This window comes from Desulfonema magnum, from assembly GCF_017377395.1.
Taxonomy (GTDB): Bacteria; Desulfobacterota; Desulfobacteria; order Desulfobacterales; family 4be13; genus Desulfonema_C; species Desulfonema_C magnum.
Map to the genome: position 1 here is coordinate 4,325,363 of NZ_CP061800.1, position 115,343 is coordinate 4,440,705.

Annotated in this window: 83 protein-coding genes and 1 riboswitch (1 of these 84 cut by a window edge); of the genes, 39 read left to right on the forward strand and 44 right to left on the reverse strand. The window is 44.7% G+C overall.

Annotated elements, in window-relative coordinates; translation table 11 throughout:
- Positions 1-1,225 precede the first annotated feature (1,225 nt).
- On the forward strand, positions 1,226-2,434 hold the full coding sequence (locus tag dnm_RS16585; RefSeq protein WP_207678031.1) for a tetratricopeptide repeat protein: 1,209 nt from the start codon (positions 1,226-1,228) through the stop codon (positions 2,432-2,434).
- A 137-nt stretch (positions 2,435-2,571) separates the two neighbouring features.
- On the opposite strand, the gene dnm_RS16590 is transcribed toward dnm_RS16585, so the two are convergent.
- A complete protein-coding gene (locus dnm_RS16590) occupies positions 2,572-4,368 on the reverse strand; it encodes a hypothetical protein (RefSeq protein WP_207678032.1) in 1,797 nt (598 codons plus the stop codon).
- Between the two features lie 834 nt (positions 4,369-5,202).
- Here dnm_RS16590 and yedE point away from each other — a divergent pair.
- From yedE to dnm_RS16610, 4 genes are all read left to right on the forward strand, one after another.
- Positions 5,203-6,396, forward strand: coding sequence for a YedE family putative selenium transporter (yedE, locus tag dnm_RS16595; RefSeq protein WP_207678033.1), 1,194 nt, complete (start codon positions 5,203-5,205; stop codon positions 6,394-6,396).
- Between the two features lie 14 nt (positions 6,397-6,410).
- Positions 6,411-6,629 (forward strand): sulfurtransferase TusA family protein, encoded by a 219-nt coding sequence (locus dnm_RS16600; RefSeq protein WP_207678034.1) that lies wholly within the window; start codon positions 6,411-6,413, stop codon positions 6,627-6,629.
- Positions 6,630-6,631: 2 nt separating this feature from the next.
- Complete coding sequence (locus dnm_RS16605; protein WP_207678035.1) at positions 6,632-7,183, forward strand: putative Se/S carrier protein; 552 nt, start codon at positions 6,632-6,634, stop codon at positions 7,181-7,183.
- Positions 7,184-7,287: 104 nt separating this feature from the next.
- Positions 7,288-8,160: an NAD(P)H-hydrate dehydratase gene (locus dnm_RS16610; protein ID WP_207678036.1), complete on the forward strand. Its 873-nt coding sequence runs from the start codon at positions 7,288-7,290 to the stop codon at positions 8,158-8,160.
- 47 nt (positions 8,161-8,207) lie between these two features.
- On the opposite strand, the gene dnm_RS16615 is transcribed toward dnm_RS16610, so the two are convergent.
- From dnm_RS16615 to dnm_RS16700, 18 genes are all read right to left on the reverse strand, one after another.
- On the reverse strand, positions 8,208-9,605 hold the full coding sequence (locus dnm_RS16615) for a transposase (protein ID WP_207678037.1): 1,398 nt from the start codon (positions 9,603-9,605) through the stop codon (positions 8,208-8,210).
- Positions 9,606-9,840: 235 nt separating this feature from the next.
- Positions 9,841-10,134 carry a transposase gene (locus tag dnm_RS16620; protein ID WP_246556012.1) on the reverse strand — a complete coding sequence of 98 codons (294 nt, stop codon included), beginning with the start codon at positions 10,132-10,134 and terminating at the stop codon, positions 9,841-9,843.
- A gap of 378 nt (positions 10,135-10,512) precedes the next feature.
- Positions 10,513-10,917 carry an RHS repeat domain-containing protein gene (locus tag dnm_RS16625; protein ID WP_207678038.1) on the reverse strand — a complete coding sequence of 135 codons (405 nt, stop codon included), beginning with the start codon at positions 10,915-10,917 and terminating at the stop codon, positions 10,513-10,515.
- A 24-nt stretch (positions 10,918-10,941) separates the two neighbouring features.
- Positions 10,942-11,256, reverse strand: a complete 315-nt coding sequence (locus dnm_RS16630; RefSeq protein WP_207678039.1) for an RHS repeat domain-containing protein — start codon at positions 11,254-11,256, stop codon at positions 10,942-10,944.
- 451 nt (positions 11,257-11,707) lie between these two features.
- On the reverse strand, positions 11,708-16,057 hold the full coding sequence (locus dnm_RS16635; protein WP_207678040.1) for a GEVED domain-containing protein: 4,350 nt from the start codon (positions 16,055-16,057) through the stop codon (positions 11,708-11,710).
- 342 nt (positions 16,058-16,399) lie between these two features.
- Positions 16,400-16,729, reverse strand: a complete 330-nt coding sequence (locus dnm_RS16640) for a hypothetical protein (protein WP_207678041.1) — start codon at positions 16,727-16,729, stop codon at positions 16,400-16,402.
- Complete coding sequence (locus dnm_RS16645; protein WP_207678042.1) at positions 16,726-17,478, reverse strand: DsbA family protein; 753 nt, start codon at positions 17,476-17,478, stop codon at positions 16,726-16,728. The genes dnm_RS16640 and dnm_RS16645 overlap by 4 nt, the downstream gene beginning before the upstream one ends.
- Positions 17,479-17,856: 378 nt before the next feature.
- Positions 17,857-20,484: a motility-associated ABC transporter substrate-binding family protein gene (locus dnm_RS16650; protein ID WP_207678043.1), complete on the reverse strand. Its 2,628-nt coding sequence runs from the start codon at positions 20,482-20,484 to the stop codon at positions 17,857-17,859.
- A gap of 69 nt (positions 20,485-20,553) precedes the next feature.
- On the reverse strand, positions 20,554-23,112 hold the full coding sequence (locus tag dnm_RS16655) for a DUF4350 domain-containing protein (protein WP_207678044.1): 2,559 nt from the start codon (positions 23,110-23,112) through the stop codon (positions 20,554-20,556).
- Between the two features lie 35 nt (positions 23,113-23,147).
- Positions 23,148-23,223: riboswitch (cyclic di-GMP riboswitch) on the reverse strand.
- Positions 23,224-23,286: 63 nt separating this feature from the next.
- Positions 23,287-23,895, reverse strand: a complete 609-nt coding sequence (locus dnm_RS16660) for an ISAzo13 family transposase (protein ID WP_337833618.1) — start codon at positions 23,893-23,895, stop codon at positions 23,287-23,289.
- Between the two features lie 205 nt (positions 23,896-24,100).
- Entirely contained in the window at positions 24,101-25,420 is a 1,320-nt protein-coding gene (locus dnm_RS16665; RefSeq protein WP_207678046.1) for a transposase, read from the reverse strand.
- 123 nt (positions 25,421-25,543) lie between these two features.
- Positions 25,544-26,206, reverse strand: coding sequence for an ISAzo13-like element transposase-related protein (locus dnm_RS16670; protein WP_207678047.1), 663 nt, complete (start codon positions 26,204-26,206; stop codon positions 25,544-25,546).
- 472 nt (positions 26,207-26,678) lie between these two features.
- A complete protein-coding gene (locus dnm_RS16675) occupies positions 26,679-27,833 on the reverse strand; it encodes an acyl-CoA dehydrogenase (protein ID WP_207678048.1) in 1,155 nt (384 codons plus the stop codon).
- A gap of 114 nt (positions 27,834-27,947) precedes the next feature.
- Positions 27,948-28,499 carry a helix-turn-helix domain-containing protein gene (locus dnm_RS16680; RefSeq protein WP_207678049.1) on the reverse strand — a complete coding sequence of 184 codons (552 nt, stop codon included), beginning with the start codon at positions 28,497-28,499 and terminating at the stop codon, positions 27,948-27,950.
- A gap of 113 nt (positions 28,500-28,612) precedes the next feature.
- On the reverse strand, positions 28,613-29,464 hold the full coding sequence (locus dnm_RS16685; RefSeq protein ID WP_207683697.1) for a 3-hydroxybutyryl-CoA dehydrogenase: 852 nt from the start codon (positions 29,462-29,464) through the stop codon (positions 28,613-28,615).
- A 574-nt stretch (positions 29,465-30,038) separates the two neighbouring features.
- Positions 30,039-31,214: an acetyl-CoA C-acetyltransferase gene (locus dnm_RS16690; RefSeq protein ID WP_207678050.1), complete on the reverse strand. Its 1,176-nt coding sequence runs from the start codon at positions 31,212-31,214 to the stop codon at positions 30,039-30,041.
- A gap of 72 nt (positions 31,215-31,286) precedes the next feature.
- Entirely contained in the window at positions 31,287-32,015 is a 729-nt protein-coding gene (gene rnhA / locus dnm_RS16695) for a ribonuclease HI (protein WP_207678051.1), read from the reverse strand.
- A gap of 99 nt (positions 32,016-32,114) precedes the next feature.
- Complete coding sequence (locus tag dnm_RS16700) at positions 32,115-32,333, reverse strand: hypothetical protein (protein WP_207678052.1); 219 nt, start codon at positions 32,331-32,333, stop codon at positions 32,115-32,117.
- Positions 32,334-32,874: 541 nt separating this feature from the next.
- On the opposite strand from dnm_RS16700, the gene dapB reads away from it, so the two are divergent.
- The 8 genes from dapB (at position 32,875) to dnm_RS16740 (ending at position 46,476) form a co-directional block, all read left to right on the forward strand.
- A complete protein-coding gene (gene dapB / locus dnm_RS16705) occupies positions 32,875-33,705 on the forward strand; it encodes a dihydrodipicolinate reductase (protein ID WP_207678053.1) in 831 nt (276 codons plus the stop codon).
- 71 nt (positions 33,706-33,776) lie between these two features.
- Positions 33,777-36,641 (forward strand): sigma 54-interacting transcriptional regulator, encoded by a 2,865-nt coding sequence (locus dnm_RS16710; RefSeq protein WP_207678054.1) that lies wholly within the window; start codon positions 33,777-33,779, stop codon positions 36,639-36,641.
- Between the two features lie 841 nt (positions 36,642-37,482).
- On the forward strand, positions 37,483-37,845 hold the full coding sequence (locus dnm_RS16715; protein WP_207678055.1) for a response regulator: 363 nt from the start codon (positions 37,483-37,485) through the stop codon (positions 37,843-37,845).
- 222 nt (positions 37,846-38,067) lie between these two features.
- On the forward strand, positions 38,068-39,450 hold the full coding sequence (locus dnm_RS16720; RefSeq protein ID WP_207678056.1) for a putative bifunctional diguanylate cyclase/phosphodiesterase: 1,383 nt from the start codon (positions 38,068-38,070) through the stop codon (positions 39,448-39,450).
- Positions 39,451-39,551: 101 nt separating this feature from the next.
- On the forward strand, positions 39,552-41,120 hold the full coding sequence (locus tag dnm_RS16725) for a methyl-accepting chemotaxis protein (protein ID WP_207678057.1): 1,569 nt from the start codon (positions 39,552-39,554) through the stop codon (positions 41,118-41,120).
- 513 nt (positions 41,121-41,633) lie between these two features.
- Complete coding sequence (locus tag dnm_RS16730) at positions 41,634-43,481, forward strand: VWA domain-containing protein (RefSeq protein ID WP_207678058.1); 1,848 nt, start codon at positions 41,634-41,636, stop codon at positions 43,479-43,481.
- Between the two features lie 3 nt (positions 43,482-43,484).
- Positions 43,485-45,266, forward strand: a complete 1,782-nt coding sequence (locus tag dnm_RS16735) for a BatD family protein (protein ID WP_207678059.1) — start codon at positions 43,485-43,487, stop codon at positions 45,264-45,266.
- 46 nt (positions 45,267-45,312) lie between these two features.
- Positions 45,313-46,476, forward strand: a complete 1,164-nt coding sequence (locus dnm_RS16740; protein ID WP_207678060.1) for an ATP-binding protein — start codon at positions 45,313-45,315, stop codon at positions 46,474-46,476.
- Between the two features lie 97 nt (positions 46,477-46,573).
- Here dnm_RS16740 and dnm_RS16745 read toward each other — a convergent pair whose 3' ends face one another.
- Positions 46,574-47,332, reverse strand: a complete 759-nt coding sequence (locus dnm_RS16745) for a transposase (RefSeq protein ID WP_246556383.1) — start codon at positions 47,330-47,332, stop codon at positions 46,574-46,576.
- Positions 47,333-47,432: 100 nt separating this feature from the next.
- On the opposite strand from dnm_RS16745, the gene dnm_RS16750 reads away from it, so the two are divergent.
- From dnm_RS16750 to dnm_RS16760, 3 genes are all read left to right on the forward strand, one after another.
- Positions 47,433-47,918, forward strand: a complete 486-nt coding sequence (locus tag dnm_RS16750; RefSeq protein ID WP_207678062.1) for a DUF302 domain-containing protein — start codon at positions 47,433-47,435, stop codon at positions 47,916-47,918.
- Between the two features lie 57 nt (positions 47,919-47,975).
- On the forward strand, positions 47,976-48,782 hold the full coding sequence (locus dnm_RS16755) for an outer membrane lipoprotein-sorting protein (RefSeq protein WP_246556014.1): 807 nt from the start codon (positions 47,976-47,978) through the stop codon (positions 48,780-48,782).
- 164 nt (positions 48,783-48,946) lie between these two features.
- Complete coding sequence (locus dnm_RS16760) at positions 48,947-50,449, forward strand: DUF1302 domain-containing protein (protein WP_207678063.1); 1,503 nt, start codon at positions 48,947-48,949, stop codon at positions 50,447-50,449.
- 203 nt (positions 50,450-50,652) lie between these two features.
- Here the strand turns inward: dnm_RS16760 and dnm_RS16765 are convergent, their stop codons facing one another.
- Positions 50,653-51,042 (reverse strand): helix-turn-helix domain-containing protein, encoded by a 390-nt coding sequence (locus dnm_RS16765; protein WP_207678064.1) that lies wholly within the window; start codon positions 51,040-51,042, stop codon positions 50,653-50,655.
- A 598-nt stretch (positions 51,043-51,640) separates the two neighbouring features.
- Between dnm_RS16765 and dnm_RS16770 the strand changes: the two genes are divergently transcribed.
- The gene (locus tag dnm_RS16770) at positions 51,641-52,057 is read left to right on the forward strand and encodes a hypothetical protein (RefSeq protein WP_207678065.1); all 417 of its coding nucleotides are present in this window, start codon (positions 51,641-51,643) and stop codon (positions 52,055-52,057) included.
- Here the strand turns inward: dnm_RS16770 and waaF (dnm_RS16775) are convergent.
- Positions 52,035-53,081: a lipopolysaccharide heptosyltransferase II gene (gene waaF / locus dnm_RS16775; protein WP_207678066.1), complete on the reverse strand. Its 1,047-nt coding sequence runs from the start codon at positions 53,079-53,081 to the stop codon at positions 52,035-52,037. The genes dnm_RS16770 and waaF (dnm_RS16775) overlap by 23 nt on opposite strands.
- A gap of 34 nt (positions 53,082-53,115) precedes the next feature.
- Positions 53,116-54,345 (reverse strand): lipopolysaccharide heptosyltransferase II, encoded by a 1,230-nt coding sequence (gene waaF, locus dnm_RS16780; protein WP_246556016.1) that lies wholly within the window; start codon positions 54,343-54,345, stop codon positions 53,116-53,118.
- Positions 54,346-54,837: 492 nt separating this feature from the next.
- On the opposite strand from waaF (dnm_RS16780), the gene dnm_RS16785 reads away from it, so the two are divergent.
- Positions 54,838-55,110, forward strand: a complete 273-nt coding sequence (locus dnm_RS16785; RefSeq protein WP_207678067.1) for an HU family DNA-binding protein — start codon at positions 54,838-54,840, stop codon at positions 55,108-55,110.
- Between the two features lie 74 nt (positions 55,111-55,184).
- Here the strand turns inward: dnm_RS16785 and dnm_RS16790 are convergent, their stop codons facing one another.
- From dnm_RS16790 to dnm_RS30960, 8 genes are all read right to left on the reverse strand, one after another.
- Complete coding sequence (locus dnm_RS16790; protein WP_207678068.1) at positions 55,185-55,463, reverse strand: acylphosphatase; 279 nt, start codon at positions 55,461-55,463, stop codon at positions 55,185-55,187.
- Between the two features lie 49 nt (positions 55,464-55,512).
- Positions 55,513-57,576, reverse strand: a complete 2,064-nt coding sequence (gene ligA, locus dnm_RS16795) for an NAD-dependent DNA ligase LigA (RefSeq protein WP_207678069.1) — start codon at positions 57,574-57,576, stop codon at positions 55,513-55,515.
- Positions 57,561-58,301, reverse strand: coding sequence for a nucleoside phosphorylase (locus dnm_RS16800; protein WP_207678070.1), 741 nt, complete (start codon positions 58,299-58,301; stop codon positions 57,561-57,563). The genes ligA and dnm_RS16800 overlap by 16 nt, the downstream gene beginning before the upstream one ends.
- Before the next feature lie 908 nt (positions 58,302-59,209).
- A complete protein-coding gene (locus tag dnm_RS16805; RefSeq protein ID WP_207678071.1) occupies positions 59,210-59,476 on the reverse strand; it encodes a hypothetical protein in 267 nt (88 codons plus the stop codon).
- A gap of 18 nt (positions 59,477-59,494) precedes the next feature.
- Positions 59,495-61,582, reverse strand: coding sequence for a glycine--tRNA ligase subunit beta (gene glyS / locus dnm_RS16810; protein ID WP_207678072.1), 2,088 nt, complete (start codon positions 61,580-61,582; stop codon positions 59,495-59,497).
- Positions 61,583-61,651: 69 nt separating this feature from the next.
- Positions 61,652-62,521: a glycine--tRNA ligase subunit alpha gene (gene glyQ / locus dnm_RS16815; protein WP_207678073.1), complete on the reverse strand. Its 870-nt coding sequence runs from the start codon at positions 62,519-62,521 to the stop codon at positions 61,652-61,654.
- A gap of 439 nt (positions 62,522-62,960) precedes the next feature.
- Positions 62,961-63,701, reverse strand: a complete 741-nt coding sequence (locus dnm_RS30955) for a GHMP family kinase ATP-binding protein (RefSeq protein WP_337833619.1) — start codon at positions 63,699-63,701, stop codon at positions 62,961-62,963.
- Entirely contained in the window at positions 63,644-64,024 is a 381-nt protein-coding gene (locus tag dnm_RS30960; RefSeq protein ID WP_246556018.1) for a hypothetical protein, read from the reverse strand. Before dnm_RS30960 ends, dnm_RS30955 begins: the two co-directional genes overlap by 58 nt.
- A gap of 262 nt (positions 64,025-64,286) precedes the next feature.
- On the opposite strand from dnm_RS30960, the gene dnm_RS16825 reads away from it, so the two are divergent.
- The 5 genes from dnm_RS16825 to dnm_RS16845 all read left to right on the forward strand — a co-directional run bounded on the left by dnm_RS16825 (position 64,287) and on the right by dnm_RS16845 (position 78,192).
- On the forward strand, positions 64,287-64,502 hold the full coding sequence (locus dnm_RS16825) for a hypothetical protein (RefSeq protein ID WP_207678074.1): 216 nt from the start codon (positions 64,287-64,289) through the stop codon (positions 64,500-64,502).
- A 488-nt stretch (positions 64,503-64,990) separates the two neighbouring features.
- Positions 64,991-68,503 carry a two-partner secretion domain-containing protein gene (locus tag dnm_RS16830; RefSeq protein ID WP_207678075.1) on the forward strand — a complete coding sequence of 1,171 codons (3,513 nt, stop codon included), beginning with the start codon at positions 64,991-64,993 and terminating at the stop codon, positions 68,501-68,503.
- A gap of 324 nt (positions 68,504-68,827) precedes the next feature.
- A complete protein-coding gene (locus dnm_RS16835) occupies positions 68,828-72,760 on the forward strand; it encodes a carboxypeptidase regulatory-like domain-containing protein (RefSeq protein WP_207678076.1) in 3,933 nt (1,310 codons plus the stop codon).
- A 1,141-nt stretch (positions 72,761-73,901) separates the two neighbouring features.
- Positions 73,902-75,584, forward strand: a complete 1,683-nt coding sequence (locus dnm_RS16840) for a ShlB/FhaC/HecB family hemolysin secretion/activation protein (protein WP_207678077.1) — start codon at positions 73,902-73,904, stop codon at positions 75,582-75,584.
- Positions 75,585-75,849: 265 nt separating this feature from the next.
- Positions 75,850-78,192 (forward strand): CHAT domain-containing protein, encoded by a 2,343-nt coding sequence (locus dnm_RS16845; RefSeq protein ID WP_207678078.1) that lies wholly within the window; start codon positions 75,850-75,852, stop codon positions 78,190-78,192.
- Between the two features lie 459 nt (positions 78,193-78,651).
- Here dnm_RS16845 and dnm_RS16850 read toward each other — a convergent pair whose 3' ends face one another.
- From dnm_RS16850 to dnm_RS16860, 3 genes are all read right to left on the reverse strand, one after another.
- Positions 78,652-79,755: a hybrid sensor histidine kinase/response regulator gene (locus dnm_RS16850; RefSeq protein WP_207678079.1), complete on the reverse strand. Its 1,104-nt coding sequence runs from the start codon at positions 79,753-79,755 to the stop codon at positions 78,652-78,654.
- 167 nt (positions 79,756-79,922) lie between these two features.
- Positions 79,923-82,271, reverse strand: coding sequence for a response regulator (locus tag dnm_RS16855; RefSeq protein ID WP_207678080.1), 2,349 nt, complete (start codon positions 82,269-82,271; stop codon positions 79,923-79,925).
- Positions 82,268-84,538 carry an MASE3 domain-containing protein gene (locus tag dnm_RS16860; protein ID WP_207678081.1) on the reverse strand — a complete coding sequence of 757 codons (2,271 nt, stop codon included), beginning with the start codon at positions 84,536-84,538 and terminating at the stop codon, positions 82,268-82,270. The genes dnm_RS16855 and dnm_RS16860 overlap by 4 nt, the downstream gene beginning before the upstream one ends.
- A gap of 1,343 nt (positions 84,539-85,881) precedes the next feature.
- On the opposite strand from dnm_RS16860, the gene dnm_RS16865 reads away from it, so the two are divergent.
- Entirely contained in the window at positions 85,882-86,127 is a 246-nt protein-coding gene (locus tag dnm_RS16865; RefSeq protein ID WP_207678082.1) for a hypothetical protein, read from the forward strand.
- 254 nt (positions 86,128-86,381) lie between these two features.
- Positions 86,382-87,416 carry a 4-hydroxy-tetrahydrodipicolinate synthase gene (dapA, locus tag dnm_RS16870; protein WP_207678083.1) on the forward strand — a complete coding sequence of 345 codons (1,035 nt, stop codon included), beginning with the start codon at positions 86,382-86,384 and terminating at the stop codon, positions 87,414-87,416.
- Positions 87,417-87,610: 194 nt separating this feature from the next.
- On the opposite strand, the gene dnm_RS16875 is transcribed toward dapA, so the two are convergent.
- From dnm_RS16875 to dnm_RS16895, 5 genes are all read right to left on the reverse strand, one after another.
- Positions 87,611-88,111, reverse strand: a complete 501-nt coding sequence (locus tag dnm_RS16875) for a PilZ domain-containing protein (protein WP_207678084.1) — start codon at positions 88,109-88,111, stop codon at positions 87,611-87,613.
- An 886-nt stretch (positions 88,112-88,997) separates the two neighbouring features.
- On the reverse strand, positions 88,998-89,198 hold the full coding sequence (locus tag dnm_RS16880) for a hypothetical protein (protein ID WP_207678085.1): 201 nt from the start codon (positions 89,196-89,198) through the stop codon (positions 88,998-89,000).
- Between the two features lie 99 nt (positions 89,199-89,297).
- Positions 89,298-89,750, reverse strand: a complete 453-nt coding sequence (locus dnm_RS16885) for a sigma-54-dependent transcriptional regulator (protein WP_207678086.1) — start codon at positions 89,748-89,750, stop codon at positions 89,298-89,300.
- A 1,021-nt stretch (positions 89,751-90,771) separates the two neighbouring features.
- Positions 90,772-91,407, reverse strand: coding sequence for a GNAT family N-acetyltransferase (locus dnm_RS16890; RefSeq protein WP_207678087.1), 636 nt, complete (start codon positions 91,405-91,407; stop codon positions 90,772-90,774).
- A gap of 109 nt (positions 91,408-91,516) precedes the next feature.
- Positions 91,517-92,080: a GNAT family N-acetyltransferase gene (locus dnm_RS16895; RefSeq protein ID WP_207678088.1), complete on the reverse strand. Its 564-nt coding sequence runs from the start codon at positions 92,078-92,080 to the stop codon at positions 91,517-91,519.
- Positions 92,081-92,610: 530 nt separating this feature from the next.
- Between dnm_RS16895 and dnm_RS16900 the strand changes: the two genes are divergently transcribed.
- The 11 genes from dnm_RS16900 (at position 92,611) to dnm_RS16950 (ending at position 104,551) form a co-directional block, all read left to right on the forward strand.
- Positions 92,611-93,360, forward strand: a complete 750-nt coding sequence (locus dnm_RS16900) for an SDR family NAD(P)-dependent oxidoreductase (protein WP_207678089.1) — start codon at positions 92,611-92,613, stop codon at positions 93,358-93,360.
- 77 nt (positions 93,361-93,437) lie between these two features.
- Positions 93,438-94,604, forward strand: a complete 1,167-nt coding sequence (locus dnm_RS16905) for a thiolase C-terminal domain-containing protein (RefSeq protein WP_207678090.1) — start codon at positions 93,438-93,440, stop codon at positions 94,602-94,604.
- Positions 94,605-94,607: 3 nt separating this feature from the next.
- Positions 94,608-95,039 (forward strand): Zn-ribbon domain-containing OB-fold protein, encoded by a 432-nt coding sequence (locus tag dnm_RS16910; RefSeq protein ID WP_207678091.1) that lies wholly within the window; start codon positions 94,608-94,610, stop codon positions 95,037-95,039.
- Positions 95,040-95,127: 88 nt separating this feature from the next.
- Positions 95,128-95,898, forward strand: coding sequence for an enoyl-CoA hydratase/isomerase family protein (locus dnm_RS16915; protein WP_207678092.1), 771 nt, complete (start codon positions 95,128-95,130; stop codon positions 95,896-95,898).
- Between the two features lie 341 nt (positions 95,899-96,239).
- Positions 96,240-96,815 carry a flavodoxin family protein gene (locus tag dnm_RS16920; protein WP_207678093.1) on the forward strand — a complete coding sequence of 192 codons (576 nt, stop codon included), beginning with the start codon at positions 96,240-96,242 and terminating at the stop codon, positions 96,813-96,815.
- A gap of 501 nt (positions 96,816-97,316) precedes the next feature.
- Positions 97,317-99,356, forward strand: a complete 2,040-nt coding sequence (locus tag dnm_RS16925) for a 3-hydroxyacyl-CoA dehydrogenase/enoyl-CoA hydratase family protein (protein WP_207678094.1) — start codon at positions 97,317-97,319, stop codon at positions 99,354-99,356.
- Positions 99,357-99,358: 2 nt separating this feature from the next.
- On the forward strand, positions 99,359-99,583 hold the full coding sequence (locus tag dnm_RS16930; protein WP_207678095.1) for a hypothetical protein: 225 nt from the start codon (positions 99,359-99,361) through the stop codon (positions 99,581-99,583).
- Positions 99,584-99,746: 163 nt separating this feature from the next.
- Positions 99,747-100,337 (forward strand): cysteine hydrolase family protein, encoded by a 591-nt coding sequence (locus tag dnm_RS16935; protein ID WP_207678096.1) that lies wholly within the window; start codon positions 99,747-99,749, stop codon positions 100,335-100,337.
- A gap of 282 nt (positions 100,338-100,619) precedes the next feature.
- On the forward strand, positions 100,620-102,473 hold the full coding sequence (gene iorA / locus dnm_RS16940) for an indolepyruvate ferredoxin oxidoreductase subunit alpha (protein ID WP_207678097.1): 1,854 nt from the start codon (positions 100,620-100,622) through the stop codon (positions 102,471-102,473).
- A 75-nt stretch (positions 102,474-102,548) separates the two neighbouring features.
- Entirely contained in the window at positions 102,549-103,142 is a 594-nt protein-coding gene (locus dnm_RS16945) for an indolepyruvate oxidoreductase subunit beta (protein ID WP_207678098.1), read from the forward strand.
- A 107-nt stretch (positions 103,143-103,249) separates the two neighbouring features.
- On the forward strand, positions 103,250-104,551 hold the full coding sequence (locus dnm_RS16950; RefSeq protein ID WP_207678099.1) for a phenylacetate--CoA ligase family protein: 1,302 nt from the start codon (positions 103,250-103,252) through the stop codon (positions 104,549-104,551).
- Between the two features lie 219 nt (positions 104,552-104,770).
- On the opposite strand, the gene dnm_RS16955 is transcribed toward dnm_RS16950, so the two are convergent.
- The 3 genes from dnm_RS16955 to dnm_RS16965 all read right to left on the reverse strand — a co-directional run bounded on the left by dnm_RS16955 (position 104,771) and on the right by dnm_RS16965 (position 109,452).
- Positions 104,771-106,453: a lytic transglycosylase domain-containing protein gene (locus dnm_RS16955; protein WP_207678100.1), complete on the reverse strand. Its 1,683-nt coding sequence runs from the start codon at positions 106,451-106,453 to the stop codon at positions 104,771-104,773.
- Between the two features lie 203 nt (positions 106,454-106,656).
- On the reverse strand, positions 106,657-107,121 hold the full coding sequence (locus dnm_RS16960; protein ID WP_207678101.1) for a hypothetical protein: 465 nt from the start codon (positions 107,119-107,121) through the stop codon (positions 106,657-106,659).
- A gap of 1,164 nt (positions 107,122-108,285) precedes the next feature.
- The gene (locus dnm_RS16965; protein WP_207678102.1) at positions 108,286-109,452 is read right to left on the reverse strand and encodes a hypothetical protein; all 1,167 of its coding nucleotides are present in this window, start codon (positions 109,450-109,452) and stop codon (positions 108,286-108,288) included.
- A gap of 675 nt (positions 109,453-110,127) precedes the next feature.
- Between dnm_RS16965 and dnm_RS16970 the strand changes: the two genes are divergently transcribed.
- From dnm_RS16970 to dnm_RS16980, 3 genes are all read left to right on the forward strand, one after another.
- Positions 110,128-111,429: an OprO/OprP family phosphate-selective porin gene (locus tag dnm_RS16970; RefSeq protein WP_207678103.1), complete on the forward strand. Its 1,302-nt coding sequence runs from the start codon at positions 110,128-110,130 to the stop codon at positions 111,427-111,429.
- A 328-nt stretch (positions 111,430-111,757) separates the two neighbouring features.
- Positions 111,758-112,183 carry a PDZ domain-containing protein gene (locus dnm_RS16975; protein ID WP_207678104.1) on the forward strand — a complete coding sequence of 142 codons (426 nt, stop codon included), beginning with the start codon at positions 111,758-111,760 and terminating at the stop codon, positions 112,181-112,183.
- 89 nt (positions 112,184-112,272) lie between these two features.
- Positions 112,273-113,595, forward strand: a complete 1,323-nt coding sequence (locus dnm_RS16980) for a GEGP motif-containing diheme protein (protein WP_207678105.1) — start codon at positions 112,273-112,275, stop codon at positions 113,593-113,595.
- A 154-nt stretch (positions 113,596-113,749) separates the two neighbouring features.
- On the opposite strand, the gene dnm_RS16985 is transcribed toward dnm_RS16980, so the two are convergent.
- Positions 113,750-114,862 carry an alanine racemase gene (locus dnm_RS16985; RefSeq protein WP_207678106.1) on the reverse strand — a complete coding sequence of 371 codons (1,113 nt, stop codon included), beginning with the start codon at positions 114,860-114,862 and terminating at the stop codon, positions 113,750-113,752.
- A gap of 45 nt (positions 114,863-114,907) precedes the next feature.
- Positions 114,908-115,343 carry the 3' portion of a nicotianamine synthase family protein gene (locus dnm_RS16990; RefSeq protein WP_207678107.1) on the reverse strand. The gene runs 434 nt beyond the window's last position, so only the last 436 of its 870 coding nucleotides appear in the window; its start codon lies beyond the right edge, outside the window — the gene reads right to left on this strand; it ends in the stop codon at positions 114,908-114,910.

Here is a 115,343-nt window from a genome sequence, read left to right on the forward strand (position 1 = left end):
GAAAATAGCTTTGGCTATTAACCAGTTCTTAAAATATCAATAAGTTATAAATATTGGCATAATTTTTGCACAATAAAATATTATCGGGAGTTGACCATTTCAAATCGCATCTGTCTGACAATGCTGACTTTCTGGTTTCTTTTATTGAAAGATAAGAAAAACTCCGGAAATCATGTCCGGCCAGATTGAAATCATACAAATTTGTTATGTATTGATCCTAAAAAATACATAATTGAAACATGCTCTTTTGGTCTTAATTTGTTGTTTTATTAAGTAATAGCAAATGATTATAAATTAGAAACAAGCTGTTTCTTACATTATGGCATGATCTTTGCTTTACTATCAGGGTAAGAGGATAGCAGTGATTCGATGTGATTTGGAAAATTCTCAGCCGCCTGATAGTTCGCGAGTTTTTTAACTCATATGTAAGAAAAAAAAATTTAGGGTGTATATTAAATTTAAAGGGGAAGTGATCGGGCTTTGAACATTTTTTTTAATAACCACAAGATGTAACAATGTGAAAAGCACATATCAGCTCCCTGAACACTCAGGTCATCCGTCGCGAAGAGTGTTTCTGGGTGGTGTTCTAAAACTGGACTTGATCCGATATTTGCTAAATTGATTCAATGCCTTAAAAAAATTAAGTCCAGTTTTAGAACACTACCTGTTTCTGAAACAATTTTTCTTGGTCAGTTTTTTATGAAACAACAATTTGATTTTTTTAAAGGGTAAGTACCCGGGCAAAAATTTCTCGGCATTTTTATGCAAATCTCATTTCAGGTTTAAGAGATTCCGCGAATCATTCTGCCCTGAAACATATATCCTGGTGCTTATATGCGGTATTTACAATGAAAGATGATGCTCTGCCTTATCTAAAAAAGAATTGGTTTATTCATGATGCAGGCCAGGTGAGTTTGAGAGAAAAAATTAAAGGGATTCATTTTATGTGTCGGAGACGGAATATTTTTTAACGCACAAATAACCCATACATAGGTAGAATTTTACCACCCTTAAATACGCTTCTCACCCCATTGACTCACCCCTCCTCTTTATGAAATAAAACAATCAAGGCTAACTAGACAAAGCCCCGAACGGGTTCCTTGCAGATTCAGGAATCAATTTCAGGGCTCTGTCAGGCTAATTTTCGCTATAACTTGTCCGTTATGAGGATATATTAGCGTTAACCAATCAGATTTGTTGGTTTTTTCAGAAAGGAGGTCTGAAAATGAAATATCCGATTGTATCACTCCCTGAGCCGAACCCAAGCGAATTCTCCCATGTGTGGAATGTAGCTCTTCCTCATCATCACCCCTCAGTGCCGTTGAGCGAAAAACACGCACCCGAGCGTTTTAATCCTTTTCTGGGTGAGATCGTAAGTAATGTTTTTTCCGAATCAATCCGCTGGCCCCACTCGGAGTTGGAAAGGAACAGAGGATTTTTCAACCAGGTTATTTATCTGGACCACTGGAAGATCGCTCGAAATAACCTGTTTTCGGAAATACAGGACCTTCTCTGCTGCCTGGCACCTTTTGCCTCGTTTATCAATATGAAAGGTCTGGGAAGCTATATCAGATATCTGAAAGAGCAGCCCGCTCTGGCTAATCTGCCGTTTCATCTGTGGGAAGACATCATTCAGGAAGCAATGAACCGCGGACTGTTTTCACCTGTTTCTCATATGCCTGTTTTCTTACAGCTGGATCCGATTTTTCCTTTTTTTCTCAAAACCCGGCTTTACGCGTTTGAACGAAAAGAAAAACGCATGGCCGTGGAAACCGCGTTTCGAGAATATTATGACAGTTTGGCTGAGGCTGTGTATGGTATTATGAAATCGAATCACACAGATAAAAAAGCACTGGGAAACACCCTCGTCAAACCGGAATACGAGAATCTGGTCACGGCCCTGTATTTTGCTCTGGATGCCCATGAGTCGGTTCTTTCTATCTACAGAACGCTCTCTGACTATCTTGATGTTACGCAGGACCACGAATTACAGCTCAGACTGGGGGATATGGTGCTGACAGGACTGAAAGACTATCCCCGGGAAAAACTGAATGGAAAATTGGGTTCTGAGTTTGTTGTTATTGTTGATGATATTGCCAGACACCAGTTGTTCCTCGGGCGATATTCGGAAGCAGAACGCTCCTATCAGGCGGCATTGAATATCTGGTTGCAGAATGAGGACTATGACGCGGCCATGATCCGGAAGAAAAGCGGCACGATTTATCATCAGCTGGGAAGAGTTGCACAGGAACAGCGTGAGTGGAAACGGGCAGGGGAATACTTTCTGAAGGATTTGGAAATCACAAAGGAATTCAACGACCTGAAGGGGATGACCACCACATTGCGCAACCTGCGGCGTTTATGGAAAGAGAGCGGCGATGAAAAACTTCCGGAAGCAATTGCAGAGGTTTTGGGATGGAAAGTAAAAGCGTAATCAGAATGTTTTATCATCATCATATCATCAGGAGGCGGTTCAGGAACCGCCTCTTATACGTTCTGATTTTATTCTTAGCCCCTCGCCCCTCGCCCCTCGCCCCTCGCCCCTCGCCCCTCGCCCCTCGCCCCTCGCCCCTATTCCATTTCATCCTCATCCTCACCTGATTCTCGGATTGCTATTTTCGCGTGAGGCAGATTCCAGGCGTTTTGTTTACAGGCATGAACGCAGAATTTATATATATCCTTTTGAATTTTTTCGTAAAGCGGGGCCACTTCTCCGGAAAAATAAGCACTGATTTCAAGTTCCAAAGCTGAGGGGGTGGTTTCTTTGAAATCAACAGTGAGATCAGTCATATAATTCCCATAATTTTCCTTTCTGAACGATTCTTCCATTGTTTTTTTCATTGTTTCGGGGAGTTCATCGGTGATGATGAACAGATGGTCATAGGAAACTCCGAACGTCACTTTCAGGCGGAAGTTTTCGGAAATATTGAGCGGGTTTAATCTCAGAAAGTCTTCTGTGAGATAGCTTTTGTTTGCACCGCTGAGAAGCACAAGTCTCACTGTCTCATGGGTCTGGGTCCTCATCTGCGCGCGGGTTCCGTCAGACAGAACAACCCAGTCCCCTTCTTTGCAGGGAAACCAGCGTTCATCTTTATGACAGGGATATGAAACCATTTCTGTAAGTTTATGCAGCGGAAGTTTGATCTGACTTTTTAACAGAGGATTTTCCAAGTCAGTATAAAAATTCAAACATGTCACCTTCCAGGGAACACCGCCGTAAATCAGCCGTTCATTTTCTCTGACCGGGCCCAGGTTTAACAAAAGTTTGATCTGGTTCCAGAACCGGGGGATATTTTCCTTGGCTGTCCATAAAAAACCTATGGTAAAGATAAGAATGAGGGTGAGAAGCACCCAGTCACCAAAAACATAAAGCACAGCCAGGGATGCAAACAGGGCACCCGCGGTCCCTACAAAATAATAAATAACATCGAAGAGCCGAATGTAAAATGTGCGTTCTTTCACTGGTTTCAGCTTGTAAATTCCCTGATGAGTCAGGCGAAAAACCACAAAAACTGTAAAAAAGGCAATGAATGAAAGAAGGATATTTTTTCCTCTGGTTTTAAAAAAATTTTTCAAAGCCCCCTGGGCAGAATCCAGGAGAGGCTTTTCATCTTTGGTCAGTTCCTCCAACTGTAATCTGTTGGCGATTAACTGATTGGCAATCTGATGTTCTTTGTCCCTCCAGTCCGCTTCCATTTCCTTCAGTTCTTTTATGAGATATTCATCTTCAGTTTCACGCTTAATTAACTGTATGTTTTTAATTATTTTTTTTGCTATAGGAAGTGTGTTTTCATAATGAGCGATATCACTGCGAAGTTTCTGTATCTGACGAGGCCGGGATGTCATACTTTTGAGTTCCTGGATCACTGGCTGCAAAAGATCTGAAACCTCTTCCTCCCATTTGAAAGCTGTCTCTGACTTTTGCTCAAAGGCTGATAAATTAATACCTGCAATGACTTTGCCGAAGTTTGTTCGCAGACTCTTCAAATGTTCATTTAGCCGCTCAGTTTCTTCCTTAATAGCAGCTTTCTCACTTTCCTGTTCCGCTGCTTTAAATTCCTTTTCACTGTCACTGAGCCGCTGCTTTAAAATATTGATGTCATGAATCATTGATTCAAGGGTGGTGACAATATGCTTTCTTTCTCTTTTTACTTTATCTTCAGGTGTTTCAGCCTCCTGAATCTCTTCTTCAGATATTTTGTTTTTTTCAGCCTCCTCACCTTCCACTTGAATTGCTTCAAGGAGAACTTTTGTTTTTTTTCTTTCCGCCCTGTTATCTGTTGGCACGCCAAATACAGAATTACATATGAAAAGCTGTGAAAAAATAATAAAAATGATAAAAACAGGTGACATCCTCAATTTCAGCATTCCTTAATTTCCTTTCGTCGCATTTTTAAAATGAAAATGATATTGGCTCATTGTCAGGCTTGTCGTCCATTTTTGCCCGAATTTCCGATTGGATAACATAATGAGATACAGACTTCAATACTTCCTTGAAAAAAATTGATGTTTGTCTGACGGCATGATTAAGCGGAGAGCAAATCTGATGATCGAAAAGTTTCAGCAGATCGAAAAAAAAATTCCTGATCTCTCGATAATCAAGTTTTTGATCCGGGTCGAACAAAAAGCCTGTCATTCCTGCGAAATGTCATTCCTGTGAAAGCAGGAATCTGTTTTCTGCTGGTTTTACGAATCCGGAGACAGTGGATTCCTGCTTTCGCAGGAATGACAGAAAAAAACTTGATTATCGGATGATCTGCTGATTCTGTTTTGCCAAAAAAGCAGAAAATCGGGTTGCTCTGTTTTTGCACGCGGGAAGAGATTCTCAATCTGCTGAATTTGAAATCCGCGTGAGAATTTCCGCTCAAAAAAAAGAGTTCTGAAGACAACAGAACATTTTTGATCTGGCAATATTGATATTTCCTATGCAACACATCTGACTTATAGAAATAATCAAATTGACAAAATTTCGCATCCATAATATCAAATCGTTTTTTTAAAAAAAAAGGGACTTTTCTCAAAATTCCGATTTTTTTCTCACAGATAATCCGTATAATTTCATTATCTGTGGACAGCACAAAAAGATGAGCCGTAAATAACTTCGGGTTTTTCCCGCGGGGGAACACTTCGTCCGGACAGAAAACCCGGGTTTCTCCGCTGTCCCTCGCACAGCCCGGAAATTTTTCGATCTGATGATACTTGATGATCAAATTTTTTTGTCATCCCTTTGAAAGCAAGAATGACGGGATTTTGTCGAAATCAGCTCAGAAAATTGATCATCGGAAGATAAAAAGACACAAGGAGACAAAGATGTTTAAAAATTTTTTTGCGACCCGATGGGGCATAGTCGCGACAGGCGCTGTGATCGGCATGTTAGCCGCGATTCTTCAAAAACTGGGCAATCCCGGCAATATGGGGATTTGTGTGGCCTGTTTTGAGCGGGATATCTCAGGTGCCCTCGGGTTGCACCGTGCGGGAGTGGTTCAGTATATGCGGCCCGAAGTCATGGGATTTGTTATCGGTTCTCTGATTGCTGCCTATGTTTTCAAAGAATTTCGTCCCAGAGGCGGTTCTGCCCCTATTGTAAGATTTGTGCTGGGTATTTTTGCCATGATTGGCGCATTGGTATTTCTGGGATGCCCCTGGCGGGCAATGCTGCGTCTGGGCGGAGGCGATCTGAACGCGGTTGTCGGCTTGCTCGGACTTGTCGGAGGGATTTGGATCGGTACAATTTTCTTTAAAAATGGTTACAATTTAGGGCGCAGTCAGAAAGCTGAGACGTCGGCAGGCTGGATACTGCCGTTGATTATGACAGGATTTCTCGCACTGCCACTTATTTTTCCACAGGTCACCGGGGAGGCGAAAAGCGGCGTTCTTTTTTACAGTCTCAAAGGCCCCGGAGCGATGCATGCCCCTTTGTTTATTTCCCTGATAATAGGGATCGGCATCGGTTTTATTGCTCAGAGAAGCCGATTCTGCACCATGGGCGCGTTCAGAGATCTGATGTTGTTTAAACAGACGCATTTGTTCTCCGGTGTGGCAGCGCTGATTGTCGCCTCATTCATTACCAATCTGATTCTGGGACAGTTTCATCCGGGGTTTGCCAAACAACCTGTATCTCATACCATGCACATCTGGAATTTTGCGGGCATGGTCCTGGCCGGACTTGCATTTGCCCTGGCAGGCGGATGTCCCGGACGGCAACTGTTTTTGTCAGGAGAGGGGGACGGGGACGCGGCGATTTTTGTTATGGGAATGATTGTGGGAGCCGCGTTTGCCCATAATTTCAGTCTGGCGAGTTCGCCCAAAGGCGTGGGACCTCACGGAATCGCCGCGGTAATTATCGGGCTTGTTGTCTGTGTTTTTATTGGTGCCACAATACGAAAAAAACAATGAGAGGAGAAACTATTATGAGTGAAATGATTGATGCGAGGGGGCTGTCATGCCCTCAGCCTGTTCTGATGTTCATGGAGGCATCAAAGAAAACAGATAAAGACGAAATCGTAGTATGGGTGGATACGGACGCGTCAAAAGAAAATGTGAGCAGAGCCGCGGAAAGCAAGGGCTGGGAAGTCAAAAATATTCAGGAAAATAATTTGGAATATCAGATCACTCTGACAAGGAATTAGCATTGTCTTTTTTAAATTTTTTCAAGCGTAAACACTCTGTTCAGAAAGCCTCTCAGAACTGGGACAGGGGGATTCTGGTGTTTGAAAACACGAGCGAAGTTATCCGTGCTGAAAACATACTAAAAAAGGAGGGATGGGATATCCGGGTCATGGGGCCTCCTCCTGAAATCCGGAATGGCTGCGATTTGGTGATTGAATTTCCACTTATTGAAGAACTGAATATTCTGAGACTACTCCGAAAAACAGGCCCGTACCCTTTGGAAACAGTTCCGGTCAACAGCCCTCTGTTGCAGCCTGTGGATATTTTTCAGGTGAAAGATTTCGGACAGTATCTGATGGTTCGGGCCGCCAATATGAAGCTCACGATTGATAAGGAAACACAAGTCATCGTCAATATTTCCGGCGGAGGCTGTCCTGATGTTCCATATCTGGCATGGCAAATGGTCGGAATACCGCTTTCCCAGGCCCCTGCTCCGAGAGACATCGGACATACCCTTTGCGGATATGCTCTCCAACTTGCCTGTGAGGAAATGAAGCGTTTAATTGAAAATTGAGAATTGGGAATTTAAAATTGAGAATTGAGATCACAAATCGCAAATGACAAATGACAAATCACAGATCACAAATCACAAATCACAAATAAGGAGACGACAGACTCATGGTTGCCATCGTAGGCACTGTTCCAGATGAAAATTTTCCCCTTGTGGCCGGGGAAGTCTCTTTGAAAGGCGACCGGATTTGCATTCAGAACGAGTCTGTTCCTGTAAACCGGGGAACGCCTGCATTGCTGGCCGCTGCAATAAAAACAAGCGAAGTGTCAGGACAATCTCTGCCGTTCGGATTTCTGGTGGGAGATACAGGACGGGGCACCGGGAGCAGACGGCTTTATGAATATTTGGAAAAGCGTGTGTGCGACTTTGAATTTAAAACCATTGCGTTTCATTATCTGCAACCGGATGTGGATTGGCATAACCGTGTTCTGTTCGCCATTCAGGAGATGAGACCGCAGCCCCTGCTGATTGCGGATGCCGGATTCATGTACGCGGCAAAAATGAGCGGGCAATCCGAAGCCTATGATCTCTTTACTCCGGATGCCGGAGAACTGGCTTTTCTGGCAGATGAGGAAGCTCCCCATCCTTTTTATACCCGGGGTTTTATTCTCCATGAGGAAAATCATGTGCCGGAACTGATTGCCCGTGCTTATGCGCACAAAAACGCTGCAAAACATCTTCTGATAAAGGGAAAAAAAGATTATATCGTGAGCCGACAAAATATTCTGGAAACCGTTGACAGTCCCGTGGCAAAAACAATGGAGACAATTGGCGGCACAGGAGACACGCTTACGGGCATCGTTACGATGCTGGCGGGATCAGGCATGGAAATCAGCAACGCGTGCGTTATTGCCGCACGGGTCAACCGTCTCGCCGGATACAATTCGAATCCCACACCTGCCACACAGATTTCAGATATTATATCACACATTTCAAATTCATTAGAACTGGACAGTAGAAAGTTCTGGCTAGTAAACTAAGTAATTCACAACCGGACAGTAATATGTTTATACCTATATATATGGCGTCATGCGGCAAGGTCGGACGAAGTCTCACGACCTCTCCCCCGTATCATCCGCAAAGTTCGGTCAGCCGGAACTTTGCAGGAAGAAGACAGGAACTCCGCCTGAATGACACTCCGCACAACCCCCTCCGAGGGACAGTCGGAGGAAGCTGTTCTCAGCCACCCCTCATATTTTTCCAGCACCTCGGAACCCCGGGTCAGGGAAAGATACTGAAGAAGTCCGAGGGCGATTCCGGAAAGATTGACAAAACGTTCAATGGCTTCAAGGGTGAGATCAAATTTTTTCCTTTCAGTCTCACTGAGACGGCAGAGCCAAATCTTCTCTCCCCTGCCGACATCGGGAAAAGCTTTTGTCCAAAAATGATAGCAGAATCCTCCGATGAGATGCTTCAGCGTCCGAAACATGTTTTCCACTTTGGGGCGATAACAATAAATCGTGATAATCTGTCCGCCGGAGAGTGTCAGATCGGAACACATCAGTATGTAGCGGTCATCTCCGTCGATAATGAAAACAAAACGAATGATATCTCTGACCGGTTTCCAAAAAAGATCCCATGTGAAATATCTGACGGTTCTGAGGTTTCCGGAAATCATCACTTCCGTTTCTCCGAACCACTCGGAGAAACCGAAGACTTTTGCGAGGCTCACCTTGTCTTTTTCCTGAAATTTCTTCTCCGAACTGTTTTCGGGAACAAGGTATCCCACATAATTATTCTTCGCACGCGTAATAAGATGGACAGACTGTTCGCCTTTTTCGTTAACGGCTTCTTTAAAAGTCAGAAAAGCGGGACCTGTGGAGAAGTAAGCGTCGAGAGCGACGTAACACGGAAATCCTGTATCTTCGGCTGTCCGGATGACAAGATTCGCCATCCGGGTCACTATGGTCGGATCCCCTCCGATTTTTATGTCATGGCGTCTTGCACCGACACCCTCATGAATCTGTCCGTGAAGCGGAAGACAGAAGGATTTTTCGGGGCGGCCGACAAGGATGCCCGCATATCCGAAGTGATGTCCGCGTATGTATTCGCCTTTGCCGCTGTTCTCCGAATCCTGATGCAGGGATTTCACGCCGGGCATCTTCGACGATTCCTTCGTTATTTTTATGCCGTCTCCGATGAGAAGGGGACGTCCGCCGAATGTGATGAGAGGATACCGGCTGACGGCTGTCCGTATCCAATGGCTCATAAGCTCCTCCGAGTCCCACGAGGAAGCCCGGAAAAAGCGCAGCATCGGGTCATAACATGCCGGGTCGAGCATAAGCCACCGGATAATACTGCATATTCCGTGATGGTCAAATCGAATTATAAGACCGAAAATAACAATCGAAAACCAGGAAAAAGCGGCCTCACGGGAAAAGCAGCTGCGGAATTCCGATATGACGGATTCAATAATGCTGATCATGATAAAAACTCCTTTTATAATTGAATTTTGTTTTGCTATTATGATCAGAATATAATATAGTTTCACAAAAAAATCCACCTATTTTTTTGTGAATTACTCAATTTACTAGCCAGAACTTTCTACTGTCCAGATTAGAAGATATGATTCCAGTATAAGCGACAGGCTTTAAGATAATGTTTGTACTCCAGACAATCTTTTTCTTAAAATCTATATCTCATTCAACAGCTTTGCTTACTCATACTGACTTCCCCCATTCTTCGGGTTTCTTTGCCAGACCGGACCTGACCGGATTCAGTTCCACATATCTTGCACAGGCCAGAAGATATTTCTCATCCATGATAAAAGATGCGAACCTTCCCTGCCATAAATGTCCCCGCCATCCTTCTCGAAAATTAATCCGTCTTATATACCGTCTGTGTGCTTCGCCGACCGCAAGGTTCAGGCCGTCTTTTGTTTCAGGCACAGCTATCAGATGAATGTGGTTCGGCATAAGACAGTATGCCCATATATCAACCTGATACTTCTCCACACCATTCCGACATCAGCTCTGAGTATGCCTGATAATCTTCATCACTGAAAAATGTCTGCTGCCGCCTGTTTCCTCTCTGCGTAACATGATGCGGAATCCCGGGTGCCACTGCTCTTGCTATTCGTGCCATACCTATAGATAAATCATATGCTCCGGTTTTTGTCAATAATTAAGGAGTGAAACAGGCTCTAAAACAGGTGTTTTCAGGGCCTATGTCGCACTTTTCGGTATCAGAAAGAGCGTTATAGGATCCTGAAATTTTTTCCTATATCGCACTTTTTGGCCCTGAAAAGTGCGATATAGGCCCGATTTCAGGCCAAAATAAGCAGGTAATTCGTCTGATATTAAATACTTGCCACGGCCCGACCCCGTATACTTTTACTTTTGTCCGCCCCGCCCGGCTCCGTGTCTCACGCCAGGCAGAGCCTGTCCGTATGCGTTCCCAGGCAGGAGCCTGGGAACGAGTAAAAGATCGTCGTAAGTGTAACTCACGGCTCTCCCGGAATGAATTTCCTCGACACGCTGGCGGTTGCCCGCCGGGCCGAGTGTGTAAACATATCCCGAAATCAGATCGCCCGCCGCATTCCGGTTTTCGAGTCTTATGAGCCGGTTCAGGCGGTCATACATATACTCCGCAACTGTGCCGTTCGGATATGTCACGCTCTTCCGGTTGCCGACCCTGTCGTAGGTGTATGTCGTCAGGCCGCCGTCGGAGCCGGTCACCGTTTTCAGGCGGTTCAGAACATCATAAGCGTAATTCGTCGTGCCTGACGGAACGGTCACGGAAGTCCTGTTTCCCGCATTGTCTTAAGTGTAGCTTATCTTCGTATTGTCGGGATTCGTGACCTCTTTCAGCCGATCTCTGAGATCATAAACGTAAGCTGTCGTTCCCCGCACATCAGTCACGGTTTCCCGCTGACCTGTCGGCGTGTATGTGAACGACACCTCCGAATCATCGGGATACGTCTTTTTCAGAAGCCGGTTATTCTCATCATACTCATAAACGATATTGTCATTGTTGAAATCCGCCCTCTCCGTGACGTTCCCGTTCGGATCATGGACAAAGCTTTTACTCGTTACGAGGCTCCGCCTCGTAACGCATAACGTGAGGCGCTGCCTCATTCGCATCGAAATTGAGAAAGAAGATAAGGGGCGCAGGGTGGGGGATTTGTGAGTTCCGGAATCATCGCACAGAACATGGTAAGCATATCTGAATGATTAACAAATTGAACATATTGAAGGATATGACAATGAAAAGAAAATTTTTTGTTTTTATTGAAAAAGATGAAGACGGATTCGGTAATGTTCTAAAAGTGGAGCTGAATTTTTTAACCCTCTGAATCAATTTGGCAAATATCGGAACAAGTCCAGTTTTAGAACACCACCGACGGATTCTTTGTCGGAGAAGTTTGCAGGCTGCCCGGTGGGTTGCGCTTCGCTCCACCCACCCTACGTTTTTTTGAATCGGGTCTGTTATTTATTTGGAACTCCCTAAAATGTAAGTTCGGCACTCCTTTTGGTTTCCCTCCGGAGTGCCAAACTTACAGTTTGGCAAGAATACCATTGCAGATTTTTATTCCGTTCTCAGACCTGCAAGTCGTTGTAACATCAGAATCAGTTCTTCTACTCCTACCCTTCCGTCTCCGTTGACATCTCCGCCGATACAAACATCATCCTCACCCATTCCAACGGCCACTTTGAACGCCATTATGGGGCCTCTCATTCCGATGATTTCAAGACAGGCCGTATTCGTTGCCGGGCAATAAGTGGCGTTTTCTTCCGTGCATTTTGTGGGACTCGGAGGACATTCGGTTTCAAGTCTCGGACACCAGGTTTCATGTTCCGGACACTCCGTGCGAATCTGCGGACATCGGGTTTCTTCCTTGGGGCATTGGGTCTGAATCACCGGGCAGTTGGTCTCATCCTTTGGACAGCGGGTCGCAACTTCAGGACATTCGGTATAAGTCAGCGGGCAAATCGTCTCACTTGGTTCGCAGTCAATGGGAGGCTGGAGACATTCTGTCTGCGGACACCAGGTTTTTAACTCGGAACAGTTGGTCACCAGCTGAGGACACCGGGTCTCGCTCTTAGGACATGCAGTCAGAATCAGCGGACACGCGGTATCTGTTGCCGGACAAATCGTGGTTCCCTGCTGGCATTCAGTAAAGCTCGGGGGACATTCCGTGTCAAGCCGGGGACACCGGGTTTCAGCTTCAGGACACTCCGTGTGAATCAGCGGACACCGGGTTTCCTCCTTCGGGCATGTGGTCAGAATTTCAGCGCACTCTGTAACTGCGGCCGGACAAATCGTGGTTCCCTGCTGGCATTGGGTCAGGACCGGAGGACACTCGGTTTCCTGCTGCGGACACCGGGTTTCAGTTTCAGGACACCAGGTCATCAGATGCGGGCATTCTGTGTCGCTGACAGGAGAGATAGTGGGAGCGGAACATACATTCGGCGTCAGGGGGCATTCTGTTTCAATTTCAGGGCAGTTGGTTTTATACTCCGGACACTTGGTAAGTGTTCTCGGACAGACCGTGTCGGCCTGGTAACATTCGGTCGTCATCTCAGGACATTTGGTATCCTCCATCGGGTAAAACGTAGGAACACACGCGGTTATATTCAGGGGACAGTCCGTGGGAATCTCAGGGCATCGGGTTTTATCCTCGGGGCAGTATGTCTTATACTGAGGACAAAAAGTTTTGTACTGGGGGCAACGAGTTTCCGTTTTGGGACACCGGGTTTCAACATTGGGGCACTCGGTCTCTGCTGCCGGACACAGGGTGAACGTATTCGGGGTGCATTCGGTCAGAATCGGAGGACATTCCGTTGGCAATTCAGGGCATTTGGTTTTAGTCTGCGGACATTCGGTATCCACCACCGGGCAAAGGGTATGCGCTTCTGCTGTACACGCCGTAGGCTCCTGAGGACATTCGGTATCTGCCACCGGGCAGACCGTGAACACTTCATTGCCAGTGCATTCGGTAAAACTGAGAGGACATTTGGTCGGAAGAACAGGACAGCGCGTGTCATCCCGGGGACACCAGGTTTCGTAGTTGGGGCAATAGGTGTGGTCTTCATCCGTACACAAGGTAATTTTCAGCGGACACTGGGTTTCAGCCACCGGGCAAACCGTGGGAACGTCGCTGATACACTGGGTGATACTCGGAGGACATTCCGTCTGAATCACAGGACACAGGGTTTCATGTCTGGCACACAAAGTTTCATGTTGAGGACACCAGGTATTTGTCTGTGAGCAATAGGTCAGCTTCCCGGGACATTGCGTGACGCCTCCGGGCCAGATCGTGGGACACGCCACATCGGAGCTTATGGGACATCCGGTATGCACATCTTCGCTACAGTCGGTCAGCGTGGGAGGACATTTGGTCGGAACATCAGGACACCGGGTTTCATACTGAGGACACCAGGTTCGGATCTCAGGGCACTCTGTCTGAAATTCAGGGCATTTGGTTTCATACTGGGGACACCAGGTTCGGATCTCAGGACAACGGGTTTCGTACTTGGGACACCAGGTTTCGCGCTGGGGACATTCAGTATCCGTGACCGGACAAATTGTTTCCCCCTGCTCGCATTCGGTCAGTGTCGGGGGGCACTCCGTGGGAAAGACAGGACACCGGGTTTCATATTCCGGACACTCGGTTTCCACCTGAGAACACTCCGTATCAATAACAGGACAGAGGGTGGGCGCGGGACATTTGGTGGGTGTTAACGGACATTCTGTCGGAATTTCAGGGCATTTGGTGTATTCAGCCACAGGACAATAGGTTTTTATCTCAGGACACTGGGTTTTTATCTCGGGGCACGCTGTCTTAGCCTGAGAACAGAGTGTAATCGTCTCGGGAAAGATGGTGGGAACACAGGTGCCGAAAAGAACAGGACATTTGGTAGGTACCGCGGGGCATCTGGTTTTCACTCTGGGACACGCGGTATTCAGCACAGGACAGACCGTATTGGCAACAGGACAGACGGTGTTAACTCCGGAGCAGAGGGTCGGCTTGGCAAAGCAGTTGGTGATATCTGTGGCACAAATCGTGTCTGTCTGGGAACAAACTGTGTCCGAGGCCGGATAAATGGTCGGTTCATCCCAGGTAATAAACATGAGATAATCTTCGGTTTCGCCGTATTTGTAGGCTGAATCAGGGCCTCGTCCGTCTCCGGGATCAGGGGCAGGTTCGTCGCTTAATGTGATTCGCATCCACATTCTCCGATGGTCTTCCATAAACTGAGTGGTCGCATGAAAAGGCGGCGCGTCCAGTATCTGGAAACCATGGACATCTGAAATTTCATGATTTTGCACTGCCCATTCAGGAACTTGGATAACATTTCCGTCTTCTGATGTGCATTCAAGCGTGTCTTCCCAATCGCCATCCTGATTAAAGTCGAACCAGACATTGACATACAATTTATCAAAACGCATTCCCGCTGTGACATTGACTGAATATGACAGGGAAGGATTCATCTTACCGCAGCGGGGCAGCCGGATGCTCTTCACATTAATACAGTCGTCAGCTCTGTCCTGGTCGGCCGCGTTGATCATCGGGTCAATGTTGGTAATGCCATCCTCATCAGGAAGCAGATCAGCGTCTCTTTCCGCAGTGGAACGGTCTCCTAACCAGACCACTTTTGTGTTACGATGCTTGGGCCCGGGAATACCTTCTGGGTCATCATAAACCGTTGGAAAACGAGCAACAACGTGACCGGGGTATGTCGTCATTTTGACACCGACATGGTTGGTGCTATCCGGAGCATCCCCGAGGTCAGATGTGACGTTGCAATGGGTCAGATCCCCGGAACATTCAGTGTATTTCTCCGGGCACTCGGTGACAGCATCAGCAGGCAAGATCGTGGGACATATCGCAGGGTCATCAGGATGGGGGCATTGTGTAAGAATGAGAGGACATGCGGTGATGCCTCCGGGCCAGATGGTAGGACAGGTGTTTGGATTAGCCCGGGGACATTGGGTGACAACAAAAGGACATTGGGTGACAACAGCCGCTGGCCAGATTGTGGGACATGCAGCAGGGTCTTCAGGGTGAGGACACTGGGTATCCACACGAGGACATTCGGTCACACCTCCGGGCCAGATCGTGGGACATACTCCTGAACTGTCGGGACAATAGGTCTTATCGCTGTTCACAGGGCATATGGTCTTTTCCTCGGGACACTCGGTGTACTTCTCAGGACATGCGGTGACAACATCAGCAGGCCAGATCGTGGGACACACGCCTGAACTGTCGGGACAATAAGTCTTATCGCTGCTCACAGGACAGACGGTCTTTTCCTCGGGACATTCGGTGTACTTGTCAGGACATTCGGTGAGGACGCCGTCGGGCCTGATGGTGGGGCATATATCCGGATTCACAGGACAGTATGTTTTATCCTCCGGGCATTCGGTATCGTAATGAGGACACTCTGTATCCACCTGCTGACACTCGGTGATACTCTGTGGACATTCCGTTCGAACTTTCGGACAGTTGGTCTGATCTTCAGGACAGTTGGTTTCGACTACCGGACATTCGGTGTCATTCATAGAGCATCGGGTTATCACATGGGTACAAGCGGTGACAGCATCCTGGGGCCACATAGTGGGACAGGCTGCCGGGTCAACAGGACATGTGGTATCTTTCACTGGACATTCCGTATCTGTTCCGGGTTTGATGGTAGGACATTCGCCTGTATCAAGAGGACATTCGCTAATGACCTGGGGACATTGAGTCTCATACTGGAGGCAATAGGTATCACTCAGCGGTCCCTGCGTAACTGGCAGCACAATGTCAGTAATCGGCGACACGGCAATATCGCTGACCGATGAATCTGTGGCAGTATCAGCGTGGCTTGTCAGACATACAAAGAAAATAGAAAAAATAAGCAGAAAAATGATCAGAATAGGTTTTTGTTTCATTTTTTAGCCCTCCCTATTCAGGTGGGGTTATAATTATGCCGTCTAAAAATATCACTTTTTGCTGTTTGTTTGCCTGATGATGTTCCTCCCCCTCCGACATGCTCACCGCACCACGTTCCCTTCGACAAGCTCAGGGAACATGGTGCGGTGAGCATGTCGGAGGGCAGTCGGAGGCGGCACAAAAAGCGGGCAGGTAAAGTAAGTGATTTAGACGGACTATGTTGTAATAGATAAAAAAAATTTTTTCTTGAGATAGTTCTGATCGGGATGGGTGAAACAATCGCATAACCTGTCTTGCATCCTTATTTTTAACTGATTATTCTGACAGATTATTCTGTTGTTTCACCCGTTGTATGACAAATTTGTTCGTCTGTCCTGGAATGTGAAAAAAATACATAACTCACCTTTTCTTTCAAAAAATTTCTCTCGTTTCTCGTTCCCACGTTTTTCTCGTTCCCACGCTTCGCGTGGGAATGCAGTGCGGACGCTTCGCGTCCGGAAAATATGGTCTCCCCGCTGACGGAGGAATGCAAAAAAATAAGAAAGGGGCAGGCGATTCTTCGCACCGCTCACGAATGCACGAGACGCGAAGCGTCTCCTCTGCATTCCCACGCAAAGCGTGGGAACGAGAAAAATGAGAAAACGAGGAACGAGAAAAATAAAATTAATCATTTTGTTCCTCCAGTTATATCTTTAATCAGCTTTTTGACATAAGAAAATGGCTTGGCTCCTGTAATTCTTTTTCCATTAATAAAGCTCGTAGGGGCTCCCTCAATTCCTAAGCGTTCTCCCTCTGTTCTTTCCTGCTGTACGATGTCTGCCAATGCCTTCTTCTCCAAAGATTTCTGAAATTCAGAGACATTCATCCCCAAAATTCGGGCATAGGTAATCAGATTTTCTCTTTCAAGGGCGTCCCGATTTTTGAACAGCAGATCATGCATTTCCCAGAACTTGCCCTGCTCTCTCGCAGCCAGAGCTGCCTTCGCGGCCAGTTCGGAATCTTTGCTGAACCGGAGAGGAAAATTTTTGAAAATCAGCCTTACGTCATTGGGAAATGCTTTCATAATTTCATCCAGCGTTTTTGCCCAGTCCGAACAATGGACACATTTAAAGTCGGTGAATACCACAAAGGTTATCCGCGCAGTATCCGGGCCTTTCTGGGGAGGAGCGATATTTTTTATGTCATTTTTTCTCTGAATCCGGGCCAAAGGCCGCGCCCGGGGTTTTATATTTTTATCCTCACCTCTTACATCGTTTTTATTAAAGTGTATCTCATCTTGCTTAAATTTGTTTAAACTCCTGTTCAGCGTTTCACGAAACAGCGGCGAATCCTTTGGGTCATCAACCGGTCGGATGTGCTGATGCTTATAAATTGCCATCAGTGCGACCACCAACAAAGTTATAAATATTGTTCGTTTCATCTTTGATTTTCCCTGTAAACTCGATGTTCAAGTTTTTTTCTGTCATTCCTGCGAAAGCAGGAATCCACAGCTTCCGGAACACTGCATCGGCCAAAAACGGATTCTTTCTTTCGCAGGAATGACAAGCTTTTTGTTCGAATCGGGTCAGAAAAACCTGATCATCATGTGTAAATAATATCACTTTACCGTGAAAATACATTTTGAAAAGCCGGGTTTTTTATCTGAAAATATTTTTATGACCGGGGGGCGAAAAACCCGGCTTTTTTATGTGCGTTTTTTGGTGGTGTTCTAAAACTGGACTTGTTCCGATATTTGCCAAATTGATTCAGAGGGTTAAAAAATTCAGCTCCACTTTTAGAACATTACCCGTTTTTTTAACTACCTGATGATATTCGAATTCGGAACATCAATGCGTATCTGAGCTTTCAGACGGGAGACTGATCTCTCGGTCTGAGCCTTGAACAAAGTTTCCAAATCTCCTTTGGCAAGTCCCCTGATAAGACTGAATTCCAGATTATAGATTGCTCTGAGCCGTTGGTCCGGTTTTACGCGATAACTTCCGCCCATGTTCGGGTTGACAAAGAGCTGCGAGAATCCCGCCACAGCGATCATTCCTTTTCCGACCCTGGCAGCAGAAAGAATGGGCGAACCTTCTGATGAATAAAGCAGCGGTGTTCCGCCTTCCACAGTCAGGGCATCATTTCTGGCGGATTGCCTGTGGTAGATTGATGAACTGTATGGGACGGGCAATGTTGCTTTTCGCTTCTGATTAATTTTCATGCCCAGCGGCTCAAGAAGTTCATTGGCCGTAGAATTCTTATTGCGCTTCCCGTCCACAAGGAGAACCTTTCCGCCCTTACGGAGATAATTCTTTATACCGGACACCTCATCCGGCTGAAAGTTTTTGTATGGGTTTATGATAACAAGAACATCGGTCTCATCCGAGAGGTCTTTTTTCAGCGTCTTACCTGTAAACGGATAGCATTCCGCCCGCAGCACCCAAAGATAAAAAACCTCATAGCTCTTCTTGTGTTCTTTGGTAAATCCTTTCAAGGGAAGTTCATAATCTCCGTGTTCCTGCTCAAAAACCACTTTTGTATATGGTGTCACAGGCCGGGGAAGCGGATAGGCTTTCCGAGACAGAAACCCACACATGGCCAATGCCAGGGAAAAGAAAAACACGCCAAATACGACCAGGGGAATTGATAATTGATAATTGATAATTGATAATTGGTCTTCCTTTCCGAGTTTTTGGATTCCTGAGACGAGGCAGACTCCGAAAAGGATAAGAAACAGAATGTTGAGATTGTTCCATTTGTTTTTCCGGTTAAGCCATGTGAGAGATCCCAGCATCAGCTCCGGCTTTCCTTCAATGAATGCCTCAAAATTGGAGTAAGAGGTGCTGTCTGTGAAGCCCAGGACCCGGCCTTTTCCTGCTTTGACGCCTGTCATTTGCATAAAAGCTCCAAAGGGAATGTCTGTGTGATTCTTCACCGGAGGATAAAAATTGCCGCTGGGGTAATAAATATCCTGGGATTTAAGACCTGTGGAAAGAATAACGTTTTCACATTTTGAGGATACAGGCTGAATTGAACAGGATACTTTGAAGGCAAAATAAGGCATGTTCTGAACCACCGGATGCGGCAACAGCCTCGGGGGTTCATAAAGTTGCTCAAATTTTCTTTCAATGTCTAAAATCACATCATATCGGAAAGAAAAACCAAACTCCTCGGCAATGGGATTAATATAAGTGCCAGTTCCGAAAACATTGGTATGCTCGCCGATGAGAAACAGTCCTCCTCCTTTTAAGACAAAATCCCTGACACTTCTGACTTCTTCAGGAGAAAATGCGCTGGTCGGTGTCTTTATTATGAGGATATCACAATCTGACAGAAGCTCCGGAGTGATTTTTCTGAAATTTCGTGTCAGAGGAAAATGGTGGTTTATAAATTCGGCAAGCCAATAAAAATTATACCCGGATTCATTTCCATACCACTCTGTATCCATCTTTTTTGTGCTTTTCTCCCATTCGCTGTGGCTTTCATCCACAATAACCCTGCCATTCTTTTGTTCCCCCGGGTCCTGAAATCCGAACGACAGCCCCAGGAAAAACAAGGCCAATGCAATTGAAACTTGAAACTTGAAACTTGAAACTTGAAACTTGAAACTTGACACTTGAAACCGGGCTTCGGTTTTGAGGGAAATGAGTATGGCGGTGATCAGGATGAAGGGCAGAAAGGTCAGTAAGGTTACCCTCATATCCCAGAAAATATCAATTCTGCATATTTCCTCGCCGTGTTCAACAAATGTCATCAGATACAGGAAAAGCAGTATCATAAAAACATATCGTATCACAATAAAGCCAGTTCCTGATAACAAGAGTTTCATAAAATCTCGGACACCGCGTCTGTTTTCGGAAAAAGCGTAAAAAACCACTATGCTTCCCATCAGGATATTAAGAAGCGGAAACATGGCGAGTTTTTCCCAAGTCGTGGGAAACGGATACATATCCTTAATCGTGAGAATATAAAACGTATCCTGGCTGTAGGAGACTTTTAAATTAAAGAACTTGAAGATGTTATAAAACACCGGATCAAGCCAGTAAAAATAATGGGAGTAGGAGGTAAATGTCGTATAAAGATATCCTGACGGACTTTGCAGCAGAAGAATCATACCGCTGAAAATAGCACCATACCCCAGACCGGCAAGCACAGGGAATCTTATACACAACACCAGAATGACAATCCCGGCAAGTGTGACAATAACGCCCAAGTGGTAAGGAAAAGGCAGAATAAATAAGGTCAGGAGCAAAGGAACACACATAAGGAGGTATTTTTTATCAAACGATTTAAAAACAGTCCTCCGAGCAAACGCCGCCGCATTACACAATATTCCCACTCCCAGAAGCACAGCCCACCACACACCACTCTCAACCGTGTAAAGATTCAGTGTAAAAAGCCATGTAAAAGAAAGACAAAAAAGACCTGTCCACACAAGAAACATCATGCGTACCTCCTATGTTTGAAACTTGAAATTTGAAACTTGAAACTTGATGCTTGTTCCGAGTTCCGAGTTTCAAGTTTCAAGTTTCAAGTTTCCAACCAGCCATTTTAAGAATTCAATATTTTCCCGGACATGGCTTTTCTCCATTTCCAGGTTGTTGTTCCAGAAAAAGGAGGAGTCTCCGATTAAGACGATGTGACCTTCTCCGTATCGTTTTTTCATAATAACAGGCAATTTTTCATAAGACGCGATAATTTCAGCTTTTCCGTCAGAGCTGATTACCGGCCATGCTTCTGAAAATCTTACTTTCTGCTTGAAATGGGGAATAACGCTGAAAAACCGACCCAAAGGCACGTAATCAAGGGACAGCCCGAATTGTTTCATTAAGGCTTCAGATGCGTGTTTTTCCTCCCAGCCCACCGTGAGGATGAGGTTTCCCCCGCTGAAAACAAATTCTCTGATCCGCCCAAGTTCTTTTGGGGTAAATGGCTGAGACGGAGCAATCAGCACCAGAAAATCTGCTGTGTTTAATTTTCTGTCTTCAAATGTTTCCAGTGAAAAAGTGAGATAGCCATTTCTCATAAAATTGAGATAAAGTCCCATGGCCGCGTTTTCATTCCAGGATTCCGGCGAAAACCGTTCTCCGTGAGAAACATCTATATAGGCAATTTTTCCGTAAATGTCTGTCTGAGCGTCATGTTGCTTCCATGTATTTGCAGCCGCTATGATGGCGAGAGACAATGCTGTTGAAAGAATCAGCGTAAAAGGAGATGGGCGTTCAGCTATGCAGACTGACAGTGCAAAGGCAAAAAATATAAAGGCTAAGATCAGCCTGAGCCAATGGGATTTTGGCGAGTCCTCCTTTGCAAGCCAGGTAAACACCCGGTTGATGAAATCCGGATTTTTAACCATGATGGCATTGACAAAACCGGATGTGTCGCCAAAAACAAGGAGTTTTCCTTTTCCATAATGCTGGGCCGCGCATAAGACAACATCGCCCAATGGTTCTCCGGGTTCATAATTAAGGCTGCCCAGATAGCCTCTGGAGCCTTCGGCAGATGTATCTCCGGGGTCTGAGTACCCGTATTTTCCAATGACAATGGGAAAAGCCGGCGGTTCAATACGGAGAGATGCGCCGATGACAATGCCTGTGTCATTCATATCATCTCTCATCCCGGAGGTTATGGGATGGGACGCATACTGGTAAGAATGAAGCCAGCCCCCGACAAACCAGTCCGCGGAATCAAAATTAACAGAAATATGAAATGGCTCCAGAATATCGTTAAAAATGACCCGTTTTGTGCCATGTTTGTAAAATGTGTGTTCTCCGAGGATTAAAAGTGAACCGCCTTTTTCCACAAAATCCCAGATCGCCTCAGTCTCATTCCGGGGAAGCTGATTGTCAACATTGATCATGACAAGGATTTGGGCATGTTTCAGAACCTCCGTGGAAAGCGTTCCTGCCATGCGCGGAGAAAAATCCATTGCCCTCAGAAACCCGGGCAAATTACCGAACATGCCCGCGCTTCTCGAACCAAAATTTTTAAAATCCGGGACGGACCAGTTGAGAAAGCCTTCTTTGTAGAGAATGACTTCTTTTTTGGGCGAGGTTTTGCCTGGCATGTCAGTCACCAGCATTGACGTTGCAGCAGCGATTAAAAACAGAAACATTAAAACGTATTTCTTTTTTATCACATAGGAAATAAAATTTCCGCTTGGCTGCTCCTGTGAGATTTCCAAATCCGGAAGGGACTGTTCTGATTCGGACTTTCGGGCCGAGCGGAACGGGAAAAGCTTTTTTATTTGTATGAATTCAAAAGAAAAGTCTTTAAAATCTCTTTTTAAAAGTATCAGATAAAGCGGAATCAGGCAGAGTACAAACAAGAGGATGGGTGAATTCATTAAGTAGTTGTATCGGGGAAGCGGATAATTTTCCTCAAAAAGAAATGTCAGAAACACCTTCAGAAAATGATTTTCCGTTTCAAGAAATTTCAGGACAGGGGCTGACAAGGCAGGCATTTTTCCTGCCAAAATCAGATAAAGGCCGTTCATAAGAATCAGCAGGAACGATGAGAGCAAAAACAGCTTCCATTCTTTTTTTACGGAACAGAAAAAGGAAACCATGATGAAGATGAGGAAAAGGATAATAATCGGTATCCCCAGATAAGTGGAGGAAAAAATAACCGGATCACCGGAAAATCTGCTGATCAGGGTTGAAAATGAAAGGGAGAATTGTTTTACAGCATACCAGAAAGGAGGGGAATAAAGATAAAAGAGTAAGAAATAAAAATAGAACACTGTCGTGAGTATGAGGGGGAAAAGCCCGCCTTGTTCAGCGTTTTTGCTTCTGAGAAGAAGCCACAGCGAACACAGGAAGAAAACCGTGCCTCCGACGCGATAAATAATTTCTCCCTGAAAGAAAAACACGGAGATGATCAGCAAAACAGATCCCGTGAAAAACATCTCCCTGTTTTCGATTTTGCTTCCCAAAGGATAGCGGATTAAACCATATAAGGTAAGAAAGAACACTCCCAGGAACTGATAAAGCTGATGCGTCAGATACCCCAGTGATTCAGTTAAAAAGCATAAGGCCAGAAAAAGCAGGGATATCCTGAAAAACATTTTTTTCATAGTTCCTCCCATAAAAAAAGCCGGGTTGCCCCTTTCCAGGCAACCCGGCTGTCTCTGCTGAGACCCGAAGCTTTCCGTCCCCATCTCACGGTGGGTTTGGCTTTATCTGGTTGTACTCAGTTAAAGTTAATGTCTGCTGACGTTAAGGAATCGGTATTAAATAACTTTCCCATTTTAATTTATTGGAATTGCACGATAATTCCATTTGGGTAAAATTTTGTCGAATACAATTCGCATTTCTGATTTAAAAGTTTCAGCAACTTTTCGACCGGTTTCATAGACTTTATCAATAACATGGACAAAGACTTTTAAACCTTTTTTGGTATGTGTTTTGGCTATCAGATCAGTCACCACCTCCAAACTTGAAAAGATTACTCCCTGACACGCACGAGTAATATGAGGAAACAGGCGATGTTCGATCGGATTAAATTTGGAACAATAGGGCGGGTAATGAGCGATTCGGATTTCAATCCCGATTTCATCCGCCAGAATTTGTAAATCTTGTTTGAAAAGGTAATGTCGGGAACTGTTGCTGCCGCCACCATCGCACAATATCAAAACTGACGTGGCATTTGGATATATTCGGCAACCGTAACCATACCACCAATGACGGAAACTGTCACAGGCAAATTCACTGGTATCATGACTTGTTCCCACCTGAACATACCCGATATTGAGTCGCAGGTCATAAAAACAATGCGGAATTATGACACCTTCGGCAAAACTTGTAAAATCATGATCGAAAACTTGCAATTCCTCCAGCGTATATAGTATCTGCTGAATTTCTCTTTCAACAGATTACCTGATAGGTTGCCATATCTCCGATATGGCATTTTGAAATTTTCGATTTAAGGTGTTGCGAATGATTTTTTCAAGATTTTGGAAAAAAGTTGCTGAAAATCCTATTTTCCGGACATACTTCTCCTCTTTTCGAAATATCAGATTTCGAATCGGGAGAGAAGATCAGGTTTCCGAAAGCCCGGCCAAATCAGGCAAGGCCGAGCTTTGTCATACTTTCTTCTTCAATCTTGTCAGCAAACCACAGCTGAAGGAATTTTTTAAGATTGGAGGCCGTCTGACAGAGGAGAGACCATATCCGATGTCCCTTCAGTCCGTGCCAGAGACTGCGGCCGAAGCCGCGAAGATTTTTGGCCACGGCAATAAACCCTTCCGTGGCGGAACGGGCACCGCAACAGAAGTCCTGTTTATCTTCGGCCACGTCGTCGCTGCGCCCCATGAAAACATGACCGATCTCCGAAGGTGTGTTCTGAAGGTTTTTCAAACTCCGATATCCGAGATCGGTGACCACCGTATCCGGATATTTTTTCATCCGGTTTATAAAAAGATCGAGAGTGTCGCCGTAAAGAATTTTGTCGGAGGGGTTTCCGATGAAGTTTTCAACGGTGATCAGAAAACCGTCCCGGTCGAACGTCATCTGAACCTTTGTTCCGAATTCGCATTCCGGATGACTTTTTCCTTTTTTTATCGGCCTGGCATCCGGGTCGTCGAGAGAAACGATGCGGTCGTTTATATGCCGCTCCCCGGCAAGCTTCAGCAGGGTCTGCTCTTCGAGAAGGTTCAGAATCCCGAGCATCCTGACAGCTTTCTTTTTCCGCCTGCCCGAAGTCCTCAGCGACCCGACCTTTTCCTGAAAAATTTTCAGGGCGGGGACAAACATTCCGTTGAAAACGGTCAGCCATTTCTCCCTGCTCCCCTTCTTATCCAGGCCGAACTCCCGCCACAGCCTCCTCAGTTCCCTGTCATCCCACCACAGAGGAATGCCGTGCATTTTCGCAAAGGCTCTCATTTTTCTGAAAGCCTTGTGAATCAGCTGAACATCATTGGGATAAATGATATCGCTTTCCAGGACGGTCGAATCAGTCAGGGCATCATCACCCCGGATGACCCCGGCGCGGCGGAGTGTCCCGAAAACCTCCTCCTCAACGGCGGCAATTCCCTCCTCGCCGACACGCCTTCTGAACACACACAGGGAGGAGGGATGAAGGAATGTCCGCAGGCCTTCGTCCGCAACATTGCAAAAATACTGTATGTACCGATTTTCCATCACCTCTCTCACAACCTCCCGGTCGCTCAGTCCGCGGAGCCGGGAAACTATCAGGAGGGCAACCATGATCCGGAGAGACTTTCCCTCAGCCCCTCTGTTTTTATCATAAAATCCTGCCAGACGTCCCACAATTTTTTCCCACGGAATTATTTTCCGCAGAACGACAAGTTCGTGGGCAGGATATGTGATATTTCTTTCAACCCATTCCGGAGAAAAAGCTTCTTCGAATTTATCTCTGATCATTTTTATTACACCCTTTGTTATGTTACAATTTTGTCAGAAGTTCGGCCGACACTTTCAGAGCCTGAAAAATCATATATAAAAAATTACCATATAACACCATGGAAATCAAGGAAAAAGAGAAATTCAGCAGATACTATATAGTCGGCCTTTCCTGTAAAAATTTCCAAGATATTCTTTTTTCTTGGTATCCATGCTGATAACGGGATTACCGGCCTTCCGGTATTCTGATCTGAGTTTCAAAATATTGTCAAACTGAGCGTCGCGATCTGGTACGTTTTTTTTCATAGGTTTGCGTTTCTGAGCTTTACGCAACCGATAGTCATGCTTTTTGAGCAATTGACGGACAATGTTACGACTCACTTTTACTCCGTATTTTTTTTCCAGAGCCTCCGCGATTTCCCACTCCCTCAGATTTGTCCATCGTACCTTTTCATCCATCGGATCTCCTGCTGTATGCTCACGCACCACATTCAAAAACTGCTCGTCTATTTCAGGGTGCTCAGTCAGATACTGTTTGCGTCCGCCACCTTTTTTACGTATTTCAGAAGATTCAGCAGGAGATTTTCCAATTTGTTTTGCTACGATGTGTCCGGGCAGGCCGCTTACTTCGATCGCTCCTTTGCGCACAGTCCGCCTGCTGCAACCCAAGACTTTGGCAATATAATTTTGTCCGCCATGTCCCAATTTCAAAGCTTCAATACCGGCATATCGCCGGCGGTCTTTTTCATTCAGACTCTCATAGTATCGCCGCATGATTTCTTCTACTTCTAAGGAATAGGGTTGCATAATAATCTCCTTTTGATAAAGTGATTTTGAAATACACTTTACAGGATTACGCAATTTTTTAACATATAAAAATCAAAATGGGCATATTATTTCATGCTCATTCCTAAGTATCCGGACACAAGTTTTCTGATATTTTCATATGATGAAAAATACACAAAGATTTTTATCTGGGTACTTAATCTCTTAATACACAAAAAATTTTTTTTTCTTACATTAGCAATATAAAAAACTATGACCTAAAGATGCAAAAAATGCGACCTGTGCGGTTACAATTTTTGTAGGGTGGGTGGAGCGAAGCGCAACCCACCGAAATTCAGTAAACGGTGGGTTGCGCTTCGCTCCACCCACCCTACACTTTATATTTCGGGTATTTTATTTTGGGAAAAATCGCAAATCACTGTCAAAAAACAAAAGCGGCTTTCAATACGAAAGCCGCTTTTTTTATGAAATATTTCATGATATTGAAATAAGCTCAGGGCTTGCGTTTGTCCTTAAAAATATTGTTGGATATCACCACGCGCTGAATCTCCGAAGTTCCTTCATAAATGGTGAACACCCGGGCGTCCCTGTAAAACCGCTCTATCGGATAATCTTTTGTGAATCCGTATCCGCCGTGAATCTGAAGGGCTTTTCCGGTGATGCGGTTCACCATTTCAGAGGAAAAGAGCTTTGCCATGGAAGCCTGACTTGTATAATTTTCGCCCCTGTCCTTCATTGCCGCAGCCGAAAACATGAGTTGTCTGGCCGCCTCAATTTCCGTGGCCATGTCCGCAATCATCCAGCGAAGACCCTGAAATTTTGAAATTTTCTGGTTGAACTGCTCCCTTCCTTTGGCATACTTCACAGCCGCGTCCAAAGCAGCCTGACTAACGCCCACCGACTGAGCGGCAATTCCGATGCGGCCGCAGTCCAGGGCTGTCATGGCAATTTTAAAGCCGTCGCCTTCTTTGCTCAGTATGTTTTCAGCCGGGACCCGGCAGTTCTCGAATATCAGATCAGTGGTATCTGAAGCACGAAGCCCCATTTTATCCTCGATATTTCCGACAATCAGCCCGGGGGTGCCTTTTTCCACCAGAAACGCACTGATTCCCTTATGGCGTTTGGCTTCATCTGTTTTTGCAGTGACAATGACAAGCCCCGCGTTTTTACCTGTGGTAATAAACCGTTTGGTCCCGTTTATAACATACTCATCGCCGTCACGAACAGCCGTTGTTGACTGGGAAACCGGGTCAGAACCCGCATGGGGTTCGGTCAGGGCAAAGGCACCGATAAACTCTCCCGAGGTCAGTTGCGGCAGATACTTTGTTTTCTGTTCCTCGTTTCCGTATTTGTTTACGCTTTCACAAACAATGGAATTATGCACGGACATCACAACAGCAGTGGAAGCACAAGAGTAAGCGATTTCGGAAAGGGCCAGCACATAGCTTATCGTGTCTGTTCCCTCGCCGCCGTATTCAACCGGGACCATCATTCCCATGAGACCCAGTTCTCCCATTTTTTTAAAGTTTTCCGCTGGAAATTCTTTGGTACGGTCACGCTCCGCTGCCGTGGTCGCGACAACTTTCCTTGAAAACTCTCTGACCATGGTCTGAATCATAAGTTGTTCATCAGTAAGCTTAAAAAACATATAGATCACCTTTTTTTAAATTGAGAATTGAGAATTGAGAATTGAGAATTAAAAATTGGGAATTCAGAGATAAGTACTTGGACAAAAATTGCTCATTTCTCACTTCTCAATCCTTTACGGCCCGTAAATGACAACGATCAGTTCTGCTGTTTCTTTGCCGATATTTCTTAACTGGTGCTTTATTCCCGAATTAAAATGAAGGGAATCATCTTTCTCCAGATGATTTATATTATCCCCGACCACAATCTCAACTTTTCCTGACAGCACATAAGTGAATTCTTCCCCTTCGTGACAATACCCTACACCTTCGTGTTTTTCCATAGGATCAATGGTCACCCGGAACGCTTTCAGATGTTTGTTTTCCGCGCCCGGGGTCAGGGTTGTATAAGCATAATCATCTGTGCGCTTGGTATATTGATCCACGCGATCCTTGAGTGTGGCTTCCTGTTCTCTTAGAAAAAATCCGGAATCTATGTCCAGTGCCCTTGCAATTTGCAACAGCGTGCCAACAGGAGGAATTGTTTTCCCGGCTTCCAGTTCTTTGAGATAATCAATGGAATAACCGGTTTCATTTGCCACCCGATCAAGCGTAATATGCTTTTCCGTTCTTACTTTCTTTATTTTTTTTCCTACCGGAACAATTTTATCTGCCTTTTTTGCAGGCATAACCCCCCCTTTTTTTTGAGTGAGAAATGAGAATTGAAAAAAGAGAAATACGTTTTCAATTCTCAATTTTCAATTCTCAATTTTCAATTCTCAATTTTCAATGCTTCTCACTTCTATTTGTATTCATAAAAACCGCGTCCTGTTTTTCTGCCGAGCCAGCCTGCTTCAACATATTTCCGAAGCAGCGGACAGGGGCGATATTTTGAATCTTTAAAGCCTTCATAGAGTGTCTCCATGATGGCAAGACAGGTGTCCAGGCCGATCAGATCAGCCAGTGCCAGCGGTCCCATGGGATGGTTCATCCCCAGCTTCATTACAGTGTCAATGGCTTCCGGAGTGCCGACGCTGTGATACAGACAAAAAACTGCCTCGTTGATCATCGGCAAAAGAATCCGGTTCGCGATGAATCCGGGATAATCATTTGCCTCTGCCGGCGTTTTGCCGAAGTTTACGGACAAATCCCAAGTTGTTTTGAATGTCTCCTCCGAAGTCGCAAGGCCCCGTATGATTTCAACCAGTTTCATTACCGGCACAGGATTCATAAAGTGCATACCGATGACTTTCTCAGGCCGTTTTGTCTGAGTTGCAATCCTGCCAATGGGAATGGAAGACGTGTTGGTCGCGAGAATGACATGCGGTTCGCAAATCTCATCCAGCTTTTTAAATATCGCGAACTTCAGCGTTTCGTTTTCCGTGGCAGCTTCCACAACAAAATCAGCAGATGCCATGTCTTTTACATCCACGCTGGTTTTAATTCTTCCCAAAACAGCGTCTTTTTCCTCGCCGGTCATTTTTCCTTTGTCAACGCTTTTGCTCAGAAGCTTTGTAATATTTGCAAGCCCGCGCTCGACAAACTCATCTTTAATGTCATTCATAATAACATTCAGGCCGCTCATAGCAGCAACCTGTGCGATACCGTTTCCCATCTGACCGGCGCCAATGACGCCAAATGTTTTAACTTCCATCATTATCTCCTTATTAAAATATTTTGTATTTTTTAGCTAAAAGCTGAAAACATACGGCATCCTTCATATTTGCCCAAAAGTACTTTACACTTTTGGTGATTTGAAAAAAAGTCCATTTTTTTTCAATCTACAAATTTTGTAGCTAAATAAAAGTAATATTTACAAATAGATATTGTAAAATCTACAAATTTTGTAGTTTTTTACACACTTCAAACATGATTAGCTAAAATTAACTACAAAATTTGTAGTTTTTTTTGTAATAGGTTGTTTATATTATAAAAATAATCAAAATTATCATGAATTAAAAAAAACATAAAAAATTCATTTTAGCTGAAAGTGTAAACTACTAAATGAAGGATGCCAAACATACAACTGAAAGCTGACAACCTGAAAACTGATACTGATTGCGAAAACAGACCTGCCAAATAAAACAGATTAGGCAATTTCCGGATTTCCAGTTTGTAGTTCCGCCTTTAGGCGATTTGGCACCGCCTAAAGGCGGAACTACGAACTTATATATTCATTCTTGGAAATCGCCTTAGTTTTCGCAAATGGTATGACAATTAAAAACTGTCTATCGTTTTACAACCATTGCCACGGCTTCACCTCCGCCGAGACACAGGGAGGCAAGTCCGGTTTTTTTATCCTGTCTGATCATTTCATATAAAAGCGTGACAAGGACCCGGCATCCGCTGGCACCGATGGGATGACCCAGAGCGACAGCGCCGCCGTTCAAGTTGACTTTTGCGGGGTCCAGTTCAAGCTCTTTTAATATCGCAACAGTGGAACCGCTGAAGGCTTCGTTTACTTCGTAAATGTCCACATCTTCCTTTGAAATGCCCTCTTTCTTCAAGCATTTCGGGATTGCCCATATGGGGGCCACAAGCACATATTTCATATCAATGCCGTAAGACGCCTGGGCACCGATGGTTGCAAGAATTTCACAACCGAGTTCCTCGGCTTTGTCTTTTGACATGACCACGACGGCAGCTCCTCCGTCACTGATAATAGAAGCATTCCCCGCTGTTCCTAATCCGCCCTTTTTAAACGCGCCTTTCATCTTTGAGAGGATTTCATAGCTTGTCTCCCTCGGACATTCATCGTCAGAAAACAGAAGCGGATCGCCTTTACGCTGAGGAATTTCAACAGGCACAATCTCATCTTTGAATTTTCCGGTACGAACAGCTTCAAAAGCCCGTCGGTAGGACTCTGCCCCGTATCGGTCCTGATCTTCACGGGTGACGTTGTATTTCTCCGAGCAAAGTTCGTTGGAAATGCCCATGTGAAAGTCATTGACAATATCCCAGAGTCCGTCATGGATCATGTGATCCTGTAGCTGGCCGCCTCCCATACGGTATCCGAAGCGGGCTTTTTCCAGGTAATACGGTGCCAGGCTCATATTTTCCATGCCGCCCGCAACAACGACATCCGCATCCCCCAACTGGATGGCCTGAGCCGCGAGCATTACAGCTTTTAAAGAAGACCCGCACACTTTATTGATGGTAATACATTCCGCTGCCCACGGCATACCCGCGAGAACTGCGGCCTGTTTGGCGGGATTCTGGCCGTAACCGCATGGCAGCACCTGGCCCATGATGACTTCGTCCACGACATTTTTCTCTATGCCGGCCCGTTTCACAGCCTCTTCAATCACAATCGCGCCCAGTTTGGTCGCGCCGATATTGCCTAACGAACCATTGAAATTGCCCAAAGGGGTCCGCACAGCACTTACAATGACAGCTTCTTTCATTAAATACTCTCCTCTTTTTTTAAAACTGGTGAGGATTGAAAAGCACCACTTTCAATTCTCAATTTTTAATTTTCAATTCTCATAAGCTGTATCAGGAGGCAAACCAGGTTGTGAAGCGGCCTGTGTGGCGAGTTGGTCACATCGTTCATTTCCCGCATTACCAGCGTGTCCTTTTACCCATACAAATTTGACATCATGCATATTGCACAAATCAAGAAGCTGAACCCATAAATCCGCGTTTTCAGCACGATCTGTCTTATTTCGCATCCAGCCATTTCTCTGCCACCGTCTGGCCCAGCCCTTTGTGATGCCATTCACAACATATTTTGAATCACTATAAAGGGTTACAGAACATTTTCGCTTTAATTTTTTTAACCCCATGATACAGGCCATGAGTTCCATACGATTATTGGTTGTTCGCCGAAAACCGCCTGACAGTTCCTTCCGATGTTTCCCATAGATCAGGACAACGCCGTAACCGCCCGGCCCCGGATTATTATGACATCCGCCGTCTGTGTAAATCGTTACTTCATCTGCTTTTGGGGAGACCTCAGGATTTTTAATCTGTGATACGGAGGTTGTTTTTGAAACAGACTGTTTTTTTTGAAAAAAATAGGTTTTATCTTCTTTGCTTTTAAACTGAGACAGCCACTCTTCAGCATCTTTTAAGGAAGAGAACCCTTTGTAAAGGGCGTTCTGAAAACCATTGATCCGGCTTTCCGCTCCCTTCTCGCCATACCATTCATCATAAATCCCGGGACGATGCCCCCGGGCAACCGCATAATACTTTTTTGTCGCCATACATATCGGAGCAGGGGCTTTTCACGGCAAGGGACTGAAAATCCCTTTTTTACCAGAAATCCCTGTGGTTTTGTTTTTACTGTAAGAAATTATAAAAAATTATCCTGATGATAACGGATTCAGGGAAGGCTGAACAGGCCCCGCATGATAAATGCTGCAAATATATTGCCCCTGCGGGGCTTTGTTGGCATCCCCTGAATCCGTCATCATCAGTATATTTTTATCCGGAGTGCCAAAGTCGCACTTTGGCCGGTCGCACTTTGGCCGATCACACTTTGGCAGAACACCGATGTTTTCAGGTATTGAAAATATTGCCAAAGTGCAACTTTGGCACTCCGGACTGACAAACTTATCTTAAAACTATATGTTGATAACGCATGATGTTCTGAAAATCAACAGCTATTTGAAAGGGCAGAAAAATTTTCAGATCAGATTCCCCCCGTTCCTGCCTGCACCGTAATAATAACCAGGATTTATTTGTGTTTCATTATGACCGACAGGACATGTGTAGAAACAGCCCCGCCAGCATGACCAGAAAGCCTTCAAAACACAGCTTTGTATGCAGGCTTCGGAAACTGCGGCATTCCCTGAATCTGTCATCATCAGGATTTTCCAAGTTAATCTTGATCAAATGATGATAATAGTATAATTGGATCAAATAAGGATACCATTGGTATTTATCCATCAATAACACTCGATGTTCAAGTTTTTTTTGTCATTCCTGCAAAAGCAGGAATCCACGGCTTTCGGAAACACCGCATTTGCCAAAAACGGATTCCTGCTTTTGCAGGAATGACAGGCCTTTTGTTCGAACCGGGTCAAAAAATTTGATCATCGGGTAACAGATAACGGAGGTAAAATGAACCCAATCAAACTCATGGTGAACGGTATTCCCGGTAATATGGCAGTGAATGTGGCAGAACATGCTGCAACTAACGAAAAATTTGAACTGATTCCGTATTCACTTACCGGACCGGAAATTACACAAAGTGAGTATGCTCTCAATTCTCTTTCTGTCCGGCTTATCCGTCCGGAAATGCGGGACCAGATGATAGCGGATATAAAAAAAAACAAGGGAAGCTTTATCATCGTGGATTACACTCATCCTTCGGCTGTAAACAATAACGCAACATTTTATTGTGAAAACAGCATTCCTTTTGTGATGGGAACAACAGGCGGTGACAGAAACTTTCTTACAGACACGGTGAATGCCAGTTCCGTTCCCGCTGTCATTGCGCCGAACATGGGCAAACAGATCGTCGGCTTCCAGGCCATGATGGAATACGCTGCAAACACATTTCCAGGTCTTTTTGACGGATATTCTCTTGAAATAAAGGAAAGCCATCAGAAAGGAAAAGCAGACACCAGCGGAACGGCCAAAGCAATGGTGCAACATTTTAACAAACTGGGGGTTCCCTTTTCTGAAGATGCGATTGTCAAAGAACGTGATCCTGAGATACAGAAAACGGTATGGGGCATACCGGAAGAACACCTGAAAGGTCACGGATGGCACACCTACAATCTTGTTTCCAATGATAAAACTGTCAATTTTACGTTCTCGCACAATATAAATGGCCGGGATGTTTATGCCAGAGGAACCCTTGACGCGGTTGCATACCTGTTTGAAAAAGTGGAACACGGCGCGAAAGGAAAAGTGTTTACGATGATTGATGTATTAAAAGGTAATTAACGCTGTTGGTTTCATTTGTCTGATGGGTCAAAGTCAATAAAACAAATGAAACCGGCAAAATAAATAACACCATGAAAGATGAAGCAAAAACAAAAAAGCAGCTCATAGCGGAATTAAACGCGTTGCGCCGGATAAATAAAGAATTGGAGCAGCGTGTTCATGAACAGGCCCAAGCGTTTGAAGAAGAAATCAAAGAACACAGACACGCTGAAAGTCTGCTGATAAAAAACAAATCCTGCTTTCGCGCACTGATCGAAAGCTTTCCCAGCGGAACCGTGGCGTTGCTTGACCGGGATTTGCGCTACATGCTGGCCGGAGGCGAAGGATATAAAAAAATTGGGATAACCCCTTCTGATTTATTAGGAAAGCGATTCAGTGAGGTCTGGCCTGCGAAAATGTGTGATTTTTTTGAACCTCTTTATGCTAATGTCTTTCGTGGTGAAAAACAGAGTGTTGAATATCATCTTGGCGGTTTGGACTGGCTGGTTCATATTGTGCCGACGCTCACCAGGGAGGAAGACAATGTTGAAGCCATCACACTGCTGGTTGTTGATATCACAGATTTCAAAAAATTGGAAAAAGAAATCCGGCTGGTGGGGGAGCGATTGGAATTTTTGCTGGCCCAGAGTCCGGCCATTATTTACAGCGCTGACCCGAACTGTGAATTTGAGACCACGTTCATTAGTAAAAATTTAGAAACAATTCACGGATATCTGCCTGAAAAATATTATAAATTTCCTCATTTCTGGATGAATATCACTCATCCGGAAGACATTGACGAAGCCCTTAAATGGGTGGAAAATATTGATGAGGCCACAAAACAGATAAATAAAAGTCTTGTGGAAAAAGGGGCTTTTGAAGTTGAATATCATCTGCAAAATCAGGATGGTTCTTATTGCTGGATTCAGGACAGGGGCAGACTGATTTATGATGACGCGGGAAACGCGCTGGAAGTGGTCGGATGTATGATAGATGTCACCGAGCAAAAGCAGGCCCAGGAAGAGCTTAACAAATACCGGCGTCAGTTGGAAGAACTGGTTACAAAACGTACCGCAGCACTGGAAAAAGAGATTGAAGAACGCAAAGTGACTGAACAATCACTGCGGGAAAGTGAGGAGCGTTTTCGCCAATTGGTGGAAAACATTCACCAGGTCTTTTGGATGTGGGACATAAAAACAGAAAAAATGCTCTATGTCAGTCCGGCATATGAAAAAATATGGGGAAAAACATGTCAAAGCCTCTATGAGACGCCTGCTTCTTTTCCGGATTCTGTTCATCCGCAAGACAGACAAGTCGCAGCCAGAATATTCGGAAACCGTCTGCAAATTAACAAATTTGATGAGGAGTACCGAATTATCCGGTCGGACAAAGAAGTGAGGTGGATTAAGAACCGGGCGTTTCCCATATACAATGACAAAGGAGAGGTTTATCGTATTGCGGGAATTGCTGAAGATTGTACCGAACAAAAAAGAACCGGGGATGCTTTAAAATCAAGCGAGGCCCATTATCGCCTTCTTGCAGAAAGCGTGACCGAAGGCGTCGGAATCATACAGAATAAAAAACTGGTGTTTGTAAATACCGCGCTGGCCTCCCTTTTGGCTTATCCCAAAGACGACCTCCTCAGAACAGCGCTCCTTTCCCTGATTTGTGATGATCACAAGGTGTATTTTCACAAAAAGATTCTTGATCCTGTTCCCGGACATAAAAATGAGACAGAAAAGCCTATTGAAAAAGATGAGAGTTTCAGATCATTCTGGGGGCAGGTGATTTGCGGAGACGGCCGGAAAATCTGGACCGAATGGCATCGAAATTCTGTCAGATGGGAAAATGTCCCTTCTGTCTTTGTCACTGTAAGAGATATTACCGAGGTGAAGCTTCGGGAGTTCGCTCTGAGAGAAGAAAAAGAAAATATCTACAGGGAATATATCGAACTCAGAGCCTCGAGTATCAAAAATCAGTACAAATTCGGGCATATCATTGGCAAAAGCCGGGTGATACAGGAAATTTACGCAATTATCCTGAAAGCTTCGGCCCATGAGGATAATGTCATTATTTACGGAGAATCCGGGACAGGCAAAGAACTGGCTGCCCGGACCATCCATGACATGAGCAACCGTCACAGCAAGCCTTTTGTGCCGGTGAACTGCGGAGCCATTCCTGAAACGCTTTTTGAAAGTGAGTTTTTCGGATATCGGAAAGGGGCTTTCACAGGGGCGTTTGCGGACAAACATGGTTTCTTTTGTCTTGCTCACGGAGGCACGTTGTTTCTTGATGAAATAGGAGAACTCACCCTGAATATGCAGGTCAAGTTTCTGAGAGCCATTGAGGGCGGAAATTACACGCCGCTCGGAACCAATGAGGCCAAAAAGGCTGATGTGCGTATCATCGCGGCCACAAACAAAAACCTCGCGGATATGGTAAGAGAGGGAAAATTCCGTGAGGACCTTTTTTATAGGGTTCATGTTATTCCTATTACAATACCGCCTTTAAGAGATCGGAAGGGTGATATTCCTTTGCTGGCGGATCATTTCCTAAAACTTCATGGAGACGGCAAAGCCTCAAAACGAATTTCCGGTCAGATTTACGACACGCTTCTGAGTCATAGCTGGCCAGGGAATGTTCGTGAACTTGAAAACATGATGAAACGTTATCTGGCAACAAATCAGATAGATTTCGTTAATATTCATACCCCTCAGGGGAGTGATAAAAACGCTCTTTCAACAAAAGGTTTTCACCAGGAAGACTTAAAACTTCGCGAGTGTCTGGAAGCCTTTGAAAAAAAGATTATCATTAAAACCCTGGAGCAAAATCGCTGGCACCGGGGGAAAACAGCCAGAACATTAGGCATGCCCGAAAGAACGCTTTACAGAAAACTGAAGCAGTTTAATTTATGCCGCAACATATGTGAACCCCGTAAGAGAACTTCAAATAAATAATATCAGCCGTTCGAAAAGTTCCCGGGATGTGTGCGGGATAAAAAAGACAGGCAGCGGAGAAATCCGGGGTTTTCCGGCGGCGGAAACATGCGTTCCCTGAGCTTGTCGAAGGGAACAAAAAATAATAATATTTGAAAGATTGTTTTACATCAATACCGTTCGGCACGATTTTTGCATACATTTGTAACTAACTGAATTCATATATCCGGAAAACTGAAATCCCGAAATGTCCGCCGGGCGTTTTTCGGAAACAATTTCTCCAAAATGCGGAAATGCCGGGCATTTCCGTCCGGCTATGCAAAAATCATGCCGAACGATATTGGTTTTACATGTTTTTTTTGTAATCAATATGAAAACTTAATTTTTTTAATGAAACTGAATTAGTTAATAAAGGTTATCATAATATTCAGCCAAAATCGTCATAAATTATGACATTTTGACAGGTTTACATTTTTTATTTTTTATTTAAATAAGTTAATCCGTATTTTCCGAATCATTATCTGCCATTTTGTCAGCTTTCCATATTCTTCGGCCCCGTACTTTGTCCTTTCAGATTTATATTTCTTATAAATTCAAATGCGTTAATATGTGCTGCTTTTCTTATGGCATGATATTTGCTTGTATATAATTATAAACAGGCGCATCTGTGAATCAGGGAAAGCGGGCAGACAAGCAAAAATGAGTAACAGATCCTGAACTTCAGGGAGGTCTTCCTGATATTTTACTAGGGATACGCCACTGTAACACCCCTCGGATTTCCGAAACTTCGGAGTCTGTACTAAATAAAAAAACTTTTGTCCGAATGCTTTGTTTAAAATAAAAATCAGGAGGATGATTTATCATGAAGATTCTGATTGTCGAGGATGATATTTCTTTTGCCACATCTATGAAAAAAAGTATTCAGACATGGGGACACAAGGTTGAAAAGTCAAAAACCGGCAAGGCAGCGTTAAAAAAAATTCAGCAGGAGAAATTTGACTTGGTGCTGCTTGATATTTATTTACCTGATTATAAAGGATATGAACTGATTCCGCAATTTAAAGCGATATGGCCGGACATCGGGATTGTCACGATGACTCACCATAACTATAAAAATTTGGAATTAAGGGTCCGACAGCAAAAGATTCTCTTTTATATGATAAAACCTTTTAAAACAGAGGAACTGAAAGTGCTTTTGGATCATATTTCTCAAAAATGCTTTTAAATCAGGGAATGGCCGAGCCTGGTTTATCAGCATCCCCTGCTTTCCCGATAAGATAAGAATAAATCCGGGAGTGAGGGAATGAAATCGGGTCAGTTCATAAGACAAGCCTCCGGATTTTGGAAATTTCAGAACTGTGGCCTCGCCAACATGGGAATATTACCTGAATAATTTTCCCAATATCGGAAACTTCGAAGACTGTAATGTGTAAACGAGGGGGAAAATATGCACAGAATGAATAAACCAGAGGAATTCCTCGCTTTGGAAATTCCGAAAGACACCCTGGAAAGGATGGAAGAAAAGGTTCGGCGTTACGCGTTTTTTGATACATTAACTGGCCTTCCGAACAGGACATTGCTTTTTGATCGCCTCTCCCATGCAATCGAACGAATGCGGCGAAGAAATGATTATCGGTATTCCGTTCTGTTCATTGATCTGGATCGTTTCAGAATAATCAATGAAAACCTGGGACATGCGCTGGGGGACAAACTGATCAGAGCGGCTGCGGACAGACTGAGCCATCATCTCCGAAAGCTGGATACTGTGGCCCGATTCGGAGGAGATAAATTTGTTATTCTGCTCGACGATATTCTGGATAATGAGAATGCCCTCCTGGTAGTGGAGAGAATTCGGAAGGATTTTTCAGAATTTTTTCATATCCAAAATCATGAGGTTTTTATTTCCCTGAGCATAGGTCTCGTGTATGGGGCACCCGAGTATAAAACCCCGTATCATATCATTCAGGATGCGGAAACAGCGATGTATCGGGCAAAAGCCGGGGGAAACGGAAAATATCAGGTCTATCATCCGAGAATGCATGATCGGACCGTGAATTTGCTGAATATGGAAACCGACTTGCGAAAAGCCGTGACCCGACAGGAATTTGTAATCCATTATCAGCCTATTGTTGACCTTGCAACAAATAAGATCGCCGGACTTGAGGCATTGGTTCGCTGGCAGCATCCGAGAAAAGGGCTGATTCCGCCCATGGACTTCCTGCCGCTTGCAGAAGAAACCGGTCTTATTGTGCCAATTGGCTTATGGGTATTACAAAAAGCCTGCCACCAGCTTGCTGAGTATATGAATGCATTGCCGCCGAATATGCCTTTCATACTTGGCGTAAATATTTCCGTCAAACAACTGACCCAGGAGGATTTATGTGATAACATTCAGCATATAATAGAAGAATCAGGTCTTGACCCGAAACGGCTGAAACTGGAGATTACGGAAAGTATTATGATGGACAATGCCGAGGCCGTGCTTCCGATATTCAACAAACTGAAAAGTCTGGGCATTCACTTGGCAATTGATGATTTTGGCACTGGCCATTCGTCTCTGAGTTATCTTCACCAATTTCCTTTTGACACGCTGAAAATTGATCGTTCATTTGTGAGTAAAATAGGAATAAATAATGATAAATATTTAAAAATTATACAGACGATCATTTTTCTGGCCTGTCATCTTGAGATGAATGTGGTCGCGGAAGGCATAGAGAACAAGCTTCAGATAAAAAAACTTAAGGAACTGAAATGCCAGAACGGACAGGGGTTCTATTTGTCAAAACCATTGGAACTGAAACAAATTAAACACATTTTGAATCAGGCTTGAAACTGGAAACCGGAAACTCGGAAGAATCAGAGAAGCGCATAAAAAATTTGCAGGGCCTTTGATTTTAAGTTTCAAGTTACAAATTACAGAGGATAAAAATAATGAAACAAAATTTTATGAAACAAAATTTTATGAAACAAAAGATGAGTAAAATTTCTTTGATAATGATTTTAATCTCAATACTTATCGCAACCGCGTTCAGCGTTTATGATTATATCCGTGAAAAAAAGAGATTGGAAGCTAATTTCTATGAGATCACGGATCCTATTCCGAAACGTCTGGCAGACACATTGCAGCACTCTGTGTGGTTTGTAAATAGGAATGCCGGCCAAAAACTTATCGAGTTCGAAATGAAAAACAAAAGAATATATGCTGTCGTGGTCACGGAATCTGAAGATAAAACAATTTTTATCGCCAAGGAGAGAGATGATAACTGGAGGATTGTCAACTCTTCAGGAGATATCACAGGTGATTTTGTCGTTAAAAGTGAGGATATTGTTTATGAAGGACAGACAGTCGGGCGCGCCGATGTTTTTTTTACAACCCGGTTTATAAAGGAATCATTAAAGAATTTAATTATTTTTATGACGATAAAAATCCTGGCGACAAGTTTATGTCTTGTAATCGTTCTTTTGTTTATCGTGAATATTTTCTTTATAAAACCTATATCTGAAATCCTCAAAGGACTCGGCAAAATAGGAAACGAAGTGGGGTTTGCTTCTGTTCAGATGGCATCTGTCGGGCGACAACTGACAGGAGGCGCATCAAAACAGGCATCTGCTGTGGAAGAAACATCTTCTTCTTTGGAAAAGATTTCTTCCATGATCCGGCAGAATGCACAACATGTTGATTATGCAAATCATCTGATGGGTGAAACAACCCATGTTGTCACCGATGCCGCCGTGTCCATGACAAAACTGACTCATTCAATGGAAGAAATTTCCAAGACAAGTGAAGAAACCCGGAAAATTATAAAAACCATTGAGGAGATTGCTTTTCAGACAAACTTGCTGGCGTTGAATGCTGCGGTTGAAGCTGCCCGTGCCGGTGAGGCCGGGGCAGGCTTTGCCGTGGTTGCCGATGAAGTGAGAAATTTGGCGATGCGTTCGAGTGAGGCTGCCAGAAATACCTCTGCTCTGATAGAAGCCTCTATTGAGAAGACACAGAGCGGTTCCGAGCTGGTGTTCAATGCGGACAATGCTTTTAAAAATGTGGCAAAAAGTGCAAAAAAGATGGAGGAATTACTCGGAGAAATATCAGCCTCATCCCAGGAGCAGGCCATGGGGATCAGCCAGGTCGGGCAGGCCATGGGAGAAATTGACAAGGTCACGCAGGAAAATATGGGAAGTGTTGAAGAGACGATGTCTGTTATTGAAGATATAAACATTCAGACAGAGCGCATGAAAGTGTTTCTCTCGGAGCTGATGACCCTGGCCGGTATAAAAAACGAACGCAAAACAAGCCATCCTGAAATTAAAAAATCACGCCGATATTTTCAAACGCCATCAATATCCGCAGATAAAATTATTTTTTTGGAAGATGCAAAAGCCAGCCTCAGGCTCAGTAAGCCTGTCCTTAAAATTCCCCAGAAAACAGAGCCGATTCTTTCCAATAAGTATAAATCCCATCCGGACAGCCTGCCAGAAAACAGTTCAGACCACCTATGCTGATTCATTATTTTTTTGCTCAGTTGCGGACCCGCACCGAAGTTTCGTAACAAGGCCGAATTCCGTGTGTTGAACGATTCAGCCGTGCTGTTTCCGTATAGCATAATTAGTGCATGACCAAATGAATTCTGATGGATGATCCGAATATCAGACCTCCGAGGTTTTCAAAACCTCGGAGGTCTTCATCCGTCACAGGACACGGCGTTCCCTGAGCCTGTCGAAGGGAACCGCGTCATGCCCGGCAGATGGGAAGATGGCAACTGTGAAAATATGTTACCCGGCAGTCACTGAAAGCTGATCTTTTATATTAGCGAAGGATACATTTGCCAATGGAGTTGACATAAGCAATAATATGCTTTAAATATATTATCTGTAAAGAATAAGGGATCAGCAGATGGAAAAAATTTTGGGTGATCTCATTCCACGCAAAGTGTGGGAGTGAGGAGGTGCGTAAATTTTTCATCTGATGTGTGTTCTCTTTCAAATCAAAGACTACGGAAAAGCTGAAAATTTACCATGAAATTTGCCAGAATTGAAATGTTGTTTCTGATATGGGTCATACCGGTGCTTTTCTTGGTGTGTCTCTATGGCATGAAAAAACGCGGGAAAATCCTTTCTCATTTTTCTTCTGCAAAAGGGCTGAAATCTGTTGTACAGGGAGCCAGTTCAGGCCGACGCTGGTTAAAAGCAGGACTGATGCTGTCCGCGCTTTTCTTTATTGCCCTTGCCCTGACCAGGCCTCAGTATGGGTATAAATGGCAGGAAATTGAGCGAAAAGGAATTGATATCATCATTGCCCTGGACTGCTCACGCAGTATGCTCGCCGAAGATATCAGACCGACACGCCTGGACCGGGCCAAACGGGAGGTTTATGATCTGCTGACCATGCTCAGAGGGGACAGAGCCGGGCTGGTCGCGTTTGCGGGAACAGCATTTCTTCAATGCCCCCTGACACTGGATTATGACGCGTTTAACCTCTTTTTAAAAGCCCTGTCACCTGATTTTCTGCCTGTGGGCGGAACAGATATCACCGGGGCAGTTACAACAGCCATTGCCGGGTTTGATGAAAAGACCAATTCCGAGAAAGCAGTTATCCTCATTACTGACGGAGAAAATACCGGAGAAGGGGATCCTCTGAAAGCGGCTGAAAACGCCCGAAACGCCAATATCAAGCTTTTCTGCATTGGGGTGGGAAGTGAGGGGGGCGTGCCGGTTCCGGCTAAACAGGGCGGATTCCAAAAAGACAAATCCGGTAAAATTATCCTGACAAAATTGGATGAAGATACCCTGAAAAAAATGGCGGTGCTGACCCGCGGAACCTATGTGCGTTCTGTTGCCGGCGATATGGATCTGGATGCCATTTACACAAAAGAAATCCGAGGAAAAATGAAAAGCGCAACCCTTGAAAGCGGACGAAAGCAGATTTGGGAAGAGCGGTATCAGTGGTTCCTTGGTCTGGCAATTCTCGCGCTGATCGCGGAACTGTTTTTACCCTCAGCAAAAAAAACGGCCTCTGTTCTGGGAGTTTTATTTCTGCTTGTATTGAATCCCGCAGCTCATGCCGGCCCCATGCAGGACGGTCTTGAGGCTTATGAAAAAGGGGACTATGAAAAAGCTCTCAAGCTCTTTATTGATGCCCAGCTTGAAGACCCGGACAATCCCAGGATTTTATATAATGTGGGAAACGCCTATTACAAAGTCGGTGATTTTGAGTCAGCCAATAAAAATTTTGAACAGGCGCTGAAAGCCGAAGATAAGACACTCAGACAAAAAGCCTTGTATAATCTTGGCAATTCCAATTATAAAAGGGGAAAATTTGAGGATGCCATAAAAAATTATGAGGAGGTTCTCAAATCTGACCCGAATGATGAACAGACACAGCAGAATATCGAATTTGTCAGACAGGTCATAGCACAGAAAAAAGAGCAGGAGAAACAGCAGCAGGGCGGAGATAATAAGGAAGGCGATTCAGAAAAAAAAGAATCCGACGTGCAAAAAAATGAGTCTGATAAAAATGAATCCGGCAAAAAAGAGGATGGCTCAGAGGATGCGCAATCTGACAAGAAAGACTCCGACGGAAATGATTCTCAGAAAGATGAGCCTGCTCCCAAATATGGCGATGAGATGGATGATAAACAAAATGAGGCTTCTGAGCAGAAAGCCGGTTCCCCGGATGAAGAGAACAAGGAAGATGAGAAAAAAACCGGTGTTGCTCAGGCATCGCCTTCTGAGAATTCCGAAGGCCCGGATGATAAAATGGATGACAAAAAACAGGCGGAACGGATGCTCAATCGGCTGAAAGATCAGCCTGGAAGAGCAATGATTCCGTCCTACCGAAAAAAACAGGTGGAGAAGGATTGGTAATAAATGAGACGACCGACCTTGAAAGCAAAACAATATGGCGACAAAGCCATAAACAGTTTACAGCTTATGGTTGCCATTGCATGTTTTATCCTCGCATGTTCCGTGCCTGTCCGAGCCGCGGATATTCAGGCTTTTGTTGACAGAACAAACACAACCCCTGGTGAATCCGTTCATCTCACCGTGTCCATCAAAGGGGCCGGAGGTGATGTGGACGTTTCTGCCATACGAGATTTTAAGGTGATATCCCGAGGCACCTCAACCAATTATGAGATAGTAAACGGCCGGACCTCATGGAAAATTGTTTATAACTACACCCTTATCCCTCTGAAAACGGGTCGTCTTATCATCCCCCCATTATCAGTGGAATCTGATGGAAAGATTCACAGAACCCGGGAGATTGTCATCCAGGTTTCCAAAAGGGGGCAGGCACAGGAGCGTGATGTCTTTGTTGACGCCCGGATTTCGAATCCGTCGCCCTACGAAGGCCAGCAAATTATATACACATTCAAGTTTTATCACGCGGTTCAGGTCGCAAGAGGCGTGAATTTTCAAAAGCCGGAGTTTTCAGGGTTTACTGCAAAAAATATTGAGAGCGAGAGATCATATTCAGCAGTAATTTCAGGCAGACAATATAATATTACAGAACTCAGATATGTGCTGGTTCCCCTGAATCCCGGTGAAAAAATAATTGATCCGGCAGTGTTGGAATGCAATGTTGTCCGTTCTAAAAGAAATCGGCACCGGAGCGCGTTTGATTCTTTTTTGGATGATTCGTTTTTCGGGCGCGGTGATCTTGATCCCAGGATTCTCAGGACAGAACAGTTGAAAGTGAACGTGAAACCGCTGCCCGCGTATAATGGTGAGATAAAATTTTCCGGGCTTGTGGGTAAATTCGGCATTCAGGCCGAACTGGAAGCTGATACTCTCAAAGTCGGCGACTCCACAACGTTATCCATCACAATAAACGGAACTGGCAATATCATGGATGCTGAGGAACCGGAAGTGAACGTTCCTGAAGCGTTTAAAGTATATAAGGATAACCCTGAAGAAACCGTAAAGCTGGGAACTGCGGGTTATACTGGTAAAAAAATCTTTCGCATAGCACTGGTTCCCATCAGAGAGGGACATTATGTATTCGAGCCGATTCAGTTCAGCTATTTTGATGTTTCCAAAGGCAGATATGAAACCCGGTCCACCAAAGCCCTTTCGCTTATGGTCAGTCCGTCCGATGAAAAAGACACATTGGAGGTTTTTTCCGCGCCTGATATGCCGGAAAAATCTCTGAAGAAAAAAGTCGAGTTTACAGGCAGAGATATTCTCCCGCTGAAAGAAGGACTGGATGCCCTGGAAAACCAGAAATCCTTATCTCTGACCGGATTTATCCTCTTTCTCATGATTCCCGGTCTTTCCTACCTGGGGGTACGGGCAGCGTTTGTATTTACACAGAAAAGCGATGATCCGGCGCACATCATGGCCCAGAGAGCGGAAAATGCGTTAAAAGATGCGTGTGCCATTGAAACATCCGAGGAAGAATTTTTCTCCTGCCTTTACAAAGCCGTCATCTCTGTAATTCTTTCAAAGGCCGGGATAAAAGGAGAATCCCTTACATACACGGAAGCCGAGAAAATCCTGCGGACAAACGGCTATTCCGAAGAGATTGCAAAAAACGCGGCAAATCTTCTTGAGAAGATTGAATCTGCCCAGTACAGCGGACTGAACCGCGACAAGGCATTCAGGGAAAATCTGCTTTCCGAGACAGAACAGATGGTAAAGGAATTATCCTGAAGGACGCCCGCCGGATTTTCCGAATCTGCGTAAGATCGGAAATTTTATGAATCACATGCTGAAATTAAAAGAAATACTAAAAAAAGGAGCATCTCCTACAGTCGAGTTCAAACGGGACTCCGTTCGAAATGAACGCCTGGCTAAAGAACTGGGGGCAATGGCAAATTTCCGCGGCGGCATACTGGTTTTAGGGGCTGATGATAAGGGAAAGCCTGTGGGACTGACACGGGATGATAACGAAGAACGCCTGCAAAATATCTGCTATAACTTTGAACCGCCTCTCCAGGTTGCCGTCGAAAGTGGTTCAACAGATAAAAAAACGCTCCTTGTGGTTAAAATTACGGATAACTATGAAAAACCTTACGCTTACAAGTCTCAGACCCGAAATATTTATTATATACGCTCCGGCACAGTAAGCCGTGAAGCCACACGGGCCGAGCTGCGGCGGATGTTTCAGCAATCTGCTGAACTGCATTATGAAGTATTGCCACTGAGCAATACTTCTGTCGAGACATTGAATTATCACCTGATGCGCTCCTTTTTCAAGGAGTACAGATTTATCCGCCTGGATGATTATTACGGACAGGAGCAGCAGATAATTTTAAATAACCTGTCCATACTTCAGGACGAAAAAACCACCTTCGCGGGACAATTGCTGTTTGGAAACAATCCGAGGAAATACATCCCGGCCGCAGGCATAAATGTCGCTGTTTACAAAGGAAAGAACAAAGCTTCCCAAGTGGCGGATCATCATTTTTTCGACGGGCCTCTGACAGAAGATGTGCCGCTTTTGTTCAAATATCTTTCACTGTTCAACGCGGCCGCTTTCGATAATATTCAGGACATCAGAAAAGAGAAAAAAAATTATCCTGACGAAGCTGTCAGGGAGGCCGTGATCAATGCCATCTGCCATCGTGATTATACCATAAAAGGTTCCGGCATCATGATCGAATTGTTTGAGAATCGCATGGAAATTACCAGCCCGGGGGGGCTCCCCAACACCCAGAGTATCAGTAAGATTAAGATGGGAATGGTTTACCAGCGCAATCCTTTGCTTGTGCAGTATTTTTATGATTTTCGCTATGTGGAAAGACTGGGAAGAGGCATCCAGAAGATCGTGCAGACCATGCAGGAAAACGGCAATCCGGAACCGGAATTCATTGACGGGATCACTTATTTTAAAGTCGTATTGAGAAAAGCCAGGAAGTAAAATCAGAAGCAGCAGATTCACTACCGTACACTTTTTATAAGTATTTGAATATGAAAATATAAATAATATGAAATCAGATTTTATTTATAGTTGATAACTAGTCAGTCGGATTAAACATTTGAAAGGCCACAGGGATAAGTATGTCGTGATTTAAAAAGTAATCCGGCAGCTTCAGACCAAGCTGAAACAGACTCAGATCACACTGGTCCGTACGATGAATAATTTTGCCCCATCCCTGTTTCACGGCCAGTGTGCCCGGAAAAACAATCCAAATATAGGCCAGGCAGGCTCCGATCATAAGTCGGCGCGGCCGGTCAGGATCCGAGATATGGCTTTTATGAATATCAGACCCCCGGCTTTTCTGGTCGGAAAAGAATCTTTCGATACGGAATCGTCCGGAATAATAATCACAGGCTTTTGCGCCCGATTTCATATTTGTGACCAGATATATCGGTTCCTCGTTTTTTTCCGCCCGCAGGAAAACCACGGTCACTGGTCCGTATTTTTTATTTGTGGACAGAACATTTTTTACGGAGCGATAATGTCCTTCAGAAACAAAACTCCCGATTATGGCGACCTCGAATCCTTTGTCATCATTCTCGTCAAAGAAGATTCTGATATTTTTTGCGGTTCGGCACACATACAGCCACCCCCGGCCGTTCAGGGTTTTCTGAAGATCAGTTCCGTCGAACTCCCCGTCTCCGAGGAAAATAACACGTTTTGCGGATTCCGGTATTATATTTCGAACTTCCTCAAGCAGATCAATATGGCTTTCCTCCGGGAAATGTCCTTTTTTACCGCTGATCACGATATAAGCAAGGGGCAGCGCACGCTTTTTATAAATCACACAGACCATCAGTGTCACACATCCGCGAAAAACAATATATTATAAAATATGTCCGAACCATTGGAAAAACAAAATAATTTTTTAAAAAGTTAAAAGGAGGAAAAAAATTATGACAGGACCGATAATTATCGGTGTGCTGATCGGCATTGTTCTGACCGTTATTTTTGAGATTATTGCAATGCGGTCAAAGATGCTGGTGGTCCATTCCAGCCGTTTTGAATTTGACGAAACAGTTGAGAGAGTGGAAGAGGCCATTGAAAAACAGAACTGGACGCTTGTCGAATCCGGACTGTTGAATGAGAACTTGGAGAAAAAAGGCGTTCATCTTGCGCCCCAGGTTCATTTGCTCAAATTGTGCAAGGCTGAATACGCTGCTGAAGTGCTGAGAGACAACCGTCCCATGGCTTGTCTCATGCCATGCACCATCGCGGTTTATGAAACAGATGACGGCGACGTGGAAATTTCCAAAATAAATACAGGGATTATATCCAAAATATTCGGCGGCACCGTTGCCCGGGTCATGGGCGGCAAAGTGGCGAAGGATGAAGAAGAGATGCTTCGAAATCTTATCGAAGAAACACAGAATATTGCTTAAAATTCCTTTCCGGATGAAAGGCTTTTTTTTAAGCTGCTGAAGCCAAGGAGAAAAAAAGTGAAAAACACAGTATTTATTGTAATGGCGATGTTGCTATTCGCGGGTATGGCTTTTGCCGAAAACACAGAACTTACTGTTGATGAGATTATCAACAAAGCCAATCTGGTATCCTATTATCAGGGAAAAGACGGCAGGGCCCAGGTGAAAATGACCATTGCAGACGCCAAAGGTCAGGAAAGAAACAGGGAATTTACAATTCTCAGATGGGACAAACCCGGACAGGATGAAACGTTTTGTGAGGATCAGAAATTTTATGTCTTTTTTCATCGCCCGGCTGACGTGAACAAGATGGCGTTTCTTGTTCATAAATATCTCCAAAAAGATGATGACCGGTGGCTGTTTCTGCCTGCCCTGAATCTTGTCAAGCGAATTTCTTCCGCGGACAAACGCACCAGTTTTGTGGGGTCTCATTTTTACTATGAAGATGTTTCAGGAAGAAATATCAAAGCAGATACCCATGAATTACTGGAAACCACGAAAGACTTTTATATCATCAAAAGTACGCCCAAAGACGCGGGAAGTGTTGAATTTGCATATTTTAAAAGCTGGATTCATCGGAAAAGCTTTGTGGTGATCCAGACAAGCTATTATGATGCACAGGACAAAGAGTTCCGGCAATATAAGGCCGAGTCTTATAAGGAGATTCAGGGCTATCCCACCATTACCAAATCCAAGATGACTGATCTGCGGACAAAGGGCCACACGGTCATTGATTATTCTGATGTGAAATATGATACAGGTGTGGAGGAAAATATTTTTTCCGAGCGTTATTTAAAACGACCGCCATATAAATTTTTGCGTTAGGCGTTAATTACGCGGCCGTTCAGACCGAGGAGTGCGAAAATTGTATTTTCGTATTGCGTGACACTGGCAGAGACTTGCGAAAATAGAATTTTCGCACTCCTTTGAATATGCATAGATTTGCGAAAACAGAATTTTCGCACTCTTTCAGATATGGATTTTATGAGATGAAAAAATTTTATTTTCTGGTGCTTAGTTTTATTTTATTGCTTGCCACAGCAGTATTGGGTCAGGATGTCCCCTCGTTGCCATCTGGTTTGGATGATACCGGAGAGCCGTCCCTGCCGAGCGGTCCGGATGATAGCGGAGGCCCTATGCTTCCCTCGGGACTGGGAGATAATGAAGGACCTTCTCTGCCCGGAGGCTTGGGTGATGATTCAGGTCCGTCCCTGCCTTCGGGTCTCGAGGATGATGCTGCTACAGGCAAACCTGATTCCACGGACGCAGACCATCTGAAATGGTACAGCATCACAGGCTTTTGGGAAGTGCGGGGCGGCCTTCGCACACAATCCGATCCCTATGAAAAAGACGCTTCTCTCGGAGAAACTCGTTTCCAACTGGAATTTGAAACCCGATGGCAGGACATGACATTGCGAATTCGTCCTGATTTTCTTTATGATCCTGTTATGGATGATTATGACACGGACCTTGAAGAAGGCAGGGGAATTGTTGATCTTCGGGAAGCAAGCCTCAGTTTATCGCCCCTTGACTTTGCAGATATTAAAATCGGTCGCCAGATTCTTACCTGGGGAACCGGCGATATGCTCTTTATCAATGATATGTTTCCAAAGGACTGGCAGTCTTTTTTCATTGGCCGGGATGATGAATATCTCAAAGCCCCTTCTGATGCGTTTAAGATGAGTCTGTTCAGTGATGTGGCAAACGTGGATATTATCTATACACCCCGGTTTGATTCTGACCGTTCCCCTTGCGGAAAACGTCTTTCTTATTATAACAGATCTCTGGGACGGCGTGCGGGTGAGGACGCTGTTTCTGAAACAGACAAACCTGATGAATGGTTTGAGGATGATGAATGGGCGGCCAGAGTGTATAAAATGCTCGGGGGAGTGGAACTTGCAGCGTATGTTTACCAGGGCTTTTGGAAAGGTCCCTCAGGCATGGACCCGGACACGGGAAAGGCATTGTTTACCAAGCTGAATGTTTACGGCGCAAGCACACGAGCGCAGATTGCCTCAGGCATTGCCAACCTGGAACTCGGTTATTATGATTCCCGGGATGACAAAGATGGCGATAACATGCTCACAGACAACAGCCAGTTCCGCATTCTTGCAGGATATGAACGGGACCTGCCTGAAATCGCCCGTGACTTCAAAGTCGGTATGCAGTATTATGTTGAACATATCATGGATTATGACGAATACGAACGAAATTTGCCCCCGGGTGCAAAGGCAGCAGATGAAGATCGTCATGTAATCACGTTGCGTCTCACCAAACAGTTTATGAACCAGAATCTGACATTATCGCTTTTCACATATTACAGCCCTACGGATTCTGACGCTTATATCCGGCCCAGCGCGCAATATAAAATAGATGACCACTGGACCGCCATCATCGGAGGAAATGTGTTCACCGGCACTGAGGATCACACCTTTTTCGCCCAGTTTGAAAAAAATTCAAATGTTTATACCGGGTTGCGATATGGATTCTGAGCATATGCTCATTCCCATCCCTGTCTTTCCATACGGACATAGCGCACAAAGCCGGAACTTGGGAAAGAAAGTTTTCTTCCTCTGGGAAAAGAGCGATATTTAAGAAACCCTAAAAGATTACACGGGAAACTGTACATATTCTCACGGACCAGGGTCTGAAAAACCAGCATTGAATTTTTGAGAACCTGAGAATAAAATTCATATCATGAAACAGAAGCTGTCGAACCAAATACAGAACCCCACAGGGAGATCATCCCGTTCAGCTCTGCTATTGAAAGTTGCTGTTTTTTAGCCCGGATGAATCTGCGGCAGTTTTCACAGCCAAAAATTTTGTTTGCCTTGGCCGCTTTGTCAAGGCAATAATCGTAATGTTGGCAAATATAATTTCTCATGGGAATTTCATCTGGTTCAGGGCCGCGTTTGGAAAAAGCAATGTCTGTGTCCAGAAATGCTTTTAAATCCACAGATGATACCAGGTATGTGCGACCGACTTTTGATGCACGCAAATGACCTTTTTTAATATATTCTCTTAAAACCTTAACATCAATATCCAAGTCTTTGCTCAGTTCTTTTAATGTGTAGCTATTGTTCATAATTCTCCTCATTTTTATGAATTCAGAAAATATTAATCTTTTTGATAACCCCAAGTGCATCTGATGTTAATTACCTTATCTCATAAAAGAGGAAAATGAGTCAATGGGGGGAGCATGGTATTCACAAGGTAGGAATATTCTACTTGATGATAAGCAATTTTTGTATCTGACTGGACAGTAGAAAGTTCTGCCTAGTAAATTGAGTAATTTAAAAAAAATCGGTGAATTTTTTTTGTAAAACTATGTTATACGATGTGATCATAATGGCAAAATAAATTCAGTTATAAAAGGAGTCTTTATTATGATCAGTATTATTGAATCCGTCATGTCGGAATTCCGCGGCTGTTTTTCCCGTGAGGCCGCTTTTTCCTGGTTTTCGGTTGTTAAGTACCCGGACAAAAATTTTCCGGTATTTTTATTTGAATCTTATTCAAGCGGATTCAGGGAATTTTACGAAAATTCTACCCGAAAATATATGTCCGGGCAATACCGTTCGGCACGATTTTTGCATACATTTGTAACTAACTGAATTCATATATCCGGGAAACTGAAATCCCGAAATGTCCGCCGGGCGTTTTTCGGAAACAATTTCTCCAAAATGCGGAAATGCCGGGCATTTCCGTCCGGCTATGCAAAAATCATGCCGAACGATATTGATGTCCGGGTACTTATTATTACGGAATTGTCTCCGACCTGGAACTTTCCGCACGAAAGCTTTACAGGTTTTACCGCAGGGCAGTGCATCGGAGCCGGATTCAGAGAACTGAAGAATCACCGGCATCTGGAAAGGCTGCCGTTTCAGAGTCTCAGAGCCAACGAATTTTGGATTAAGTGTAAGATGATGGCGATGACTCTCTTCAAAATTTTTCAGGCGGAAATGCTTCCGAAGTCGCTTCATTCGCTGATGAGGAAAACTTTTTTATGGAGAATTCTCCGAAAAACAGTTCCGGAGTGCAAAAATTTTATTTTTGCGCCTGTTTTTCTATTTTCATTCACCTTTCAAAAACCCTTCTGACGCCGTCCAAAACATCCTGTACACTGATTTGTTCCATACATTTCATTGTGTTGCACTGGCGTTTAAAACACGGACTGCATTTCAGTCCGGCCCTTATGACCTGATGACCCGGGCCAAACGGACCCGTTCTCCACGGCGCTGTGGGCCCGAAAATCGCCACAACCGGTTTTCCCACTGCCGCGCCCAGATGCATAGGCCCCGTGTCTGTTGAAACGAGAAATGCAATCTTTTCGTAAATTGCGGCCAAAGTTTTCAGGCTTGTTTTACCTGCGAGATTTGCGGCATTCTCCCTCATCCCGGAAATAATATTCTGAATTGTCTGCTGATCTTCCGGCCCCCCGGTAAAAACCAGTTGGACACCATATTGCCGGATCAGCCTGTCAGCCAGCATGGAAAATTTCATATCAGACCAAAGCTTTGTTTTCCATTTTGCCACCGGATTGATAGCCACAAGCAGTCCGGATTCTTTGACACCATGCTTCCGCAACAGTTCATTCGCTGTCTGACGATTCTGCTCCTGAACCGGGAGCTTGTATGTGATCTCCTTTTCATGAATTCCCAGAACATTAAGAAGCATCATCTGTCTCATTATCGCATGGATATTCATATCAACAGGCGGAACACGCTCATTCAGAAACACATAGCTGTGTTCCATGTGTTCCATTCCTCTGTCATATCCTATTTTACGATATCCTCGGGATAATCCGACCAGAACGCCGCTTTTCAGCAATTGCTGAAAATCAATTATCAGGTCATATCGGGTATTCCTCACTTCCTTTATAAATAGGTATGCCTCTTTTATACTTTTCAGCCATAAGGGACCTGAAATGTCCTTTATCCATCGCTTTCGTTTGGAAACCAGAACCCGATCCAACGCGCTGTGGCCCTCAACAAGCGAACAGGCTGCCTCTTCTGCCAGCCAGGTAATGTGGGCATTCGGATACTGTTTTCGGATGGCATTCAAAACAGGAAGGGTATGAATTACATCCCCGATAGCACTTAATTTTACGATAAGAATATTCATTGGCACTGGTTCCGTTCAATCTCATTCATCTCATTCATCTCTTTTCTGCGCTTAATTTCGTTAATCTCATTAATCTCGTTCCCACGCTTTGCGTGGGAATGCAGAGCGGACGCTTCGCGCCCTGAATCTGTCTGCTGTCTCGGACACGAAGAGTGGAAATAAGAATACATGGAAATTTTTCATCTGTTAAACATTGCTGTCTGACACATGACAAATGATCATACACAGCAGATTCAACCATATCAACAGTAATCTCATTCATACAGCGATGATGTTTTTCCGGACACTCCGGCCTGAGGCACGGGCTGCATGATGTCGGAACTCTCACGATGCGGCTCATTGAACTCACTGGAGCGGTTGTCACATGGTCCGTGGAACCGAATATAGCAATCTGGGGAATATCAAGGGCTGCGGCAATGTGCATTAAACCGGAATCATTGGTAACAAAAAGCTGACATCTTTCAATTAAGGCCATGGCTTCACAAAGGGTGGTCCTGCCGCAAAGATTCACACAACGCTTCCCTGCTTCCTCACAGATTTGTTGTCCCAGAGCCTCTTCACCCGGGCCTCCGAAAATAAGAATATCCGAAGCCACGGTCTTTTGCAGCCTTTTACACAAAGCAGCGTAACGTTCAGGGAACCAGCGTTTGGCAGTTCCGAACGTGGCTCCGGGATTGATTCCCACCAGCAGACCGTCTTTTTGAGATATGCCATATGAAACCAGAATCTCCCGGGCGCGGTTCTGATCTTCATGACTCACCGTAAGATGAAGGTCCTGACCATCCGTCATCAGCCCCGCTCCCCGGAGAATTTCCAGATAATACCCTGTCTGATGAATTTTCCTTATCTCCGGTATGCGCCGGACAGCATGGGTCAGAAGAAGCTTTCTCGCGTCCGAGTCAAACCCGATTCTGACAGGAATTCCTGCGAGGAACGTTATCAGTGCGGCTTCAAAAGCATTCTGTAAAAGAATCACAGCGTCAAAACGACAGCGTTTCAGATCTGTTGCAAGACGCAGCTTTCCGGTTAATGAACAGTGTCTTCCTCCTTCGTCATAAATCAGCACACGGTCCGCATGAGGGCTGTTTTTAAAAACAGGGGCAACCCAGGATTTTGCCAGAATGCTGATTTCAGCCCCGGGAAAATTTTTCCGAATCGCCCGGACCGCGGGGGTGGTCATTATGGCGTCACCGATCCAGTTCGTGGAACGAATGAGGAGATGTCTTATATTTTTCAAATTTGAATGCGTCAGTTTTGATTTCAAAACACCATAGCTCCGTGTCAGATAGTCAGACAGACCGAAACATGATGAAAATAAAAAAGATGAGCGCCAAAGAAACCCGGGTTTTTCCGGCGATGAAAAACGCCTCATCCGGGAAAAAAACCAGGGGTTTTCCTCGCACCGCAATGTTTCGAGCTGCTGATAGTTATTGAAATTACAAATATAATACTCTTTAGACGGATGTCCATAGTCTTTATGAAATAAAGGTATGAACTCAGTTTCAGGGAGCAGAAAAATAAGACACAACATATCTTCCCGTACTTTGATAATAGGGGATTTTAAGAATTTGTCATTCAGAGATACGCGTCTGAAGCAGGCTAGAATAAAATAATTTTAAAAAAAGTGTTACTGGGTGCGGAATTATGTTGACATTAAAAATAAGCTACTATATTGACGAGGAGAAAAACAACAAACTACATTAATCTGAAAAACAACAAACCACATTAATCTGAAAAACAAAGGGGGTAAAGAACAATGACAAAAGCAGAATTGGTAGATAACATGGCTCAGGATGCTGGCATTACCAAAGTTCAGGCGGCTGCCGCACTCAAATCCTTTACGGATAACGTAATCGAAACATTGAAGAAAAAGGAAGGCAAGGTTACATTGGTGGGATTTGGCACATTCTCAAAAACCCGCCGCAAAGCGCGGAAAGGACGTAACCCTCAGACAGGAGATCCTATTAAAATTAAAGCATGTAATGTGGTAAAATTCAGACCTGGCAAGCACCTCAGAGATGCTGTCTAAATTTGGAGAGTTAAGGAATTGGGGAATTGAGGAAGTGAGGAACTGATTCTCAATTCCCAATTCCTGAAACACTGTTAGTAAGTGATTTCAAATCCTATGAACTCACCAGTGTAATCTTCCCAAGAGACCTCCACATTCTTAACTTTTGAGTATGGCGAACCTTCCCAGCACCACTCGATCATCGCGTTGATATCGTCTTCCTCTCCTTCAAATACAGCTTCAACTGTTCCGTTTTTCTTGTTTTTCACCCATCCGGAAATGTCGTAGTCTTCTGACGCCCGCTGGGTTTCCGATCTGAAAAAAACTCCCTGAACATTGCCGCTGATCACGACACGTGCTCTTGCCTCTGCCATTTTTTCACCTCCTGATAATTGAAAATTGAAGATGATCAATCATCAATATTTAAATTTTAATCAATTTATCTAAGTCTGATTCTCGGATAATTTCAATGCCCAGTTTTTTGGCCCGGGCGAGTTTGGATCCCGGGGATTTGCCGAGAACAAGATAATCTGTGTTTCGACTTACGGAATTGGTCATTTTACCACCTGCCGCCTCAATCATTTTCTGCGCTTCGCTTCTTGTCATGCCTTCAAGGGAGCCGGTCAGCACAAACAATTTTCCTTCCAATGGTCTGTTTTCCGGTTTTGCTTCAAAAAGAATTTCCACCCCGCTGTCCAGGATACGCGCCACTGTTTTTCGATTTTCATCCTGTTCAAAAAAATGTCTGACACTTTGGGCAATCTCAGGACCGATGCCCTCGGCCGCTGTCAGTTCATTAAGAGACGCGGAACAAAGCTTATCCGCACTTTCAAATTTATCCGCAAGAATGCCCGCCACATTTTCTCCCACATGCCGGATACCCAGGGCATAAAGAAAACGGTCAAAGGTGATTTTCTTACTTGCTTCAACAGCATTGATAAGATTTGCAGCCGATTTCGGTCCCATGCGTTCCAGACGCTGCAAATTCTCCTTATCCAGATTAAAAATATCCGCATAAGAAGATATCAGTCCCCTGGAGACCAGCTGTTCCACAAGTTTGTCACCCAGCCCCTCTATGTCAAACGCCCGTTTGGATGCAAAATGCCTGATACGCGCTTTTATCTGAGCGGGACAGTTCATGTTATTGCATCTTGAAACCGCCTCGTCCCGGTCAACAACTTCAGCCCCGCATACCGGACAGGTTTGCGGCATATTAAAGATCTGTTCCGCTCCTGTCCGCTTTGATCCGATCACTTTCACCACTTCGGGAATCACATCCCCGGCCCGCTGAACCAGAACCGTATCCCCGACTCTGATATCTTTTCGTCTGATCTCATCTTCGTTATGAAGCGTGGCATTGCTCACCATCACCCCGCCCACATTGACCGGTTCAAGCCGGGCAACAGGCGTGAGCGCACCGGTACGCCCCACCTGAACATCTATGCTCATAATCCGGGTGGTTTCCTGCACTGCCTTGAACTTATACGCGATGGCCCAGCGCGGGCTTTTGGAAGTCGCTCCCAGCTGGCTCTGAAATAAAAGATTATCCACTTTTATGACCATGCCGTCAATATCATATGGCAGATTATGCCGTTTTTCACTGAGTTCCTTATAATAGTCAAGGGTGTCCTGAATCGTGATCCCGGGCCTGATCAGCGGATTAATTCTGAATCCCAGACCCTTTAGAGCTTGCAGGCTGTCCCAGTGGGATTCAAACTCAAGATCAGTAATACGTCCTATTCCGTATAAAAAAATTTCCAAAGGCCGTTTTGCAGTTATCCGGGGGTCAAGCTGCCTGAGTGATCCGGCCGCGGCATTTCTCGGATTGGCAAACGGAGACAGATTCATACGCAGCCGTTCTTCGTTTAATTTTCTGAACCGGTCTGCTTTCATAAAAATCTCTCCCCTCACTTCGACTCGGGAGGGAATCTTCCGGCCGTTTTCCTGATTCAGCAAAAGCGGAACCGAGGGGATGGTTTTCACATTGGATGTGATGACCTCACCTCTTACCCCGTCCCCCCGTGTGGAAGCCATGACCAGTCTGCCATTTTCATAGACAAGCTCCACCGCCACCCCGTCCATTTTGGGTTCTGCGGTATAAAGGAGTTCATCTGCAACGTTTCCCTTCTGTTCCCGGAGTGTTGCCTGAGAACGAGGGGGAAGCCCCAGATTCTTTCTGACACGCTTGTCAAATTCAAGGATATCCGAATCATTAAAGCCGTTATCCAGACTCAGCATGGGAACAGAATGTGCGACAGATTCAAATTTGTCAAGAGGGATTCCCCCCACTCTTGAAGAAGGAGAGTCCGGGCTGGCAAGTTCCGGATGTGCGCTTTCCAACGCGATGAGTTCCTGCATCATTCGGTCATATTCCGCGTCCGATATTTCAGGATCGTCCAGGACATAATACTGGTAATTATGCCTGTGGAGCGCGTTTCTCAGGTTTTCAATTTTTTCAGTTACTGCCGGTTCTATATTGCTTGACATAAACTGTGTATCACCTCGGTTACAGCCACACGGCTTTGTTTGAAGCGTTCGTTCTTAAATCCGGGGTTCCATTTGAATGTTGAAAGTTCGTCAGAAACCACAAGGACCGCCCCCACTTCGACATTACGGAATTTGCCCACAGTAAAAAGCGCGGACAATTCCATGTCAACAGCCAAAACATTTTTGGTCTGAAAATCTTCGACTTTTTCACGGGTTTCCCTGTAGATGGCATCTGTGGACCAGATCACTCCCTCGCGAAACGTGATATCCCTTTTTCTCAAAGCGTCTTTTGTTTTTTCAACAATATGAGGGGAAGGCTTTGCAATTTCACTTTCATCGGCATTATAATGTTTTGAAGTGCCCTCATCAATTACCGCGCCTGAGGGAATAATGATATCTCCGATTTTAATATCATGGGAAATGGCCCCGCACCATCCGAAAAATATAATTTTCTGCGCGCCCCAGGCAATCAGCGGTTCAAGCAGTATGGCCGCGTAAGGCGCGCCGACCAGCGGACCCACAGCGGAAAAATTCCCCAGGTCATCATCACCGGTATAGAGTTTGCTCATGGCAAGATTGGTGAAATTATTTCCTTCCAGATTCATCAGGCCGGAAATAAAACGAAGGTCTGTCTCACTGCTTACCATTACAGCAACAGGTCCCAGATTCGGAGCCTTCTTTCCCTTTACAGGATTTATAATTGCGTCATTCTGAGTGTCAGTCATATTTTATCCTTAACTGTTCTTTTAATTTTATTTAAAATCATTACCTGCGGTTACATATCAGATATTAAGAAAGTGTCAGTCCCTCCGGAGTGCCAAACTTGCAGTTTGGCAATCTTTCGAATACATGGAAACCGGACACCCCTGCCAAACTGCAAGTTTGGCACTCCGGACAATTTTTTTCTTAAACTCTATAGTTACAGGAAAACATTCCTTTCGAATACACGGAAACCGGACCCCCCTGCCAAACTGCAAGTTTGGCACTCCGGACAATTTTTTTCTTAAACTCTATAGTTACAGGAAAACATTCCTTTCGAATACACGGAAACCGGACACCCCTGCCAAACTGCAAGTTTGGCACTCCGGACAATTTTTTTCTTAAACTCTATAGTTACAGGAAAACATTCTTTTTGACAATGTTTAAAGCAGAATTATTTAAGTGTAACTAAAATGATGCAACTGCTGAGTAAGACAGCGGATTCGCTGAATCGCCTACAGGGGGGAAAGAGGAGACTGCCCGAAAACTACAAGGAAGCCAGATAAGAAAAGGAAAAAAGATATCCTTACTTCTCTGAATTCCTCGCCCTTTTGTTCTTATGAAATTATAAAATCTGATAAGAATTGCAATGACTATAATGGAAAACTATTCCATCACGACACAAGGGAGGGTAGAGACAAGCACGCCTTGTCTCTACATATTTGTGTCCTGATGTACTACGCAGATTGCATTTAATAAGGATTGATTTTAATTTACTCAGGATGATTCGGCTGCCTCCCCAACTGGCTGTCAGCTCTGATTAAATGCCAATCAGTCCCTGACAAATGCCAATCAGCCCCGACTAAATGTAATCTGCGGAGTTCCGACCAAATATGCCGAACCCTTCAGCATTAATGCGGCCGGCCTCTGTATTTTACATGGGCTGCGCCAGATTTGAAAGCTCATCTTTTATTTCGTCAATCATGTCATAAAACCACATCACATCTTCTATTGAAAGCCGACCGGCCTTCATAGGCGCTCTTTCTGTCCCATCTTTTTTTAGCAAAATCCGTGGGCCGATCTGAAGTTTCGGTTCGCCGTCGCCATACTGATTAATTGAGATAATCAGCCCGGTTTCATCAGATTTCCATTTCTTCAGAACTTTATCCTTATCAGGGTCAAAACCCCCCTTTTTTGCCATAATATCCTCCTGTAAACTCTATGTTGAAATTTTTGAGAAATCAGCAAACCCGCCGAACAGGTCTGCAATATTTTTCAGCAACGCGAATCTGTTGTTGCGTATTTTTGTATCTTCGGCCATGACCAAAACACCGTCAAAAAAAGCATCCACAGTGTCACGCAACGAAGCAATATCGAGAAGGGCCTGGTCAAAAAGTCCTTTGTCCAAATCTTCTGATACTTTGTTTTTAACCGCGTTATACGCGGCATAAAGTGCGGACTCACTTTCATGCTCAAACAGGTTCTTATCCACATCCCCCACAGTCTCACCGGCCTCACCGGCCTTTCGTATAATATTGACAACACGCTTGAACGCAACAGCCAGGGGGTCAAAATCAGGCGCGCTCTTGAGATTTTCCAGGGCGCGGACCCTGTTCCGGACATTGGGCATATTGTCCACGGAAACGCTGGTGACAGACGCAATGACATCCTTTGAAAATCCCTCTTCTGCCAGAAGATGGGAAATGCGGTTTTGCAGAAAGGTGTAAACATCGCTGACAGTTTCTCCCACATCCCGGTCACGTCTTTCGCCAAAAAGCGTTGCGCTTTTTTCAATCATGGCCTTTAAGGAAAATGAAAATCCTTTTTCATGCATGATCTGAATAATGCCGATGCCCTGACGCCTAAGCGCATACGGATCCGAAGCACCTGTGGGAATCAGCCCCGCACTGAAGCATCCGCAAATGGAATCAATTTTGTCGGCAATCGCGAGAATGGCACCGGTCATTGTTTCAGGGAGTGTTCCCCCGGAATAAGTTGGGCGATAATGTTCTTCAATTGCACATGCCACGGCATCGGGTTCGCCTTTGATGCCTGCGTAAACCCTTCCCATGACCCCCTGAAGTTTGGGAAATTCAACCACCACCTGACTTACAAGATCGGCTTTGCATAACATGGCCGCCCTTGCTGCCTGTTCCTTAACTGCCGAATCCTGACCGGCCGCGTCTGAAATAAATTCAGCCACTTCCCTGACCCGCATGATTTTTTTGTACATGGACCCGAGTTTGGCCTGGAAAAGCACCCCTTTTAATTTTTCGATCCAGTCATCAAAAGACGCTTCCAAATCCCCTTTGTAGAAGAACTGGGCATCTGCCAGTCTTGCCCGGATCACCCTTCCGTGACCTGCTGCCACAAGGTCCATATTTTTTGCCTGTGTGTTATTTACCGCGATAAAGCAGGACATCAGCTTGTCATTTTCATCAATAATGGCAAAATATTTCTGGTGTTCCCGCATGGCAGTGATCAGAACTTCGTCAGGGACTTCAAGAAATTCCTCATCAAATTTTCCCACCACAGGGACCGGATATTCCACAAGGTTGTTTACAATATCCACAAGCTCACTGTCCGGAAGCACCCTGCCGCCGGCTTCCTGGGCTGCTTTTGAAATTTCTTTTTCAATAATCTGCTTCCGTTCTTCCAAATCAGCCAGAACATATGCGGACCGCAGACGCTCGATATAATCACCCGGAGTTGTCACCGTTATTGTATCCGGAGACATAAATCTGTGTCCCCGGGTGGTATTGCCGCTTTTGATATTTTCCAGGGAAAACGGGATCACATCATTTCCCAGCAGCGCAAGAATCCAATGCACAGGTCTTGCAAACTGAAGGTTCAGATCAGCCCATTTCATGGTTTTGGGGAATGGCACTGACCGGATCACATCCGGCAGGATGCCCTGAAGAAAGACGTTTGTTTCAAGCCCTTCCTCGGTCTTTGTCGCGCATAAATAGGAGCCTTTTTTTGTTTTTTTAATGCTGATTTCATCTGTGGATATACCGAGTTTTTCGGCAAATTTCCGGGCAGGCACAGCAGGTTTGCCATTTTCATCAAACCCGACTTTTTCAGGCGGTCCCATGACCTCTGTTGTCACAGACTCCTGTTTGTCTGAAACATCGGCAATTTCCACAGCAAGCCTTCTCGGAGTCCCGAAAACCCTTGCGCTGCCGTGTGCGATACGGGCATCGGTCAGTTTTTTTAAAAGCGTTGAAGACAGAGCATTCAGCGCAGGTGTTATATAACTTGCCGGGATTTCTTCTGTTCCGATTTCAAGTAATAATGAGTTGTTCATCCTCACCCCTTTGTCTTTTATAATCACATCATTGAATAACTTTTTTTAACCTTTTAAAAATACATCGGCTCACTTTTTCAACAAAGGAAATCCCATTGATTCTCTCTGATTCAGATATGCTTCCGCGCATGCCCTGGCAAGATTCCTTATCCGTGCAATATAGCCGGTTCGTTCCGTAACACTGATGGCCCCCCGGGCATCCAGAAGGTTAAAGGTATGTGAACATTTGAGACAGTATTCATAAGTGGGAAGAACCAGCCCGTCCTTAATCACCCGCATGGCTTCGGCCTCGTACTTATTGAAAAAACCGAGTAACATATCCACATCTGCTTTTTCAAAATTATATGTTGACTGTTCAACCTCCTGCTGATGGTGTACGTCCCCGTATTTTATATCCTTATTCCATTTCAGATCATAGACATTGTCTATTCCCTGCAAATACATGGTAATGCGCTCAAGACCATATGTGAGTTCCACGGAGACAGGATGCAGTTCAATGCTCCCGGCCTGCTGAAAATAGGTAAACTGAGTGATTTCCATGCCATCCAGCCAGATTTCCCATCCGAGACCGGACGCGCCGAGGGTGGGGGATTCCCAGTCATCCTCAACAAACCGGATATCATGCTCAAGGGAGTCTATTCCCAGAACCCTCATGCTTTCCAAATATAGCTCCTGAACATCAGCGGGAGAAGGTTTCAGGATGACCTGGTATTGATAATAATGCTGAAGCCGGTTCGGATTTTCACCGTAACGGCCGTCCGTGGGCCGTCTGGAAGGCTGCACATATGCCACTTTCCATGGCTCGGGGCCAAGGGCCTTTAAGAGTGTTGTGGGATGAAATGTCCCGGCCCCGACTTCCATGTCATAAGGTTGAACCAGCACACATCCCTTTTTTGCCCAGAATTTGTTTAATTCTAAAATAACATCTTGAAAATACATTTTTTTTCACCTTTTTTGTCAGTGGTCATTGGGTTTAAAGGTTAAGGGTCTGAGCTTAAGGGTTAAGGAAAAAAACGCTATGTGCAAGTTATAATGCCACGAAGGCACAAAGACACGAAGTCTCACGAAGATTCTTTGTGTGAGCCGAAAACGTAAACCTGCTTTCGGAGATTATAAAGGCACAAAGATACGAAGTCTCACGAAAGTTCTTTGTGTTTCCCTGTATTTCTTTGTGTGTCTTTGTGGCTTCGTGTCTTTGTGGCATTAATCTGTCTGTATTCTCTTTGGTTAAAAAAAAGTTGCACATGGCGTGAAAAAGCTGAAATTTTTATATTTCGCTACGGTGACGGGCTATGATAATTCTGATACCTAACACCTGCCCCCTCACCTTAACCCTTAACCTTAACCCTTAATTCCTTAACCCTTAATCCCTTAACCCTTAACACTCCAATCCCTCTGCATCTGTTTTTATATTGAGCAGACAGGCACCGTCTCTTTTTGAAAGAACTTCTTTCCATACTTTCCTTAAACTGTCAATATTTTCAGTTTCACCCATGGCCCATATGCAGCCGCCCCCGCCCGCGCCTGTGAATCTTGCTCCGCAATTGTTTTCAATGGCCGAACTGACCAGGTTTTCTCCTATTTCATCAAGCACATCAGGGGTCATCTGTCTTCTCAGAGCAACTTCCCTGTTCATCATTTCAGAAGCGTCTTTAAAATTTCCCTCTGACAGCGCGTCCGTAAATTTTTGGGTGCAGTTAACAATCTCAGTCCAAAAATCACGGTATTTGCCTGAGAGAAATTGCCGAACCCATCTCTGGTTAATGTTTTTTGATTCATGGGGAATGCCGCAATATGCCAAAAGCAGATGCGTTTCCAACTCGTCAAACGCGTGTTTTTCAACAATGGGTTTCTGCGTGAAAACAGGGCCTTCAACTTTTCCTGACCAATACCACGCGTTCACGCCGCCATACACGGCAGCCAGCTGATCCTGAAGCCCGCAGGGCACGCCTGCCACACTTTCCTCAAGTCCGTGCGCAAGCCTTGCCGTAGTTTCAGGGGAAAGCAGTTTCACTTCCTTTTGTCCGGAAATGCCAGACCCGGCTTTGCAAAGGGCGGCAATCAGTGCGACCGCCGCGACAGATGAGCCTCCCAGCGCACTGCGCGGGGGGATGACGATTCAATATCAATATGAACCCCCTCTGCCCCGAAATAGGCGGCAACAGCAAACATCAGCCCCAGGGGATGATCAAAGCGCGCTTGATCAAGGGAATATTCCGCGCTTTCAAACCCCTTTGAAGAAACTTTTATCATGCCTTTATGATAAGGAAAAAGCCGCACCCGTGTCCTCATGTTCAGGGCAATATTAAAGGTGCAGGGACGAAGTCGCCGGAGCGGATAATAAAAGGTGCTGATATCCAGGGTTCCGCCCATGTCAATTCTGCACGGGGCTGACGCCTCAATCTGTTCTGATGCCAGAATATCTGTTAAATTATGAGACATATATTGTTTCCAATCTTTTAGGATTTCAGGCTTTGAAAATTTTCAAAGTTTCAGTGATAGATTATTTGATTCTGTTTCGTCAAGCCTTTCTTCAGCACACAGGAAATTTCCGGATTTTCACCTCTGATACCCAGTAAAATAGAATTTTGTATGGAACCCGCTGAATCAGGAGTGTTCCCAAATCTGTGCGACTTTTTTTGTTTTTAATTTAAAAAATATGATATAATAACAAGATGATATTGAACAATGCTCTGAAAATATCATGGCCGTGAAAAAATCAGCACAACTGCCTGACAAGCTGGCATTTATGTCTTTATCGGTTTCGTGCTTTTTATCCAAGGAGGAAGGAGGTGAAAACCCAAAATTTTCTGAAATCATGACATTGGAAAGTGAGAAACAGATTCAGGCTAAAAAATCAGCTATAGATGTTCAGAAAAATAATTTCAGTAAATCAAAATTAAATTCAATTTATTTTTAATTGCTTAAACTCGATAATCAAGTTTTTTTGATCCGATCTGGCAGGGTCCCTTGTCATTCCTGCGAAAGCAGGAATCCACAGTTCCTGAAGACGTCGCATCTGCCCAAAATGGATTCCTGCTTTCGCAGGAATGACAAAAAAACTTGATTATCGAGTTAAAGGAACTATTTCTTGAAATTTAATTTGTGAACATCTATAATCCTAGTTTCAGGTTCAATGAAAATAACTGATTTGATTATAACGGATTTAGGGGAATGCTGCAAATATGCCGCCCCCACAGGGCGTTACAGGCCTCCCCAAAATCCGTTATAATCAGGAAAATAATTGTCCGGAGAATGTCAGAATAGGCTTTCAGACGGGTATATTATTTTTCAGGGACTTTTTAAAAGGCATGCGGTTTGATATCAGATTAGATAACATCTGATAAATCCGGCAGATAGAAGCTGTATTACTTTCATTTTATGATTCACTTTAAGGAACATATTCAAATGAAAAAAAAATATACACAATTAATTATCGCTGTTTTATTGGGGATGAGCATTCTTGTTTCGGTTCATGCGGATGTCGTGACTGACGGAACCATAGGTAATACCGGCGCGCTGAGTTTGCAGGGGCCTGTTTATAAAATTAAAGCCGAATACGGAAAACAGGCCGGTGCAAATCTGTTTCACAGCTTTCAGCGATTCAATATCAATACCAATGAAACCGCCACCTTCAGCGGACCCGCTTCGGTTCAGAATATCATCAGCCGTGTCACAGGAGGGGAGGCATCCCGGATTGACGGAACATTGCGTTCTGAGATTTCCGGAGCAGACGTATATTTGCTGAATCCTGCGGGTCTGATGTTCGGAGCAAATGCCCGACTGGACCTGAGCGGTTCGTTTTATATGAGTACGGCAGATTATCTGCACATGGAAAATAATGAGCGGTTTTACACTGAATCCTTTGAAAATGATATCTTATCTGTTGCCACACCGGCCGCTTTTGGTTTCCTGGACAATGACGCAGGCATGATTTCAATCGAAGGCAAAGGAGAACTCTCCTCTGATATCTGGGAAGAAAACGAGGAAAGCTGGCGAGACTGGCGGAACAATAATCCTGATTTTTCTCCCGGACTTGCGGTTCCGGAGGGTGAAATGATCTCCGTGATTGGCGGAGATATTGAGATAAAAGGCACTTTTTTTGTTCCTGAGTCCGGTATAACAGATGCCACTGTGGGATCGAATCTTAATGCTCCCGGGGGACGAGTCACTCTGGCGGGTGTCCGGTCCGCGGGCGAAGTAAAGCTTACAGAAACCGGTTCGGATGTGTCTGCGGAAAAACTGGGAGATATAACCATGTCCCGGGGGGCAAAAATTACGGTCAACAGCAGTGGCGATGATGACAACGGGAGCGGAGCCGGAAGTGTTTTTATCCGAGGGGGGATGTTTGTTTTGGACAAATTCAGCCAGATTGAGTCCTCGCCAAACCATGAAAATGGTCAGGAAATTGCTATACGGGCAGATAACGTGTTTTTGCAAAACCGCGGCAGAATTGACGGTAATACAGACGGAACAGGCAATGGCACAAATATAACCATTGAGGCTTCGGAAACAGTTAAAATCAGTAACAGCGAAATTAAAAACGGCTCTTTCTGGGAAGAAGCCGATGCCGGGGAAGGCGGTACGCTCTCCATTAAGGCAAAAGACATTACAATCACAGAATCTTCAGGGCTTGGCGGGCAATCCTACGGGGCAGGAAAAGGCGGGGATATAAATATCGAAGGTTCTGAATCGGTTCATATCTCTGATAACGCCACGGTGTCAACTTCCGCGTTACAATACAGCACTGACCGGGCCGGAAATATAAGCATTTGTGCGCCCTCTCTGACCATTGAAACCCGGGCAAAGATTGAAAGCTCGTCAGAAGGTGTCGGCACCAGCGGAAATATTGCCATTCATGCAGGTGACATGCAGCTGAACAGCAGCGGTGAAATCTCTGTCCGGGCACGGGAGACAGGCAACGGGGGAAATGTGACCATCTCCGGGCATGATCCCGCGAAGGACGATGATTTTGCAGATTCAGTCATACTGACCGGCCAGGGCAGTGTCATTCGCGCGGACACAACCGGCAGCGGCAATGCAGGAACAGTTTCAATAACCGCAAAAAATTTGTCCCTTAAAGATAACGCATCTGTGATCACCTCGGCATCGGATACCGGAAACGCGGGCAATATAACACTGAGGATCGGAAATATTGATCTCAGCGGAGGTGCTTCCGTTGTTTCAAAAAGCGAGTATCCTGATGCGGATATTTATACTGTGGATGATATCGAAGCACTGGATGAAGTGGCTGATCTGGCTCAGGATGGTGATATGGCCATTGTGCAGGATGCCGGAGAGGGGATTCCCGGAAGCTTTATCTGGTTCTGGGAGTGGATACCTGTTAAGGAACAAGTAGCGTCTGTTGCAAATCTAACGGAAAGGGATGATCTGGCTGACTCGGCTGAAGCAGGTGAGGTTGTGCGGGTGGAAGACCTCGGGAGCGGGGAACCTGCAATTTTTGTTTCTGACGGATGGGGAGAATGGGTAAGACTTAAAAATGTCTATACGGTTTCTGATATTACAAAAAGAGAAGCGGTCGTTGCTTTACCCGGGGATGTGGTTCAGACGGTTTCAGAAAACGGAACCGTAAACCGACTGACCTATACGGGTGAAAAATGGATCAGCGGTTATAAAAACCTTTACACAGTTGCCAATATTACAGGACGGGACAGCCTCTCCGCACAAACCGGTGACGTGGCAAAAGTTGAGGACGCGGGGGACGGGATCGCGAAAAGTTTTATTTATGACGGGGAAAAGTGGATAAAATTTTATATGACCGGCAATGCAGGGACCATTACACTTAACGCGGATGACACGGTCGCGCTGGAGGATGATGCGTCCTTTAGCACGGCAAGCACAGGCGGTGTTCACGCGGGCATGATAAATCTGGATGCAGGCACCCTGAAACTCAGCGACGAGGCCTTTATTTCTTCAACAAGTGAGGCCATCGGTGACGCGGGTATGATTCACATCGGCTCAGAGGGGACTGTCACTTTGGAAGATGACACGGCTCTGACCACCGCGACATCCGGTTACGGCAAAGCCGGTAATATAACACTGGAGGCTGTCCGTTTTGAACTCAGCAACAGGGCATCTGTTTTATCCGCGAGCAAATCCGCGGGCAAAGGCGGCGATGCCGGTACGATTTCCATTCATGCCCTTGATGCTGTGTATATGAAAGACAACAGTTCTGTCAGTACTTCAACTCAGGGGGAAGGAAATGCAGGCAATATAAGTATGGATGTTGCGAGGATTGAACTTGGCAACGGTGCTTCGGTTTCCTCATCCAGCAATGCCGCAGAAAATGGCGGGACCGCGGGTTTGATCAATATCAGCGCCAAAGACGCGGTTCGTTTGTCAGACGGAAGTTCCCTGACCACTGAGGCCGTAAATACGGCAAGTCCTGATGAGACAGATGACAAAATGAACGGTAAAATGACCATTCAGGCCGGAGACCTGCTTTATTTGTCAGACAGCGAAATTACCACCAGTGTTAAAAGCGGACAGGGGGACGGCGGGGACATAGAGATTGGCAATCCGCAATTTGTCATCCTGAACCATGGAAAAATCAAAGCCAATGCTTATGAAGGACAAGGGGGCAGCATCCATATTGTTTCGGATCAGTTTATTCAATCTTCCGCCAGTATTGTTTCAGCTTCATCACAACTTGGGATTGACGGCTCTGTAGAAATTGACGCCCCGGATGAGGATGTCAGCGGCGGTCTCACGATCCTGCCTGCGAACTTCCTGGACGCGGCCCGTTGGATGAAAACACCCTGCACAGCGAGAACCGGAGAAAAAGTGAGTCGTTTTGTGCTAACCGGACCAGATGCTCTGTCCAGTGTTTTTGATGACTTACAGCCAAGCCCGCCCATGTGGCCTGATATGTGGCTTGATAATTCCAATAAGGAAGAATGATGAAAATAAGAAAAAAGAGTATTATCATAACCAAAGTCATGATTTTTACCCGGGACAGCCCTGTCCTCAGTTTGATGCGTGGAGATATACGGTTTGGTTAAGAAAGTAAGTACCTGAGCAAAAGTTTTTCATACATCTTTTTTTCTGTGAGCGGCGGAGAAACCCGGCTTTTTCCGTCTCGGGCGAGAGGTCATTCCGGGAAAAAAAGCCGGGTTTCTTCCCCGGGCAAATATCGAAAACTTATGGATAGGTACTTAAAGGTTAATTTAAATATCCTCCGTCCTTGGGCTGTTTCAAGGATGAAGAGGAAAAAGGAAAATTGTTATGAAAGCAAAAAACAAGATTTTCATCGTAATCGGAGCATTGCTTCTGTGTTTGTGCTTTTGGGGCGGCCCGGCATGGGCTGATCCATGTAATCCGGATGACCCTGATTATGACCCGGCGGCCATTTGTGACCCCTGTGAATCATACGATCCGTGGACGGATGATCCCTATGATATCGAGTGCGGTCCTTGTTATTATGATTCAGATGATATTTATTGCGACCCTTGTAATCCCGGAGGGTATGTTTACAATGCGACCAATCCTGATTGCGGTATTTATACCGGAAAAATTCACGGACAGGTGCTTCTGCCTGATGAATCTCCTGTACCATATGCCCAAGTTTATGCTTACACGGCCGACTATTTCCACAGTGCCGATGTTCAGGCAGATGAGCAAGGTAATTTCAGCCTCACTGAGCTGGCCGAGGCTCTGTGGTTAATTTATGCAGTACCGCCTTATGAGGATGACACATACAGCGCATACAGCGTTTCCGAAGAGGCGGACCTGGAAATCGCAGAAGGTGAAATTCTGACGCTGGACGGGCCGCTGGTGCTGACACGTCGTGATACTGATACCCGCGGAACCGGGAAGATCACAGGTATGGTAACAGATTCCCTCGGCAATGGCGTGCCATATGCCCAGGTTTATGCTGATAATACTGACTATTCTGATTCAGCATACACCGAGGCAGGCGAGGACGGGAGTTTTACGCTTACTGATTTGGCTGACGACACTTGGATTATCCAGGCATGGCCCCCTGATAATGAGGACTATTCAACTTATGACGGGTCCGAAGCCAAAGAAGTCACAACGGCCGGCGATACTGTGGCACTGGATACCTCGCTGATGCTGATGTCCTCTGATCTCGTTACCTTGCAAATTGAAGGACAAGTCACCCTGCCTGACGGAAGTCCCGTGTCAGGTGCCTATGTTGAGGCTGAAAGCGACGATTATTTCGGTTATGCTGATACCGAGACGGATGAGAACGGCAATTTTTTACTGACGGATTTATATGAAGGGACATGGATCATTTATGTTTATCCCTCTTCCGAAGACAAATATAATGCTTACAGCTCACCCGAACCGAGAGAAGTGTATGTTTCTGCCGGAAACTCTCCGGAACCCATTAAAATAGAATTGCCGGCTCCTCTCAAAAGTATTTCCGGCACGGTGATTCATGAGGGAGAAACAAAACCTGCTGTGGAGGTTGTAGCGGTAAACTGGGACGCAGATGAATTCAAATCAGTCCTCACTGATGACAGCGGTAATTTTCAAATGCAGGTAAATAGCGGCGAATGGGAAGTCTGGGTAGAACCGGGGGAGGCTACGGAGTGGATCGCGCCTGAATCAGAATGGGTCGCTTTTTCCGATGATGCCGCCGGAGATGCGGAAGAACTGACCATCGCCCTGGGTGCGCGGGATAATCTGTTCGGTTCCCTGAGTGGCAAGGTATTGGGTTCTGATGGTAATCCGCTCACCAGCGACAAAGAACGTAATAAGGCTGTTACCATCGAAGTGTTTGATTTGATGAGCCAAACTTACTATGAAACCAATTTGAATGCCCAGGGAGCGTTCTTTCTGTCCTTACCCCCGGGAACCTATGAAATGGCGATATCGCTTGATCCCAGGAAATATCCCGGATATATGACCCCGAGCTTACCGTGGTTTGATATTGAAGCCGGAGAGGAAAAGGTTTTGGATGATATTCGCTTGGAGACCCGGGGGATATCTGTCCGAGGCACTGTGAAAAACGCCGCGGGGGAGGGTGTTTCCGGAATTTTTGTGGATGCTTGGCAGTTGGATGGCGAAGAGTGGTTTTATACCCAGACAGATGCCAAAGGCAACTACAACATCAGACTGTCTTCCGGAATATGGGTGATAGAGCCTTATCCGGATGAAAATTCCGGCTATATCTTCACGGGTTCGCCGCAGGAAGTGGAGCTGTCCGAGGACCATTCGGAACGGATTAATTTTGTATTGGAAGATACTGGTCATACCATCACCGGCACGGTTGAGGATACGGAAGGAAACCTGCTGACAGATGTGAATGCATGGGCCTACGCCCGTCCTGAGAACAATCCGAGCCCTGTCTCCGACGCCCTGGTGGAAAATGGTACGTTCACGCTAAATATTCCCGCAGACATAAAAGACACACTTCAGATCGGTCTCTATCTCCATCCGCGAAGTAAGTATTCTCTTGTGGAAGAGACCACGTATTCAAACAGCCGTTCATCGTTTAGGGCGACAAAGGCGTTGAATACAGCCGAAGCCGCCATCAGGGAGATGATCCCCTATGAACAGTCTGTAAATATGGAACAACGCTCTGCCAGAAATAACGGGTCGGTCAAGATCAGGCTGACAACGAACAAATCCTTTATCCGCGGATATGTGAAAAACGCCCTGACCGACGAAGCAGTGACAGATGTTTCAGGGGTGATCTTTGCCACATCCGGCGACGCGAGCGGTGCCTTCCAAATGGCTGAAATTGACACCAGCGACGGCAGTTTTGAAGTATCCGTGTCAGGAGGCACATGGCATCTGAGTTATCTCCTCGACACAGGGAATTACATACCCAGTCCCACTGAACCGATTCAGGTCACGGTGGTTAAAAATGAGCAGGCCACCAAGGATATTGCGCTCATCCCCCTGGAAGACAGCGTCTCTGGCCAGGTGGTGGATCCCTACGGAAATCCGGTGTTTAATACCTGGGTGGAGGTCAGGGCCATGGAATCTGGAAAAATCATCCATGAATATCAGGTCAGTACCGGATCAGATGGTGAATTCAATGCGCTCATACCAGCAGCAACGGGAAATCTGAGAAGCTGTACATACAGAGTTTGTGTGACCACTGCAAAGGCGAACTGCGGAGGAACAAGCAACTCATGCTTCAAAGAGAGCAAACAATGGTGTAAGGATAATTGCGGTCGAAAGAGAAACTCCTCTTTGGAGGGATTTGTCCTGGAGCTGCGTGAGGCGAATATTTACTTGGAAGGAAACGTTTTAGATGAGGACGGGAAGACGCCTGTAAAGGGAGCGTTTGTTTCAGCTTACAGCGGAGATGGTCAGAAAGCCGACGGTTACACAGATGAAAATGGCATCTATCGTCTGCAAATAGCGCCCGAGGATGATACTGAGGGAAGCACTTGGAAACTGAGCGCCACCTACAAACAGGCAGGTGATACGACCAACTATCGAAGTGATGAAAAAACGGCTGACACATCGGGAGGGGTTGACACGGTCGCAGGACCGCAACTTGTTCTGAAGCGTATGGGGAAGCTGCCGCCATCGGAAACCCATGAATTTGGTGTGGAAGAGGGCTGGAGTTACACACTTTCCGATGGTACCCAGGTTCAGATTCCCGCGAATGCCATACGCACTTTGAAAAAAGAGGCCAAGATCACCATCGAACCCCGGATCAGCGGACTGCCCAGCAACGCGAATTATCGCACCATCAATTACGGATATGATATTGTTCTCTACGAAAAGGGAACGGCCAAGGAAATCGCTGAAGACTTTAGTGAGGATGTCCTGCTGACTCTCCGTTATACTGACCAGCAGATATCGGAGTCAGGTATCAATGAGGCCAATATTCGCCCCGCATATTTGGTGGAAGGGACCAGTTCCTGGAAACTGATAAAGAATTTTACGCTCGACAAGGACGCCAACAAAATCACTTTTCCCACGGATCATTTTTCCACATGGGCACTGGTGGCTGCAAACACTGAAAATACATCTGTCTCCCCTGATATAGAAGCCGGTGATGTGAATGGTGACGGAAATATCGGACTGGGGGACGCGATTCAGGCTTTGCAGATTTTTACAAAAATGTCATCCTCTGCTGCTTATAAAGAAGCCGATATTAACGGAGATGAGAAGATCGGGTTGGAGGAAGTTATTTATATTTTCAGAAAACTCATGGAATCCAAATCGTAAAGCAATTTTTTCACTCTCCTGATCCTTCTCTTATCAGCCATTTCCGTTAGTTTCTGACGCGAGATGGCTGATAAGAAGGGATATTTTTCTCTCCTGCTCCCTTTTCTTACAAGCCATTCCTGTAATTCTGATAATTTTTTATAATTTTCTAAAAACAACACCACAAAAAACTTGCTTATATGAATGATTGATAATATATAAAATAAATTTTTTAAGAAAATATTCGGAGAGGCATAATATTCGATTTTTTCTGAGGGATTTAGGGGATGGCCGATTAAGCCCTGTAAGGGCGGCATATTTGCAGCAACAGGTTCGCAGGCCCCCCGCCAAATCCCGCAGGGGGGCATGTTTGCCTGCCGTCACAATATGTCGCCTCTGCGGGGCTTTTTACCGGCCCGCATGATGAATTCTACAAATATGCCGCCCCTGCGGGGCTTTTTACCGACCTCCTCTAAATCCGTTATCATTATGATTTTTTTAATAAATCGGTTTGCTGAATAATTTTTTTTGTTTTTTTTTGTACCACAGAGGAGGTGAGCCTTGATTTAAACGAGGGAGAATCTGTGTCCATATGACCTGTTTCTCAGTTTAAACATGTTGGTATTAAAAAATATTTCCACTAGTCTGGACGGACGAACAGCAGTATGATGCTTTTATAATTAATTTTATCAATAAAAGATGTTATCAAAAACAAGGTGTGCGGAACTTGCAGTTTCAGCAGATCGAAAAGTTTCCGGACTGTATGCGGGACTGCAAAGAAACCCGGGGGTTTTCTCAGGACAAGGGCCCCTCACGGCCGTAAAAAACCGGGTTTCTCCCATGTCCGTCGTGTCCGCTCTGTGACAGCCCGGAAACTTTTCGAGCTGCTGAGTTTGGCAAATTGAATCCTTGCCGGGAGGGCGGCGAACTGTGAGACTGTGAGTTCGGCACGCCGGAAGTCGGACTGTGTATTTCCAATAATCAGCAGATCAGAAGTTTTTCGTGACAAAAGGAGTGCAAAAAACCGCTTCGCTCTATTTTTGCACTCCGGAAAAGAAAAGATTTTCGACCTGCTTATGATATCCGATAAATAAGTGGTTGAGAGAAAGGCAACCTTCAAAATGTATCGTTTTCGATCAATTTTGTAAATCAGGTGACTTATTTGAAAAGAGGATTGACAATAGTGCTGATCATGAGTGTTTTTTTTATTTGCACAGGAACGGCCGCTTCGGAAGATTCCTCGCCGGCCGCAGAGATTTCTGACCAGGCTCAGAAAGCTCATGACCAGACGCCCGCTGTTTTGCCGCCCATTGAAGAGAATGAAACCCAGTTGTCCTCTGTCGGAAAAGTATATGTGAAAAAATTTAAGTTAGAGGGCAATGCAATTTTTTCTGATGAGGACCTGACCCCGATTACCTCGCCTTATGAGGGCCGTGAAATAACCGCTGAGGAGTTACAGGAAGTCAAAAACAAGTTGAGCGGCTATTACTATGTGAACGGATATGTCAACTCCGGAGCGATTATTCCCGACCAGAAAGTGGAAAATGGCATTATTCTTTTGAATATTATTGAAGGAAAACTTTCTCAGACAGAGATTTCCGAAAACACCTGGCTTCGCACCGGCTATATTCTCAGTCGGCTGGACCTCGCAACAAAAGACGGGAAACTTCCGTTTAATGTCAATGTCATGCAGGATCATTTAAAGCTTCTGAAACAAGACCCCCGTGTGAAAAATATTCACGCGGATTTCGCTCCCGGGCTTGAACGGGGAGAGGGGATTCTTAACGTTCAGGTGGAGGAGGCAAGACCCTATCATTTAACGCTCAGATTTAATAATCATAATTCCCCCAGCATCGGCCCCTATCGCGGCGAAGCGGAACTTCAGCACCTCAACCTTACCGGCTGGGGGGATTCTCTGACTGCCCAGTATGCCCTGACCGAGGGTCTGGATGATTATTCAGTGAACTACACCGTCCCGCTGACCCGCCGGGATACAACCCTCTCGTTTGATTTTGACCGTTCTGAATCGGTTGTCGTGTCAGAAGCCTTTGAAGAGTTGGATATCAAAAGTGATACCACAACCTATGCAGCGGCATTACGCCATCCCTTTTACAAGAGCCTTTCCAGCGAATTTGCAATGGGAATCAGATTTGAAAAACGCCATACAGAAACATCCCTTCTGGGAAGAGGTTTCGCTTTTCCTGATTCAGGCGCGGACGAGGAGACAGGGGAGACTGACTTCACCATGATACGTTTTTCTCAGGAATGGGTGAACCGAAGTCTTGTGCAGGTGGTCGCTGCCTACTCAAGTGTGAATATGGGAAATGTGGACGAAGGAAAATATGAGGGCGGATTTTTCACCTGGGTGGGACAGTTCCAGTGGCTCAGACGCCTCAGACTGTTCAACAGCCAGTTATTATTCAGCCTTAATATGCAGCTTTCCGACAGTTCGCTTATCTCTGCTGAAAAATTTGCCATTGGCGGGTCATCCACCGTCCGAGGCTACAGAGAGAATCAGATGACCCCGGACAACGGTCTGACAACATATCTTGAATGGCGGATTCCTGTAATGCAATTGAAAATACCGGGCCTGAGCAAAGGACCTAACGACGGAACTTTTCAATTATGTCCGTTTTTTGACTTTGGCAAAGGCTGGAATACCGAGAGTAACGACCCTGATCCGGATAATATTTACAGCGCCGGAATCGGAGCCAGGTGGTCCGTGAACGAAAGGATATCCGCTGAAATTTACTGGGGAGAATCTCTGAAAGATGTCGAAGAATCCGGTGAATACGATATCCAGGATGATGGTGTGCATTTTCAGATCAATGTGGGGCTGTTTTGAGAATTGAAAATTGAGAATTGAAAATTGAAAATTAAGTACCTGATAAAAAGTTTTTTATATATTTTTTTTTACGAACAGCGGAGAAACCCGGCTTTTTCCGTCACGGGCCGCGAATCCTTCCGGTAAAAAAAAGCCGGGTTTCTTCTCCGGGAAGATATCGGAAACTTATGGTTAGGTACTTAGGAATTAGGAATTAAGAATTGAGAACCGAAAACTCGATGCATTATATCATTTTCAATTTTCAATTCCCAAACGAGGGTGGCATATGAACAAAAAGTATATCTTCATTTCTATCTTCATTTTTTATTTGTTTTTTTTATGTGTTACAACAAACGCTATGGGTGCGGATACTGCTGTAAGACAGTTGATTGCCAGGGGAGAAGCGTTCTTTCAAAAGGGCGATTTTGAACATGCGGCACTGTCCTGGGAGCAGGCGTTAGGTCTTTCAGATTCAGAAAAAGAACCGGGAATATATTTGGACACAGCAACGCATCTGGCAAATGCTTATCAATCCCTTGGATATCACCGAAAGGCGTTGACACTTCTTGGCTCTGTTCTCACCATTGTTGAAAAAAATGACGATCTGTCCCGTAATGCTTTGTTTTTCAACGGCCTGGGAGACCTTCATCTTTCTCTCGGCAATATAAAACAGGCCGCGGATTATCTGACCAAAGCCATGGAGAAAGCTCGTTCGGCAAAAAGCCCTCATGTTTTGGCAGTTGTTTTAAATAATGTGGGAAATACGCTTTCTGCAAATGAAGAATATGAAAGCGCAATAGCGGCATATGAGGAATGTCTCAAAGTGATTCAGGAACTTGAGGCATCTGAGATGCCTCAGATGTCCCAGAATTTTGAAATACCTGATCGTTTGAAATCAAAGGTTCTGATGAATTCGGCCCGTGCCGCGTTTCTGAGTCATAAATACAAGGATAGTGCGTCAGCATTGGCCTATGCCCTGACGGAGATCAAAAGCCGGCCGGATTCCCGAAGTAAAGCATCGGATTTCATTTCTTTGGCGCTGCTTTTTCGAGAAACTGAATGGCATCCGGAGAAGCCTGACAATGACCTGAAAACTAGCGTTTATTACGCTTTAAATGAGGCAATGCGGATCGCCAAAGATATTCGTGAGCCTTGTATTAATTCCTACGCTTACGGATATATGGGGCAGTTATATGAAGATGAGGGCCGCTATTCGGACGCCATGAAACTGACCCGAAGCGCGATATTTTTTGCCCAGCAGGGAAATTTTTCTGAAATTTTATATCTCTGGCAATGGCAGATGGGAAGATTATTCAAAGCCAAAGGCGATATTAAAAATGCGGTCAAGTTATATAAAGAAGCCATAACGACACTGAACCCCATTCGTCAGGAATTCTTCAGGGGATTTCGCATCCCGCGGGACGCATTTAATGAAAAGGTAAAACCTGTCTATCTGGAGCTTGCGGGACTGTTACTCGGTCAGGCTGAGAAGATAAAGGAGGAGGCATCCAAAGAAAGCAGACTCAGGGAAGCCAGAGACACGATGGAGCTTCTGAAATCGGCTGAATTGCAGGACTTTTTCGGAGATGAATGTGTCACAGCCCTGCGCAGAAAGGATACCAAAATGGATCGCTCTCCGCCTCATACTGCCATGATTTATCCGATTTCTTTTCCGGACAGGCTGGTATTATTGCTGACGCTGGCGGACGGTCTGAAACAGGTCATCGTACCGGTTGACGCTGTTCTTCTCAGACACGCAGTGACACGATTCCGCAGGCAGCTGCAGATCCGTCCGAATAACCGCTTTTTGCATGACGCACGCCGGCTCTACAACTGGCTGATACGTCCCATTGAGTCTGAATTGATCATCCGCAAGGTGGACACTCTGATTGTCGCACCTGACGGCGCGTTTCGTCTGATCCCCTTTTCCACACTGCACGACGGGGAACAATTCCTTGTGGAAAAATACGCGATCGGGACCATCCCAGCGATAACCCTCACTGATCCCAAACCCATGGATCAGGAAAATATTGAGATTCTTCTCAGCGGTCTTTCCGAAGGCGTGCAAAATTTTTCTCCGCTGCCCAGCGTGCCGGCAGAACTGCGGGATATCAAGGCGATAATGGGGGGCAAAGTGGTGTTGCAGGATGCAGAATATACGATTGATAATCTGACCCGGGAATTTAAAAGCAAGGCATATTCTGTTGTCCATCTGGCGACTCACGGCATCTTTGGCGGCAGTCCCGGGGAAAGCTTTCTGCTAAGTTACGACAGCAGGCTGACCATGGACGGCCTTGAGCGACTTATCGGCCTCGGAAGATTCCGGGAACAGCAGGTTGAATTACTGACCCTGAGCGCGTGTCAGAGCGCTCTGGGAAATGAGCGTGCCGCGCTGGGGCTTGCCGGTGTCGCGGTGAAAGCAGGCGTGAGAAGTGCTGTCGCGACATTATGGTTTGTGGATGATGAGGCCACGTCTTTGGCAATACGCGAATTTTACCGGCAGCTCAGGCGTCCTGATACTTCAAAAGCAAAAGCCCTGCAAAATGCGCAAAAAAAACTTATTTCCCAACCGAGGTATTGGCATCCTGCTTACTGGGCTCCGTTTTTGCTCATTGGGAATTGGCTTTAGTTCCGTTTTTACCTGGGGGGAAGAAGTTTTCAAGGAGTTATTAAATGCTGAATTCCATAAATAAATGTCCGGACGGAATGAACAGTAATTTTATGTGATCCGAGCTGCCGCCTTCGCCACAAAGACACAAACACACGAAAAAAACACAAAAAAATTTCATGAGACTTTGTGCCTTTGTGTCCCGGTGGCAAATATAAGTACCCTGTCAAAAGTTTTTTATACATCTTTTTTTCTGTGAACGGCGGAGAAACCCGGCTTTTTCGTTCACGGGAGGCGGATCCTTCCGGGAAAAAAGCCGGTTTTTTCTTCCGGGCAAATATCGAAGACTTATGGTCAGGTACTTAATTTACCTGATTTTGCGCAGTCGCGGGCTGAGTCATGCGGAACAGATTCGCAGTCTGTTCAGGCACAGTTTTAAAAATTGCGCCGCAACTCGGACATTATTTATGGAATTCAGCACTAAGCCAATGGTTCAATTTTTAATCTCAGTTTTATTTCAGTGCCGTGATCCCGGGGATGTTCTTTTTTCTGCTTTGAAAATATTTCAATCGCGCCGCCATAAGCCTTTATAAATTTTTCGATGAGAGGCATTCCGAAACCTGTTCCGGTCTCTCCGTCCGTACCGGCCCGGCTGGTGGCTTTGCTGACATCAAAAAGATCATTTAACAATTTTTCAGACATGCCAATTCCGAAATCCCGGATGGAAATTTCAGCGTAATCCTCTGTCTGTCTGGCTTCAACGATTATTTTTGAATAATGATAAGAGAATTTCAGAGCATTGGTAAAAATATTATTCATAACAGAATTGATAAAAGACGCTCTTTCCGCAATAATATTCAGATATGCATCAACATTAACCTCCAGTTCAATCTGTTTTTCGGAAAACCTGTCACTGAGCAGAAAGTATGATTTGGCGATTGCTTCAGACAGATTGATAACTTCCAATTCAAGTTTGTGATCTTCCAAAGCTCGCATGTTTCGGACAAGCTGAATAGTATCTAATCCGTTCTCAGCTGCGGAAATGAGGTGTTCTTTAAAGTCTTCAAACATGGAATAATCTTCTATCATATTCAATGCGGAAATCATTCCGTTAAAAGGATTGGAGAGATCATGGCAGAGTACATGAAGCAGTTCTTTTCGTTCATTACTTGCCTTTGTTATTAAATCTTTACTGAATTTAAGGTCCAGATGTGTGCGGACTCTTACTAACAGTTCTGTTGACTTAAATGGCTTGGTAACATAATCCACCGCACCCAGTTCAAACCCTCTGACGATATCTTCCGTATCCGTCCTGGCCGTCAGAAAGATAATGGGAATATCTTTTGTCTGCTGAGATGCCTTCAGCCGTTTACAGGTTTCAAACCCGTCCAGTTCGGGCATCATAATATCCAGTAAAATAAGATCAGGAATAATTTTCTCGACAACTTTCAGAGCCTGCAAACCATTTCCGGCAACATTGATCCGATATCCCTTTTGTTTTAATATTGTCCCCAAAATCTGAACATTTTTAGGCGTATCATCCACTATCAGAATCCGGGCATTTTGTTCCTGCTGATCATTCATGTTTTTCCTCTCCTGTAAATTTGAAACTTGAAATTTGAAACTTGAAATTTGAAACTTGAAACTTGAAATTTGAAACTTGGGACAGCAGCTACAACTATAATGCCCTTGCTGGCCTGGCTAATCTCTGTCCCTTGCCTAAATTCGCTGTAATCAGAAAGAGTTAAGTCTTATTTTTCGAGTTTTATTTTTATGTTATCAATTATGTCAGGAAATTTTTTCAATGTTTCTGACAGTGATTCTACGTCAAACATGGTTGCCTGTAATAACAGGCGATCTCCCCAGCTTGCAAGCGATTTATAATTATATTTTGTTCCGAGGAGTTTCATCTTGTCCGCGAAATCTTCAATGTCATTAATGGTTAATATTTCAGATATCTCTTCCCATACGTTTACCTGATCTTCCAGTATTTCAAGCAGGTTCGGAAGTCTTGCCAGGGTTTCGGAGTCTGTTACTTCCGGGATATCTCTGTCTTTGGTTTCGGACAGGGCATATTCGTGATCCGGAATTTCCGATTCCCCGACTGAGTGTTTCAGAAACTTGGCCAATGTGTGAATGAGTTTGGTTCTGCCCAGCGGCTTTGTCACATAAGCATCGCAGATATTTGTTATTTTTTCAATCTCTTCTTTCATGGCTTCTGCTGTGATTGCAATAACCGGAATATGTTTCAGGGCGTTATCTGTTTTAATGATCCGTGTGGCCTCATATCCGTCTGTAACTGGCATTTTCATATCCATGAGAATGACATCCGGCTGATGATATTTTGTCAGTTCAGCAGCCTCTTTTCCATTTTCCGCTTCAATGATGTGAATCTCCGGATGCTTTATAAGATAACTTTTTACAAGTGTGCGATTGAATTTCACATCATCTGCCACCAGAAGCGATGATTTTCTGAACCTGACAGCATCGCTGGTTTCTTTTTTTTTCTCTGACTTGGAAACAGGCGACAGGGCAACATTTCTGAAGTTGATATGAAAAGTGCTGCCCTTGCCGACTTCTCCGTTAACATAAATCTCTCCGCCCATCATTTCCACCAGCTGTTTTGTGATCGCCAGTCCCAGACCTGTTCCGCCGAATCTGGCGTGACTTTGTCCTTGTTGCTGTTCAAATGCTCCGAAAATGGACTCTCTTTGGTCTCCCGGGATGCCGATACCCGTATCCTCCACTGAAAAAATAATGTCCGGTGTGTTGCGGTCCTCATATGCATGATGGCTCGCATACAATTTTATATAGCCTGATTCAGTGAATTTGACAGCGTTCCCCACGAGATTCATAAGTATCTGACGCAGACGGATTTCATCAAGCAGAATTGTTTCCGGAAAATTCGGACTTGTTTCGACAATGAAATCCAGGCCCTTTTCCGCAATTTTATGGGAGAACATCTGTTCTGTTTCATTAAACACAGAAGCCAGAGAAACAGGCGAATACTCTAAATTCAGTTTGCCAGCCTCAATTTTGGACAAGTCAAGAATATCATTGATCAGGCCCAGCAGGGTTTTTCCGCCAGCTTTGATTGCCGAGAGATAGTGTTTTTGCTGCGGATCCTGTATTTTTCCCTCAAGCAGTTCTGTAAATCCCAGAATCGCATTCATCGGCGTTCTGATGTCATGGCTCATATTGGCGAGAAATTCACTTTTGGCCTTGTTCGCGGATTCCGCGGATTCCTTAGCTCGGCGAAGTTCTTCTTCCATTTGCTTTCGGTCGCTGATATCCCTGATGATCGCCAGAATTGCTTCCGGCTTTTTATCTTCGTCATATATAACAACTGACTTGGCAGAGCGACAGACCCAGTGTCCTTTCCGATGTCTGATCCGATATTCATTTTCGGTCCTTCCTGTTTCAAGCAGTTCCGCTCTTTTCTTTTTTACCATGGGGACATCATCCGAATGAATTTGGGAAAGCCATTCCGGTGCCATATCTCTTTCTTTTTCATATCCCAGGCTGGTGTAATAAGTCATATTTGCAAACAGAAGACGAAATTCCATATCCAGCAGTAAAATACTGTCGTCCGCGGCTTCAACAAGAATCCTGTATTTTTCTTCAGATTTTCGCAGTGCTTTTTCCGCACGTTCGCGCTCAATAATTTCCTCTTGCAGACGGATATTTTTTTCTTGAAGCTCTTTTCTCAGCTTATGAACATTAAGATGTGTGCTGACCCGTGCCAGAACCTCTTCCTGATGAAAGGGTTTGGTAATATAATCAATGCCCCCGGCTTCAAATCCCCTGACTTTGTCAACGGTTTCAGAAAGAGAACTCACAAACAGCACAGGGATATCTTTTGTTTTCTCATCTGCTTTCAGTCGGAGGCAGGTTTCAAAACCGTCCATGCCGGGCATGAGGATGTCTAAAAGAATGATGTCCGGCGTGTTTTCTCTGACCAGTTCGAGAACGTCTTCTCCGCTCTGAGCCACCAGAATTGTAAAATTAAATTTGCTTAAATAATCAAAAAGTGTTCCCAGATTTGTCGGATTGTCATCAACAATTAAAATTACAGAACCCTGTATTTCACTGATATTCATGCGTTATCTCCGATATATTTTTTTGCCAGTTCACGAATTTCCTTTATTTGAAATGTTCTTGCCAAGTTACGAATTTTTTTCACAAATAAAATATATTGTCCGTCTGACTGTTCAATGATATCCAGATGTTTACGAATTCCCACAATATCGCCGCCCCGGGCAAGTTTATAAAGTATTCTTATGTCTGACAGCGGCGGTGCCACAAGGTCATCATTTTGTTTTAAGTCAAGCTCTTTTATAACAGATTCCGAGCTTTTTTTGTATTTCCATTCCAATTGCAGATGCGTTTCCAATGCCTTGAAAATTTTTTGGATCTGCACAGGTTTTGGAATGAAATCATCAAAACCGTGTTCAGAGATGATTTGCCGGGGCGAACAGGAGGAGCTTGCTGAAACAGCAACAATTTTCGTATGGTTCAGCGCTGAGGTTTTTCGTATTCGGCGCGTTGCCTCAAATCCGTCCATCACGGGCATCACCAGGTCCATAAAAATCAGATCAGGCTCGGATTCGGAAGCCTTGCGGAGTCCCTCACTGCCGTCATCTGCTTCAAGCACTTCAAACTCCAGAGATGAAAGCAGACTGACCAGGACGGCCCGGTTCTCCCATCTGTCATCCGTCACCAGGATTTTAAATCTCTCCTTTTCTCTCTTCAGAAGAGGATTAAGACGGTTAAGGGGGGCGTAACCGATGATATGCTGCCCATCTGATATTTTTTCCGTATGTTCGGAAGTTTCCGGCAGTTCTATATCAAATGAGAATAGACTGCCTTTCCCTATAATGCTTTTTACCTTGAGTTCCCCGCCCATGAGCCGGACAAGTTCGCGGCTGATGGTCAGTCCCAGACCTGTGCCTTCAATGGAACGGCTGTGTTCGCCTATCTGTCTGAAGGGCGAAAAAATGTCTTCCAAGCGATCTTCGGGAATACCGGTGCCTGTATCTTCTATCTGAAAATGAATCCGGGAGACCGGAGCGTCACTGGCGACTTGCGCGCCACACCTCGAAACTCGGAGGATAACATTTCCTTTCTGAGTGAATTTGACAGCGTTGCTCAGGAGATTGAGCAAAATCTGATTCAGCCGTTTTTCATCGCCTCGGACAGCTTTGGGGAGATCAGGCGCAATTTCAGCATGAAACAATATCTCCTTTTTCTGTGCCTGAATCTGAATGATTTTCACCAGAGCGCTCAGAAATTCAGAAAAAAGAAAACCGGACTCGCAAATGTCCATCTTCCGGGCTTCGATTTTGGAGAGGTCCAGAATCTCATTGATCAGATTCAGGAGATGCTTTCCGCTGCGTTCGATAACATCAATACCTGTTTTCTGAGAGTCGGTCAGTGTATCCTCCATTCTGAGGATCTGGGCATACCCCAGAATTCCGTTAAGGGGGGTGCGAAGTTCATGGCTCATATTGGCAAGAAATTCGCTTTTTGCGCGGTTGGCAATATCTGCCATTTCTTTGGCTTGCTGAAGATTTTGTTCCTTTATGACAAGTTCTCTGAAAATAAGATCATATGGTCTTACTATACCGGTTTCAATAATGGCTTTGTAAATTGCATAAAAAGAAAATATCTTAAAATAATGACCCACCAGATTTGAGAAGCCGTAAGTACTGATATAAAATGTGAACGCCAGTTCTGCGATAATTGTAAAAATCATTGAGCATATCAGAAGCCTGAATACATTTTCTTCAAATTTTTCCTGATACTTGAATAATAACAAAATGTCTGCCAATAAGATAAAAGAAATAATATACTCACTTATTTTTTTAAACGGTGTCAGCCCTTTTCCTTCAATAAAACAGATTGGGAATATTTCCCAATAAAAGACAGACATAATGATCATAAAAGAAATAAGCGTGTAGCATAAAAAAATGAAATACGGTTTTACTGTTTTTCCTCTGAGAAAAAAGATAAAACCAACCAGAAGTGTAAGGCTTTCCAGGTAACGCGCCGCGATCCATAACTGGGTTGCGTAATCACTGTTGTCTTTAAAGATTTTCATTCCTTTATAAGACAGGGTGTGCAGAAGATCCAGTCCTCCGATAAACAGATAGGCAATGGCGATGAAGATCAGATAATCATTATTCAGATATTTTCTGGAGTTCCAGGCTATCATGAAGATGCCGCATGCCACGATAATGCTGAATATTTCCGCTATATTGTGAAAAAGGAGGTAGCTGAAGAGGCTGCTCAGATACAGGCCTGTCAGCGCTGCCAAACCGATTAACAGAGTAAAATATTTTCCTAAAACAGGCTGTTGTTTTTCCATATCTCTTTCCTCATTTTAACGGACCAATTCTCTGAATCGAGTCGCTTTATCAGTGAAGCGTTGCTTTATTTCTGTAAACTGTGGCAAAATTTCCTCCTCCTCACCATTTTCTTCTTCTTCCAGTACGGAAACAAATATAATCAGTAGATCGAAAAGTTTTCAGGCTGTCACAGGGCGGACGGGGGAGAAACCCCATATGCATCAGGCTAAGATTACAACCTACTGTTTTTATTAACTCTGATTTTGCCGGACGGGGTTTGCAACCCCGTCCGGAATATTTTCCGGATCGCCGCCCGCAAACGTTTCGGACGGGGTTGCAAACCCCGTCCGGCAGCCGTCCCGCATTCTTAGCCTGATGCATATGGGGAGAAACCCGGCTTTTTCCGGCGGGAGAGCGTCCCGTCCTGAAAAAAAAGCCGGGTTTCTTCGCTGTCCCGCACACAATCCGGAAACTTTTCGATCTACTGATAATGGGAATTTTTCTGGTCGCGTTGTTTTGTTTTAATTTTTCGCATCGTATATCCGTCCATTTCCGGCATCATAATGTCCAGGAAAATAAAGGTCAGGAGGATTTGCTGAGGCTGCTCTCCTCAGTAACAAAACAAAAAGCATCTTTCCAGTTTCATATCTCTTTTATTCAATATTTTGCTGATTTTTTACTAAGAGATTTCCCCAAAAATAAAATACCCGGAGATGTAGGGTGGGTGGAGCGAAGCGCAACCCACCTTGTGCGGTGGGTTGCGCTTCGCTCCACCCACCCTACGTTTTTTGTATCGGGTATGTTATTTATTTCGAGTTTCCTAACGTAACGGAAGACCATTTGCAAGGTCAAGTTCTATTTTAGACGAACCTCAGCCTATCCTGCTGAATTTTTTTGCCAAACTGTAAGAATTCCCGACGCAGGCAGAACCGGGGACCGGAACGGCAGCGACTGAACCGGAAACAAAGAGTGCCAAACTTGCAGTTTGACAACTTCCCGGGGAGTTCCTATCGGAAAGATATGCCTTGCCAAACTGCAAGTTTGGCACTCCGGATGCCTGGCTGTTTATTTCCGATAATGTTTAATCAGCCATGTATGCTCAGAAAAACCTGGAATGAAATAAGCCTCTTGACAGGATATAAAATTCTTAATATATAGTTTTTCAGAAAATTAATGGTCAGTATATCTTAAATCCTTGTCTGACGGAGGAGGCTTCCGACTTCGTATTCTTGAAATTTTTCGACCTGCTGACAATAACTTTCAGAAAAAAGTTTGCCTGAGACAATGTAACAGTTTGCATTCCTTTGACAAGCTCATAAATATTAAGTGCTTGGATAAAAAATAATATTCAAAGTGTTCTGAAATGGTTGCAAACTTCGGAACTCTGAATTTTATCACACCCAAAAAAGATTTTAATCAGGTACTTATCTTAAACAGCCATGAAAAAGAAACCAGGTTTTTTGAAAAACCTGGTTTTTTAGGCGGTGTCTTTTTACTGATTCTGGCAGATTTTGTTAATTTTGTCATATCCTGTTCCCGGGCCGAGGCTCAGAACCACAGGGAAACTGTAAAAAAGGAAAATGGCCTTTTTCGTTCCTGTTTGTCATGATGTACGGAGAGGCTCCCCTCGCCATCAGCGGCACGGGGCCTTTGTCACTCATAACCTGCCTGTCAGCAAAAACCGTCAGAATCAGTCTTTTTTTTATGGTAAAACTATACTCAACAAATTTGTAAGCAGAGGTATGTAAGATCATTCGGATTGGCATTTCATTCACATTTGGGATGATCTTGTGATCCTCTGTACTGAAATTCAGATTTCTGAAAATCTGTATGTTAAAATTTTGTCCTTAAAAAAGGGGGAATATGCTCACAGGAAGTTATACAGCACTGATAACACCATTTACAGAGGATACCGTGGATCATGAAGGTCTGGAAAAGCTGGTGGATTTTCAGATGAAAAACGGAATCAGCGGAATACTGGCGGTAGGAACAACCGGGGAAAGCCCCACATTAACATGGAATGAACATAACCTGGTCATTGAAACTGTTGCCCAAAAAACAAAAAATAAATGCACCTGCATTGCAGGTACCGGAAGCAATAATACAAAAGAGAGCCTTGAAGCCACAAAACATGCGGCCGATATCGGAGTTGATGCGGTATTGCTTGTAGAACCTTATTATAACGGTCCCAGTTCGCTTGAAATCCGAAAAGAATACATCGCACCTGTTGCAGCGGCATTTCCTGATGTTCAGATTATTCCTTATATCATTCCCGGCAGAACAGGTACGCAACTCTTCCCTGAAGACCTTGGCCTGTTGAGTAATGCCTTTAAGAATATAAATGCGGTGAAAGAAGCCACAGGTAATATCGAAAATATGAGACGCACAAGGGAATGTTGCGGACCCGATTTCACTATTCTTTCCGGTGATGACGGTATGACTTATAAAATGATGACAGACTCTGAAGTAAAGGCCGGAGGGCTTATTTCCGTGGCTTCAAATATCGCTCCTCGGGCGGTTTCCGAAATGATTCGCCTTCTTGAACAGGGCAATTTCTCAGAAGCTCAGCATCTGGCATCCGCGCTTCAGCCTCTTTCTGAACTGGTGACAGTTACAACTACGGAAAAAACCCCTTATGGAAATGTGGTGTGCAGGGCCAGAAATCCTTTGGCAGCCAAGACACTGATGTCAATTCTCGGAATGCCTTCGGGCAGATGCCGTCAGCCAATAGGAAAAATGACCCTGAAAGGGTTGGAGAAAGTTCTTGCAGCGGGAAGAAAAGTACAAGCGGAGACTCCCGAAATATTCAAACCGCTTGCAGACTTTTTCAATGTTGATATTGACGAACGACTGAACACGCCTTCAAACTGGGAATCTCTGGCCTATGAAGACTATTAGATGAGTTTTTGAAATGTTCAAAATTTTGAGGAGAAGTTCCCAAAGGGAGGATTCTCCTCATATTGCCTGCCGTTGCCGCTTTGCCGGATGGGGTTTGCAACCCCGTCCGAAATATTTTATCCGATTACAGTTCTTTCGGAAAAAGGGATGAATCGCAAATCGCAAATCACAAATTCCAAATCACAAATTCCAAATCACCCCAGATTTCCGACCATGAATTTAAGCATATTTTCATTGGTCTTTCCCTGAGTCATCCCTCCCATATGTTTAAAACAATTTCGACAAAAATATAAAGCATCCTCTGTTTTATGTATTTCCTTAAAATTTCTTTTTCCGCATAAATCACAGGAATCACCTGCCCCGTGAGTATTTTCATGCTTAATAATATGGCCCCTGACCAAATGTCTGACGCCAACTCCGTAAACAGGCGTATCAGCTATTTTCCTGCACCAGACCACATTTGCCATGAAAACCTTGTAAAGCCCCGGGCTATAACTGTCTGGTGAGAAATTTATCATTTTGATATAAAGCGATAATTGCGGATACAGCGACTCACTTGTCTCGAAATACATACCGCCTACGCTACAGTTGTACATTGTGGCTTCATGATAATATTCTCTCTCTTCCTTTGAATAAATAAGAGGCGCTTCGTAGTATTCACGAGGATGGACTCTTCTGGTATATAACATGCTCATCGTTTCATAATTCCTTAATGCTGAATCCCATAAATAAGTATCTAACCATAAGTTTTCGATATCTTCCCGGGGAAGAAACCCGGCTTTTTTTACCGGAAGGATCCGCGGCCTGTGACGGAAAAAGCCGGGTTTCTCCGCTGTTCGCAAAAAAAAAGATATATAAAAAATTTTTGATCGGGTACTTAATATACGGGTAGAACAGAGAATAATTTTATGCGGAACAAATTTGCAATTTGTCAGGCACGATTTGAAAAACTGTGCCGCAACCCGGACATTATTTACGGGATTCAGTACTTAGTAGTTGATCTGACGGATTAAATTTTGCAAGGTAGTCTATTTTGCGCTTCATCTCACCTTACGCGCCCGATGACCAAATTTTCCTGATTATAAGGGAACTCAAAGTAAATAATATACCTGATACAAAACATGTAGGGTGGGTTCCGCTTCGCTCCACCCACCCTACTTTTTTTTTCGCAAGCGCAAAAATAAAATCTGAGCTGCTACAAATATGGCACCCTTACAGGGCTTGCTCGGCTTTCCCCTAAATCCGTTATAATCAGAAATTTTCTGACCTGGTTCGGATGAGAAGCCTGTCATTTCTGCAAAAGCAGGAATTTGTTCTGGGTCGAAGTCTCTGTCGAACGGAATGACAGAAAAAAATTTAAACATCGAGTTACATGATTGTGCGAGGGCATTTTGCTGATCACAACACCTCTGGGTGACAATATAACTAGAATTTAATTATATCCGATATTCCATATGGTGAGATTTCAATTCGAAATGCCGGATTTTCCGGCTGAACAATGTAACTTCAAATTGGGCGGGATGACTGTTTCGCAGTGTGTAATTTCAAAAAAATTATCTCCTCCCCCAAAGGATGTTCGCATCAGGTATTTTGGTACAGTTCTTTGGCTGACCTTATGAATTCCGTACTCTGGTCAATAAACTCAGAGATTATTTCATAATTCGGGGAAGTTTCGACAAAAACATCCCTTGCTTTTTTACCGGTTTCAATCCATTTTTCGTAAAGTGCCTCTATTGAATCTCCTTCCTTAAACGCCTCTTGTATCAGTTCATAAAATTCCATACTTGCTTTCCCCTTCTTGTATTAAAAAAATTAAGGTTTTTCTGAATCACGGGACAGAACCCTGCGTCCTTTATTTCCCAGGAGATTGTTTCGTTATATTTAAGCTGTTATTAATACTTCCTGCCTTATTTTTTTGCTGATTATGCTAACGTTCGGGATGTATTTCTTTTTTTTATATAGCCAGTGATCCTTCAGCGCCTTTTCTATACTTATAAAAAGCTGATTAATATCTTCCAGAGGCTTGGTGAGAAAATCATAAGCCCCGTATTTTTTTAATGCGCGGATGGCTGTGTCAGGTGTGCCGCAACCGGTCAGAACGATAATTTTCACATTTCTGTCCAACTGCCTGAGCCGCCTCATCACTTCAAATCCGTCCATTACCGGCATTCTGATGTCAGTGATCACCAAATCAAAGGGTTCTGATTTGAATATGTCAACTGCCTCAGCGCCTTCTGACGCGCTCCTGACCCTGAAGCCTTTTTTTGTCAGCATATACTCAAGAGTTTCCAAGATATTCCGCTCATCATCTATAATAAGTATTTTTTCATTCATAATTCATATCCTCTTCGTAAAAATTACACTGAAATCAGCTAATGCCATGATGAACCAAGCAGATGAAACGAAGAATAAATATCTGAATACTCGATGATCAGGTTTTTTGACCCGATTCGAACAAAAAGCTTGTCATTCCTGCTTTCGCAGGAATGACAGAAAAAAACTTGAACATCGAGTGAATAAGTTTTTCAGTACTGAATTCTGTGTCTGTCCGAATAACTGAAATTATACATACAGGAATTTGAAAAAGAATTTAATCAGGATATTCCCTATTTTTCACTTCGAAATACCTGAATTTGACATAATCCATCTTTTGGCGCATTGATATCGGATTCTGAGTTGTCTGGTATGGGTTTGAGGCTATAAGGTGTGAAGTGCGGATCAGATTTTTTTTTAACACTGAACCCGCGGAGAACTGCGATGTTAAAAAAATAATATCAATAAAATCAGATGTTTTTATATTAGATAATTTGCTGTTTTAATGAAGCTGAAGACTCAGGAATTTTCCCAATAAAAATATGAGAGGGGGGGTCGGGACCATATGCATCAGGCTAAGATTACAACCTACTGTTTTTATTAACTCTGATTTTGCCGGACGGGGTTTGCAACCCCGTCCGGCAGCGACTCAGGAATTTTCCCAATAAAAATATGAGAGGGGGGGTCGGGACGGGGTTTCGTTTCATGACGGGGTTTGCAATCCATACGCATCAGGCTAAGGATTTTTATGATTCCGGAACGCCCGGAAATAGAGATTCTGCCTTTCGGCTACAGCCCGATCATTCCTAATAAAATCAGAATGCTGCTATGTTTTTAGCCTGATGCGTATGAGTTTGCAACTCCGTCCGAAACATTTGCCGCCGGGGACCGTAAATTATTTCGGGACGGGATTGCAAACTCCGTCCCACATGATATTTGGGGAACTGTTTCGGGATTCTCTGAAAAATGATGATATTTTGTTATGCCTGCAACATGAGACCTCCGAGGTTTTCAAAACCTCGGAGGTCTTTCACAGACACTCCTATGTGTCCATATTGAACCGGACGAGTTTAAACTGCTTCTGAATTTTCTCTGATATATTGGTTCCGATTCGGGCCATGAACAAATTTTCAGGCCGCAACATGATGTTCGGTTCATTGGTCTGAAAAATTTTGAACCCGAAGGGAGTAAACAATTTAATCATCATATCACGATAGGCCATGGGCATTATGTCTTTGCCATCCATATCCCATGTCCAGGAGTATCCCACCATATAGAAGATACGCTCCTCTTTCAAAGGATGGTCAACAAGAAAGTTGAGCAAGTCTTTGGCTATCCCCGCTGATCGCCATAATCTGCTGACTTCTATAACCGACACCTCCATCATAATCCGTTCCCCGACCCTTATCCACCGCTCATCAGGCTTGGGATATTCCAGAATGCTGAAACCCACAATTTTTCCATCATCCGTAACAGCCAGTGTCACATTGGTATCTGGTTGTGAAGCCACATCGGACAGGGTTTCTTTTCTGGAAATAATGGGATTGTATCGGGCGTATTTTGTGAATGTTTCATTAAATGACAGGGACATGATTTCAGACGGAGAACAGAAAGAACATATGGTCAGGTTTCCCAGTTCAGTTGACCGCTCCGCACGTTTTTGGTATTGATGTGCCATGAGGATTGCTGATTGTCTTTTAACAGTCTGATGAATATATTATCCCTGCGAAAGCAGGAAACTGTTATCTAAAGCAAAATTCAAACCCTTGAAAAAAAGTTAAGGCTGGCTAAAAATCGCTCCATTCTTTGTGAAGATGTTTTATCATAATCTGGTAATCATGATAATTTCCCTTTTCATCCCGAATATAATGCTTGAGTAAGCCTTCTTCGACAAAATCCATATTTCGAAACGCCTTGACTGCGAGGTCCTCGACACCTATTACAAAATCACACCGAATTTTTTCAAGCCCCAGTTCCATGGCCCGTTTGGTGAGATCAAAGACCATCCAAGTTCCGAGCCGCTTGCCCGCAAAATCAGGAGCAACCATGGTCCGAAGACGCCCCACATGTTTTCTCCCGCCGTAAAGTCGCAACAACAAAGCAGCATGGCCTACAATACGGTCTTTATAACATGCCAGTATTGAGAAACATTTTCCCGATTTTTGGTTTTCGATCCATTTTCTGACCACATCAGGATCGCAGGGATCTTCTTTCAAAAACCAGCGAAATTCAAGCTGCATATCTTGGTAAAAACGGACGATTCTTTTGTGATCGTCCGGTTCCACAGGTTTTAGCATAACTTCTTTATGATCTTTTAAAACCAGTTCTTTAGGATACCTTTCCTGAGGCATGTGCCATCCTTTCTTAAATTTTAATTTTGATAGTGTCCCACGGTCAGAATATTTCCCCATATTTGCCAAGATGATTCAGGCGGCATTGGTTTGTATCCAAAACCGGAACACAGCCTTTATTTTTTTATTCAGAAAGATTCCATCATTTGAAAAAATAATTCTTTTTTGCTTTATGTACCGGAAAGAAAGCAATGCGTCAAGAGGCAAAACAGCCTTTTAAATAAGGATAATAAAAAATGAGGAAAATTCATTTAATGTTTCGGGTCAGTTGTGTCCATTTTATATTAAAAGAAGAATGCTTCTATAATCATCTGATTTAAATAGATTTTAATTGTTTGACGCAGCTGTCCTGCTCAACATTCTTTTTTTGCTTGACTAAATAAAAAGGTAGCTGTAATGTAGCTTCAATTTAGCTTTAAATCTTATAGAATCCAAACATGTAAACATGGTGAGCCAGGCAGAATCTTTAATTTATTTAGAGATATTGTCTTTCAGAAACAGCTGTGGCTCTGACAAATTAGGAGTTTCAAATGCTTTTAGAAGGTAAAAACGCCATCGTCAGCGGCGGTTCCCAGGGAATCGGCACCGCTACCTCTGTTGAGTTTGCCCGTGAGGGTGCCAATGTCTGCATCCTGTACCGCAAACATGCGGATGAGGCAAAGCGTCTTGTGAAAGAAATTCAGGAAATGGGCCGCAAGGCCATTGCTGTCCAATGTGATATTGCGTCTTTTGCAGATGCTGAACGTGTGGTAAAAACAACAGTGGAAGAATTCGGCGGAGTTGATATTCTTGTAAACAACGCAGGCATGAACTGGGACGGCGTATGCTGGAAAATGACCGAGGAACAGTGGGACAGGGTCATTGAAGTAAACTTAAAAGGCTATTTCAATTTCGTTCGTCAGGTCGCGCCGATATTCAAAGATCAGAAATACGGAAAAATTATAAACGTCACCTCCATCAACGGCCTGCGCGGGAAATTTGGTCAGAGCAACTATTCTGCTTCCAAAGCTGGTATTGTCGGTTACACAAAAGCGCTTGCAAAAGAACTCGGGGGATTTGGCGTCAATGTGAATGCCGTGGCCCCGGGACTGATTGAGACCACAATGCTCAGAGAATCCGATGCCCGCGATAAAATCGTTGACATGGCAATGAATGAGATCGTCCTCAAACGCGTGGGCGAGGCAGAAGACGTGGCGAATGTAATTACGTTCCTGGCGTCAGATAAATCAAGGCACGTCACCGGCGAAGTGATAAAGGTGGACGGAGGACAGTATATATAAATGGTGAAATTTGAAATTCGAAACGCGGAACCTTTAGCTTAAAATTCGAATTTCTATTTCCGCTCAGGAGATTATTTATGGGAAAAGTAGCAATTATAGGCGTTGGCCAGAGTGCCTTTGTTCGGCAGTATCCGGGTTCAGTCAGAGAACTGGCCTTTGAAGGATTTAAGGAAGCCATGCAGGACGCCCAGATAACAACCAAAGACATTGACGCGTCTGTCATCTGTTCAGCGCCGGAATACGACAAACAGCGATCTCCCGCAGGGGTTTTTGCAGAATATATGGGACTGAATCCCCAGCCCACGTTTTATGTGGAGACATTGTGTTCATCCAGCAGCACAGGTCTGAAACTGGCTTATTCGCTTGTGGAGTCAGGACTTCACGATATGGTGGCAGTTGTCGGATTTCAGAAAATGTCAGAAATTACCTCAGCCGAATCCCAGGAGCGGATGGGGCGGGGCGCTGACATCCAGTGGGAAAGCCCGTTCGGAACCATGATGCCCGCATATTATGCCATGTACGCCAGAGCGCACATGGAAAAATACGGAACCACCTCCGAAGACCTTGCCCTGATCCGTGTCAAGGCAGCCAGTTACGGACAGCTCAACGACAGAGCGGTTTATCGCAAACCTGTCACATTTGAAATGTTCTCCGATCCTGAAAACCGGATGGCCATGCCTGTTGCAAGCCCGCTTCGGACAGGAGACTGTTGTGCGAATGCGGACGGAAGTTCCTGTGTGATCGTGGCCAATGAGGAAAAAGCCAAAGCCTTCTGCAAAAAGCCGGTCTGGATTATGGGGATAGGCGCTGCCTCAACTGCTGTGAACATGGCCGGAAGGGACTTGTTCAGCGGACTGACCGTGGCCCAGCAGGCTGGCGAACAGGCCTATAAAATGGCCGGTATTACTGCAAAAGATGTGGATGTGGCCGAGGTTCATGACTGCTTCACCATTGCTGAGATGATGGCATATGAAAACCTGGGCTTTGCAAAACCCGGGGAGGGAAAAGACCTGATCAGAGGTAAAGAAACGTATAAAGATGGAAGCATTCCGGTGAATGTGGACGGCGGTTTGTTATCCAAAGGACATCCCATCGGAGCGACCGGCGGTTCTCAGCTCAGAACCGTTGTTTTGCAGCTCAGAGGTGAGGCCGGAGATATCCAGGTGAAAGACCCGGAAATCGGACTGGTCCATAATATCGGCGGTGTGGGGCTTTACGGAAATGTCACGATTTTAGGGAGGTAAAAAATGGGCAAGAAACAAGTGGATGATCGTTTTAAAAAATTCGGGACAGTGAGTTTTACCTCCATCGCGAAGACAAATGACTTTATGGACTATCTGGAGAAGGGCAAAGTCGCGGGGACCCGTTGCAAGGACTGCGGGCTCAGTTTCTTTCCTCCCAGGGCAGATTGCTATCAGTGCCTTACCAGCAATATGGAATGGTTTGAGATTTCCGGAACAGGAAAGCTCCTTACCTACAGCAAATTGGAATACGCCCCCATCGGATTCGGAGATGATCTGCCCTACGCCATCGCGCTGCTTGATTTCGGAGATTACAAGGTCTTTGGGAGAATCGCCGGCAACTTGGCTGATGAAGACATCAAAGTGGGAATGGAGATGAAGGCAGAAGTCAACACTCTCCCTGACGGGCAGCTGAACTACGTGTTTCAAAAGGCGTAAAAAAGTTTGGAGTTCAGTGTTGTTCCCTGAACTCCGAAGACGAAACACCAATCATCAAATACCATGCACTGAATAATGGAGAAATAAAATGTCCGAACTCAAGCATCTCAAGTTGGAAAAGACCGACGGTGTTGCCCGTATCATTTTTGACCGGCCAAAACACAATGTGCTCAATATCGAAATGATGAACGAGCTTAACGGCGAGCTGGAAAATCTTATTGCCGACGATGATCTCAAATGTGTTGTTATTCTCGGCCAAGGCCGGAGCTGGTGTGCAGGGGTGGAAGTGGGGGATCACAAACCTGAGATGGTAGATGATATGGTCATCACGTTTAACCGCATTTTTGAACTGATCAACAAGCTTGATGTGCCGACAATCGCGGCGGTTCACGGTGCCTGCCTCGGCGGCGGTATGGAGGTTGCGATTGCGTGTGATATTGTCATCGCGTCCGAAAAAGCCATTTTCGGACAGCCGGAGATCAAGCTCGGATTCTTTCCGCCATATGCGGTCGTCCGTCTGCCCGAACTCGTGGGGCCGGCCAAGGCCATCGAAATTTGTACCACAGGTAAGAATTATACGGCAGAAGAGGCCAAATCCCTGGGTTTTGTGAGTCAGACTGTTGCAGAGGATGATTTCACCCAGGCGGTTGATAAACTGGTAAAAGAAATTCAGGTCAACAGCCCGCTGATTATCCGCCTTAACAAACGTGCGGTAAAACGCCATCTTGGAATGAGCTTTCCGAAAGCTGTTGAGGTCGTAAGTGATTATTTCCTGAATACCCTCATGAAAACAGAGGATACTTTGGAAGGTATTAAGAGCTTCGAGGAAAGACGAAAAGCTGAATGGAAGAATAAGTAAAGTGGGAAGTGGGAACATTCTGATTTCACTTTCATGTTTTGTTGTCTGAGAAAATAGTTGTCAGAGACAGAAACCAGGTTTTTTTGAAAAAACCTGGTTTCCTCGGATAATCTTTTTCTTAACGTCCGTGGCTGACTCAGAAAAATAAAACCCCCGTCACTTGGTATATCAGACTTTATTGAAAAGAATAATCAAGCGCCTGAAAGCGGACATCCGGAACAACATCATCATCGCCAAACTGCAAGTTCGGCACTCCGGATGATGAATAGCGCCAAACTGCAAGTTTGGCACTCCGGATGTCCGGCCGCTTATTTCCGATTAAGTAGTAAGGAGAAAACACGGTGAAAAAAACAGTCTGTTTGTTAGGAAGTCCCAGACCCAAAGGAAACAGCACAGCAATCGCCAAACACTTCTGTGAGAGTGTGGAAAAACTGGGCGGAGAAGTCGCGATATTTTCCCTTAACAAGCTCATATATCGCGGATGTCAGGCATGCATGACCTGTAAGACCAAACTGGACAGGTGCGTGCTAAAGGACGACCTCACCGAAGTTCTGGACGCCATCCGTGAAGCTGATATCCTGGTTTTGGCGACGCCTACTTATTTTGCAGACGTATCGAGTCAGCTCAAATCCTTTATTGACCGAACCTATTCCTATCTCGTACCAGACTATCTGACCAATCCGAATCCCAGCCGTCTTTCTCCTGGCAAAAAACTGATCTTTATTCAGACCCAGGCGCAACCGGATGAGAACCAGTTTGATGATATATTTTCCAGGTATGATTATTTTTTCAAATGGTACGGATTTAATGATAATGTCCTCATTCGGGCCTGCGGTGTCAGAGACACCGGCGAAGCTGAGACACGGGAAGACCTGATGAAACTGGCTGAAGATACCGCTGAAAAAGTTATGGGGTGAATACCGGAAACAACAAATTACAATCACCAAATTACAAAAAATTGTGATTTGTGATTTATAATTTGAGCAAGGTAGCAAAAAATAAACATATCCGATAAACTAGTTATATATTATTCTGTCTGTTTTATATATAGGGAGAAAAAAGGGTGAATAGGATTCATTTTTCTAAAGAATATTCATTTTATTCCTGATCCCCAAACAAATAGGCTGTTGTTTTTACTATTATAAACAATCAACAAGTCAGGATTACAATCTTGCATACTTATCATAACAATTCAATATAATTGATTAATAAATGCTCATAAAAAAGCCGGGTTCTCTGTCCCCGGTCATGGAAACATTTTCGGATAAAAAACCCGGGTTTTCAGGAATATATTTTTACGGTAAAAAATATCAGACAAACAATCTTTTCAAGAATATATTTTTACGGTAAGAAATATCAGACAAACAATTATTAAACACAACTTAACATAACTAATTAAACACAAAACAGGAGGCTAAATGTCGAAGATCAACAAAATCGGCGTCATCGGCGCGGGTAACATGGGAAGCGGTATTGCTCAGAAAATTGTCCAGGAAGGCATAAACGTCGTGATGATTGACATGAAAGATGAATTCGTGGAACGCGGAATGACCAATATAAAAAATACGCTCAGGCAAGGTGTGGAGCGAAAGATTTTCACCCAGGAGCAGGTTGATGCGACACTCTCCCGTCTTACCGGAACAACCGATTTTAATGCGGTTGCTGATGCTGATATTATCGTCGAGGCTGTTTTTGAAGATAAGCAGGTGAAATCCGATCTTTTTAAGAAACTGGACGGGATATGTTCGGAAAAGACGATCCTTGCCACAAACACCTCCAGCTTTTTTGTCAAAGATTTTGCAGGACAAGTCTCCCGTCCGGATCGTTTTATCGGGCTTCATTATTTCTTTCATCCGGCAAAGAACCGTCTGCTCGAAGTAATCCCCCACGACGGAACAAGCCAGGAAACGATTGACAAATGTATGCTCGCTGCAAAACTTCACGGCAAAACGCCCATCTTGGTGAAGGATGCCCCGGGGTTTGTCGTCAACCGCTTTTTTGTTCCCTTTCTGAATGAAGCCGCACGGATGCTTGGAGAAGGTTTTGCTGACATTCCCACCATTGAGGAAGCTGGTAAGCGCGCCTTTAAAACAGGCATGGGGCCTTTTCAACTGATGAATGTAACCGGTGTTCCCATTGCTCTTCACGCAGAAACAACACTTGGTGACGAGCTGGGGGCATTCTATGCACCGGCTGAAAAGCTGAGAGCGCAGGTGGAGAAGGCAGAAAACTGGAATCTTGACGGTGAGGCGGATGAGTCCAAGGTTCAGGAAGTCATGGACCGATTTTACGGCGTGTGCCTGGGGATCTCGGCAGCACTTGTGGATGAAGGTGTCGCCAGCATAGAGGATACAGATCGCGGTGCAAAAATCGGATTGCGCTGGCTCACCGGACCGTTTGAGATTATGAACGAAATCGGTATTGACAAGACTTACGAAGTTGTCGAGGCCATCACAAAGAAATATCCTGATTTCAAAATGCCTGAGACCCTTAAAAAACAAAAAGAGATCGGGAAGCCTTTTGATTTCAAAGTGGTTGATCTCGATGTGAAAGACGGCATTGCCCGGATTCTCATTAACCGTCCCGAAGCCATGAACGCACTGAATGAGGCCGTGTTTGCCCAGCTTGAAGAGCGATTCTCCGAGGCTGAGAAAAATCCCGATGTCAAGGGGATTGTCTTTGAAGGCGCGGGCAAAGCCTTTGTCGCAGGCGCGGATATCCGTTATTTTGTTCAGAACATCAAGGCAAATAAAATTCCTGACACGGCAGCGTTTACAAGAAAGGGTCACGAACTTCTCCTCAGAATTGAAAACTGCGAGAAACTCACCATCGCCCTTCTTGACGGACTTTCCCTCGGCGGCGGAAGCGAACTTGCGCTGTCCTGCCAGGCGATTCTTGCCACGCCGGCCGGATCAATGGGCTTTCCTGAGACCGGTATCGGCATCTATCCCGGACTTGGCGGAATGCTTCGGTTTACCCGCCACGCAGGCCCTGAACTTGCCAAATATTACACGTTTACCGGCGCAACCCTCAGCGCAAAAGACGCGTATGAACTGGGTATCGTGACAAAGCTTGTTGACGCCTCGGATGTTGAATCCGCTATTGCTTCGCTTGTCTCAGAAGGAAAATTTGACAAGTACCGTGAACGCGAAATTCCTGAAAAGTTCAAGCCCCTTGCCCAGATGTGTACGGCTGAGAATGTCGAAAAACTGCTTTCAGGAAAACGCCCTGAAGGCGTGCCAGAGGACCTTGCGGCCAAAACCGCAAAAATCATAGGTTTCAAGGCACCGCTCACGCTTAAATTCGCGACTGAAATCATTGATGAGCAAATGGGCAAATCCATGGCAGATGCTGTGGAAGTCGAGCTCGGTCGTCTTGAGGAAATCTTCTCCACGGCTGATGCACTTGAAGGGCTTTCGTCCCTTGGCCGAAAGCGGCCTGAATTTAAGGGTGCCTAAGGATGACACGCGATGAAGTGCTTACCCGGGAGGGCTGGACAAAGCAGGTGACATATGATGAGCCGCGTCTCTCGGAACTGGTTGAGATGTATGAGGAACTTGATTTGGAAGTACACCTTGAACCATTTCATCCTGATGAAGCCTCCGGATGTGTCGAGTGCATGAAGGCATCACCTGAAAAATTCAAGACAATTTATACGAAAAAACGATCTCAGACGGTGCAGTGATATCTGCTTTCATGCCTCGTTGTCCTCGGGGCCATGGCCGTTCAAGATAAAGACCTCCGAGGTTTTCAAAATCTCGGAGGTCTGATGTCCCGCTTTAAAGCGGTATAAAGTAGGTGCGGGGGGCTGGTGCGCTTCCCCCGCCCTGGTTATTAAGGATTGAAAGATGGCAAATCAAAACAAGGAAAAACCCGCAATTCTGATCATTGACATGGTCAAATATAATTTCGATGAAAGCAATAACATTCCCATTACGCCTCTTGCCAGAAAGATCACCGCCCCGATTAACAAAGCAATCGGCGTGTTCAGAAGAGAGGGGTGGCCGGTTGTTTTTTCCACTGATTCTTTTCATGAAGAAGATTTTATCTTCACAGGCCGGATGAAGCCGCATTCTCTGGAAGGAACAGAGGGTGCCGAGGTCACCGACGAACTGGATTATCAGGAGGCAAAAGATTACTGGCTTCCCAAGCCAAGATTTTCAGCCTTTTTTAAAACCGGTCTTGAGGAATGGTTGCGTGAACGAAATGTGACACTCTGCGCGGTTGCCGGCATTGCAACACATTTTTGCGTGCTGACAACTGTTATGGATGCCATCTGCCATGATTTCAAAGCGGTTTTCCTGGAAGACTGCATCACAAGTTTTTCCGAAAGCGTCCATAAACAGACCTTGGATCTTTATCAACGGAATCCGCTTTATCCGTTAATGAGAGTCGCTTCGTCCTCAGACCTCATAACGGAGTTGTTGCAAGATAAGTGATTGGGGATCGGGGATAAGTGATCGGAGATTGGGCATTAAAAATTAGATAGTACAACAACTTAAAAATTCATCCCCCTCTGTCCGGGAGATAACCCGCTTAAATTATTAAAAGCCGGAGGGGGGATGAATTTACAAATTGCTGTAATAGTCCTTAACAAGCAGTGATGAATAATATTCATAAATTGCATAGGGCTGGCAAAAATTAATGCATTACAAATGACCAATCTCAAATCTCAAATGACCAAATCTCAAAATCTCAACTGACAAAAAAAGGAAGATACTATGCATAAACTATTAACTGAACAACCTGGTGAGAAGATGATCCTCCTCGGCAATGAAGCCATTGCCCGGGGTGCGGTTGAAGCGGGTGTTGCCTTTGCCACCACATATCCGGGCACACCTTCTTCGGAAATATCGCTGAACCTTTTTCAAATGTCGCAGGAAAGCGACCTCTATTTTGAATACGGAACCAATGAGAAAGTGGCGCTTGAGGTGGCTGCGGGAGCAGCAAACTCAGGACTTCGCACCATGTGCATGATGAAGCATGTGGGACTGAATGTGGCTGCTGATCCGCTCATGACACTGGCATATGTCGGCGTTACCGGGGGAATGGTTATTCTTACGGCGGATGATCCTTTTATGTTTTCCAGCCAGAACGAACAGGATAACCGCTATTATGGCAAGCTTTCAGGTCTTCCCGTTCTCGAGCCTTCTTCGGTGGAAGAGGCAAAGAACATGATTGTCTATGCGTTTGATCTTTCTGAAAAATTGCAGAAACCGGTGATATTCAGAACCACCACCCGGATCAATCATTCCACGGCAGTCGTGACTTTGGGAGAGACAAAGCCGCGGGTCACCAAAGGTGATTTTACAAAAGATCCGTTTCACTATGTAACGGTTCCCGCGGTTTCCAGGGGACTCCATGTAACGTTGCTCGAGAAAATGGCCGAAGCTGAGAAAATCGCTGAAACATGCGAATATAACTTTATAAACGGAGAAGGGAACTGGGGTATTATCTGTAACGGCGTCAGCTACAATTATGCGGTTGATGCGATAAAAGAACTGGACATCAGCGACAAGGCCAAAATACTTCGCATCGGCTTTTCATTTCCCATGCCAAAAGCCCTGATCACGGACTTTTTAAAAGGATGTGAAAAAGTCCTGGTCATCGAAGAAGGCGAACCCTTTATGGAAGAAGCTGTGAAAGCTTTTGCACAGGATGCGGGGCTGACCATCAGCATAAAAGGTAAGGACGATGAACTTTTTTCCCGTCTTTATGAGTTTAATCCTGCAATGGTGAGAGAACGCATTGCAAAATATTTTGGTGCGGCTTATACGCCGGCAGTTGTACCGGACCTCTCTGATGTTCCTGAAATCCCGCAGCGTCCTCCCAACCTTTGCGCGGGATGTTCCCACAGAGCCACGTTTTATGCGGTGAAAAAAGCGGCTGAGGGAATGGACACCATCTGTCCCACGGATATCGGGTGTTATACCCTCGGATTTATGCCTCCTCTTTCAATGGGAGATTTTGTGATATGCATGGGGTCTTCCGTGAGTACATCCTGCGGATTTTCAAAAGCCACAGATAAAAAAGTGATTTCCTTTATCGGCGATTCCACTTTTTTCCATTCCGGAATAACCGGTCTGGTGAATGCGGTTTTCAACAACCATAATTTCACGCTGGTTATCCTTGACAACAGCATCACAGCTATGACCGGGCATCAGCCGAATCCGGGTGTGAATATGGATTATTTTAACCTTTCCGGATATGGTCAGGTATCTATTGAAGAGCTGGTCAAATCGCTCGGTGTAAAACATGTGACGACTGTGAAGCCTTACAGGGTCAAAAAGAGTATTGCAGCCATAAAAGAGGCACTGGATTATCAGGGCGTTTCAGTTGTTATCTCCCAGGAAATGTGTACGCTGTACGCCAAAAGCCTTAAAAAGCTCAAGGCAAGGCCCTTTTATGTCAGTGACAAATGCAAAAATCACAGGGATTGTATCAATGAAATCGCATGTCCCGCGTTTTACCTTGAAGATGAGAAGGTTAAGATTGATCCTGTCTCATGTGTCGGATGTATGGTCTGCGCTCAGATTTGCCCTGAAAACGCTATCTTACCCTTGAAGAGTGAGTAGTGAGAAGTGAGAAATGAGAAGTGAACCGGTCTTCAATTTTCAATCTTCAATCATAACAAAAAAGGATAATAACCTATGGATATAACGAGATTAATCATCGTAGCAGTTGGCGGACAGGGGAACCTGCTGGCATCCAGGGTGCTGGCTGAAGCTGCTCTCCTTTCCGATGTTCCTGTTCGTATGAGCGAAATTCACGGAATGGCTCAGAGAGGCGGCGTGGTAGAATCCGCAATTGTGTTCGGAGACGCGGAAAGCACCATCATTTCGGACGGAGAGGCTGATCTTCTTGTCGGATTTGAGCCGTCTGAAACCCTCCGTGCCCTCAATAAGGCCAATTCAAAAACTACTGTCATTACCAATCTTTCTCCGCTTCCGCCATTTACAGTGGCTATTGGCAAAGGGGTTTATCCCGATCTGAATGAACTGCAGGACCTGATCCGGGCAAAAGCATCAAAACTGATTGCGTTTGACGCGGTTGCACTTGCAAAAGACGCAGGAAATGTGTTGGCAGTAAATATGGTTCTCGTGGGAGCACTGATTCAGACAGGTATCCTCCCTCTCACAGTGGAAAACGTGAAAGAGACCATAAGAACAAAGACCAAAAAAGCGTTTACGGATATGAACTTAAAGGCGTTTGATCTCGGATTTTCCGCTGCGGAGCGCGCCTGATAATTTTCATGATTACGGAGAGTATTTATCGTTCAGCATACTAGGGACAAAACGTATGCGCTCAGATACTCAGACACGATAATTTTAAAATAAAAAGGAGTAAATAAATGCCTTGGAATGAAGAATTTGAATGTATGCCAGTGGAGCAACGTCAGAAATTTCAGTTGGAAAAACTTAAAGAAACCGTGGCCTGGGCCTATGATCGTATCCCTTTTTATAAAAACAAGCTGGATGAAAAAGGAGTAAAGCCTGATGACATCAGAAGCCTTGAAGATGTGTCCAAGCTCCCTGTTACGGTTAAAACGGACCTGAGAGATAATTATCCTTTCGGGCTTTGTGCGGTCCCCATGAAAGACGTGGTTCGGGTTCATGCCTCTTCAGGCACAACAGGAAAGCCCATTACCGGTCCTTATACCCGTGAGGATATGGATCATTGGGCCGAGTGCATGGCGAGAAATCTCTGGGCCGCGGGCATACGGCCGGATGATATTGTGCAGAACGCTTATGGTTATGGTCTGTTTACCGGGGGAATGGGATTCCATGAGGGAGCCACTCGTATTGGTTGTTCCGTCGTGCCGACAAGTTCAGGACAGACCCAGCGACAGATCACCCTGTTGCAGGATTTTAAAACGGACGCGTTTTTATCCACCCCTTCATATGCACTGACTTTGGCGGAACGGGCTGAGGATATGGGGGTGAATCTCAGAGAACTGCCGCTGCGCGTGGGGGTTTTCGGAGCCGAACCCTGGACACCGGCCATGCGTAAGGAAGTCGAGGAACGTATGGGGATCAAGGCAATGGAAGCATTTGGTCTCACAGAGCTTGGCGGCCCCGGAGTTTCCTTTGACTGTGAGGCTCAGGACGGGCTTCATATCAACGAGGACTATTACCTTGCAGAAGTTGTTGATCCGGAAACGTTTGAGCCGCTTCCCATAGGAGAGAAAGGAGAACTGATTTTCACTTCTCTCCAACGCAAAGCCATGCCCATGCTCCGTTATCGGACAAAAGATATCACACGGCTTCGCAGGGAAACCTGTTCCTGCGGAAGAACGCTGCTTAAAATGGACAAGCTCTCCGGCCGTACCGATGACATGCTCATCATCAGCGGCGTGAATATCTTCCCCTCGCAGATCGAATCTCTTCTTTTGGAGATACCGGAAGTCGAACCCCAGTATGTGCTTGTTGTTCGGAAAAAAGGGTATTTAGATCATCTTACGGTTCGGGTGGAAGCTAAGAAAGAAATCTATGATGCCGGCCCCGAGAAAGAGGCTGAGATCGAGAAAAAGATTGCCGATCATGTCAAAGGAATGCTGGGGATCACAGCAAGAATCAGACTGGTAGAGCCTAAGCTCATTGAACGCAGCGAAGGTAAAGCCAAACGGATTATTGACGAGAGACCTAAAGAGTAAGTAACAGGGTGTTAGGTGTTAGGGTGTTAGGTGTTAGGTGTTAGGTGTTAAGTGGCAATTTTCTTAGCACCTGACACCTTGACACTTAATAATATCCGACACCCAACATCCAATATTTAACACCTGGCGCCTAACACCTAACACCTAACACCCTAACACCCTAACACCCTAACACCTAACACCCTAACACCTAACACCCTGACACCTAACACCCCTTTTTCACTTCACATGAACTTTCTGCCCCGGATATATTTTGCTTCCGGGTCTTAAATCATTCACACGCAGAAACCGCTGTAACGGCATGTTATGCCGTTTTGCAATTTTAAACGGAACATCTCCGTGTTTTACGTGGTATGTTCTTAAATTGTCCTTTGTCAGTGTTTTTTTATTTTTATTGCCGCGTCCCGGGACTTTTAAAACCTGCCCGATATGAAGCTTCGTATTCGGGAGTTTGTTCAATTTACATATTTTTTTTGCTGTCGTACCATACCGCCCGGCAATATTCCAAAGCGAATCCCCTTTTTTTACAACATGCCGTGAGGTTCGGCTGTGTTTTACTTTGCCCGCCTTTTTTGATATATATGCCGCGGCCCCCCTTACTGGTATTTTAAGCGTTTTTCCGGCAACAATACGTCCCCGTTTGTTTATTTTGTTTGCAAGCCTTATGCTTTTCACACTGGCATGATATCGTTTGGCAATACGCGAAAGGGTTTCTCCTCTTTTTACCCTGTGGTATTTAAATTTCGGTATGGAAAAAACAGGTATATCATCCAGTTTTGCCATCAGGATTTCTTTTTTATCAGGGGGAATTCTGAGGGAATATTTTTTGCCGGGTAAGATATTGCGACGAAGCTCAGGATTCAGGGTTTTCAAAATTTTCGGTGACACACCGATGATTTTGGCTATTTCTTTAAGATGTGTCTGCTTTGAAATTGTCAGAGTTTCATATTTCAAAGGAGAAGAGGTTGGTATTGAATCAACCCCGTATTTTTCCATATTCCTGACAATATGAAGGGTGGCCAGAAACCTGGGCACATATCGGGCCGTTTCCCGGGGAAGACGTTCGTATATATCCCAGAAATTATCAAGATAGTTGGCATTCTGGCTTCGTATGACTCTGAGTACCCGTCCTTCCCCGCAGTTGTAAGCCGCCAGAACAGTTGTCCAGTCACCAAAAATCGCATGTAGTTCTTTGAGATATGCAATTGCCGCCCGGGTTGATTTTTCAGGATCAAGTCGCTCATCAATGAGTTTGTCACGTTTCAGACCGAATCTGACACCGGTGGAAGGGATAAACTGCCAAAGTCCCAGCGCCCTGGCCGGAGAGAGTGCTTTGACCTTGAATCCGCTTTCAATCAGCGGAAGCCACGACAGTTCTTCAGGAAGACCGGCCTTTTTAAGCGCCGTAACCATATAGGGGCGGTACATGCCTGAACGCCTGTATGCGTTGATGAAAAACCCTTCATTATTTTTATATGTTTTCATAAGAAAATCAATTTCAGTCTGGACATATTTGTTCATTACCAGGGGAATGGCATTGAATTTTCCGCTTACAGCGATATTTCGGGACGCGTAGAGTTCAAGAATCCGTTTTGAAATTGTCAGACGCAGGTCTTTTTTACGCTGTATCAGATGGGGGTCGTCACCTGTATTAACATCTAAGATTAAAGCATATGCCTGATCCATTGCCTGAACTGCCTTTTCAAACTCTCCTTTTTCCCGGAAACCCAGAGATACCTCGGAAAACTCAGCGACCTTATCCAGAATCTGGTCTGCTGTTTCATCAGAAGAAAAATTTTTATATCCTCCCATGCCATTCTCAGGAAAGCTATTATGAAGAGTTCCTGTACATCCGTATAAAGCCGACGAAAAAATAAACAAAAAAATTATGTGTAATTTCATGCATATATCCTTTTTAAATCCTTTTTGTATTTGTTTTATCCGTTAAAGAACACTCACTTATAAGCTCTCTTTCTGATTCCGGCCGATCAGAAAAAAGACTTGCTTATTTCCCTATTACAACAATTGAATACGTTCTTTACACCGTGTGACCCAGATGATCTGCGGAGTCACATGGATAATCCGGCAGAATTATTATTCTGATCTTATTTTTTTATGCCTTGAATGCTCGCCTTCATTTTATCATATAAGGCTTGGTCAAAGGCATTGATGGTATTTGACCTGACAGAATAGACCCGCATCCAAAAATCTGCATCCTTAGCCCATTTTTCTCTGATACAAACTTTAAACCACGCCAGGATTTCAGCAACAGATTTTTTATAGATATGTTTCTTAAAATCATCATATTTGACCTGATCAAATACGCCCGCGTCTATTGAATTACTGCGCCAGATATTTAAAGCGCAGATGGCAGAGTTAAACCCGTCTCTTCTGACAGCTTTCTGAAGTCGTCGGAAACTATCCCGACTTCTTTTCAATAATTGCTCTTCTGTCTGCCAGGGATTTATCCCGATCTGAGCCTGCGTTTTTGGTATTAAAATTAAATCAATAATTATCAGAGAAAGAAGAACCCCCAGCAATGTGACTGATTTGTTTATCTTTTTTGGCATCTGAAATCACCGTTGTTTATTTTTTTATTTATGCCACATAGCATATTCGGGCAGACCATAGCAAGCTTTTCAACAGAATAATACATTGGACAGCGTTTAAAAGCTCAATGATCAAATTTTTTGACCCGATTTGAACAAAAAGCCTGTCATTCCGTTCGACAACCCGACTGAGCCTGACGAAATCTGAGTTCACGCCGAACGGAATGATAAAAAAAATTTGAAAATCGAATATAACATATTGTTATTATCATTAGATCAAAAAAATTTTCAGGCCCCCGCGGGGCAGATTTTTGATAGTATTGAGAACATACGAATTGATCAATTTATGCATTTTGATATCATAAGTGCTTTGAAAACAGGATGATAAAACAGGCAGGACATTCCCATTTTCATAAATTATTTAGTCCTCAGTCCTTAATTATTGAGTTATCTATTATAAATAATAAGATAAGTCAATGGGGGAGACAGAGTATTTGGCAGTAGGAATGTCCTGCTACAACAATCCGGATATCTGCCTTCTTTATTATCATCAATAATTTAAATTTGTTAAGATTTTATAAGGGAGGAAGAGAAAACTACGGATTGCCGTGCTGACGCTGAAAAATGATTTTCGGGTTTTGATTTTTATAATTTTTTATATAATAAACAAAATTATCATCAGGCAAAAGGAGTCGTGAATATTTCCGGACAGGCAGAACCGGATTTTTGTATGCGGAAGCGTTCCTAAACTGGGGACGCAAAGCCCGGCTTTTTTATGAGCATTTATTTGGCAGAATATGGCGGCGGGTAAAAAAAAAGCCAGGCGGAATGACTGTCACTCACGCTTGGCCTCGCTTGCTGGCAAAAGATAATTCCCGGGAAAGAAACCCGGGTCTCTTTTCCGGGCAAATATCAGAAAACTTATGGTCTGATACTGGGGTGATGAAAATGTGGTGGTGTTCTAAAACTGGACTTGTCCCAATATTTACAGAATTGATTCAGAGAGTTATAAAGTTTAGCTCCATTTTTAGAACACTACCAATGTTTCCAAGGCTCTGAAAAAGCTAATCCTGTTTTTGTTCCCCCGCATTTTTCAAACTGTCTGATTTTTTAAAGTCATAAAAAATTTACGGAATAAAAATGGGATCGCAATTATCAGCCCGACTTGTGACTGATCCTTAACTGTCAGAATATTATCGTATGAATGAAACAGCCGTTGCTGTCATCGTCATCATCTGTGTGTTTTACTTTGTATATTTTTGAAAGGATATTTTCAGTATAATCCTTATCATCATTTGCCACAGCCAGATATGTTTCTCCGTTGATGATAAAACTCTCCCAGTCCCGTGCGCCATTTGTGGGAACATCGAGAATTTTTAAGAAAGAATCGCCGTCCCATTTGTAAAGCTCGGAATTCACACTCCGGGTTTCATCATCCTGATTATTGGCGACGATCAGATGGTATGTGCCATCAGTCACAAAAGCCTCCCAGTCGTGTGCCGCACTGGTGAGGAGAGACTGAAATTCTTCAAACGAATTTCCGTTCCATTTGTAAATCTTTGAATCAGTCACACGGGATTCGGATGTCTGATTATTTGCCACAGCCAGATATGTTTCTCCGTCAATAACAAAACTTTCCCAGTCACGGGCCGCGTGTGTCGGAATTGCCTGTATTTCAACAAACGCGTTGCCATCCCATTTATAAATTTTAGAATCAATATCCCGGTTTCCGTCATTCTCCTGATTGGCCACGGCAAGATAAGCCTCTCCGTCAGTGGAAAAGCTTTCCCAGTCTCTTGCGCCGTTGGTGGAAATGGCCTGTATCTCGGCAAATGCGCTGCCATCCCATTTATAGATGACAGAATTCACATTCCGGGTTGATCCGTCCCGTTCATTTGCAACGGCCAGATAAGTTTCTCCGTTGATGACAAAGCTTTCCCAGTCACGGGCCCCTTTTGTGGGGATATTCTGAAATTCCTCGAATAATTCGCCGTTCCATTTGAGAATCTGAGAATCAATCAGATAGTTTTTTGATTTGTCACGATAATTTGCCAGGGCCAAATATGCTTCATTGTCAATGACAAAACTTTCACACACCTCGACCTGGTTTGCACCTATGGTCTGGATATGCTGAAATGCCTCACCATTCCATTTGTAAACAGATGATTCAGCCTTGCGGTTTGCCACCGCCAGATAAGTCTCACCGTCAATTTCAAAACTTTCCCAGCCTCTTGCCTCACCCGTATCAATCGTCTGTATTTCCTCAAAAGACATCTCATCTGCCCAGCCTGCCATGCAAAAACCTGTTGTCAGCAGATAGATGGTGAAAAACAGCGTTTTATAATTTTTCATACCGTCTGTGTCCTTTCCATTGTTGTTTCTGTCATTCCTGCGAAAGCAGGAATGACATTATGTGACACCTTAACACCTGACACCCTTCTATTATTTTTTATGTAATTATATGTCAATATATTTTTATTTTTTTAATAAAATTACTCATAATAACAATACTTGGTTTTTTCTGTCATTCCTGCGAAAGCAGGAATCCACAGTGACATGACAGACGGAGCGAACTGGTTTTTCCGGAAGAGGCAGTCCGTTGCGACAATGGATTCCTTCTTTCGCAGGAATGACAATAAAAGCGGGAAGGACAATGAAAGCGGGAAGGACATAAGGCTGTGGGATGCTTTTCCCGGGAGGAGTCATAACTGCGACAATGGATTCCTGCTTTCGCAGGAATGACAATGAAAGCGGGAAGGACAATGAAAGCGGGAAGGACATAAGGCTGCAGGATGCTTTTGCCGGGGATGAGTCATAATTGCGACAATGAATTCCTGCTTTCGCAGGAATGACAGGGAGTGATGGTCTCTATAAGTTTGTATTGGTAATTTTAATATCAAATTATTTGCCAAATAAAAATATTATTGACAAATACAACCATAAAATGAAATAGAATGACACAAAAAATTGTCAGAAGCCTTTGAGCTTATGAAATGCTTTGAGAAATCTATATGGAAGGGAAACTCGATGGTGCAGAATTCAAAGATGTATCTGTGGATCATTCTTTTTGTGCTGGTGTGGTGTTTATGTCTTACAGATGAAATAAGAGCAGAAAATACTTTACTGACGGGATACAAGGACGGTTTTTACATCCGATCTGATGAGCAGGATGGGATGGAGCTGCGTGTGGGGGGAACGCTTCAGGGCGATTATCGCCATTACGGAGAAACAGCCAGAGATAACCGGTTTGATATACGGCGTGCCCGCCTGATGTTCCGAGGCCAGCTGACTCCCTGGTTCCGCGTGGGACTGACTTATGAGTTCCAGGGAAATGAAACCAAACATCTGATTGATGCCTACGGAGAGGCTGCCATCAGCGAATTTCACAGCCTTCGTTTCGGGCAGTTCAAAGAACCGTTCAGCCTGGAATGGCAAACTAGAAATAAGGGGCTTTATTTTGCGGAACGCTCCATGGGATATTCTCTCGGACCCAAACGGGATATCGGGCTAATGCTTCATGGTTCCTTTTATCACGACACAGTGAATTATGCAGCAGGGCTGTTTAACGGAGACGGCATAGACGGGTCCTCAGGCGGAGAGAGCGACGAACCGGAACTTGCCGCACGTCTGGTGGTCAGTCCTTTCAAAGCCAGTTCCGCAGAGTGGCTGAAATTTTTACAAATTGGTGCTTCCGCAACTTATGCTCAGATTGATCTCTCCAATGTTGATCTTGAGGTCAAAAGCAGCGGCATGACAGGAACTGGCATGAACCTTTACGTGCTGGGTCATAATACAAAATTCGGAGTCATACAGAATGCTGACAATCGCATTCGCACGTCCCTGGAAGCCGCATGGGCATGGGAATCTTTTGCGCTCACAGGGGAATATTTCCGCTTAAAATATACAGACCTGAAGCCTTCGGGCAAACCAGCCCGTGATGCTGAATTTTCCTCATGGTATGTGAGCGCCATGTGCTGCCTGACCGGCGAAGATTTTGTTCTGAGCCGGGGAGTGATGAAGCCTCTGCATCCTGAGAGCGTTTTCAATCCCGCGGAAGGTGCTTTCGGGGCAGTTGTGCTGGCAGCCCGGGCAGAATATTTTACCGGTGATGAGGACTGGATTAATCCGGTCGCCTTTGTCTCCGTAAAAGAAGCCGATGCTTATAGCGTGGCTTTAAACTGGATACTCCACCCCATGCACCGGATGATTTTTGATTATACTTATACGGATTTTAGCGACCCGGTCAGAGTCCGGGTAAATCCTGACGGAAATGTGGATTATGTTGAAAAAGAAAGCGTTTTAACTCTTCGTTTCAGCACAGATTTCTAATTGCCGGATGCGGAAAATTTTTTTTTCAGAGTAAGTAACCGGACATAATTTTCAGGTATAAATCTGACATAAGTACCCGGGCAAAAGTTTCCGAGTAAACAGCGGAGAAACCCGGGTTTTTCCTTCACGGAAGGGCGGATATTTCCGATAAAAAAAACCGGGTTTCTTCCCGGGCAAATATTGAAAACTTATGGTCGGGTACTTAAGACCCGCGAGGTTTCGGAAACCCGCAAGTCTTCGGATACCGAAGACTTTTTGTCCGGATACTTATCCAATCAATAATTTCACAATATTTTTATAATGGAGAAAACAAAGGAGAGACACAAAGATGAACAAAAGACTATTGCACAATTCAATTTTTTTTATCGGTTTTCTGATTTTGTCTTTATCTGTTCCAGCAACACAAAGCCTTTCTGTAGAAGAAAAATCGGAAAAATTTGGCGGTCTTGGGATGGTGGTGGCGCAAATCTTCGATCAGGAGGTTGAAAATCATCTGGGTTCGTTAGTGGTGCTTGGTGTTTTGGACGGAAAGCCTGCTGCCAGCCATGGGATTCAGAAAGGGGATATTATCACCCATATTGACGGAGAACTCACAAAGGGTATGATGTTTGAGGATCTGATCTTAAAAAAATTAAGAGGCCCCATAGGATCAAAAGCTGCGCTGACAGTCAGCAGACACGGTGAAAAAACACCCTTGAATTTCAATCTCACCAGAATCGAAATAAAATATACACCCGAAAAAAAAGCCGATTAATTCACGGGTGAAAGGAATTAAACCACCTTAAAAATATTATAGATTATTAGTTGGACACTTATATTTTGATAAAAGATTAAGGAGGAAAAATGAGAAAAAAAATTGGTATTGGTATGGCATTGGTGATGGTTGTCATATTGCCGTGCATTGCGTTTTCAGCTTACCATCACGCGGGCGAGGAAGACGCGGGGAGGTTTCTGGAAGTTTATCCGGATAAAGCGGCTACAAAATTGGATCATTGCGCATTGTGTCACACGGGTGGGCAATATGAAAAATCTGAAGGAAAATGGGTCAGCCTCGGAAGTTGTCAGTGGTGTCACTATTCCTACGGCTATGATGGCAGCGGAAATATTGTTGACACACTGAACGCTTATGGAAAAGACTATTTCACCAACGGCAGAAACGCAGAAGCAATAAAAGCCATTGACAATCTTGATTCTGACGGAGACGGATTCACCAACCACGCGGAAATCGAGGCCATTCGGTTTCCCGGGAACGCGGATGATGACCCGGACAAAAAAGCAGCTCCGTCGCGTGTTTACACAAGAGCGCAATTGGAAGAAATGCCTTCCCATACCCAGTTTTTTCTGATGAACACATCCCGGTCCGGCGATTTTTACGCGGAATATACCGGCGTACCAATGGAAGATTTGTTAAAAGATGCGGGAATCCTGGATTCAGCCACTGGCATTACAGTATTTGCACCTGACGGATGGTCCCAGTATCATCCTCTGGAATATGACGAAGAACCCGAGATGTACCATGTGAAAGGAACCTACCCCGAGGCAACCTATCAATATGTGCCTGATGCTGAACAATGGTGTGATTACAGCGCCCCTTCCTGCGTGGGCAGAAATCATAATGATCCCATCCATGTGACCGGCGGCTTGAAAATGATTCTTGCATATCAGAGAGAAGGAGCAAATCTGACTCCCGGTATTCTTACACAGGATAATAAACTGGACGGCGAAGGTCCCTATCGGGTTGTTGCGCCACAAAAAATCCCAAATCCTCCGGATCAGTCAAGCCGGTCCGATAATCAGGATGTGACATGGCCCTATAATTACGACTGGGACCATAACGCAGGCGCGGCCACACGCTCTGTCACCATGATCCGGGTGGAGCCTCTGCCGGAAGGAACGACCGATATTGATGTTATGGAAACTGGCTGGAATTACATTGATCAGGAAAAAATCATTATTTACGGGGCCATCGCTGAAACCAGTAATGACGGGAATGAAACTGATGAAGAGGATGACGGAGATGCCGCGGATGAAAAGGATGACGATGATGACAGCGGCAGTGACTGCTTTATCTCCAGTGCGGCTTGTGATATGAATTCTGTCATACTCATGTCTTCTTTGTTCGGTGTTGCTCTGATTACTTCTGTTTTCACTGGGCGGAAAAAATAGGTTCGGCAGTTCGAAAAATAATTGTCCGAACTATGATTTTCAGGAGCAGAAAAAAATATAAGTTCAGTTCGTAGTTCCGCCTTTAGGCGGTGTGACACCGCCTAAAGGCGGAACTACGAACTTTTCCAACGAGAAAAAAACGGATTCGTGCGTGCTAAACGCAGCATCCTCTTGCGTCCACTTTTTCTTTTTGCAGAGAACCATCACAGGCCCTGAGATAAAATGTGTCGTAAAGATTCATGCACAGGGCAACATTTACCGGTATGATGCTCATTCTGTCGCCAACACGGGGAGGATGTTCACAGCGGCTAATATCAACCCAGCCGTGTTCTTCATGGAGTCGGAATATTCGGGCATGGGGATGTTCGGGGATATACCCCATTTCGAGATTTTCATGGCGCAATAACTGCTTTGCAGAAAGGGCCTTTGAACCTGCGTCAATGATCACCTGGCCCGGAACCACATCCGAAACAACGCTGGTGATCACACGGGCAGCGCAGTCCTCAGGCTTACAATGGCCGAACTTCAGCACAAAATAGTCGTTCAGAAACGCGGTTCCCACACGAATTTCAGTGATATGAGGGATCAGATGCGTATTTTCAAGAGAGGGCGTGGAACCGGAGGAAACTGTTTCCGGACGGAGTCCCGCACTGCACAGGGCCTCATATAGCGGTTCCCATGATTCACGGATTTGTCTGAAAGCGTGCGGATCCCTTGCAGCGTCGCCATATAACTGCCCCAGATACATCTGAATGCCATCATAACTGAGTCCGTCTTTGGTTTCCGCATATCGGGCAAGTCTTACAACCTCTTCAGGATCGGCCACCCCGCAGCGATGAAGCCCCGCATCGAACATCACAAGAATTCCGAGAATTGTATTATATCTGACAGCCGCATCTGCCAGCGATGCCATGACATACTCCGAATCCGCGGCAACCCTCACCTTCTGTTTCTGAGAAATCTTTGCGAGAATCTCCGCACGGACAATCCCCGCGGCAGGATACGCCACTGTGATATCCGTATCTCCCAGCGCTGCCATGACCCGGGTTTCTTCGGCCTTTGCCGTGCAGATTCCCACGGCGCCGGCTTCCATTTGCTTCCGTGCGATACAGAGGGATTTATGGGTCTTTACATGGGGGCGGACAGAGAACCCGTGCTGTTCCGCGTAATTATGAATACGGCGGATATTTTTTTCCAGGATTTCCTCATCAATGATAAGAAAAGGCGTGGGAACCGATGCTGTGAGATTCAGTAATTCTTTTGTCATTGCAAATTCCTTTCCGAAGAAAGTGAGAACACAATTTCTCACTTCTCACTTTTCACTTCTCACTACAAAAACTGAGGTATTATTCACCGGCGGTTCAGGACGGATTCTGGCATATTCCCTGAATTCATGAGGAAGATCAAAAACAGACTGGTCATCTAAAAGACGCCTCAGACCTTTCTCATAAATCCGGTACGACACTTTTGAGCCTGCCGGAAGCGACTCTGCAAGATGGGCAAAAATTTCATCTTTTGGCAAAGCATCAGCCCCCACCATAATCATCTGACAGTTTTCGCCCCTCGCCCCTTGCCTCTCGCCCCTCGCCCCTCGCCTCTCGCCCCTCGCCTCTATTGGCAAAGAAAAGTGATTTCCCTGGATAATACGAATATGTTCGCTTAATCCGAGAATCCTGACAAGATCACGGGAAAGTTCGGCAATTTCAGGAGACTGTTCAATGCCAATACCTCTGACATGATATTGCTTG

Coding starts and splice junctions, on each gene's coding strand:
- dnm_RS16730 (WP_207678058.1), top strand. CDS start 41,634: ATGAAATTTGCCAGAATTGAAATGTTGTTTCTGATATGGGTCATACCG.
- dnm_RS16670 (WP_207678047.1), bottom strand. CDS start 26,206: ATGCAACCCTATTCCTTAGAAGTAGAAGAAATCATGCGGCGATACTAT.
- dnm_RS16790 (WP_207678068.1), bottom strand. CDS start 55,463: ATGGCAGAGGCAAGAGCACGTGTCGTGATCAGCGGCAATGTTCAGGGA.
- dnm_RS16635 (WP_207678040.1), bottom strand. CDS start 16,057: ATGAAACAAAAACCTATTCTGATCATTTTTCTGCTTATTTTTTCTATT.
- dnm_RS16685 (WP_207683697.1), bottom strand. CDS start 29,464: ATGGAAGTTAAAACATTTGGCGTCATTGGCGCCGGTCAGATGGGAAAC.
- dnm_RS16765 (WP_207678064.1), bottom strand. CDS start 51,042: ATGAACAATAGCTACACATTAAAAGAACTGAGCAAAGACTTGGATATT.
- dnm_RS16655 (WP_207678044.1), bottom strand. CDS start 23,112: ATGAAAAAAATGTTTTTCAGGATATCCCTGCTTTTTCTGGCCTTATGC.
- dnm_RS16985 (WP_207678106.1), bottom strand. CDS start 114,862: ATGACAAAAGAATTACTGAATCTCACAGCATCGGTTCCCACGCCTTTT.
- dnm_RS16710 (WP_207678054.1), top strand. CDS start 33,777: ATGAAAGATGAAGCAAAAACAAAAAAGCAGCTCATAGCGGAATTAAAC.
- glyS (WP_207678072.1), bottom strand. CDS start 61,582: ATGAACAACTCATTATTACTTGAAATCGGAACAGAAGAAATCCCGGCA.
- dnm_RS16640 (WP_207678041.1), bottom strand. CDS start 16,729: ATGATTAATTTTATTTTTCTCGTTCCTCGTTTTCTCATTTTTCTCGTT.
- dnm_RS16955 (WP_207678100.1), bottom strand. CDS start 106,453: ATGAAATTACACATAATTTTTTTGTTTATTTTTTCGTCGGCTTTATAC.
- dnm_RS16735 (WP_207678059.1), top strand. CDS start 43,485: ATGAGACGACCGACCTTGAAAGCAAAACAATATGGCGACAAAGCCATA.
- dnm_RS16725 (WP_207678057.1), top strand. CDS start 39,552: ATGAAACAAAATTTTATGAAACAAAATTTTATGAAACAAAAGATGAGT.
- iorA (WP_207678097.1), top strand. CDS start 100,620: ATGCATAAACTATTAACTGAACAACCTGGTGAGAAGATGATCCTCCTC.
- dnm_RS16630 (WP_207678039.1), bottom strand. CDS start 11,256: ATGAGGCAGCGCCTCACGTTATGCGTTACGAGGCGGAGCCTCGTAACG.
- dnm_RS16785 (WP_207678067.1), top strand. CDS start 54,838: ATGACAAAAGCAGAATTGGTAGATAACATGGCTCAGGATGCTGGCATT.
- dnm_RS16585 (WP_207678031.1), top strand. CDS start 1,226: ATGAAATATCCGATTGTATCACTCCCTGAGCCGAACCCAAGCGAATTC.
- dnm_RS16975 (WP_207678104.1), top strand. CDS start 111,758: ATGAACAAAAGACTATTGCACAATTCAATTTTTTTTATCGGTTTTCTG.
- dnm_RS16885 (WP_207678086.1), bottom strand. CDS start 89,750: ATGAATGAAAAAATACTTATTATAGATGATGAGCGGAATATCTTGGAA.
- ligA (WP_207678069.1), bottom strand. CDS start 57,576: ATGTCAAGCAATATAGAACCGGCAGTAACTGAAAAAATTGAAAACCTG.
- dnm_RS16915 (WP_207678092.1), top strand. CDS start 95,128: ATGTCCGAACTCAAGCATCTCAAGTTGGAAAAGACCGACGGTGTTGCC.
- dnm_RS16945 (WP_207678098.1), top strand. CDS start 102,549: ATGGATATAACGAGATTAATCATCGTAGCAGTTGGCGGACAGGGGAAC.
- dnm_RS16740 (WP_207678060.1), top strand. CDS start 45,313: ATGAATCACATGCTGAAATTAAAAGAAATACTAAAAAAAGGAGCATCT.
- dnm_RS16980 (WP_207678105.1), top strand. CDS start 112,273: ATGAGAAAAAAAATTGGTATTGGTATGGCATTGGTGATGGTTGTCATA.
- dnm_RS16925 (WP_207678094.1), top strand. CDS start 97,317: ATGTCGAAGATCAACAAAATCGGCGTCATCGGCGCGGGTAACATGGGA.
- dnm_RS16900 (WP_207678089.1), top strand. CDS start 92,611: ATGCTTTTAGAAGGTAAAAACGCCATCGTCAGCGGCGGTTCCCAGGGA.
- dnm_RS16950 (WP_207678099.1), top strand. CDS start 103,250: ATGCCTTGGAATGAAGAATTTGAATGTATGCCAGTGGAGCAACGTCAG.
- dnm_RS16600 (WP_207678034.1), top strand. CDS start 6,411: ATGAGTGAAATGATTGATGCGAGGGGGCTGTCATGCCCTCAGCCTGTT.
- dnm_RS16860 (WP_207678081.1), bottom strand. CDS start 84,538: ATGGAAAAACAACAGCCTGTTTTAGGAAAATATTTTACTCTGTTAATC.
- dnm_RS16835 (WP_207678076.1), top strand. CDS start 68,828: ATGAAAGCAAAAAACAAGATTTTCATCGTAATCGGAGCATTGCTTCTG.
- dnm_RS16690 (WP_207678050.1), bottom strand. CDS start 31,214: ATGAAAGAAGCTGTCATTGTAAGTGCTGTGCGGACCCCTTTGGGCAAT.
- dnm_RS16650 (WP_207678043.1), bottom strand. CDS start 20,484: ATGATGTTTCTTGTGTGGACAGGTCTTTTTTGTCTTTCTTTTACATGG.
- dnm_RS16770 (WP_207678065.1), top strand. CDS start 51,641: ATGCGGAAATGCCGGGCATTTCCGTCCGGCTATGCAAAAATCATGCCG.
- dnm_RS16680 (WP_207678049.1), bottom strand. CDS start 28,499: ATGCCTGCAAAAAAGGCAGATAAAATTGTTCCGGTAGGAAAAAAAATA.
- dapA (WP_207678083.1), top strand. CDS start 86,382: ATGCTCACAGGAAGTTATACAGCACTGATAACACCATTTACAGAGGAT.
- dnm_RS16855 (WP_207678080.1), bottom strand. CDS start 82,271: ATGAATATCAGTGAAATACAGGGTTCTGTAATTTTAATTGTTGATGAC.
- dnm_RS16850 (WP_207678079.1), bottom strand. CDS start 79,755: ATGAATGATCAGCAGGAACAAAATGCCCGGATTCTGATAGTGGATGAT.
- dnm_RS16675 (WP_207678048.1), bottom strand. CDS start 27,833: ATGTTTTTTAAGCTTACTGATGAACAACTTATGATTCAGACCATGGTC.
- dnm_RS16715 (WP_207678055.1), top strand. CDS start 37,483: ATGAAGATTCTGATTGTCGAGGATGATATTTCTTTTGCCACATCTATG.
- rnhA (WP_207678051.1), bottom strand. CDS start 32,015: ATGGCGACAAAAAAGTATTATGCGGTTGCCCGGGGGCATCGTCCCGGG.
- dnm_RS16890 (WP_207678087.1), bottom strand. CDS start 91,407: ATGGCACATCAATACCAAAAACGTGCGGAGCGGTCAACTGAACTGGGA.
- dapB (WP_207678053.1), top strand. CDS start 32,875: ATGAACCCAATCAAACTCATGGTGAACGGTATTCCCGGTAATATGGCA.
- dnm_RS16615 (WP_207678037.1), bottom strand. CDS start 9,605: ATGATCAGCATTATTGAATCCGTCATATCGGAATTCCGCAGCTGCTTT.
- yedE (WP_207678033.1), top strand. CDS start 5,203: ATGATCAAATTTTTTTGTCATCCCTTTGAAAGCAAGAATGACGGGATT.
- dnm_RS16665 (WP_207678046.1), bottom strand. CDS start 25,420: ATGATCAGAGATAAATTCGAAGAAGCTTTTTCTCCGGAATGGGTTGAA.
- dnm_RS16880 (WP_207678085.1), bottom strand. CDS start 89,198: ATGGAATTTTATGAACTGATACAAGAGGCGTTTAAGGAAGGAGATTCA.
- dnm_RS16865 (WP_207678082.1), top strand. CDS start 85,882: ATGGTTGCAAACTTCGGAACTCTGAATTTTATCACACCCAAAAAAGAT.
- dnm_RS16750 (WP_207678062.1), top strand. CDS start 47,433: ATGACAGGACCGATAATTATCGGTGTGCTGATCGGCATTGTTCTGACC.
- dnm_RS16610 (WP_207678036.1), top strand. CDS start 7,288: ATGGTTGCCATCGTAGGCACTGTTCCAGATGAAAATTTTCCCCTTGTG.
- dnm_RS16645 (WP_207678042.1), bottom strand. CDS start 17,478: ATGAAACGAACAATATTTATAACTTTGTTGGTGGTCGCACTGATGGCA.
- dnm_RS16970 (WP_207678103.1), top strand. CDS start 110,128: ATGGTGCAGAATTCAAAGATGTATCTGTGGATCATTCTTTTTGTGCTG.
- glyQ (WP_207678073.1), bottom strand. CDS start 62,521: ATGTATTTTCAAGATGTTATTTTAGAATTAAACAAATTCTGGGCAAAA.
- dnm_RS16935 (WP_207678096.1), top strand. CDS start 99,747: ATGGCAAATCAAAACAAGGAAAAACCCGCAATTCTGATCATTGACATG.
- dnm_RS16905 (WP_207678090.1), top strand. CDS start 93,438: ATGGGAAAAGTAGCAATTATAGGCGTTGGCCAGAGTGCCTTTGTTCGG.
- dnm_RS16930 (WP_207678095.1), top strand. CDS start 99,359: ATGACACGCGATGAAGTGCTTACCCGGGAGGGCTGGACAAAGCAGGTG.
- dnm_RS16830 (WP_207678075.1), top strand. CDS start 64,991: ATGAAAAAAAAATATACACAATTAATTATCGCTGTTTTATTGGGGATG.
- dnm_RS16800 (WP_207678070.1), bottom strand. CDS start 58,301: ATGACTGACACTCAGAATGACGCAATTATAAATCCTGTAAAGGGAAAG.
- dnm_RS16825 (WP_207678074.1), top strand. CDS start 64,287: ATGGCCGTGAAAAAATCAGCACAACTGCCTGACAAGCTGGCATTTATG.
- dnm_RS16760 (WP_207678063.1), top strand. CDS start 48,947: ATGAAAAAATTTTATTTTCTGGTGCTTAGTTTTATTTTATTGCTTGCC.
- dnm_RS16720 (WP_207678056.1), top strand. CDS start 38,068: ATGCACAGAATGAATAAACCAGAGGAATTCCTCGCTTTGGAAATTCCG.
- dnm_RS16910 (WP_207678091.1), top strand. CDS start 94,608: ATGGGCAAGAAACAAGTGGATGATCGTTTTAAAAAATTCGGGACAGTG.
- dnm_RS16745 (WP_246556383.1), bottom strand. CDS start 47,332: ATGGTCTGTGTGATTTATAAAAAGCGTGCGCTGCCCCTTGCTTATATC.
- dnm_RS16960 (WP_207678101.1), bottom strand. CDS start 107,121: ATGCCAAAAAAGATAAACAAATCAGTCACATTGCTGGGGGTTCTTCTT.
- dnm_RS30960 (WP_246556018.1), bottom strand. CDS start 64,024: ATGTCTCATAATTTAACAGATATTCTGGCATCAGAACAGATTGAGGCG.
- dnm_RS16965 (WP_207678102.1), bottom strand. CDS start 109,452: ATGAAAAATTATAAAACGCTGTTTTTCACCATCTATCTGCTGACAACA.
- dnm_RS16895 (WP_207678088.1), bottom strand. CDS start 92,080: ATGCCTCAGGAAAGGTATCCTAAAGAACTGGTTTTAAAAGATCATAAA.
- dnm_RS16875 (WP_207678084.1), bottom strand. CDS start 88,111: ATGAGCATGTTATATACCAGAAGAGTCCATCCTCGTGAATACTACGAA.
- dnm_RS16845 (WP_207678078.1), top strand. CDS start 75,850: ATGAACAAAAAGTATATCTTCATTTCTATCTTCATTTTTTATTTGTTT.
- dnm_RS16805 (WP_207678071.1), bottom strand. CDS start 59,476: ATGGCAAAAAAGGGGGGTTTTGACCCTGATAAGGATAAAGTTCTGAAG.
- dnm_RS16590 (WP_207678032.1), bottom strand. CDS start 4,368: ATGCTGAAATTGAGGATGTCACCTGTTTTTATCATTTTTATTATTTTT.
- waaF (WP_207678066.1), bottom strand. CDS start 53,081: ATGAATATTCTTATCGTAAAATTAAGTGCTATCGGGGATGTAATTCAT.